The organism is Vibrio sp. ZF 223, from assembly GCF_003050585.1.
Lineage (GTDB): Bacteria > Pseudomonadota > Gammaproteobacteria > Enterobacterales > Vibrionaceae > Vibrio > Vibrio crassostreae.
In genome coordinates this window covers 1-115,343 of sequence record NZ_PIGB01000007.1, presented here as the reverse complement: position 1 = coordinate 115,343, position 115,343 = coordinate 1, and the positions used below count along the sequence as shown (strand labels likewise).

The window sequence follows — 115,343 nt, the reverse complement described above, 5'->3', positions numbered from 1 at the left end:
CAGGGGGCGAGTAGATCAATTGGAGGAGGCTTGGTGTTCTTATGTTTACGATTCTTGTGTCGATAGATTTAATTCCGCGCAATAAAAAGGCTTCCACATGGGAAGCCTTAGTCTATTCTGCGATTCGAATCTTACAGCTTGTCAGTTAGCTCGATTGCTTGACCGATGTAGTTTGCTGGAGTCATCTCTTTCAGGCGAACTTTCTCGTCTGCAGGGATTTCAAGACCGTCGATGAATGCACGCATGCCTTCTCCATCTACACGCTTACCACGAGTTAGCTCTTTTAGCTTCTCGTATGGCTTCTCGATGCCGTAACGACGCATTACTGTTTGTACTGGTTCAGCAAGAACTTCCCAGTTTTTGTCTAGTTCAGCAAGTAGTGCTTCACGGTTAACTTCTAGCTTGCTAATACCTTTCAGAGTTGAAGTGTATGCAATGATTGCGTAGCCAACACCAACACCTAGGTTACGAAGAACTGTAGAGTCAGTTAGGTCACGTTGCCAGCGAGAAACTGGAAGTTTTTGTGCAAGGTGGCTAAATACTGCGTTAGCTAGACCAAGGTTGCCTTCAGAGTTTTCGAAGTCAATTGGGTTAACTTTATGCGGCATTGTAGAAGAACCGATTTCGCCAGCAATAGTCTTCTGCTTGAAGTGACCAAGAGCAATGTAGCCCCAAACGTCACGGTCGAAGTCTAGAAGAATCGTGTTGAAACGAGCAACCGCGTCGAATAGCTCAGCGATGTAATCGTGAGGTTCGATTTGAGTTGTGTACGGGTTCCAAGTTACGCCAAGAGATTCAGTGATGAACTCTTCAGAGAACTGGTGCCATTCAACTTCTGGGTATGCAGAAAGGTGTGCGTTGTAGTTACCTACCGCGCCGTTGATTTTCGCTAGGATCTCAACGCTTTCGATTTGCTTGTATTGACGTTCCATACGGTACGCAACGTTAGCCATCTCTTTCCCCATAGTAGAAGGAGAAGCTGGCTGACCGTGTGTACGAGAAAGAAGAGGAATGTCACGGTACTCGTTCGCAAGTGCTTTGATAGCATCAATTACGTTACGAATTTCTGGAAGAATCACTGTGTCACGAGCTTCTTTAAGCATAAGCGCATGAGATGTGTTGTTGATGTCTTCAGAAGTACATGCAAAGTGAATGAATTCGTTAACTGCGTGAAGCTCAGGAACGCCCGCAACTTTCTCTTTCAAGAAGTACTCAACCGCTTTTACGTCGTGGTTTGTCGTGCGCTCGATCTCTTTGATACGCAGAGCGTCTTCTTCGCTGAAGTTAGCGGCTAGTTCATCAAGAAACTGGTTAGCTTCTGCACTGAACGCTGGTACTTCCTTGATTGCATCAGTAGCTGCAAGCTTTTGTAACCAACGAATTTCAACGATAGAGCGGTACTTTAGTAGTCCAAACTCACTAAAGATGCTGCGTAATGCAATAGTCTTACTTCCGTAACGGCCGTCTACTGGTGAAACAGCAGTCAATGCTGACAGTTCCATGGTGTTCTCCTGAATTGAGTTTTCTAAATTTTGAGAGGTTTATACCAGTAACAATCTCAATTGTCACGCACATTGCGCAATCGTTTGCGTGAGAGTTGTGTTGATACAAAAAACAAGCTCGCGACAAGGCGCGAGCTAATAAATTACATTCGAGCTAGTAGGATTTGAGCCTGCTCGATCATCTTCTTGCGACCGAAGATAAGGTGGCGGCGTTTACCACCAACCTGGCGCCATAACACAGCGCTTCGAATCCCTGATAGAAGCAGTGCGCGAACCTTATGTTGGCTCGAGGTTTGTTGAAGTACAGCTGGTGTGCCAGAAACCTGAATACGAGGGCCTATTGGGCTCACAACATCAAGGTAGATGCTCGCAAGGTTGCTGATCATTTGCTCGTCAAACAGATCAAAGTGTTCAGTTTGGCGCTCTGCAGTTTGAATGCGGTCACCAAGCTGAGACATAGAGTCGTTGCGAGAAGATAGCTTACGCTCAAGAGCCATCAAGCTGATAATGTAACGAGTAATATCGCTACCAGCTGGAGTACTATCGATACCTTTTACTAAGCACTCAAGGCCAAGCTTTAGGTTCGCTTCACGTCCAAATACGCCAACTGTATTTGCTGGGTTGGTATTTAAAATAGCACTGAGTGAAGCTTCGAAGGCATCTTTATCACAATGGCCGTCTTTCGCTACTTGTTGAACCAAAGCCACAGCTTGGCAAATTCCGGCGAAAGCAATAGTACGGTCATAAAGTGTATTAGCCACGTAGTAACTCCTAGTTGTCTTCTATCGTTTGTCGTTCGATTAGTTAGATGCGTTTTTCGATGATACCGCCACCAAGACATACTTCGTCTAGGTAGAACACTGCCGATTGACCTGGGGTCACAGCAATCTGAGGTTCATCAAAAATAACCTTAATGTTCTCATCATCAATTGGGATGATTGTACAAGGAATATCAGTCTGACGGTAACGTGTTTTTACCGTGCATGTCATAACTTCAGTAATTGGTGTGCGATTTACCCAATGAAGCTGAGAAGCGATCAAACCTTCTGATTTCAAAAGAGGGTGGTCTTTACCTTGTACTGCGATCAAAACATTACGCTTGAGATCTTTTTCACCAACAAACCATGGTTCTTCATTACCGCCGCCACCTTTAGTGCCACCGATATGAAGGCCTTTGCGCTGACCTAGCGTGTGGTACATCAAACCTTGGTGTTGACCAATCACTTGGCCTTCAGGTGTTTCGATGTTACCCGGTTGTGCTGGTAGGTATTTGCCTAGGAATTCAGTGAACTTACGCTCACCGATAAAGCAGATGCCTGTAGAATCTTTCTTCTTCGCTGTGATCAAGTCTTGCTCTTCAGCAATACGTCGCACTTCTGGCTTTTCTAATTCACCGACAGGGAATAGGCTGCGTGCCACTTGATCTGAGCTTAGCGTGTATAGGAAGTAGCTTTGGTCTTTGTTGCTGTCTAGACCACGTAGCATTTCTGGTTTTACGCCAGCATCAAGCTCTTCTTGAGTTGGGAAAGTACGACGAACGTAGTGACCCATCGCAATATAGTCTGCGTCTAGCACTTCATCCGCAAACTCTAAGAATGCTTTGAATTTGATTTCTTTGTTACAAAGGATATCAGGGTTCGGTGTACGACCCGCTTTGTACTCTTCAAGGAAGTACTCGAATACATTGTCCCAGTATTCCGCAGCAAAGTTGATCGTGTGTAGGTGGATGCCTAGTTTGTCACATACCGCTTGAGCATCAGCAAGGTCTTCAGCTGCCGTGCAGTATTCTTCGTTATCATCTTCTTCCCAGTTTTTCATGAAAAGGCCTTCTACCTGATAGCCTTGTTGCTGAAGAAGATACGCCGATACTGACGAATCTACACCGCCGGACATACCGACAATTACTTTCTTTTCGCTGTTTCCAGAGCTGATATCTGACATGTCTAAACACCGTTACTATTACTTGGTCGCAGATTCTAACAGAAAGAGAAACGCCGTGACAGATCCGAGACCGGAATCACAGTTTCATTTGCACAAATAGTGCGCTGACTTTGTTAGAGAATCGCATGAGAGCGAGGTGAGTCGCTAGGATGTCAGAAGTATATGTGGCATAGTCGCTCGAAATCCAAGACCTGAGATAAAAAAATGTCTGAACAAAATGAATTTATGCAAGAAGAAGAGCTGATTGAGATTATCGAAAACCAGCTTGAAGATGGCGAACCTGTAAAAGTTAAAGAGACGCTGATGCGTTTAATGATGACTGGTACTCCTCGTGAAGAGGCAATTGCGGCTATGGCATGTGCACTGGCAATTGAAGTCTTTGACGTTATGAAAAACGGCGCGGAGTTCAATCAAAAACGTTACGCAGAGCATTTGGGTATGCTGCCTGATCTGAGCTTTATGGAAGGCGAATAAAAAAAACCTTCAGCAAACGTTTGCTATAGTTTGAAAGATTGCCGCGTTAAATATAGCGCGGTAGAATCCGCCACCTATTTCCCCTTGACTTAGACTAGCCCTATGAAATTCCCTGGACAACGTAAATCAAAGCACTACTTTCCGGTTCACGCTCGTGATCCTCTAGTGAGCCAAGCTCAAAGCAGTAAAAGAATGTCACGCACTCATATTATCGGTATTGACCAAACATTGGTGGATATTGAAGCAAAGGTGAGTTCTGAACTTATTGAGAAGTATGGTTTGAGCAAGGGACATTCACTGGTTATTGGTGACGCAGCCGCTGAATCTTTATATCAAGAATTAAAAGAACAGTGCCTGATTACCAATGAATACGCTGGTGGCACAATTGGTAACACATTACACAACTATTCAGTGCTAGCGGATGACCGTTCTACTCTACTGGGTGTAATGAGCCAAGATATTAAGATTGGTAGCTACGGTTACCGCTATTTATGTAATACATCAAGCAGAATGGATCTGAACCATTTACAAGGGGTAGATGGCGCAATTGGTCGCTGCTTTGCATTAATTACAGAAGACGGTGAACGTACTTTCGCAATTAGCGAAGGACAAATGAACCAATTAAAACCAGAAAGCATTCCTGAAAAGATCTTCAAAAGTGCTTCTGCTTTAGTTTTAACGGCTTATTTAGTTCGTTGTAAGCCAGGTGACCCTATGCCTGAAGCAACAATGAAAGCGATCGAATACGCGAAGAAATACGATGTGCCTGTTGTTTTAACCCTTGGTACTAAATTTGTTATTCAAGATGATCCAGAATTCTGGAAAGATTTCCTTGAGCAACACGTAACTGTTGTTGCAATGAATGAAGATGAAGCTGAAGCATTGACAGGCGAGAGTGATCCGCTTGCTGCTTCAGATAAAGCGTTAGAGTGGGTAGACCTTGTTCTATGTACCGCGGGACCTGTTGGCCTATTCATGGCGGGTTACACGGAAGATGCAGCTAAACGTGAAACGTCACTGCCTTTACTTCCAGGTTCAATCGCAGAGTTCAACCGTTTTGAATTTAGCCGTCCTGCGCATAAAGATTTATGTGAAAACCCAACCAAAGTGTATTCGCATATTGCGCCATACATGGGTGGTCCGGAAAAAATCAAAAATACCAATGGTGCAGGTGATGCTGCTTTATCGGCTTTATTACATGATATGGCTGCGAATAAGTACCACAAAGAAAACGTGCCAAACTCAAGTAAGCACCAACATTCATTTTTGACCTATTCTTCTTTCTCACAAGTTTGTAAATATTCAAACCGTGCTAGCTATGAAGTGTTGGTTCAACACTCTCCACGTTTATCTCGTGGTCTTCCTGAAAGAGAAGATAGCCTAGAAGAAGCGTACTGGGAAAGATAAGTTACTTTCTTTAATCAGTAGTACTATCAGTATCAGTATCAGTTAGTTTCTAATACTGATAGTACAAATATAAAAAAGGCTCCGAAAGGAGCCTTTTTTGTTTCTGAATATATTGAAGCCGTAAATAATACTTTGGTCGACTAAAATATTAATTCTATTGCTTAGCGTGTAATTGATTACTCACTAAGTAAACTAAATGTTTAGATTGCAAACTCTTCTAGAGATTTACCAGCATCTAGCTGTTCTTGGATAGCTGAAGGCGTACGACCTTGACCTGTCCAAGTCTTCTCATCGCCATTTCCGTCTACATATTTGTATTTCGCAGGGCGAGGAGCGCGTTTAGCTTTAGTTGTTTTAGATTTTGCTTCACCAGAAAGTGCTGCAATTAGATCTGCAACATCAATTCCGTCTTTTGCAATTTGTTCAGCAATAGCAGAAAGCTTAGCTTCTTGCTCTGCTTTAGCAGCACGCTCTTCAGCTTCAGACTCTTGACGCTCTTGTACAACAATAGTCAGCTTGTCTAGCGCTTCTTCAAGTTGCTCAAGAGTTAATTCACGTGAGAACGCACGAAGGCTGCGGATATTTAATAGAGTTTTTGTTAATTCAGACATGATATTTTCCATCAAGGTAAACTAAATAATCCTCCTAATAATAAACAGAGCCTAGGAATAAAACAAATAGTATTTCTTCTATTACATATTTAAATATAAAAGTGAGATGAATAGTTGAAAATTCAGAGCCGTATTTCTATCGAATTTATAATAATTATTAAGATTATCTTAAAAACTGATATGTGACTGGTGGAGTAGTTAACTTATGTAGACTATTCTCTTATTGATTAGTTCATTAGCAAAAAGCTATTTTTCTCGGAATGATATGTTGCATTGTTGCTCTTGATGAGTACAATTGCGGCTACCTGATGCGAGGTATTGGTTAATTTGTTGTTAAACTCTGGTTTGCACGGTTAATAATGTTATCGCACGTAGAGGTGCAATTATAAAAAGTAACTTCCGTTGGGGTGATGCCAATGAACGGGAATGAAAGGTGTAATTGCCGAAGTAAATTGTATATCTAAGCAATTTGCTGGGGTTGTGCTCAATAGGTACAACACTGCCATAGTCTTAATTTTAAACTATGGAGCGCTACTGTAGGGTTGGGTGAAGTGTTCACTTCCCTTTCGCTTAGTTCAACATGAGCTTGGTCAGCCGTATCAAGTTTGTCTGCAGTAGATCTCTAGCCAAATAAAAAACTGGTTTTTGAAGATCATGAATTTAATAGATTTTGCAACATCACCTTTATCTTTGCTTCCGCCCCTTGTGGCTTTGAGCCTTGCTATTGTTACCCGCCGTGTATTGGTTTCTTTGGGTGTCGGTATCATCATGGGTGCGATTCTACTTGCTGACTACTCAGTAGGTAACGCAGTTAGTTACGTGTTTACTAAAGCATCTGGTGTTTTCATCGAAGATGGTGGCATCAACACTTGGAACATGAGCATCATTGCATTCCTAATTATTCTTGGAATGACAACTGCACTATTAACACTGTCTGGCGGTACTCGCGCATTCGCGGAGTGGGCACAGTCTCGCGTTAAGAGCAAACGTGGTTCAAAATTACTTGCTGCTTTCTTAGGTGTATTCATCTTCGTTGATGATTACTTTAACAGCCTAGCGGTTGGTGCCATCTCTCGTCCTGTAACAGACCGTTTCTACGTATCTCGCGCTAAGCTTGCTTATATCCTAGATTCAACGGCTGCTCCTATGTGTGTGATCATGCCTGCTTCTAGCTGGGGTGCTTACATCATCACTATCATTGGTGGCATCTTAGTGACACACGGTGTGACAGAGTATTCTGCACTGGGTGCATACGTTCGTCTTATCCCAATGAACTTCTACGCTGTATTCGCACTATTAATGGTGTTTGCAGTGGCATGGTTCGGTCTAGACGTTGGTAAGATGCGTGAGCATGAAATCGAAGCATCTCAAGGCCGTGGCTTTGAAGGCGACAACGATCAAAAGCAAGCACACGATCTAAACGAAGAGCTAGATATCGAAGAGAGCGAAAACGGTTCAGTTTCTGATCTGGTTATGCCAATCGTATCGCTAATTGTAGCGACAGTTGCAGCAATGCTTTACACAGGTGGCCAAGCGCTGGCTGCTGATGACCAAGCATTCAACCTTCTAGGTGCATTCGAAAACACGGATGTAGGTAAGTCTCTTGTTTACGGTGGTGTTATCGGTTTACTAGTAGCACTAGCGACAGTATTCAAGCAAAAGCTCTCTATGGCTGATATCGCAAGAACAATGTGGATCGGTGCTAGCTCTATGTTTGGCGCGATTCTGATTCTTGTGTTTGCATGGACTATCGGTTCTGTCATCGGCGACATGAAAACGGGTTCTTACCTATCGTCTCTAGTAACAGGCAGCATTGATTACCACTGGCTACCGGTTATGTTGTTCCTTCTAGCGGGCGTTATGGCGTTCTCGACAGGTACATCTTGGGGTACGTTCGGTATTATGTTACCTATCGCGGGCGACATGGCTGCAGCATCGGACATCGCGCTGATTCTTCCTATGCTAAGTGCGGTTCTAGCGGGTGCTGTATTTGGTGACCACTGTTCTCCAATCTCTGATACGACGATTCTGTCTTCTACTGGTGCTCGTTGTAATCACATCGACCACGTATCGACTCAGCTTCCATACGCGTTGTCTGTAGCGTTCGTATCGTGCATTGGTTTCATTACTCTAGGTATGACATCTTCAATTGGCATCGCATTTGGCGCAGCGTCTCTAACGTTTGTCGCTGTATGTTTTGCATTGGCTTACTTCTCTCGCTGTAAAATGGCGACGTGCAAAAGCTAAAACTGAAAGCTAATCAGTAAACTATCAGGGAGGCATTGGCCTCCCTTTTTTGTGCTTGTTAATTTAATTTTAAGTTTCGTGAAAAAAGTTAGAATAAATGGTTGAAAAAGGATCTCAGCTTAGTTAGTGTGGAGACAAGAAAGCAAACAACTGAAGAGCTTATAAGTATGCGTAAATTAGTAATGAACATTCATCACCATCATCACCCTATCTAGTCTTTCGGGGAGATTTACGTATACCCGGGAGCAAGAATTCTCCCGGAGGTTAAGTCAAAGAATTTAGATTTAAACCCTCGGGATGACAAAGTCTTCCGAGGGTTTTTTAGTTTTAGCGCTTTTAAATAATCAATAAATTCAAATATTTGCACAGGGATACAGCAATGCAGACACAACGCCTAAGAATCGCAATTCAAAAGAAAGGTCGCTTAAGTAAAGAGTGCCAAGACCTACTTAAAAAATGTGGTGTTAAATTTAACATCATGGGTGAGCGCCTAGTTGTTCATTCACTAAATATGCCAATCGACTTGTTATTAGTTCGTGATGATGACATCCCAGGTCTTATCATGGATGGTGTGGTTGACCTTGGTTTCATCGGTGAAAATGAACTAGAAGAAGTTCGACTAGACCGTGTTGCTCTAAAAGAGCCATCAGAGTTTCGCACACTACGTCGTTTAGACTTCGGTGGTTGCCGTCTTTCTATCGCAATCAACAAAGATGAAGTCTACAACGGGCCACAAGATCTTGCGGGCAAGCGTATTGCGACAACTTACCCACAACTACTGAAAGCCTACATGGATGAGCAGGGTGTTGAATTCAGCACTTGTATGCTAACAGGCTCGGTTGAAGTAGCGCCTCGTGCAGGTCTAGCAGACGCTATCGCTGATTTAGTTTCTACAGGTGCAACGCTTGAAGCGAATGGCCTAAAAGAAGCTGAAGCTATCTTCCAATCGAAAGCAACACTTATTCAACGTGTTGGTGATTTCGACGCAGACAAAACCGCACTGATTGAAAAACTACTGACTCGTATGCAGGGTGTTCAACAAGCGAAAGAGTCGAAGTACATCATGCTTCACGCGCCAACTTCTCAACTAGAGCAAATCAAAGCACTACTGCCTGGTGCTGAAGATCCAACGGTTCTTCCACTATCTACAGACAAAGACAAAGTTGCCGTTCACCTAGTAAGTACAGAGAACTTGTTCTGGGAAACAATGGAGCAGCTGAAAGAGTTGGGTGCAAGCTCGATTCTAGTATTACCAATCGAAAAAATGATGGGGTAGTGACGATGAGAACCGTTGTTTGGCAATCTTTAAGTGAATCACAGCAAGACTCGGTATTAGAGCGTCCAGCTATTACTGAAGGTGCAAACATCACCGCGACTGTTTCTGATGTGATTGCAAAAGTACGAAATGAAGGCGATGCCGCGCTTAGAGAGCTGACTGCAAAGTTTGATGGTGTGACTCCAGAATCCATTCGAGTCAGTTCGGGTGAGATCGAAGAGGCGTGTGCTCGTCTAACACCAGAGATGAAGCAAGCGTTAGAGCAAGCTTATAGCAACATTGCGAAGTTTCACGAAGCTCAAAAGCCGCAGCCAATTAAGGTTGAGACACAGCCTGGTGTTGTGTGTGAGCAAGTGACGCGCGCTATTAATACTGTTGGCCTTTATATTCCAGGTGGCAGTGCGCCACTTCCGTCAACGGTTCTTATGTTAGGTGTTCCCGCTCAAATCGCAGGTTGCCGCAAGGTTGTGCTTTGTTCACCTCCACCAATCGCAGATGAAATCTTGTATGTCGCTAAGCTTTGTAAGATCGACGAGGTTTACAACGTTGGTGGTGGTCAAGCGGTGGCTGCAATGGCTTACGGTACCGAGAGTGTAGCTAAAGTCGATAAGATCTTCGGCCCTGGCAACGCGTACGTAACGGAAGCGAAACGCCAAGTTAGCAACGACTTCCGCGGTGCGGCGATTGATATGCCTGCTGGCCCGTCTGAAGTGTTAGTGATTGCCGATGAAACTGCAGATGCAGATTTCATCGCGGCGGATTTACTGAGCCAAGCGGAGCACGGTCCTGATTCTCAGGTTGTGCTAGTAACACCATCTCCAGTGGTTGCTGACCAAGTAACAGAAGCGGTTCAGAAGCAATTGAAAGAACTGTCTCGTGCGAACATCGCTCAGCAAGCATTGGCTTCAAGCTTAATTATCATTGCTGAATCGATCACTCAAGCGATTGCGATTTCGAACTTCTACGGTCCTGAGCACTTGATTGTTCAAACCAAGAATCCACGTGAATTGCTGCCATTGCTAGATAATGCAGGCTCAATCTTCCTTGGTGACTGGTCTCCAGAATCTGCAGGTGACTACGCATCAGGCACAAACCACGTTCTTCCGACTTACGGTTACACGAAAACGTATTCAAGCCTGGGTTTAGCTGATTTCTCTAAGAGAATGACGGTGCAAGAGCTAACGGCTGACGGTTTGAAAGGCCTAGCGCCAACGGTAGTAACAATGGCGGAAGCCGAAGGCTTGGATGCACACAAACGCGCTGTGACCATCCGAGTTGAAAAGTTAAATAAAGCGAAATAAGGGTAGGGCATGGAAAAGTTAGCAAGAAAACAAGTTCAGGCTCTTACACCTTACTTGTCTGCAAGACGCATTGGCGGTACTGGTGATGTATGGCTCAATGCCAACGAATCTCCGTTTGATAACGAGTACAACCTAAACCTGTCTCGTCTTAATCGCTACAGCGAATGTCAGCCTAAAGAGTTGATTGACGCTTATGCACAATACGCCGGTGTGAAATCAGAGCAAACACTAACGACTCGTGGTGCTGATGAAGGCATCGAGTTATTGATTCGTGCTTTCTGTGAGCCGAACGAAGACGCTATTCTTTACTGCCCACCTACTTACGGTATGTACGCAATCAGTGCAGAGACGATTGGTGTTGAGCGTAAAGTTGTGCCTCTAACTTCTGAATGGCAACTGGATCTTCCTGCGATTGAAGCTCAACTCGACAACGTAAAGGTGGTGTTTGTTTGTAGCCCAAACAACCCAACCGGTAATTTGGTTAATCGTAAAGACATCATCAAGTTGCTTGAAATGACTCAAGACAAAGCGATCGTGGTGATGGACGAAGCGTATATCGATTTTTGTCCAGAAGCGTCAACCGTTGATTTGCTTGAGCAATATCCAAACCTCGCGATCCTACGCACCTTGTCGAAGGCTTTTGCTTTAGCGGGTTTACGTTGTGGTTTTACGCTGGCGAATAAAGCGCTTATCGATGTGCTGTTGAAAGTGATTGCTCCTTACCCAGTGCCAATCCCTGTTGCTGACATTGCCGTTCAAGCACTTTCAGAGCAAGGACTTGCACGAGCTAAGTTCCAGGTTCTGGATTTAAGTGCGAACCGAGCGTATTTGCAAGCGGGTCTATTAGGTATGCCTCAAGTGACGGTATTTGATGGTTGGGGTAACTACCTACTGGTTAAATTCCCGAACGGCGATAAGTTGTTTAAAGCGGCTTGGGATACGGGCATCATCTTGCGTAATTCACCAATTGAAGACTGTGTTCGCATTAGTATTGGTAACCGCGAAGAGTGCGAAAAGACACTTGGATTTATTCGTAACTTTTATCAGTAACGAAAGGCTTACCAGTAATAACATTTACCAGTTTGATTTGATTAATCGCAGGCTGGTAAGTGAAACCAATATTTTGGGTTAGCGTTTGATTTTAGCTAGGCCACCAGATTTAAAATTAAAAGGAAGTTCAAGTGAGTAAACAACAGAAAATACTTTTTATAGACCGCGACGGCACCTTAATTGTTGAGCCGCCAGTTGACTTTCAAGTAGACCGTTTAGACAAGCTAAAATTCGAACCGCTAGTGATTCCTAGCCTGCTTGCACTGCAAGATGCTGGTTACCGTCTAGTGATGGTGACTAACCAAGACGGCCTAGGTACCGATAGCTACCCACAAGAAGATTTCGATGCGCCACACAATATGATGATGGAGTTCTTCGAATCTCAAGGCGTTAAGTTTGACGACGTGCTTATTTGCCCTCACTTTGACGAAGACAACTGCTCTTGCCGCAAGCCTAAATTAGGTATGGTTAAAGAGTATTTACAAGGCGGTAAAGTCGACTTCCAACACTCTGTTGTGATTGGCGACCGAATGACGGATCTTCAACTTGCAGAGAATATGGCAATCCGCGGTATTCAATATGGCCCTGATGCAGAAACGGAAGGTACGCTTAACTGGCCACAAATCGTTAAAGATCTGACGGTTAATGCTCGCGTTGCTGAAGTGGTTCGTACAACTAAAGAAACCGACATTAAGGTAGCTGTAAACCTTGATGAAACCGGTGGTAATAAGATCGATACCGGCATGGGTTTCTTCGACCACATGCTTGATCAAATCGCGACACACGGTGGTTTCCAAATGAACCTGACGGTGAAAGGCGATCTACACATTGATGATCACCACACAGTGGAAGATACGGCACTTGCGTTAGGCCAAGCTCTGAAAGATGCACTAGGTGACAAACGTGGTATTGGCCGTTTTGGTTTTAGCCTGCCAATGGATGAATGTTTGGCTCAGTGTGCGCTAGACCTTTCTGGTCGTCCATACCTGAAGTTCGATGCTAAATTCAGTCGTGAGCAAGTGGGTGATCTTTCAACAGAGATGGTGGTTCACTTCTTCCGTTCTCTAACCGACACTCTGGCTTGTACGCTACACCTTTCTTCTGCTGGCAATAATGATCACCACATCATTGAGAGCCTGTTCAAAGCGTTTGGCCGTACTCTTCGCCAAGCAATCAAAGTTGAAGGTAATGAGTTACCAAGCAGCAAAGGCGTCCTGTAAGGCTAACGTTAGCAAGGAAAAAACAATGAAAGATCAAAAAGTCGTCATCATTGATACTGGGTGTGCCAACGTTTCTTCGGTTAAATTTGCCATTGAACGTTTGGGTTACGCAGTTGAAATTTCAAAAGAACCTGAAGTTGTTCTTGCTGCCGATAAGCTATTCCTACCCGGTGTAGGTACAGCAAGTGAGGCAATGAAGAACCTGCAAGAGCGCGACCTTGTTTCTCTTGTGAAGAAAGTAGAGAAGCCTCTGCTTGGTATTTGTTTAGGTATGCAACTGTTAGGCAAATTATCTCAAGAGAAAGGCCAAAAGGCTGACGAGTTAGTTGAATGTCTAGGTTTGTGTGATGGTGAAGTGCGTTTACTCGAAACGGGCGATTTGCCATTACCACACATGGGTTGGAACACAGTAACTTCGACACCTAACCATCCTTTGTTTAAAGATATTGAAGAAGGCGAATATTTCTACTTCGTTCACAGCTTCGCAATGCCAGTGGGCGACTACACAATCGCACAATGTGATTACAGTAATCCGTTTACAGCGGCGGTTCAAAGTGGCAATTATTATGGTGTTCAGTTCCACCCAGAGCGATCTTCGAAAGCTGGCTCTAAGCTGATTCAGAACTTCTTGGAATTGTAATAAGGATTAGGCAGCGGCTAACGTTGCCATATAAGGAATGTAAATGATTATTCCCGCGTTAGATTTAATTGAAGGTCAAGTAGTTCGCTTATTCCAAGGAGACTACGGGCAAGTAACAGAATACAAAGTAGACCCAGCAGAGCAGTTTAACCTGTATCACCAAGCTGGCGCAGGTTGGCTGCATCTTGTTGACTTAACGGGTGCAAAAGACACAACGGCTCGTCAGTTAGACTTGATTGCTAAGCTACTTGCTAGCACGCCTGCGAACATCCAGATTGGTGGTGGCGTGCGTAACGAACAAGATGTCGTTGACCTACTGGAAGCTGGTGCACAGCGCGTTGTGGTTGGTTCTACAGCAGTTAAGCAACCAGAGCTGGTTAAAGGTTGGATGGAAAAGTACGGCGCTGAAAAAATCGTGCTTGCTCTGGACATCAACATCGATGAAAGCGGCACACGTAAAGTGGCAATTTCAGGTTGGCAAGAAGATTCAGGCGTGACTATTGAAGCGCTGATTGAAGACTACCTAACAGTGGGTCTTAAACACGTTCTATGTACTGACATTTCACGTGATGGCACGCTAGAAGGGTCAAACGTCGAGCTTTATGTTGACCTTTGTAAACAATACCCACAGGTTCAATTCCAATCATCGGGCGGCATTGGCAGCTTAGCGGATATCGAAGCTCTAAAAGGCAGCGGTGTTGCTGGTGTGATTGTTGGTCGTGCGTTACTTGATGGCAAGTTTACCGCAGAGGAGGCATTTGCATGTTGGCAAAGCGAATAATCCCTTGTTTGGATGTCCGTGACGGACAAGTGGTGAAGGGCGTTCAGTTCCGTAACCACGAAATCATTGGCGACATCGTTCCGTTAGCACAGCGCTATGCGGAAGAGGGCGCTGATGAGCTCGTATTTTATGACATCACGGCATCGAGTGATGGCCGTGTCGTCGATAAAAGCTGGGTGAAGCGCGTAGCAGAAGTGATTGACATTCCTTTCTGTGTTGCTGGTGGTATTAAATCAGCAGAAGATGCAGCGCGCATTCTTGAATTTGGTGCCGATAAAGTATCGATCAACTCGCCTGCACTTGCTAACCCTCAATTGATCACTGACCTTGCTGATAAGTTCGGCGTGCAGTGTATTGTTGTCGGTATCGATTCATACTTCGATAAAGAAACCGGTAAATATCAGGTTTACCAATTCACTGGCGATGAGGCGCGTACTAAAGCGACCAAATGGGAAACCAAAGATTGGGTGCAGGAAGTACAGAAACGTGGCGCAGGTGAGATTGTGTTAAACATGATGAACCAAGATGGCGTTCGTAACGGCTATGACATCGAACAGTTAAACATGGTACGTGAAGTATGCAATGTACCTCTGATTGCTTCTGGTGGCGCAGGTGCAATGGAGCACTTTGCTGAAGCCTATAAGAAGACCAACGTGGACGGAGCGCTAGCAGCTTCGGTATTCCACAAGCAAGTCATCAATATTGGTGAACTTAAACAGTATTTAAAACAACAAGATGTAGAGGTGCGACTATGAGTTTTGAAACCGCAAGCTTATCAAAAACAGAAGTAGGCGCATTATCAGAGCGTATTAACTGGGAAAAAGTAGATGGCTTAGTACCAGCTATTGTTCAAGATTACCAATCGAGCCAAGTGTTAATGATGGGATACATGAACCCAGCAGCACTTGAGAAAACAGGTGAAACTGGCAATGTGACGTTTTTCTCTCGCACCAAAGAGCGCCTTTGGACGAAAGGTGAAACGTCAGGCAACGTATTACAACTGCAAAACATCGCCTTGGACTGTGACAGCGACACTTTACTGGTTAAAGTTAATCCCATTGGTCCAACGTGCCACACAGGTACAACAACGTGTTGGGATGGAGACAAGCAAGAAGAGTCTCAGATGGTGTGGCTTCATCAGCTTGAGCAGCTACTGGCTGCCCGCAAGGACGCAGACCCTGAGTCTTCTTATACTGCCAGTCTATATGCCCGTGGCACCAAGCGTATTTCGCAAAAAGTGGGCGAAGAAGGCGTTGAAGTCGCGCTTGCGGCGACGTCGGGCGATAAGGCGGAACTAGTGTGTGAATCAGCAGATTTGATTTACCACCTAATGGTTCTTCTTCAAGACCAAGGCCTATCGATGAACGACGTGGTAAATAAACTTAAAGAGCGTCATAAGTAAGCCTCTTTAGATTTATCGAACCGCGTAAAAAATAGATAAAAGCCCCGTAAACAACCATGTTTACGGGGCTTTTTAATCATCTAAGATATTAATCTACTTAAAAAGCACTGAACATCGTCATTCCGAGGAGCTTAGGTGACATCAGGAATCTATCTCAGCGCTTAGCTACCTTAAATCTCAGTATTACCCGCAGCACTTTTTATATTTCTTCCCACTACCACAAATGCAAGGGTCATTACGGCCAATCTTGAAGCTCTCTACGGTTTGGTTTAGGCGAGGGTCAATCTCTGGTTCTGTTAGCTTTTCATGTTCGTTTTCTTGCTCTGGGAACTCGCCATCGATATAAAACCATAGGCCGTTTTCACGAACGAAACGCGAGCGCTCTTGCATACAGTACTGCGCGCCGTCTTCATTGAAGTAAGCTTTAAATTCAACAAAGCCTTCGTCTTGGTGCGAGCCTGCCGCCGTATCGATGACTTCAAGACCTGCCCAATCACTGTCGATAGATTCGGTAATGCCTTCTCTTTGCGACTCAGCATCACAGCTAGGGTGATAGGTAGCAATTACATAATCAACCAATCCTAAAACGTGCGCGGAATAACGAGAGCGCATCAGCTGCTTTGGAGTTTCAACTGAGCTGTGATCGAGGTGCGCTGATTCACAGCACTGTTGGTAAGTATTATTACTACCGCATGGGCATAAAGACATAGTCAGATCCTGTAAAAATGGCCTCTATTAAGAGGCCATAAATGAATGCGTGGGAGTTTACCAAGAAACGATCGCTCACCAAAGTTAAGTTTCTATTGAAGTTGTTGTGTGAATTACGCTATTTCAGGGCTGGAGATAATAGTTCTTGGGCCCAAGTCGTCGCTTCGTCATAAGCTTGACCAAGTTGAGCTTCACTCAGTTTGAGAAGCTGGCGAATACGAGTCGCTTCATCCCAACGAGCTTGTTCATAAGCAACCACCATCGCCAACACAGCACCTAACACGCCTTTACGTTGAATTAAGGCTTGTTTGATCTCTACGTCGATCGGCACTGAATCGAGTACTTGTTTCAATGGTTGGTCAAAGAGTGAGTCCAATAGAGAGAACATACCGGTCAAAAAGGCTTGTCCAGGCTCAACCTTAACATTCATCTTCTCGACTAAGAGTTCACATTGACGTGCGCGTATTACCGCTAAACCATAGAGAGAGTCCGGCTTATCTTCTTTCGCGGAGGCGATAGCCACAAGAGAAACGAACTTACGCAGCTTTTGTTCGCCAAGGTAAATAAGCGCTTGGCGGAATGAGCGAATCGTCGTTGCTGAACCACCTGCAGAGTTTACGTAGGTAAGTAGCTTATACGACATGGTCACATCAAGCGTAATTAAACGCTCTACTTCACCAAAGTCGATAGGGTCGTGTGCAATCTCTTTTAACAGCTGAACGGTCGTCAGGAATGCAGGGTTGAGCGCACGCGTTTGGATCATTTCTGGCTTGCTAAAGAAGTAACCTTGAAAGTAAGTGAAGCCTGCTTTCTTCGCTTCTTGGTATTCTTCGTACGTTTCTACCTTCTCAGCTAGGAACTTGATATCTAGCCCTTTGAGTGAGTTCATAAACATCGCTGCTTTGGCAATTGGCGTCAAACGGATATCGAACTTGATAATCGAAACGTAGGGTAAGAAGCGCTTCCAAGCTTTACTTGGTACAAAGTCATCTAACGCGATGGTATAACCTGCATCAAAGATAGTTTTGATTGCTTCAAGTAACTCGTCTGTCGGTTCGCAGTCTTCAAGAACCTCTACAACGAGGCTTTCTTTGGGAAACAGAGTAGGGACCAAGTTGATTAGGCTTGCGTAAGGGAAGTTCACGAACCCAAGCTTATCACCCAACGTATTATAGTGGGTCGATAAGAAGTGATCGGAAAGCAAACGGCTAGTAGCGAGCTCCGGCTCTACTTCAGGGAAAGTGTTCTTAGGACCATCCCTGAATAGCAACTCGTAACCTATGGTCTTCTTGTCTGTATCGAGTATTGGTTGACGCGCTACGTATGAATATTTCAACTTGGTACTGTGTTCGGTTTATTTCTGGTAGAGAGATAATAGCTAATTCAGTAGAAATTACCATACACTTTCTAAGAAAGTCTGACCGACAATAATAATCAAACTGAAAGTTTAAGAGTGACGTTAAAAGCTATTGCTAAACGCTCGATTCTGTAGTTCAAAACTTTGCGGCGTGAACACCAGCACGGAACCTTGCGTATACCAATCGCCAAGTACGATACGGGTTTTAGTGCAATTGTTGGCACTAAATGTATGGATGTCTGGACGATGAGTATGGCCGTGGATCATCAGATCAACGTTGTTTCGTTCCATCACATCTTCGACTTCTTGTTGTGTCACATCCATGATGTCGAGAGACTTAGTCTGCTTGTCATCTTTGATATCGGATTGAACCTTCGAGACGATCTTCTTCTTGATGAAAAATGGAATTCTGTTGAAGACCCATTGAAGCCATGGTTGATGTACTTTTTCTCTGAAGGCGAGATACTTTACATCTTCGGTGCATAGAGTATCACCATGTAACACAACCGCTTTTTGGCCATAAATATCGATAGTCGATACTTCGTCTAGCAGTTTCACACCGGTTTGCTTGGCAAACTTTTTGCCGACAAGGAAATCACGGTTACCTTGAGTGAAGTAGCAAGGTACGCCTGTTTTTACCAAATCAATAAATGCTTGGCGGATAGAAGTCGCGAACTCACTTTTGTCGTCGTCACCAATCCAGAATTCGAAAAGGTCACCTAATACGTAGAGTGCATCCGCTTCTACCGCTTCGTTCTTCATGAAGGTTAGGAAGCAGTCGGTGATGTCTTGTCGTGAGGGAGCAAGGTGCAGATCTGATATAAAATATGTTTTCATAGGTCTAAAAAAAGGGAGCGATTCGCTCCCTATATCCTGATTTTATCGGCTCATCAATACTAACCGAAAGCGATGAATTAAGCTTCGATTGTAGTACCAGTGATGATCACTTCTTCTAGAGGTACATCTTGGTGCATACCCATAGAACCAGTGCTAACACCTTTGATCTTGTTTACGATGTCCATGCCTTCAACAACTTCTGCGAATACACAGTAGCCCCAACCGTCTAGGCTTTCGCTACGGAAGTTTAGGAAAGAGTTGTCGTTAACGTTGATGAAGAACTGAGAGCTCGCTGAATGCGGTTCCATAGTACGAGCCATTGCTAGCGTACCAACTTTGTTCGCTAGACCGTTGTTTGCTTCGTTCTTGATAGTTGCACGAGTTGCCTTTTCTTTAAGGCCAGAAGTCATGCCGCCGCCTTGAATCATGAAACCATCGATAACACGGTGGAATAGTGTGTTGTCGTAGAAACCGTCACGGCAATACTGTAGGAAGTTTGCGCTTGTTTCTGGTGCTTTTTCTTCGTTTAGTTGAACTTTGATGTCACCAAAATTTGTGTGAAGGATGATCATGATTGTTACCTTACTGTCTTTTTAATATGAAGTTCGAATTCTAGCGCATGTTGGCGGACTTTCAAATCATCAAATCATTCACTTAACTCAGATGTTTGAGGTAATTCCTGCTTTTGGGGATTACCTATTAAGGTATGACTTGTTATACTGCGAGCTTATTTTTGATTAATACACAAAATAGATAGAGATCATGCTGAAGATATATAACACGCTCACAAGACAGAAAGAGGAATTCAAACCAATTACAGCTGGCAAAGTCGGCATGTATGTCTGTGGGGTAACCATATACGATCTCTGTCACATTGGTCATGGTCGTACGTTCGTTTCTTTCGACGTAGTAACTCGTTACCTTCGTTACCTTGGTTACGATTTGAACTTCGTTCGTAACATCACAGATATTGATGACAAAATCATCAAGCGCGCTAACGAAAACGGCGAGTCTTGTGACTCTCTGACTGATCGTCTAATCGGCGAAATGCACGCTGATTTCGATGCGTTGAACATGAAGCGTCCAGACGTTGAACCTCGTGCAACGGATTTCATCACTGAAATCATCGAACTTGTTGAAAAGCTGATTGAACGCGGCTACGCATATGTTGCAAGTAACGGCGACGTAATGTTCGAAGTTAAGAAGTTCGAAGAATACGGTAAGCTTTCTAAGCAAGACCTTGATCAGCTTCAAGCTGGCGCTCGTGTTGACATAGACTCTGCAAAACGTAGTCCGCTAGATTTCGTGGTTTGGAAGATGTCTAAGCCAGGTGAACCAACATGGGAATCACCATGGGGTCCAGGTCGTCCAGGTTGGCACATTGAATGTTCAGCAATGAACTCGTCTATTCTAGGTAATCACTTCGATATCCACGGTGGCGGCTCAGATCTACAATTCCCACACCACGAGAATGAAATCGCGCAATCTTGCTGTGCACATGGTACTGACTATGTAAACACATGGATGCACAGTGGCATGGTGATGGTAGACAGAGAAAAAATGTCTAAGTCACTAGGTAACTTCTTCACTATCCGTGATGTGCTAGCACACTACGATGCTGAAACAGTGCGTTACTTCCTAATGTCTGGTCACTACCGTAGCCAACTGAACTACAGTGAAGACAACCTAAACCAAGCTCGCGCATCGCTAGAGCGTCTATACACGTCACTTCGTGGCCTAGACCTTACCGCAGCTCCTGCTGGTGGCGAAGAGTACGTAACTCGCTTCTCTACTGCGATGAACGATGATTTCAACACGCCTGAAGCTTACTCAGTGCTGTTTGAAATGGCGCGTGAAATCAACCGTATCAAGCCTGAAAGCATCGAAAAAGCAAGCGGACTTGGTGCATTGATGCGTGAACTAGCGGACATCATCGGTATTCTTCACCAAGAGCCAGAAGCCTTCCTACAAGGTGATGCGGCTGGTAACGATGACGAAGTGGCTGAAATCGAAGCGTTGATCAAACTGCGTAACGACTCTCGAGCTTCAAAGGATTGGGCAAATGCCGACCTTGCACGTGATAAGTTAAACGAGTTAGGCATCGTTCTAGAAGACGGCCCAGAAGGTACGACTTGGCGTCGCAAGTAAATCTTATAAAAAAGGGCTGATTTTCAGCCCTTTTTTCTAGCAAAAATTCTCTAATTTCACCTTTTCATATTCAATTTTATTTAACAGGAATATTTCTGTGGCTCAGATGTATTTTTACTACTCGGCAATGAATGCGGGTAAATCAACAACGCTTCTTCAATCGTCATTCAACTACCAAGAACGTGGTATGACGCCAGTGATCTTCACGGCTGCATTGGATGATCGCTATGGTATCGGTAAAGTAAGCTCAAGAATTGGTCTGCAATCTGAAGCTCAACTTTTTAAAAATGACACTAACATGTTTGATGCGATCAAAAAGCTGAACGACGAAGAGAAGCGTCACTGTGTGTTGATCGATGAGTGTCAATTCTTGTCGAAAGAGCAGGTGTATCAGCTTACAGAAGTAGTGGATAAACTTCATATTCCTGTGCTGTGTTATGGCTTACGCACTGACTTCTTGGGCGAGCTGTTTGAAGGTAGCCGTTACTTACTGTCTTGGGCGGACAAGCTGGTGGAGCTGAAAACCATCTGTCATTGTGGCCGTAAAGCGAACATGGTTATTCGTACCGATGAGCACGGTGTCGCTATCGCTGAAGGTGATCAAGTGGCAATTGGTGGCAATGACAAATACGTTTCTGTTTGCCGTCTGCACTACAAAGAAGCATTAGGTAAATAAGCAAAACTATTTGCTGTTGTTACTAACAGGAAAGAATGAAAAACGGTGACCAAGTGTCACCGTTTTTGTTTACTGAACTTATGTTTTTACTTTATGCCAAGCCTAGCTTTTACTTTATTGGAGACTTATTCGAATCCGAGCTTCTTCAATGCTTGATAGGCGTGGTCAACGTCATCGGGGATGGGCATCTCAACCTGAAAGCCTTTCTCTGGGTAGGATTTGATTCGTTCGTAATCAGCAATCAATGCACCTAACACCATGTCTAACGGCAACTCTTCATTAAAGTAATCATCCCAATTTTGCCAACGTGATGTCACGGTTATCTCGGACGTTTCGTCAGGCCACTGTTTACTAAAGGTCGCGTAAGTTCGTTTTTCCATAAAGGGCTTCTGAACTAAGGTTAGCCTCTTCGGTGATAACCCTTGCTCTTTCAGTAACTCATGAGTGAAGCGGACATTTTCCCCAGTGTTTGTCGCGTGTTTCTCTATGATAATGTCAGAGTCAGGCACACCACAATCTCGTGCGATAGAAGCGAATGTTTCAGCTTCTGAGCGCTCAAAGCTTCCTTCGGTAAAGCGTCCCACACCACCAGAAAAAACAATGTAAGGCGCGATCTGTTGGTGATAAAGCTCAGCTGCATATTCAGCGACGCGAGTATCATTGCTGCACAATACAAAGATGCAGTCTGAAGGCGTAACCTTGTGACCCATCGACATAAAGTTCCAAAGGGTGTCTACCGAGCGGTGCAGTTTTGTGTTGGGATATTTGTTAGCCATAGATTGTTCAGTCATGAAGTGCATCCAATGTGGATTCGAATTTAAATGAATAACCTAAATCGAGAATCTTCTTCGAAGAGATTAATTTGTCTGGGGTATCAACAACAGCGGGTAGAGGCTCACTGCTGTTGGCGCTTTTCAGTGCTGCGGCATAAAACTCCGCCTTACTGACCGTATTTGGCGTCGTCACGTTAACCACTTCGTTGTGCAGCTGACTGATAGCGAAATCGACAGCGCCAATCGCGTCATCAAGGTGCAGCATGTTGGCTGGAGCTTGAGTGCTCACTTGCTTTAGCTTACTAGCAAACCTTGATGGGTGACGACTTGGACCTATTAATCCACTAAAGCGAAGAATGGTGTAGTCGATACCTGAATCAATCACTGACTGTTCAGCTTGCAGCATGATTCGCGCGTTATCGGAAAATGAAGATGCGTTCTCGTTACCTGAGGTTGAAAGGGGGAGCGATGCATCCAGCTCATTCAACACACACGGCTTGGTTGGGTATACCGTAGTTGAACTGACCATAATGAGCTTTTTAATGTTGGCCTTTTGACATGCATTGGTGAGTTGCTGCCAGTAGTCGGCATACTCTTGTCCTGCTCCTTTTCTAAAGCCAGGAGGGAAGCTGCCAATTACAATTTCAGTGTTGTTTTCGAGTAACAGTGAATAGAGTCGCCCGATAGTCTGTTCTGGCTTTGATGAGTCAAAACTAAACACTTCACATGGGATTCGTTCGTTACCAATGGCCTCCGCTCCCGCTTGGGTCGTTTTCGTGACCACCACTCGGTTACCATGTTTTTCTAGATGTTTGGATAAAGGTGCACCGACCCATCCTGCACCGACAATAAATATAGAAGCCATCTGTACCTCACAACGACAAGCTATGGATTTACAATAAGCCTAACAAACCTTGGCCCAAAAATGAAAAAACTCCACGGCCGAAGCGAGTGGAGTTTTTACTAGAACAATGGAGCTTTATTTAAGTACGCGAAGTAGCTTATCTGCGCGCTCTGCCATCTCGATACCTTCATCTGTTAAATAACCGCCGTCTGGCTGAGTACAAAGGTTTTTTTCGAATAGGCGCTTAACAGCGTCTTGAGTTTCTTGAGCAGCCTCTTGATGAACTTTAATTCCAGTAGCAGCGCTACTTACATCAAATTGAAGAAGGAGGTTTAAATCAGCAATATGTTCAGCGTTGTACTTCATAATTAACCTATATATTCATAACGTTCTCTACCTTCACCTTAGTGCGCATTCACGGCTCAGGCAATAGCAAATAAGGAGAATTGATAAGTGATACCAAATTGATTGATTAATCATCGAGTGATGGGTTTATTTTGGTTATATTGGGTGATTTGCACCCACTTAAATCATCAATGATGTTTATTGCTAAGTGGTTGTAATATATTGTGACTAGAAATAATTTGCATTGAGCGAATATTGTATAAAAAGGATATGCATAAGTGAGAGCGAACAAAGTAGCATTAACGATCAGTATGCTATTTGCTATCTCAGGTTGTCAAAGCACACCCTCAGAGCAGACAGACGCGAACCAAACCACAAACAACAATAATGAATCTACAATAGAGGTCCGTTCATTTCAGTCTGTCCAAAGCGTTTACTCCGAATGGGAAGTTAAGCTTGAAGACCATGCTCAATTGTCTCTCTATGCACCAGAGAATTACAATGAACTATTAGACGCATGGGATGATGCTGAAAGCATTTATGCGGACTTACTGAAAGACGAAACTCGGATAACCAAGAGCTACTCCATTTTTTCGAGCCTGACTTACGCTGAAGCCTTTGATGAAAAAATAGCGTTGATCAAATCAAATTATGACTCGATCTTAGTGTTAAAGAAGAAGGCTGACCGAGTACTCGCTGATTCGATTGTCCAAATGGATTACCTGAAGTTTCTTGGCGCAGATACCATGTTTACTTCGAGCTACAAACGTTTGTATTCAGAATACAGCGAGTTGTTCGAATATGTGCTGGTCGATGAGCTTGAAGACGCTCAAGAAGCGCAGGTGGAGTTTCTTAACAATGCTCGCTTACTAGAAGTTAAAGTGGCGCATAAGAAATACATCGAACCTTTGAAGAACGAATTAGAGTTCTTGGAAGATGAAGATTTTTATGATGTTGCTCCGCTGACCTTTGCTAAGGCAGCATCTCAAATTGCGTTGGCCGAAAGCCAAGTGAAAGCCAGCCCTCGTGAAAAGTCGATCATTGAAGATGCGGTTCACGCTGCTGAGTTTGAATTGAACCACGTGCGCAGTGTCGCTCATGAAGTCAAAGTGCTGGCGAGTGTAAAAGGCGACAAGTTCGAACAGTCGGTTTTGAATGCAGAGAACCAACTACTGAGTATTTCACAAATCGTCAATGATGAAGATTACCGTGATGTTGGGTTACGTCAGCAATCTCAAAAGATTGTAGCGAGTATTAAAGCGTTAAAAAGCTCCGACATGACAGGGCTATTAAAGTCAGAGATTGAAACTTTGACTGAGCAATTGGCTAACCTGGAATCTGAAAACCAGAAGCAAGCACAGCAATTGTCTGAAGCAACCAAGCATAGTGAGTTGCTCGGTGAGCAGATTACGAAGAGCGATGCTCACATAAAAAGCTTAGAAGAACTAGTCGATAGTTTGAAAAGCTTAGGTGGTAAAGTTGCCAACGAAAGTGATTCTGATGCGATCTCGCCGAGTATTGAAACAAATCTAGAGAACCCGGCTCTAGAACTATCATCAGAAGAAGTGATTGAACCTTCGGTTTAGCATAACCAATGTCTTTATTTGTGACTGACTTAAAAGCGCCTCAGGGCGCTTTTTTACGTTCTGTTGATCTATGTCAAAATCTGAAAAGAAAAGCTCTCAAAACACGGCTATAGTGTACGTCATTCTTATGGTTTTAACGTAACTTGTTGATATTTATAGATGTGTTGTTTTTATCGTTGGTAATTTTTCATTCATCAGAGTTTTCTTTTTACTACTAAAGTCGTAAGAAATTTCAATATCATTGAAGGTTTGGCGTTTTCTTAGTTGTTGAAGGAAATTCGAGCTTAAAATAGCTCTTGAATTCAGAAATGAAAGAGAGGATTATCGCGCTCCCGACGACATGTTTCAAAATGTAAATCATCATGAATCTAAACCAATTTGACTCATTATTACCGCCACAAATGGCTGAGCGCGCTGCAGATATTGGCGTAGGTAAAGCAACTAAAGATCCAATCAAATCTTTTCTCCTAGCGATTTCAGCTGGCATCCATATCGGTATTGCGTTTGTGTTCTACACCATCGTAACGACCGGTGCTGGTGATTTGCCTTGGGGTATTACTCGCCTATTAGGTGGCCTTGCATTTAGCCTGGGCTTAATTCTCGTTGTTGTTACCGGTGGTGAGTTATTTACCAGTTCGGTGCTTACTCTGGTTGCTCGTGCAAGTGGTAAAATTACTTGGCGCACGCTCGTCAAGAACTGGGCTACGGTTTATGTAGGTAACTTGATTGGCGCATTGTTGCTGGTGGCATGTATGCTTCTGACTAAACAGTACATGTTTGACCATGGCCAGGTTGGTTTAAATGCAATGGCGATTTCCCAACACAAGATGCACCATGATTTTATCCAAGCTATCGCGCTTGGTATCATGTGTAATGTATTGGTTTGTATCGCGGTATGGATGACGTTTAGTGGACGTACACTTACCGACAAAATCGCGGTAATGATTTTACCTGTTGCGATGTTCGTATCAGCTGGTTTCGAGCACTGTATTGCGAATATGTTCCAAGTCCCTTTAGCTATCGGCATTAAAACATTTGCTCCTGCTGAATTCTGGACAATGACGGGCGCTAACCCTGCGGATTACGTTGACCTGAACATGATGGACTTTCTGATGAACAACTTGCTGCCCGTTACTATAGGTAACATCATTGGTGGCGGTATCTTTGTCGGCATGTGGTATTGGTTGATCTACCTGCGTGACTAATAAAGGTGGCTCTATCAACAAAAGTGGCGTACTTAACTCAGTTGACGAGATGCGCTAAAGCTCAGTGGAAACACTGAACTGACTTATGACATTTACAAGACGGTCTGCATTGCAGGCCGTTTTTTATTTGTGGAAAACCTACTTCTTCACCCCTCTAATGATCATCTGAACACTCAACAGCGCTGCTCACCATATGTGTATATCTCTTTGAAAACACCGAAGGATCAACGGTAATGATCTTTTCTCGAGTGAAAGTGGACAAAAAAGGATCTATCTTGATTTGGTTATCCACAATTTCTGTGGATAACCTGTCTCAAATTCAGTGAGTAACCAGATCTAAGGGGAGTAGAGAGGCTATTTTGCCGGTTTTATTTGAGCGAGGACTCGACCTTCTTTGGTCAGGGAAGTCTTCAATGAGAGGTGAAGGGCAAGCGCTAAAGAGCAACTCATCATCACGAAAATCGCCAGCATGATCATCAGTTGATACTTAATCGCGATCATCGGTGACGCCCCCCCAAGAATTTGTCCTGTCATCATTCCTGGCAGCGTTACTAAGCCTGTGGTTGCCATAGAGGCCATGATAGGGGACATCGCTTTCTGTATTGCATTGCGTACAAACGGTGCTGCAGCGTAGGAGGGAGACGCGCCTAACGCGATTGCTGCTTCATATTCTGATTTCTGTGTTTCAAAAGCACCAAACAGGTTCTGCAATGCCACTATATTACTGCTTAAGCTATTACCCAATAACATTCCTGCGATCGGGATAAGGTACTGCGCGTTAAAAAGAGGTGTCGGTTTAATGATGAAAAAGCAGATAAACAAGACGATGGGTACACAGGTTACGGCAAGGCTTACGGCAACAGGCGCTAATAATAGCTGTCTCGGTAGCCTAGACTTCTCAACAATCGAGCTCGCACCGACAATTATCATGGCAAATAACCACAACAAATTGACCCACAAACTATTCAAAGTAAATAAATACTCTAGGTAAAGACCCACAAGAAACAGCTGAATAACCATGCGAATGATGCTAATAGACGCTTCTTTTCCAAGGCCGAGTTTCAGCTTGTGGTTGATGGCAATGGGCAGAAAGAGAAGTGAACTGAAGAGCAACAACTGCCACCAAGATATATCAATAACGTCTTGCATAGAGCTTCCTTTTAAGTAGGTCCCCATCATATCTGAAAGTGCCAAATGATGCATTTCAGCTTCAAACCCGTCGATTCAAAAAGTGCTCAATTATTTAACAACCAAAGTACAAAATATTGGTTGTTTAAGGCATTTTTAGCTACTACTTAGTAGGTAAAACGTTAAAATTAGTTACAATAAAGTTGTGTGTGTGTTGGAATTTAACATTTGTGAAATATACTTAATTCTTCACATTTGTTAATACTTTTTAATAACTTTGTTTAACTAAAAACAACTTTGGATGAGCTCAAAAAAGTATTGATTAGCAAGGGTTATAACGGGAGATTTGATTGAACCCTACTTTGAGTATGGTCTAAAATTTGTTGTTAGATACTTAAGAACTTTAGCCCCATAGAATGGGTTACTCGAAATTACTAAATACAAAATAGGCAAAATGTATGAGTGATGTTAATAAAATTGAAACTGGCGAAAAACGCTCGTTGGAGTGGAAGTCTTTCCTCTTCATCGCGGTGGTTCTCTTTCCAATATTAAGTGTGGCTTTTGTAGGCGGCTACGGCTTCCTAGTTTGGGCACTGCAAGTGTTTGTATTCGGACCTCCAGGTGCTCACGGCGGCATGTAATGCCCTCTAGTAACAACATTTTTTAAAATCAATATTTAAGAGAGCTAAACATGAAATCATTTTTAGTTAAATTATGGCGCACAATGACTCGCCCTGCGGTACACATCAGTCTTGGTGTACTAACTATGGGTGGCTTTATCGCCGGTGTTATTTTCTGGGGCGGTTTTAACACAGCTCTAGAGCACACAAATACAGAAGAATTCTGTGTAAGCTGTCACACCATGCGTGACAACGTATACGTAGAACTACAAGAAACGGTTCACTGGAAAAACACTTCTGGTGTACGCGCGACTTGTCCTGACTGTCACGTTCCACATGAATGGACAGCAAAAATCGCTCGTAAGATGCAAGCATCTAAAGAAGTATTCGCTCAAGTATTTGGTGACCTAGATACACCTGAGAAATTCGAAGCTCGTCGTATCGAATTGGCTAAACATGAATGGGATCGTTTCTCTTCGAACAAATCTCTAGAGTGTAAAAACTGCCACAACTACGATTCAATGGATTTCGAAAACATGCGCCCAACAGCGCGTATCCAGATGAAAAACGCGGCAGAGCGTGATCAAAGCTGTGTTGACTGCCACAAAGGTATTGCTCACAACCTTCCATTAGATATGGCATCAGCAAGCGGTATTGTTGGCGAGCTAGAAAATGTAGCAAGCAGCACATCTTACGCAAATGGTTCAGACGTAATCTCTATTCGTCACCTACCAATGTATACGGATGAGACAGCAACAGTTGAAGCGGGTCTATTAAGCCCTGCAAGTAAAGTTGCAGTGATCGACGAAAAAGGCGACATGATTAAGATTCAAATCGACGGTTGGCGTAAAGCGAAAGGCTTCGGACGTGTAATCCAAGAAGACTTCGGTATGAACATCTCGACTGCAATCTTGACGAAAGAAGTATCTCAAAGTGACGTAATCACTGTTGGTGAGAAGAAAGAAGATGAGCTAACTGGCCTTCCTTGGGAAGAAGTTAACCTAGCACTTTGGATGAAGAAAGAGTCTATGGTTGATAACTTCGATCCAATCTGGAACGCAGCTGGTCAAGCGTACCAATCTAACTGTTCAACGTGTCACTCACAGCCAGATGAAGCTCACTTCAGCGCTAACGGTTGGGTAGGCATGCTAGATGGTATGATTGCGTTCGTTAACTTCGATACAGATACAGAAGCACTTGTTCTTAAGTATCTACAGAAGCACTCATCAGATTTTTCTGAAGGCCATCACTAATAAGACGTCAATTGGAGTAACACAATGGCAATTACAAGAAGAAGTTTTCTGAAAGGTGTCGCTACTACAAGTGCGGCATCGGTTATCGGTCCAAGCTTATTGGCGTCGGCATCAGCGTCTGCTGCAGAAACAGACGGCGCGTGGAAAGTCTCTGGTTCTCACTGGGGTGCATTCCGAGCTCGTGTTTATGCGGGTAAAGTACAAGAAATTAAACCTCTAGAAATCGATCAACACCCAACTGAGATGTTGAAAGGTATTAAAGGTATTATCTACAGCCCATCACGTGTGCGTTACCCAATGGTTCGCCTAGATTGGTTGAAGAAGCATAAATACAGCGCAGATACGCGTGGTAACAACCGCTTTATTCGTGTGACTTGGGATGAGGCACTAGACCTTGTTTACCGTGAACTAGAGCGCGTACAGAAAGATTACGGTCCATGGGCGCTTCACACAGGTCAAACTGGTTGGAGACAAACTGGTCAGTTCCACAGCTGTACTAACCACATGCAACGTGCAATGGCACTTCACGGTTACTCTGTGAAGAAAATCGGTGACTACTCAACAGGTGCTGGTCAAACGATCATGCCTTACGTGCTAGGTTCGACTGAAGTTTACGCGCAAGGTACATCTTGGGAACTTATCCTAGAAAACAGTGACAACATTGTTCTTTGGGGTAACGATCCAGTTAAAAACCTGCAAGTAGGTTGGACATGTGAGACGCACGAGTCGTTCGCATACCTAGAACAGCTGAAAGAAAAAGTTGCTAAGAAAGAGATCAACGTTGTTTCTGTTGACCCTGTTAAAAACAAAACAGGCCGTTACCTAGAAAACGAGCAAATGTACATCAACCCACAAACTGATGTGGCGTTCATGCTTGGTGTTGCTCACGTTCTTTACAACGAAGATCTATACGACAAGAAGTTCATCGAAACTTACTGTCTAGGTTTTGAAGACTTCATCAAGTACGTTCAAGGTGAAACGAAAGATAAAGTTGAGAAGACACCAGAATGGGCTGCAGAAATCTGTGGTGCAAGCGCGGACTCTATCCGTGAATTCGCTAAGATGCTGGTTAACGGTCGTACACAGATTCTTGTGGGTTGGAGTATCCAACGTCAAGAACACGGTGAACAGCCTTACTGGATGTGTGCAGTTATCGCAGCAATGGTTGGCCAAATTGGTCTACCTGGCGGCGGTATCTCTTACGGTCACCACTACTCAGGTATCGGTGTATCTTCAACTGGCTTCGCTGCTCCGGGTTCTTTCCCGCTGAACATCGACCAGGGTCAATCGCCTAAGCACACTAACACTGATTACAACGGTTACAGCCGCGTAATCCCTGTTGCTCGTTGGGTAGATAGCCTGCTAGAGCCAGGTAAGAAGATCAAAGCGAACGGTTCAACGGTAACACTACCTGATATCAAAATGATGGTATTCAGTGGTAACAATCCGTGGCACCACCACCAAGATCGCAACAAGATGCGTAAAGCATTCAAGAGCCTACAAACTGTAGTGGCTGTTGATTTCGCTTGGACTGCAACTTGTCGTCACTCTGATATCGTGCTTCCAGCATGTACTCAGTGGGAGCGTAACGATATCGATGGTTACGGTGCATACTCTGGCCGTGGTTTGATCGCGATGCACAAACTAGTTGATCCTCTGTTCCAGTCTAAGACTGACTTCGAGATCATGTCTAGCCTAACTAAGCGTTGGGGTCGTTACGACGATTACACGCGTGGTATGGATGAAATGCAGTGGGTTAAATCTCTGTACGACGAATGTCGCGCTTCAAACGAAGGTAGCTTCGAAATGCCTGAGTTTGCTGAGTTCTGGGAAAAAGGTTTCCTAGACTTCGGTAAAGGTAAGCCATGGACTCGTCACGCTTCATTCCGTGAAGACCCAGAGATCAATGCTCTAGGTACACCTTCTGGTTTCATCGAAATTACAAGCCGTACTGTAGGCAACATGGGTTACGAGCACTGTCAAGAACACCCAATGTGGTTCGAGAAATCTGAACGTTCACACGGTGGTCCAGGTTCTGACAAACACCCGTACTGGCTACAATCTTGTCACCCAGACAAGCGTCTTCACTCTCAGATGTGTGAATCTGAAGAGTGGCGTGCGACTTACGCGGTACAAGGTCGTGAGCCAATCTACATCAACCCAGTAGATGCTAAGAAGAAAGGCATCAAAGATGGTGACGTAGTACGTGTGTTCAACGACCGTGGTCAACTACTAGCGGGTGCTGTTCTAATGGATAGCTATGCTCCTGGTGTTGTTCGTATCGAAGAAGGTGCTTGGTACGGTCCGATCAACGAGAAAGTGGGCGCGCTAGATACATACGGCGATCCAAACACACTGACTCAAGATATCGGTACGTCTGAACTTGCTCAAGCAACGTCAGCAAACACATGTTTGGTAGACTTCGAGAAGTTCCAAGGCAAACTGCCTCCAGTAACTTCATTCGGTGGTCCAATCGAAGTTTCTTAAGCATCTCGCTTAAAAGCTAAGATTAAAGCTTGAATTAAAGCCCCTGTAAGCACTCTTACGGGGGCTTTTTGTATTTTAGATGTCTGTGTTGCTGTTTCTAATAAGCCTTGTGACAAGGCGAATAGAGGGCATTTTTGAGATAGGTTGTAACGTGCTGTTTGAGATAGGTGACAGAAGCAATGACGCGGAAACAAAAAGGCCGATACAAAGTACCGACCTTACAGAAGCCTATGGAGTTAGCTCTGATCAAGTTAGATCTCAAACATAAACCAATAGCCATAAGCACAGATTAAAGCGGGCACACTTGAATACAAGGTTGCGACCAGTGCTGCTTTCGGTGCCATCGCAATCGCAGGAAATAGTGCATCACCATCATTTGAAATTGCGTTACCTACCTGAGCCGAAAGTGGTAGTGCGCCTGAAAGGTATAAGCTAGTGACCAATAATTGTGGTCCACAGCCCGGTAGCAAACCCATCAACACGCCAGCCAGGGGGAGCATGATGCCCCAGCTTGAGAATAGCGTCGCAAAATCGACATTTGCAATGACAGAGCCAAATTCAAAGAAAAGAAAGGCAACCACCACCCAAGCGGTAACAAAGTTTGTGTCTTGAGCGGTCTTTTGCAGTGGATGAGAGCCTACACATTTTTCGTCCTCACTCACAGCTGATTTGTAATCCTCAATTTCACGGGTCAGCCCCCACAGAAACATTGAGCTAATCAGTAAAATTGTTCCCACCCATTCCATTGACATTTCAGGCAAAGCGAGCAGCTCGTTGACATCGACTTGAAAAGAGCCAAGTAGGGCCACCGCTGCACCGGGAATAATTAGGACTGACCATAGGTAGCCTTGCAGATTGATCGCCTTTTTAGATACCGCTTCTTTGTCTTGAGATTGGGAAGCACAGCTGTTGGAGGCTTCATTTTGCTCAGTCTGTTTTGGACGTAAGAAGTCATCGGCATGGAATAGGTTAATGATTCGACCTGAAGCAGTACCCACAATCACGCCCATCGCCATCATGGCTAAACCAGTTTTAGGTTCGCTAGCAATCAGCAGGAAGGCTGCGTCACCCATGGTGGAAACAAGCACCGCAACAACCGCACCAAACCCGAGTTTGCCGGATATAAATTGAGTGGTTACCACAATCGCACCGCCACAACCGGGTAAAGCCCCCATGAGTGCCGCAAATACCACTTGGTTTGAACGAGACTGATGTACAAGCTTGTTAAAGACGTTGTCCTTATTGATGTAAAGGCTTAACCCGTGGTAAATCGCCAAGGTTAAAGCAACATAGCAAGACACTGCCCAGAACGCGTCTGACAGAGTGGTCACCGTCAATTCACGTGTAGCGGGAGCGGCCACAAGAGCGGCAAGTGAGATAGGTAATAGCAGTCGCTTAAATGACAGTGAAAACTGAGTTGTTTTCGAAGCACGACTGCTTGGCAAAAAAGAGATTAGACGATCCATAGGTGTTACTCAAAATTAGTGGCTTAAGATAAATATATACGAATGATAATAATTATCAATTGCATTTGTTGTTTTTTTATCTATTGTTACTATTGGCTAAACCTAGGAAACATGACCAATCTAAAAAAATGAGGTAAAGTATGGCTAATAAAGAGAGGCTCTAAAGGTAGAGTCATAATTGTTAGTGTAATAGGAAGAAACATGATTTTAGTTGTTGGTCACAAAAACCCTGATAGTGACAGTATTTGTAGTGCGTTAGTTGCAACAGAGCTTCTTAAAGCTCGTGGCGAGGAAGCGACACCAATTCGCCAAGGCGAGATCAACCGCGAAACTCAACACATTCTAGAAGTTGCTGGCGCTGAAAAACCAGAGCTTCGTACTTCTGTTGCTGGTGAGAAAATCTGGCTAGTAGACTACTCAGATCTAGCACAAGCACCAGACGATGTTGCTGAAGCAGAGATCGTAGGTATTGTCGATCACCACCGTCTAGGCGATGTGATGACAGTAAACCCAATGGAAGCTTGGATCTGGCCTGTTGGTTGTACAAACACTGTACTTTTCAACATGTTCAAGATTGAAGGTCACGCTATCTCTCAACAAATCGCTAAGCTAATGATGTCTGCAATTCTTTCAGACACAGTTGGTTTCGCATCTCCAACATGTACTCAAAAAGACAAAGACGCGGTTGCTGAACTTGCTGAAATCGCAGGTGTAGAAGACGTTGATGCATTCATCAAAGCACTTCTAATCGCTAAGACAAACATCGAAGGCCTATCTGCTGCACAGCTAGTAGAAAAAGACCTTAAAGGCTACCCATTCAATGGTCGCGATGTTGTTGTTGGTCAAGTTGAACTTGCGACTCTTGAGCAAGTAGACGGCATGATTGAAGCTCTAGAAGCTGATCTTGAAGAGCGTTGTGAGAAAGACGGTCTAGCATTTGCTGCGGTAATGCTAACTGACATCACTACTGCGCAAACTCGTCTTCTTTACAAAGGTGAGTGGGCTGAGAAATTAGTTAAGCACGAGAAAGACGGCGTATTGATGATGGAAAATACACTAAGCCGTAAGAAGCAAGGCTGGCCTTGGCTACAAGGTGAGCTTGTTTAATCAAGTCACTTAAATAATAAACGCCTGCTACTTTAGCAGGCGTTTTTCTTTGAAGTAGATTTTCTTCTTCATCGATAATGTTTGAAGTTAAAAGTACTCGGCATAAAATAGCTTTAAGAACAAAGTTACTGACTAAAGTAGGAAATTAAGATGACTACACAGCTAGACGATAAAAAAATCGCTGAAATCAACAAGTATACGGGCGAGCAACGCCTGAAGTACTGTGTGAAAGAAATCGTAGCAAACCGTGAAGTATGGATCTTAACCGATGAACACGGTTGTGTAATGCTTAACACAGAAGATGAAGACTGTGTTCCAGTATGGCCAAACCAAGAGTTCGCAGAGTCATGGGCAACGGGTGATTGGTCTGAGTGTAAAGCTGAGTCTATCTCGCTAAACAAATGGCATAGTCGCTGGACGAATGGTCTAGAAGACGACGAGCTTGCTGTTGTGGTATTCCCGAACGAACAAGAAGAGGGCGTTATCTTGTTCCCTGATGAGTTCGATTTCGAGTTGAAGAAACAGGCAGCTAAGCGCTAGTTCTTTCGTTATACAGTAACATCGTAAGTCAGCGTTGCCTTTCTTAGGCAGCGCTATCATTCAATTAGCACATCTCAGCTACTTCCAACGTATATTCCTTCAATACCCAATCAACTGATACAAGGGCGCTTGCTGTGCGGCTTTAGAAGCTTGTTGAAGCACACCTGTTTTACTGTATCTCTTCAGTACCTTTCGAACGATAGGTTTTACTTCCGATTCTGTCATTCCAGCTTTCAATTCTGGTTCATACAGTAGTTGCAGTAGCACCACATCTAGAGGTGATAACAAGTCTTCTGGCGTGTGGTCGTTGAAAATAGAAGGGTAGGCTTTATCTGAATCATTTGGCAGACCTAGAACCTGTGTGATCTCTTCTACGATACAGGCGACTAGCTTACCTCGCGATCTTGCCTGATCTACGGGAATCACAATCCCAGCGTAAACAATCTCACTTTTAGAATTGGTTCGATAACCCGCCGTGCAGATAGCGTTATTTAAATGCTGAGTCGATTTGAGTTTCAGTACCGATTTCGCCTCTGACACCCACTGGCTCTGCCTCGTGTATATCCATTTAACGTTCGCTTCAGATTCTTTGCTGACGATTGTTATAGGGTGTTGAGTGACTTCGGATAGATGTTGGATATGAAGCTCGGTGAGCTCTTGATGCAGTTCTTCATCGCCCACTCGATGATCAATCCAAATCTTGATCGGTTGTTTCCATTTGGCGAGTGGTTTATTGCCTTGGGAATATTCGTGTTGCAGCGCGACGTTATAAAACGCATTTTCAACGAAGGTTCTATCTAACCAAGTAAGCGGAGTGCTTACGGCGTTAAAGCAGAGAGTTGCAAGCAAGAGGGGAAGCATTGAAGCTTTTGTTAGCATGCGTTACCCCCTCTAGTGGCGAGTGAAAAAGCGAAACCAGTTTAGTGGTTGGGCGCTTTGGAGAAATGACTCTCAACCAGTCTTTGCGTGATTTGGTGAGTTGGGTTGGTCAGCACTTGATCCGTTTCACCGCTCTCAACCACATTGCCTTCGTGCATCACGATGATCTTGTCGGTGATGTGCTTAACAATACCTAGGTGTTGAGATACGTAAACGAACGACACGCCCATCTCTTCTTGCAGCTCTAAGAACAAGTTAATAATTTGAGAGCGCATTGCCATGTCCAAACCATTTAACGCTTCATCAGCGACAATGATGGATGGCTGAAGTATCAAGGCACGAGCCAAACAAACCCTCTGTTTCTGGCCCGCAGCAAGCATCTGAGGGTAGAAGTAAGCATGTTCCGGAAGGAGACCAACGCGTAATAACGTGTCTTTCACGCGGCGCATACGGGCTTCTGGTGGCATGTTGGTATTTCGCTTCAATGGGCCTTCAAGAATTCGACCAATCTGAATGCGTGGATTAAGTGATGTATTCGGATCTTGGAAGATCATTCGAATCAGCTTACAACGAGTTGAATAGTCTTTGTGTTCTAGCTTTTCGCCGTTCACGCGGATCTCGCCCGCAGTCGGTTCAACCATGCCTGCGAGCATTCTCGCTAATGTTGATTTCCCAGAGCCATTCTGACCGATAAAACCAATCGTCTGGCCTGCTTCAAGGGAAAAGCTAACCGGCTTCACCGCCTGATGAATCTTCTTACGAAAAAGACCAGAGCGAGTCGTAAAGTCTTTAGATAGATCACTGACTTCTAATAATGCACTCATGATTTCTTTTTCTTCTCCATATTCAGAGGGAAGTGACAGTTAAATTTATGGTTCTTGATACGTTTAGTATGTGGGATCTCCACACATTGCCTTTGCGCGTATGGGCAACGTGGGCCTAACCGACAACCAATAGGTAGATGTTGCAACGGCGGAATTGATCCTGGTAAAGACTGTAGCTTCTCCTTGTGGGGAATCCAGTCGTTAAAGTCTGGCATCGCTTTTAGCAAAGCAACGGTGTAAGGGTGCTTAGGTGCATCCAATAGTTTCTGCGTATCAGCAGATTCTACAGATTGGCCACAGTACATAACGGTAATACGAGTCGCCCATTGGGTAATGGTAGTTAAGTCATGGCCGATCAGCACGATGGTCGTGTTATTGATCTGATTCATACGACTCAACAGACGCAGTATTTGAGACTGCGTAATTGGGTCTAAATCGTTGGTTGGCTCATCCGCTATTAAGACTTTTGGTTTGGCAGCTATCGCCATTGCGATCATGACTTTCTGACACTCACCATCGGTCAGTTCATAAGAGTAACTGTCCATTAGACGAGAGTGGTCTTTGATACCTACTTTGTGCAGTAACGCTATGGCCTGCTTCTTACGCCACTTAAATCGCTGCCACCAACGACCTTCAAATGCGTGGGAAGGAATCGCTTCAATGAGTTGGTTGCCTACTTTTTCAGAAGGGTCAAGACAGGTCGATGGCTCTTGGAAGATCATCGCGATATCGCGTGCGATCACTCGTCGCCTTTCTTTCGGCGTCAGTTGCAGCAGGTCGATATTACCTAAGCGCATTCGGTCTGCAGAAACCTTCCAGTTTTCTTTACAAACCCCGACAATTGCCTTTGCAACCAAGCTCTTACCTGAGCCAGACTCACCTACTAAGCCACGAATTTCCCCTTCATTGAGGGTAATACTCATTCGATCTACTGCTTTAACCATCCCTTGAGGGGTCTCAATTTCGATGGTTAGATGTCGAATATCAAGTAACGGCATTATTCGATTCCTGCATTTAGCGCTTGGCGAACACCTTCACCGACGAGGTTAATCACGATAACTGTAAACATAATAGCTAAGCCGGGTAGGGTTACTGTCCATGGCGCAAGGTAAATCAACTCGACCGAATCACCTAAGATTGAGCCCCATTCCGTACTTGGTGCTTGAGCGCCAAGCCCCAAGAAACCTAAGGCCGTGATATCAAGAATTGCAACTGACAGTGCCAGAGTCACTTCAAGAGCGACCACGGTAAGAATGTTAGGAAGGATTGAGTTCCATAGTAGGTAGAAATCGTTCGCACCATCAAGGCGAGATGCCAGAATGTAGTCCTTCTCTACTTCAGCGTGCACGGCAATGTACACCGAGCGAATAAAGCGTGGAATCAGTGCCAAGCACAAGGCAAGCAAGATATTAAACTCACCAAAGCCAAGGAATGCCACGAAGATAATCGCCAGCAGAAGAGATGGGATTGACATCACGGTATCAAGCAGGTGATTGAGCGTGCTTGATAGCAACCCACGCGTCATCCCGGCAAGTACGCCAATCAGACAGCCAATGACTGCTGCGATAAAGGTAATCACCACCGCAGCGCCGAAAGTAAGTTGAGAGCCAATTATTAGGCGAGAAAGAATGTCTCGGCCTAAGTCATCAGTACCTAGAAAGTATTCAACCGTACCCGCAGGGTCCCACGAGGGAGGGGTTAGAAGATGTCCCGTTTGCTCTTGTGCATCATGCGGTGCTAACCACGGTGAAGTGACGGTAACTAGAATGATAAGCACCAAACACCACAAGCCAAACATCGCCAGATTGTTGCTACGGAAGCTGCGCCAGAAACGTTCGAACTGGGTTGGAATCTGTTCTTCTTGGTAGACGTTATTTGTTAGCATACCATTCCTTCCTTACCAGTGGATTGATCATCGCGCCCAGTAGATCGGACAGAATGTTTGCAGTCAAAACCAAGGTTGCCACTACAATTACGCCTGCTTGAATTGAAACATAATCTTGATTCGATAATGCATCCAATAACCAGCGGCCAATACCCGGCCAGTTAAAGATAGACTCGGTAATAATAGCAAGCGTTAACATACTTGATAGTTGAACGCCGACCTTAGGAATAATCGGTGGTATTGCATTTCTCAACACGTGTTGAGTGATGATCTCTCTAGTTGATAGACCCTTAATTCGCGCGGCGCGGATGTAGTTTTGAGTCATCACTTCAGCTACTGATGCTCTCATCAATCGGATTACCTGAGTCGTTGGAGCGAGCGCTAAAACAAGGCAAGGCAACGCCATATGCTCGATAACACTTTGTAGTGCGTGTGCACGGTAACGGCCTTCGGCAAAAAAGGCATCTATCATCGCGAAGCCAGTCACGTGTTCAATTTCGTAAAGCAGGTCGTATCGACCGCCAACCGGGAACATTTCAAAGTGCAGAGAAAATACCATGATCATCAACAATGCGACCCAAAATATAGGTGCAGAGTAACCGGCCATAGAGGTAAACGATATTGTCGTATCGACAAACTTACCTTGTCTCATACCTGCAATCGTGCCGAAAGGGATGCCGATAAACAGCGCAAGCACAAAGGCAAAGAAGCACAGTTCTAACGTTGCAGGGAATACAACGGCCAACTCATCGATGATAGGTACACCGTGTTTGCTTAGACCAAAGTTTAGTGTCGATAATTCAGTGATATAGCTGATCCAACCGGGCCAGAAATCTTGAATCGCCCAAGGTGAGGTTTGGTCTAATCGAAGCAGGGCAAAACCCACTAACGTCAGAATCCCCAACGTAATAATGAATAAGTTTACACGTCTTAATGTATACCAAAACATCACTGCACCTCTCTTCTGACTTGGTCAAAAGGTTGAGCATTGAACGGGCTCTGTTTAAAACCGGTTAGCGAACGATCGTGCACGCGGAATTGCACGCCGTGAGCGAGAGGGATCACAGGAACTTCTTCATTGAGAATGTTTTGGGCTTGTCGATACAAGTTCACACGGTGCCTTTGTTGATTGATCTCTAATGCTAAGTCGAGAAGGAAATCAAAGTCTGAATTACACCACATAGAGACGTTTAATCCTGCGCGTTCTGAGCTGCATGATAGAAGTGGACGCAAGAAGTTATCTGGATCCCCCGTATTGCCTATCCAGCCAGTAAGCAACAAGTCTGTTGAGGAAATAGAGGATAACTGTGTGCGGTCAAATCGATCGTCGGTATAGAGTTTCAGCTCGATACCAATATCGGCCAAGTTTGCTTGGATCAATTCTGCGGTTTTTCTTGGGCTTGGGTTGTATGCGCGTGGCTCTAGTGGTACCCACATCGAAAGCTCTAATCCAGGTTCAACACCAGCTTCTTTGAGAAGCGCAATTGCATAGTTTCGATCATAACGAACTTGAACGCTGTCTTTTTGGTAAGCCCAAGACGTAGGAGGAAGCAATGTGTAGGCCTTAGTACCTGTGCCGTAATACACAGAATCAAGAATGTTCTGACGATTGATGGCTAGGTTGAGCGCTTTACGAACTCGAGAATCGCGTAGTGCAGGGTGCTCAGTATTCAGCGCGATGAAAGAGACATTAACCGCCGGTGTAGCAGAAATTTTCAGCTCTTCATGAGCTTGAATAATAGGGATCTGACTAGAAATCGGTGAGTTCAACACGTCACACTCACTGCGGAGAAGCTTGGCAAGTGTGCCTGTCCCACGTTGTGAAGTATCAAACACAACTTGGTCCATTTGTACTTCTCCCCTCCAGTAGTGCTTGTTTTTTTTCAAGCGAACTAGGTCATTGATCTGGTATTCGTCTAAGTAAAAAGGACCAGTGCCGACCGGGTTGGAATCGATTTGATTTTTCTCGTCCGCAGCAATGAGCTTATTGGCATATTCTTTAGAATGAATGACCGCATAGCTGGTGGCGATATTGTTGAGAAATGAATTGTCTGGGCGACTTAATTGGAATTTCACCGTTAGGTCGTCAACTGCAGTGATATCGACGATCAGGTTTTTGAAGTCGATTCCGGCAAACCATGGATATAGGCCACCGCCTACATAATGAAATGGGTTTGAACTATCAATGACACGTTCGAAGCTAAACACCACGTCTTGCGCATTCATGCTACGAGTTGGGGTGAACCAGTCTGTAGTTTGGAACGCAACATTTGGGCGCAGTTTGAACGTGTACTCTGTACCAGATTTATCAACAGACCAACTTGTCGCCAAGTTCTGCTTTGGTCGGTAAGTCATCGGATCAAGAGTGAGCAGTGTATCGAAGATTTGAGGGCTCAGTGATTCTGCGGTAATACCACTATCAACCAGCTGTGGGTTGAAGGTACTAGGATTACCTTGGCCGCAATAAATGAAGCCTTTTTCACGGATTTGCTCGTGATCCACACTCTCACCACATCCAGCTAGAAAGCTCAGCGTGCAGATGCTCAGTGATAGTTTTATTAGTGCTTTCATAAAAAGAAATACTTTTCGAAACGAGGCGTTAGAGGAGCCTCAAGATCCGGACAATTTAACATTTTATTTATTCGGCTCCAAATAATAATCTAGTGTGGGCAGCTATTTATCGTTAGCTTGTCCGACAATCGCGTACTTCCTCACCATTCCTCGTAATTGGTTGTAGGTTAACCCAAGTAATTCAGCGGCTTGCTTCTGGTTGTACTTGCTTTGTTTTAAGGCTTGATTGAGTAGCTTGATGTCTTGCTGTTCCTGCCATGCTTTGTAATCCAACGGCAAAGAAAAAGCGCTATCAGATGAAGTATGGCTGTTGGACTGAGCATTGCCAGTTTCTGGCGTCGAATCTTGTTCTGTTTTCCATGCTGGTTTGAATGGGTTAAACACCAAAGATTCAATAGGATATGGATTCTTACCATGCTGATAGATTGCCCGCTCAATGACGTTTTTTAGCTCTCGTACATTCCCTGGCCAAGAGTACTCCAATAGCGATTCAACGGCTGATGGAGCAAAGCCGACAAACAACTCCAATTCCAATTCACGACACATCTTAATTGCGTAGTATTCTGCCAATAACGTGATGTCTTCTTTACGTTCACGAAGCGGCGGGATAGTAATCACATCAAACGCCAATCTATCGAGTAAATCGGCCCTGAATTCGCCTTTCAAAGCCATCTCAGGCAAGTCGGCATTGGTTGCACACACCAGTCTTACATTGGCACTCAAAGCCTTTTGGCCGCCAACACGTTCATATTGTCCGTATTCGATAACACGTAACAACTTTTCTTGAACTGCAAGCGGGGTTGTTGCCAGCTCATCAAGAAACAGAGTGCCGCCCTCCGCCCTTTCAAAGCGGCCTTGATGACGGCCTTTTGAGCCCGTGAAAGAACCGGATTCATGACCAAACAACTCAGAATCAATCAAACCTTCGCTGAGGGTTGAACAGTTCAGCGAGATCAAAGGTTGATCCCAACGTCTTGAAAGGTAATGCAGCCTTTGTGCGATCAATTCTTTACCCGTACCACGCTCGCCAATGATCAGAATGGGTCTTTCGATTGGAGCCAGTTGAGAAACTTTATCCAAAACAGAGAGAAAACTAGGGGATTCACCAATGAGGTTCTGCTGCATAGTGGGTCCTTATGCGGTTTAAGTACTGAAGAAGGTCATGTTAGGGCTATAGTGGTGAAAAATACCAATACTTGGCTAAATTCATCATAGCATGTCTCGGGTTAATCACCATTGTATTGTAAGTGCATGATAATAAATGGCTTAAAAGTTGGCATGCTACTTGGATTACTTATGGTAGGTTTAACAACAAACGTAAATTTGCGAGCAAGTGAGTAAAGAGTCGAACAACGATTTAGAACGCATTTGCCATCATTGTAATTAAGGAGTTCCTCATGGGTATTTTTTCTCGCTTTGCAGACATTGTAAATTCAAACATCAGTGCACTTTTAGATAAGGCTGAAGATCCTGAAAAGATGATTCGCCTGATTATCCAAGAAATGGAAGACACGCTGGTAGAAGTTCGCACTAACTCGGCAAAAGCTATCGCAGACAAGAAAGAGCTAGCGCGTAAAGTTGAAGCTATCGAAACTCAGATTCTAGATTGGCAAAATAAAGCGACACTAGCACTGACTAAACAACGCGAAGATCTGGCGAGAGCAGCGCTGATTGAAAAGCAAAAACTTGAAGACATCATCAAGAGCCTTCATACAGAACAAACATTGGTTCATGAAACCATCGAGAAGCTAACCAGTGAGATTGGCAAGCTAGAAACTAAAATTGCAGAAACTCGTGCAAAGCAACAAGCATTGATGATTCGCAATAATACTGCGAGCAATCGTCGTGATGTTCAAAAACATCTGCATTCAAGCAAAACCAACGAAGCAATGGCGAAGTTTGAGCAATTCTCGCGTAAAGTGGATGAATTAGAAGCTGAGGCAGACGTTTACGCAAAAACAGGCAACGCAAAATCTTTAGATCAAGAGTTTGCAGAGCTACAAGCTCAAGACGAAATTGAAAAAGAGCTAGCGAAACTGAAGCAACAAGTTGAAAACCGCGATAAATAATTTAGGAGTTTTCTATGTCAACATTTCTAATTGCAGGCCCACTGATTGTCTTCTTGATCTTCGTGGCTCCGCTATGGTTATTCTTACATTACCGCAGCAAGAAGAAATCCAGTAACGGTCTTTCAGAAACGGATCTTCAGCGTCTGCACAAGCTTTCAGCGCAAGCGGAATCTATGCAAGATCGTGTGAAGACACTAGAAAAAATACTGGATGCGGAGTCGCCTAACTGGAGACGCAACTATGAATAGAGAACTGTATCGAGACACGATTAACGGCAAATTGTCTGGTGTGTGTGCGGGCTTAGCGAACTACTTTGGCCTTGAAGTTTGGCTGGTTCGCATCTTAGTTATCTCTGCAGCACTGCTTGGGGGGAGTTTTCTGGTCTTGTTAGCGTATTTAGCTTTGACATTTATGCTTGAAAAACAACCACCTCAGTATGTCGATCAGATGAAAGCTAAGCAAGAGCACACGTTGAAGCAGAAGCCTTGGGAAAAAGGGCAGACTGCAGAGTCTTTGCTGGGCACTTTAGAGGGGGATTTCCAGAAGTTAGAGACCAGTGTCCGCAACATGGAAGCTTATGTCACCTCCGACACTTTCAAAGTTGATCGCGCATTTAAGAACATCTAGTGTTAAAACCTCAAAAAATTAGATAACGGTTTAGGAAAATTTATCCCAAGCCGTTATTTTTTTTAATAATTTTGTCTAAATAAATCTTACGATAACTGGCAAGTTACATGTGATTAATCTATGTTATAAAAATATTTATAGATATGGATGAACACCAATGTATAGAGCCTCCGTTGTCCTATTGACGGCCTTAGCTGGGTTGTCTGGGTGTGGTAAGGAGCTTCCTCCCGTGCCTGAACCTGAATCTAGACCCGCCAAACTTTTCACTGTCTCCGTCGGTAGCAACGCTTTTGAACGAACTTTTCCTGCCACTACCGAAGCGGGTGACAAAGCGGTATTAGCTTTCCGTGTACCTGGATTACTTCAAACTATCGATGTCACAGCGGGACAAAGCGTGCAAAAAGGTGACCCTTTAGCAATGCTCGACCCTGATGAATATCAATTGTTGGAGAAACAAGCCAGAGCGAATTTCAAGTTGTCTGACGTTCAATATCAACGTGCAATAAAATTGCGTAAAGACCGAGTCGTTTCTGAGCAAGATTTTGACCAAGCAAAAGCGAACCATAACTCTGCAAGAGCAGAGCTCAATCAAGCGAAAGCTAATTTACGCTACACCACTCTTGTTGCTCCATACGATGGCACCATCTCCATTATCCCAGCTGAAAACCATGAATACATAGCGGCGAAGCAAGGAGTCATGAATATTCAAACCAATCAAATCCTCAAAGTCGTATTTTTATTGCCTGATCGCCTAATTACACGTTATTCATCCGGGTTTGAAACTGATTCGACTATGGTATTTGATGCGTTTCCTGACAACGCTTATGAACTGATTTTTCAAGAGGTTGATACCGAAGCGGATCCTAAAACTGGTTCTTATAAAGTTACCATGGTAATGGAGAGACCTACTGACATTGGCATCCTACCTGGTATGTCGGGAACCGTAAATTTGGTTTCTGCCAAAGCAGCTGCGACGAAAATTCCAACCTCAGCAATGATGACCGATGGCGACGATGTTTCAGTTTGGCGCGTAAACAGTGACGGTATTGTTGAGAATGTGGCAATTGTGATTGATGAAAAGCGTCACATTGTCTCTGGGCTTAATGATGGAGACCGCATCGTAACCTCTGGTGTTAATGGTCTTGAACCCGGCGTTAAAGTCCGAGAGTGGATCAAGGAAAGGGGGCTATAACATGAGTGCATTTAAATTAGCGACAGGTTTGTCATGTTTAGTTCTGCTAACCGCTTGCGAAGAAAAGCCACAAATAGAAGTCGACAATACACCCCTAGTCAAAGCGATTGAAATTTCAGTCTTGGATTTCAATGACAAGCTGTACTTTCCAGCAGTGGCGAATGCCGCAGAGAAAGCGCATCTCAGTTTTCGTGTCGCGGGTGAGATCTTTAAGCTTGATGTCAAAGAAGGCCAGCGAGTTAAAGCGGGGGAATTGATTGCCGAGCTCGACCCTACAGACTACCAATTAGATGTTGATAACGCTCAGGCGAGATATACGGTAATCAATAGCCAATATAGACGCTCTAGTCCGTTGGTCAAAAAAGGGCTGTTGGCTAAATCTCAGTTTGATGAAATTGCAGCTCAACGCCAAATAGCGTATGCCGAGTTAGAGCTAGCTAAGTTACGCTTATCCTTTACTAAGCTTCTTGCACCTGTTGATGGGATTATCTCCCGAGTCAGTGTTGATCAATACGAAAATATTCAAGTCGGTCAGCAAGTTGTCAATATTCACAGCGTCGAAGATGTTGAAGTCATTATCCAGTTACCAGACCGCATATATGTAAATCAACCGAATGATGCGGTACTAAAGACTATCGAAGCTCTGGTGAGAGTTCCGAGTGGTAATGAGTATCCAGCGAGCATAAAAGAGTATACGACAGAGCCAGACCCAAGCACTGGTACCTTTACGGTTACCTTGGCATTGCCGATGCCCGAAGATGATTTGATTCTTGATGGTATGGCTGTCGATGTTACCTCTCATGGGCGAGATATTGGTTTAGAACTGAAAGCCGGTGTTTTGGTTCCAATTGAGGCGGTGTTCAATGCGGATGGCGATGAACTGAGCCGAACGAACTCATTTGTTTGGGTTTTGAATGATGACAATACCGTTTCGAAGCAGCAAGTCGTGTTAGGAAAAGCAAACCAGAAAACTTTGCAGATCATGAAAGGATTAGAAATGGGGCAGCATGTCGTTGTTGCAGGCGTATCGCGATTGCGAGATGGGATGACAGTGGAAGTATTGCCTCAGGAGACGAATAATGAGTGAAGTAAATAACAAGCCTCAAAATGACGATCAACAGGGTGATGATCAGATCACAGGTGTTGCTTCTTACTTTATACGTAACAAAGTCATTAGCTGGATGCTATCTCTGATCTTTCTTATTGGTGGTGTTTCTGCATTCTTTGGTTTGGGTCGTCTAGAAGATCCTGCCTTTACCATCAAAGATGCAATGGTAGTGACCTCTTACCCTGGGGCTACCCCTCAGCAAGTGGAAGAGGAAGTGACCTATCCGCTAGAGAAAGCGATTCAACAGCTTACTTATGTGGACGAAGTGAACTCTATCTCAAGCCGTGGCCTGTCTCAGGTAACGGTAACGATGAAGAATAACTACGGCCCGGACGATCTTCCGCAAATTTGGGATGAACTTCGCCGAAAAGTGAATGATCTTAAGGTTGAACTGCCACCCGGCGTCAACGATCCTCAAGTCATCGATGATTTCGGTGACGTTTACGGGATTTTGTTGGCGGTGACGGGGGATGGCTACAGTTATAAAGAGTTACTCGATTATATTGACTACCTAAGGCGAGAATTAGAGCTGGTCGACGGGGTCAGTAAAGTCTCGGTATCCGGCCAGCAGCAAGAGCAAGTGTTCATTGAGATATCGATGAAACGGATAAGCTCATTAGGTCTGTCTCCAAGCACAGTATTTAACCTTTTATCGACTCAAAATATTGTTTCCAGTGCAGGTGCGGTGAGAATTGGTGACGAATACATTCGTATCCACCCTACGGGCGAGTTCCAGAATGTAGAGCAACTGGGTGATTTGATTCTGACAGAAGGTGGCGCTCAAGGGCTTATCTACCTGAAAGATGTGGCAGAGGTAACTCGTGGTTATGTTGAAGTACCTACTAACATCATTGGCTACAATGGCAAGCTTGCGCTCAACCTTGGGGTATCCTTCGCGCAAGGTGTAAACGTTGTGGCGGTGGGTGAAGCCTTTGACCGAAGACTCGCCGAGCTGAAATATCAGCAGCCCATAGGTATCGATATCTCTGAGGTTTATAACCAACCCAAAGAGGTAGATAAGTCAGTAAGTGGATTTGTGGTGAGTTTGGGGCAGGCGGTTGCGATTGTAATCGTGGTTCTGCTGTTCTTCATGGGGCTACGCTCTGGTCTGTTGATCGGTTTGATATTGTTGTTGACCGTTTTCGGTACCTTTATTTTCATGCAGTACTTCAAGATTGACCTTCAACGTATCTCATTAGGCGCGTTGGTTATCGCTCTGGGGATGCTGGTGGATAATGCCATTGTGGTGGTGGAAGGGATATTGATCGGCACGCAGAAGGGGCGAACCCGGATGCAGGCCGCCACCGATATCGTGACCCAAACCAAATGGCCGCTGTTGGGGGCAACGGTGATTGCGGTGACTGCGTTTGCTCCTATCGGTTTATCCGAGGACTCAACAGGTGAGTACTGTGGCACCTTGTTCACAGTGCTACTGATTTCTTTGATGCTGAGTTGGTTTACTGCCATCTCGCTCACGCCGTTCTTTGCTGACATGTTCTTTAAAGGTCAAAAGGTCGACTCAGAGAACGAAGGTAAAGACCCATACAACGGGATGGTTTTTGTGATCTACAAAAACTTCCTTGAGTTCTGTATGAAGCGTGCTTGGTTAACCATGTTTGTTCTGATTATTGGTTTGGGCGCAAGCGTTTACGGCTTTGGTTTTGTAAAACAAGCCTTCTTCCCATCCTCGACAACACCGATGTTCCAAGTTGACGTCTGGATGCCGGAAGGTACTGATATTCGAGCGACCAATACCAAGCTTAAAGTGCTTGAGAGTTGGTTGGCTGATCAGGACGAAGTTGAGCACATCACGACGACTGCGGGTAAAGGCCTGCAACGTTTCATGCTGACTTACGCACCAGAGAAAAGTTATAGCGCGTATGGCGAAATAACGGTCCGTGTGAAGAGCTACGAAGTGCTTGAAGGGCTGATGAAACGCTTTCGTGAGCACGTAAATGGTCAGTTCCCTGAGATCGACTATAAGCTCAAGCAGATTGAATTAGGCCCTGGTGGTGGTGCGAAGATTGAAGCGCGAATTGTTGGTTCTGATCCAACAGTATTACGTTCAATTGCCGCTCAAGTGATGGATATCATGCGATCTGATTCTGGAGCATTTAATATTCGTCATGATTGGCGTGATAGAACTAAGGTGTTAGAGCCTCAGTTCAACGAAAGTCAAGCGCGTCGTTATGGCATCACCAAGTCTGATGTCGATGACTTCCTCGCGATGTCTTTCTCTGGTAAGTCGATTGGTGTGTACCGTGATGGTACGACGCTGATGCCTATTGTGGCTCGTTTACCTGAAGATGAGCGTGTTGATATTCGTAACATTGAAGGTATGAAGATCTGGAGCCCGGCATTAAGTGAGTACATCCCGCTGCAACAAGTAACACTTGGTTATGAGTTAGAGTGGGAAGACCCACTGATCATCCGTAAGAACCGTAAGCGTATGCTGACGGTAATGGCGGACCCTGATCTATTGGGTGAAGAGACAGCATCAACTCTACAGAAACGCTTACAACCACAAATTGAAGCGATTGAGATGCCTCCGGGTTACTCATTGGAATGGGGTGGTGAATATGAGTCGTCAGCAGATGCACAGGCGTCACTGTTCACAACCATGCCTCTTGGTTACTTGTTCATGTTCTTAATTACCGTGTTCTTGTTTAACTCGGTGAAAGAGCCTCTGATTGTTTGGTTAACGGTTCCATTGGCGTTGATAGGGGTGACGACAGGCTTGCTAGTCTTGAATACACCATTCGGCTTTATGGCGCTGTTGGGCTTCCTGAGTCTATCTGGGATGCTTCTGAAGAACGGTATCGTACTGCTTGATCAAATTGAGATTGAGATGAAGTCAGGTAAAGATCCATATGTAGCGGTTGTTGATGCGGCACTGAGTCGTGTTCGTCCGGTATGTATGGCAGCGATCACCACGATTCTAGGTATGATCCCTCTACTACCGGATATCTTCTTCAAACCAATGGCAGTAACCATCATGTTTGGTTTAGGCTTTGCGACTGTACTCACGCTAATCGTAGTACCTGTGCTGTATCGTTTATTCCATAAAATTGAAGTGGCTTAATGTCAACTAACCTTTGAAATAATGCCCCTAAATGGGGCATTATTTTTATATATCGATTGATAGAAGAGAATAAAAAATGGAAGTAAATACATCGGATAGAACTTGCGCATGGGCGCTTAAACACGAGCTTGAAAGGGAGTACCACGATGCAGAGTGGGGCGTGCCTGTTTATGATGACCAAGTTCTGTTTGAGTTCATTACCTTGGAAGGCGCTCAGGCGGGTCTAAGTTGGATTACGATCCTCAAAAAGCGTGAAGGCTATCGTGCCGCATTCGATAATTACGAGTTAAACAAGTTAGCTGAGTTGAATGAAGACAACGTGCCGCACATCATTGAAAACTTCGATGTCGTTAAACACAAGGGCAAGATTGCTTCGGTATACAACAATGCGCGAGCTACGCTTGAATTACAGAAAGAGTTCGGCTCTCTTTCAAATGCTTTATGGCAGTTTGTTGATAATGAGGTGATTGTGAATCAATGGACCGAGATGTCTCAAGTTCCCGCTTCTACCGAGCAATCTAAAGCGATGAGTAAGTTTTTGAAGAAGAGAGGCTTTAAGTTTGTAGGGGAAACAATCTGTTACGCGTTCATGCAAGCGACAGGCATGGTTAATGACCATATCGTAGGTTGTCCGCACAAATAAAGGTGTTATTTATCGTCGAAAAATAATTGCGTTAATATAGGAAAATTCACTGGTCATTTATAAACTATTCAATATCATACTCGACCAAATTCAAACCTAGAAGACGATAGTGAAACAACAAAGCTACCAAATTTGTGATGTTAGTTATGATCCCTTGCTAAGGCAGTTTGTGCGTGACGATGGCCACGTAGAAACTATCGCGCCGATAGAAGGTAAGGTGTTTCTGTTCTTACTTGAAAATACTGGTGAGTGTGTTGAACGAGGCCTAATATTTGATAGGTGCTGGGGCAATGTGATTGTCTCAGAGCAAGCGCTCACTAACGTGATATCTAAGATTAGAAAAACGTTATCGCGAGTGACTTGTGGCTGTGCAACGATTCGCACGGTCAGTAAAACGGGTTATTTACTTGAAATCGATGAATCGATAAAACCTAGTAAAACTGAAATTGTGCCTTCTCAAATGACTGCGAAGGCATCTAAATTAAACTCTTCACCTGTCGATCAAGAAGTGTTGGCTGCAACTGAATTAGAACCCTCAGATTCAAAGAGTAATGCGCACTTAATTAAAGCGGGCTACTTAGTCGCATTGATTTGTGTCGTCGTAACGGCGTTCAATCTTTTCAAAACCTATTATACGCCACTGCCTTATTTTATTGATAAAGCCGAGTACCGCGGCAGTTACACAGACAATACTAATCACTACTTTTTCCATGTTGCGCACAATGAATCCTATTCGTTGCCTGCGATCACTAAAAAGCTAACGGATGTGATACCTAGCCACTGCAATGTTGATGTTTTTGTCCGTATCTACCCATCAGTAGACCAGCCCGAAGATGATACGCTATACATGTTGATTCAAAGGAAGAGTGGTGAGGCTTTGAACTATAGCGCTTCTATTTTCAATGTAGAGTCGTCTTTTGATTCGTTTACTCAGTACATGGAAAAGAGGAGTAACTTTTGCGACTAATTGGCTTACTCATTCTATTGGCAATTGCTACAGCAAGCTTTTTTCTGGAACAGAACGCATTGGCTGGCACTCGCTGGCACTGTAAAACGCTAAAAACGGATTTTTTATCTCAGGCATTCCAACCGTATCAATCGCTTTATGAGCGAATGAGCATTACTTTTCAGTCTGACCAAACTTTTAGTATGAGAGAGTTTGTGACGATAACTGAGAAAGACGGTAACGAAGCTACAATGGAAAATCTTTATTCTGGTTACTATGGCCTTGATGGGGATAGTTTGTCGATGAGTATTATTGATGTGAGAACTGCAACGCCTTTTCATGATCCTATTATTAACAATGATTACAGTGAGTATAAAGGGGTGACGATTGACTACGCTATTGCAGTGAAGGATCAGTCTTTGTATATGTTCAATGAACATCGAACTGAAATATTCAATTGGGCGTGTTTTAACGTTCAGTAGCTTTTTAAAGCTATGTGTCTAATACGCTAATCTGAAAAAGGCAGGAATATCCTGCCTTTTTGGTCTGCGTCTGTTAACGATTTTAATTAAACGAGCGCGTTGTAACGCTCTAACCCTGCTTCTAGGTCTGCAATCAGATCATCAACGTCTTCTAAGCCGATATGAACACGAATCAAAGTCCCTTCGAAGTTAGGGTTCGCTACTGTTCTTAGGCTGTTAAAGCTGCTTGGTTCATTCGCTAGAATCAAGCTTTCGAAACCACCCCATGAGTAACCCATACTAAAGTGCGTCATACCATCAAGCAGCGCTGTGGTCGCTTTGGTATTTGAGTTCTTCAGCACGAAAGAGAACAAGCCATTCCCGCCAGTAAAATCTCGTTTAAAGAACTCATGACCAGGACAAGATTCAAGCGCAGGGTGACGAACGTGGTCAATCTCAGGGCGAGTCTCTAACCATTTTGCCACTTTCAAGCTGCTTTCTGCGTGTTGGCGTAGGCGAACATCAAGAGTACGAATACCACGAAGGCCGAGGTAAGCATCATCTGGCGAAACACATTGCCCCATCAGGTAGCTCTGTTCTCTTAACTGGTCCCAACATTTTTCATTGGCTACCGCAGTCCCTAGCATCACATCAGAGTGACCAACGATGTATTTGGTTGCTGCTTGAATCGAGATATCAACACCGAAATCAAACGGTGAGAAGTTAACACCAGCAGCCCAAGTGTTGTCTAACATAACAATGATGTCATGTTCATGAGCAATACGTGCGAGCGTTGGAATGTCTTGAACTTCCATGGTGACAGAACCCGGAGATTCGGTAAACAGCACCTTAGTGTTTGGCTTAATAAGGTCTTGGATGCCTTCACCAATTGTTGGTTCGTAGTAAGTTGTTTCTACACCCATCTTCTTCATGATGGTGTCACAGAAATCACGCGTCGGTTCGTAGCAGGTATCGACCATCAGAATATGGTCGCCCGTTTCTACAAAAGAGAGAATGGCGTTAGAGATTGCTGCCGTACCACAAGGGTAGAGTGCACAGCCTGCGCCGCCTTCCACTTCCACCATGGCATCTTGGAAGGCGAAATGAGTGTTGGTTCCACGACGTCCGTAAAAAAGTGTTTTGTTAGCGCGGTTAATTGTAGCTTTACGCTTCTCTTCTACTGAGTTGAATACGACAGTTGAAGCGCGCTGTACTGGTGGGTTAACGACACCATTGGTCCACTTCTTATCACGACCTGCAGTGATCAGCTTAGTGGTTTTGTTCTCGGACATGCTGTGAATTCCTTATCAATCGGTTATCTTCTATTTAAAACATGCCAATAGCCTTCAAAGCAAGAGGGGAGCAGGAGTTTTTACGCTTTTCTTTCGCTTTTTAACCTTTTACTTATTCAATGGTGAAAGGTTAAAAACTTACGGGAGGAAGTGATGAGCCGCAATCGACTCATCATATGTATTACAGAAGAGGGTTGAACAAATAGAACAACCTTTCAAAGAAGCGATTTCGCAAGTTTCTCTGTTCCCACTGTTCTAGTACTACTGGGTGAGATGATTCTATATAAGACTGTTGCAGTTCAGAGAGCTGCTGAGTGAAGTGCACGTCATCTACGGCTAGCGTCACTTCGAAGTTGAGCCATAGGCTGCGCATGTCAATATTGACCGTTCCGATCAAACAAAATTCTCCATCGATCACTACCGATTTGGTGTGAAGAAGCCCACCGTAAAACTCGTAAATCTTAACGCCGGCTTCAAGTAACTCGGTATAGAAAGCGCGCGAAGCCCACTTAACCATTAATGAGTCGTTGTTGTGTGGGATGACCAGTTCTACATTGACACCGCGTTGCGCTGTCATTTTGAGTGTTTCTAATAAATCGGCACTCGGTACAAAGTAGGGTGTTGTGATACGAACAGAATGGTTTGCCTGATTAATCGCAATGGTTAGAACTTGCAGGATCAAATACTCCGGCATGCCTGGACCAGATGGCACGACTTGCACAGGGTGATGCGTCATTACCTCTTCAATCGGACATTCAGGTAAATCAGGAAGGATGCGCTCGCCCGTTTCCACTTCCCAATCCCAACCATGAATTGCCGACAGTACATTAACGGTTGGCCCCGTTACGCGTACCATTACATCAATCCACTGGCCAACACCTGAATTTTGCTTGAAGTGAGCGGGGTCAACCATGTTCATTGAGCCAGTGTAGGCGATGGTTTCATCAATCACGATGATTTTACGGTGTTGTCTTAGATCTAGACGACGTAAGAAAATACGCCAAGGGCTTACTTCCAGTGCTTGTACAACTTGCACACCGGCGTCTTTCATCATTAAGCGCCAGTGACTTTTAAAAAAGCGCGGGCTACCTGCAGAATCAAGCAAAACTTTAACATCCACACCACGTTTCGCAGCTCGAATGAGAGCGGAAGCAACCGAATCAGTTAATCCTCCAGGGTGCCAAATATAGAAAACCATCTTAATACTGGTTTGGGCATTTTCTATATCTTCGATAATTGCGTGTAAGATCTCATTGGGAGAAGCTTGCAGTGAAAGTGTGTTTCCGCTGAGTGCAGGAATGCCCATCCGATTGTTACAAAGTTCATCAATCTTGTGGATAGGGGAGCCGACCTTTCCTGGAAGGTGGAGCTGGCAATCATCTAGTTTTCGGAACCAATCACCAAATGGAGTAAACATGCGATGTGCGCGTTCAGCCCTCTTCCTACCTAGGTTTAGCTCTCCGAAAAGGAAGTAACAAGCGACACCTACAATTGGGATAATGTAGATAACCATCAACCACGCGAGAGAAACGCTGACAGAGCGTCGTTTTAGTACGACACGGAAAGTCACACCGGCTACAAGTACCCAGTATAAAGCGACAGAAACTAAAGTTAAAAAATGGTAGAGCTTTTCCACATTGAATACTCGAAAAAAGAGACACTTAGATAGTAATGCTATTTTACGGATATGGGAATTTAAGGAATCAACTATTTACAAATTAGAGCTAAAGCTGTAAACAGGTTATAGTTGTTAAGTTTTGGTTAACTTAAGACGAAAACGATTGTTTTGTATGAAAAGGCGGCATTTAACCATAAAAATTTACATTGGTAACGAAATATATACGGTTCGGGCTTCCAATTTTATTCTTAAACTGGTTTACTTGCTATATACGAGCGTCAATCAAATCTTTTAGGTGTGTAAATTTTTTTATACGCCTTATCTTTTAAAGACGCCACTCAAAGCAAAACACAACATCACATAACACAAAAGTTTGGAGTACACGTGGCTACTAGTAATACAACCACAACACCCCGCGATACCTGGGGTTCGAAGTTAGGATTCGTAATGGCTGCAGCAGGTTCTGCTGTTGGTCTAGGTAACATCTGGAAATTCCCATACACAGCAGGCGAAAGTGGCGGCGGTGCATTCGTTGCAATTTACCTGTTTTTTGTAATCTTCATCGGTTTCAGTGTGATGCTGACTGAATTTGCGATTGGCCGTCATACGCAGAGATCAGCAGTAGGTGCATTTAAATCAACTGACCGTCGCTGGACGTTCGCTGGTGTTATCGGTGTAGTAAGTGGTCTGCTAATCATGGGTTTCTACCCTGTAGTAGGTGGCTGGTCTATCGCATACATCGGTAAAATTGCTGGTGGTCTACTAGACGCACCTGAAGCAATCGGTGACAGCTTTGGTGGCTTTATCTCAAACCCAGTTCAGCCACTTATGTGGATGGGCTTATACCTACTGCTTAACGTTGTCATCGTTATGAAGGGTATTTCTGGCGGTATTGAGAAAGCGGGTAAGATCTTAATGCCACTTCTTTTCATTATCCTTATCGTGGTATCAATCAAAGGCATCATGCTTCCGGGCGCGATGGCTGGTCTTGAATTCCTATTCAGCCCTGACTTCTCTAAAGTAGACAGCGGTGTAATCCTAGCTGCACTAGGTCAAGCATTCTTCTCACTATCTCTTGGTATGGGTTGTATGTTGACTTACGGTTCTTACCTGAAGAAGAAAGAGAACCTAGTTCAAACTACCGCTATGGTTACGGCAATGGATACAGGTGTTGCTATCCTAGCTGGTGTTGCAATGTTCCCAGCAATGTTCGCATTCGGTATGGAGCCTGCAGCGGGTCCTGGTCTGGTATTCGTTGTTGTTCCTCAGCTATTCGCTGAAATGGGCGGCGTAGTGGGTCTTCTATTTGCTCTTATGTTCTTCGTTGGTCTGAGTGTTGCGGCACTGACATCTTCAGTATCTCTACTTGAAGTTGTGGTTTCGTACCTAATCGATGAGAAAGGCATGAAGCGTGTAACAGCTGTACTGTCTGCGAGTGTCGTAATGGCGATTCTATGTATCTTCGCTTCTCTATCACTTGGTGGCTTCGGTCCAACATTGTTCGGTACTGGTGCGTTCGATATCTTCGACTTACTAACTGATAAGATCTTCCTAGCAGTTGGCGGTATGTTGGTATGTATCTTCGCTGGTTGGAGACTAAACCGTGCTGACCTAGAGAAAGAAATCACTAACGACGGTGAAGTATCTTTCCCACTATTCGGTCTATGGTACACGCTAGTTAAGTACATCATCCCAGTAGCTATCGCTATCGTAGCGTTCATGGGTATCTCTTCTGGCTTCGACAGCGGTAAAGGTGCAATCATGCTACTAGGTATTGGTATCATTGCTGGCTCTGCGGTCATCTCTAAGAAGCTATAGTTTTAAGAAGCAATAGCTCTAAGAAGCGATAATCGCGAGTTAAAGTAAGTTAAGAAACGGGAGCCAATGGCTCCCGTTTTTTTATGTGAGTATCTTAATTCTCTTCGAAAAATAAAAAACATTCATTCACTAAAGTTATCCGTGTGCTAGCCGATATAATAAATGTTAAGGGCTGTTTTGGCCGATAATTTTATTTAGGTAGGTGTTGTGTGAAATTGTCAGTGAGAAAGAAACTGTATGCCGGTTTTGGCTCTATATTGGCGGTGCTTGTCACGTTAGTCGGTATTGTATGGATAGAGGTTATTGGGGCTCACAAGAGCGCCGATGAAATTAGAATGGACGATGTGCCGGGTACGGTTACTTACCTTGTTCTGATAGATGAAGCAGGAGACGTCTACCGAGATGCATTAGGTGCGATTATTCAGGTCGACAATGCACTCAATGATTACCGCTCGAATAAGAACGAGTTTGCTCAAGCTATCGCAGAAGCAAAACGTTTAGAGAGTCGAGGCTCAGAAGACCATCGTCGTATTCAGCGAATCGAAGAGCTAATGGGACGCTTCACTCAAGAGTTTGAATCGAAGCTTGTACCTAAGATCAACGATGAATCTGCGCTGTTATCGAATATCCAGCAGCTTCGTTCTTTGTATGAGAGCAACCTAATCCCAGTTGAAAACTTACTGGATCAAGCATCAGCAAGTGAGCGTGCTGATACAGAGCAATCACTGCTTGTATTAACCGAGTCGTTTACCACGATTGAACGTACCATTATGGTGTTGTCTGCCATTGCGATTGTATTTGGTAGTGTGATTGCGTATGTATTGTCTAGCTCTATCACTAACCGTTTAACTCGCGTTGAACAAGTAGCGCGACGTGTGGCAAATGGTGACCTAACGGCTGGGGATATCGTGGATGATTCTGGCGATGAACTGGCTGATTTAGCTCAGTCGATCAACCAGATGCAGAAATCATTGGTGGATCTATTAGGTTCTATCTCGTCTGTGACCAACCAAGTTCAATCGGTTACCGGAGAACTGTCGTCGATTAGTCATGACATCGTTTCTGGTGCGTCGGCGCAAGCGGATAAAGCGAACCTGATTGCAACAGCAGCAGAAGAGTTAAGCTTAACCATCTCTGAAGTGGCACAGCAGGGCACCTCTACTTATGAAGAAGCTCGACGTTCTGAGTCTTCAGCAGAAGATGGTCGTAACGTGATTGTAGAGATGGTAGCAAGCATTCAACAAGTTTCTGCTCAAATGAGTGACATGTCGGTACAGATGAACACGCTGGGTTCGCATGGTGAACAAATTGGCAGTGTGATTAAAGTGATCGAAGACATTGCAGAGCAGACGAATTTATTGGCTTTGAACGCGGCGATTGAAGCGGCGCGAGCTGGTGAGTTTGGCCGAGGTTTTGCCGTGGTAGCTGACGAAGTAAGAGCGTTGGCTGAAAGAACCACCAAAGCAACGCAAGAAGTGTCTGGCATCATCCAATCGATTCAGTCTGGTACTCAAGAAGCCGTAACTTACACTCAAGACAACTGTCGTTTAGTTGAAATTGGTGTAGAGCAAAGCACAGGGGCGGTATCGGCTCTAGAAGCAATTGTTAGCGGTGCGGGCAATGTACAAAGCATGGTTAACTCAATTGCGACTGCGGCAGAAGAACAGACAGCGGTGACCAAAGAGATTGCTGCAGATATTACCGCGATCAGTGATATCTCAGAGCTATCCTTGCAACTGGCGACTCGCAGTTCTGAAAACACTTCAGGTTTGAATGCTAAGGTTGCTGAACTAGAAGCATTAGTCGGTAAGTTCAAACTTGCTTAGTGCTTAGTGCTTAGTGCTTAGTGCTTAGTTCGTATTCGATAGAGGCTAAAAGCCTATTACCGAAAGCGAACAAATAAAAATAAGCCCAATGATTCAATGTTTATTGAGTTAGTTGGGCTTTTTCGTAGCTGGAATCTGGGTTCAGACACGGTATACTCCACGCTCTACAATGGAGCTAGCTTTTACATGTTCGATATTCTTCTGAACCATTCAGATTTTTTACTCATTAATAAGCACCCTGGAGTCAGCGTCCACAAAGACGATGGTGACACCATGCTGCTACAAGAAGTCGCTAATGCGCTTAATGAGCCGAAGTTATATCTCGTTCACCGCCTCGATAAAATGACCTCAGGTATTCTACTGTTAGCAAAGAATGCCTCGGCAGCGAGTAAGCTTTCACAGCTGTTCGCAAAGCGTGAAGTCGAGAAGTACTACCTTGCGATTGGTTCGAAGAAGCCAAAGAAAAAGCAGGGGTTGATCTCAGGTGATATGGAGCGTTCACGACGTTCAAGCTGGAAACTACTGACAAGCAAAGAAAACCCAGCGATTACCCAGTTTTTGTCTGCAACCGCTGAACCCGGTGAGCGTCTACTTTTGTGTAAACCCTATACGGGGCGCACACACCAGATCCGTGTTGCGATGAAGTCGATCGGCTCAGCCATTGTTGGTGACCCTATTTATAATCCATCGAGTGAGGCTGACAGAGGATATCTGCATGCATTCGCGATTCGATTTACCTATCAATCACAAGCCTACGAATATGTCTGTGACCCAAGGAACCTAGATTCCTTAGGTGAGAAGTGGCATCAAGAGACTGTGTCTGCTGGTTTAGACAGTTGGCTTGAACCTTGGTCATTAACTTGGCCGAAGCTAAATATTAAGTGAGTGAAATAATGGAAGCATCAGCTTTACCTCTGTTTTTTAGTCATATTGAACAGCAACTTAATGAAGTGCCGAATGAACTACGCCGTATTTTTCACGGTCGCGGTAAGTTTTGGCCAGGTCTAGATCAACTGACATGTGATTGGGTTGATGGGCAGTTATTGGTTAACATATTCAAAGAGGTGGATGACGAATTCTTATCATCTCTTAAAGCTGGATTGGTTGATCTGACTAATAAAGACATCTGGCAAGCAAAGCAGGGCACAAGTATTGTTCTGCAACACCGTTATGCCGATGGCGCGCCTTCAGAGGTTTTATGGGGCGAACTCAATGACTCACCCGTTGTGGTTGAGCACGGTCTTAAATATCAACTCGACATTGGCCGTAATCAGAACTTCGGTTTGTTCCTAGACATGCGTAATGGTCGTCAGTGGGTGCAAGATAATGCCAAGGATAAGAATGTTCTTAACCTGTTCGCATATACTTGTGGCTTCTCTGTCGCGGCTATCGCTGGTGGTGCTCGTCAATGCATGAACGTGGATATGTCTCGCGGCTCGTTGAATAAAGGTCGTGATAACCACCGTCTTAATGAGCACGACATGCGCTCGGTTAACTTCCTTGGCTACGATATCTTTAAGTCGTGGGGGAAAATCAAGAAGGGCGGCCCTTACGAGTTGGTTATCATCGATCCACCTTCGTTCCAAAAAGGCAGCTTTGCTCTAACTAAAGATTATAAAAAAATCTTACGTCGTTTGCCTGAGCTTCTAACAGACGGTGGTGAAGTGATTGCCTGTGTGAATTCACCTGCTGTATCACCAAACTTCCTGATTGAGACGATGGTAGAAGAAGCACCAAGCGTTGAGTTTATTGAACGTTTAGACAACCCGCCTGAGTTTGTTGATGTCGATCTTGATTCGAGCCTCAAAGTTCTGAGGTTTAAGATAGGCGCTTCTGCTGACGCTTAATTGATTCTATACATCAGTTAGAAAAAACGCCGCTCATATTGAGCGGCGTTTTTGTATCTTGTTTTTGTCGTTAGAGCACTAGATCTCTTGCTGAGTCTTAAGAGTTTGGAACCCAAAATAGATACGCATAAATGTAGTCAGCCAGCAAGCTGCACCAAAGGTATAAGCGATAACTGCAAAGTGTTGAGGCCAAATACAGAAAGCAATGAAACAAGCAATGGTTTCTGTACCTTCGGTTAATCCCGACATGTAATAAAGAGACTTATGTTTATAGACTGGGTTTTCAATGCCTCGCTTGCCCGCCATTACCGCAAACGCCAAAAAGCTACTGCCTGTACCGATAAAAGAGAAGATCAAAAATGCACCGGCAATGGCGTTGTGTTCTGGATTGGCAATCACAAATCCAAAAGGGATCAACGAGTAGAATAGGAAATCTAGGCTGATGTCGAGGAAACCACCCGCATCACTGATGCCTTGGATTCGAGCCAAGGCCCCATCAAGCCCATCACATACTCTATTAAACACAATGAAGCCTAACGCCCAATCGTATTGCTGGAACGCTAACGCTGGAAATGCTAAACACCCAACCAGAAATCCGAATAACGTGGTTTGATTGGCCGTGATACCCAATTGGTTCAGTAACTTAGCCGACTGATTCAATGGCCATTTAATGACCTTAATGGAGTACTTATCCAGCATTGTGACTTCTCCATGGCCAAGACAGTACTTCTGCCCCTTGAGGCACATCGGCTTCGTCGTGCGTGACCATTAACGTCGGGATATTTGCTTTGGTCAATTGTTCAAACACCCAATCGCGAAATTGTGCTCTTAATTCTTGGTCTAACTTACTGAACGGTTCGTCGAGTAGGGCGAGTTTCGGCTTGGCTAGTAACATACGAGTTAAGCTTATTCTTGCGCGTTGACCACCAGATATTTGATCAGGAAAAGACTCTGCCAAGTGAGTCAGCTCTATGTCTTTTAGTGCAGCCATGGCTTGCTGTTGACGAGCGGAACCCTTAACCGAATTAGGTAATGAAAAGGCCAAGTTCTCCCATACTTTTAGGTGCGGAAACAACAAGTCATCTTGAAACAAAATACCGACTTCACGCTGATGTGAAGGCAGGTCATCTAGCTGAATATCGTTCAACACAACGCTGCCAGAATACGAAAACTCTTCACTTAAGTGACCAGCAATCGCATCCAGTAAGGTCGACTTTCCGCAGCCACTCGGCCCCATTAAAGCCAGTATTTGGCCAGATTCTAATGTTACGTTTAGCGCTGAAAACAGCGAATCCCCATCGGTTTTACGGATGGCGAGGTCGTTGAGGTACAGACTCATTACTTAGGAAACCTTTAAAAGTAAGACGGCGATATCTAAGTTGAAGTCGGCTGACCAATATCGCTAAAGAGAAAAAGAACAGAGGCAATAAGGCCTGCCAAATGGCATAGATTGCTGTCACCCTGCGGTCGAAACCACTGGTTAGGGCAACCGCTTCTGTGGTGATGGTGCTAATACGGCCCGCACCGAGCATCAATGTTGGAAGGTACTGGGCCAAACTCACACTGATCCCGACCGCCCAAGCAAAGGCAATAGCAGGAAGCAAGATTGGCAGTTTGATTGAATACCAACTCTGAAATGGCGATTTACCCAGGCTAAGCGAGGCTTTAATCAACCCATCGTTAAAGCTTTTCCATGGGCCGTCCAAAGACAGATATACAAACGGGAAAGCAAAGAAAACATGCGCCCAAATCACCCAGAACTCATAGGCACTACTGCCAACGTAGAGGGTCGTGATTTGCATACCAAACAACACCGAGAGTTGAGGTATCAACATCGGAATGGCGATAATGAAGCCCGGAACTTGCCACTTGTATTTGATTCTGTATTCGTGAGCAACCAGCGCAAGCAACAAAGCGACTGAAGCGGCAATCAAACCAATCCACAAGCTTTGTCCGACGGTACTCATGATGCCATCCCACTCAAACTCCCAGAAACGCATGCTATATCGGCTAGGGAGTAGGTCTGGGAAACGCCAACGTTGGGCAACACTCCAAATCACCATCAATGGAATGATAAGCAGTGATAACGCAGCAAGCACAGTAAACACGGTTTTCCCAGGAAGGTTCGCGCCTGTTCTGCCTGAATATTGCCAAATTCGAAAGTATTTAAGGATCGCCCATTCAACGAAACGTGCTAAGGCGATGATTAACGACGCTAAACCAAATAGAACAATAGCTCCGGCTGCTGCTCGCGGCAGTAGGTTAAGATCTGGATCGTTAAACCATTGCCATACTAATACCGCAAAGGTTGGCGGGTTTGTCGGGCCAATGATCAAAGCAATATCGACAACCGAGACACTGTAAGCGAGTACCGCCAGCATTGGGAAGCGAAGCTTAGTAAACCATTGTGGGAAAATACATTTCCACCAAATCTGAGCACGGCTATAACCCAGAGATGCACTGACCTTAGTGATACGTTCTACATCAATTTGCTGCAGTATCGAAATGCTCATTAGCAACAAGAAAGGTACTTCTTTGAGTGCGAGCATAATGATCAAGCCGAACGCGTATGGGTCTTTCACCAATAACGCCAATTCTGAGCTCGTAGCCGATTCGCCAAGCAAGTGATGCACGGCTCTGGCTCCAAGCCCTGTCGGGCTGAATAGGAAAGCAAAGCCGATAGCGAAAGCCACATGCGGAATAGCCAGCATTGGCGATAGCGTTAACTCAATCTTTCTCCAAAACTTGTTTCCCCAAGAGGCTTGAAGAATACAAAAAGTTAGGAAGCAGGCAATATAGCTGCTTGCAATCGCTGAACCTAGGCTCAAGCTAATAGAGTGCCAAGCTCCTTCCCATTGAAAGACTTGGCTAAAACCGTTGAGTGTTGGTTCCTCTAAACCTAGGGGCGGGATGAAACTCAGTGACGAAGCCACGACTCCCGCCACCCCAGGAATGGTTGGGATAATGCACACAGCTATAACAACAAAATATAGAGCGCGTAGCATAAAGATTAGTTACCGTATCGCTTCAGCCACTCTTTCTCGAGCGCGTTTTGCCAGCTAGGGTGTGGTTCATCAATCGATTTAAATTGTTGGGTGTTTTTAGCGCTGCCAGTGAGGTACTTGCTGCTCAGTACCGAAGGGTCGCCCCAAACATTGAGGTCACCTTTACGAGATTGCGCTTCTGGGCTCAGCAAGAAGTTAATGGTCACTTGAGCTCCTGCGGTTGCATTGGCATTCCAAGGAATAGCAAGGAAGTGAATGTTAGATAAAGCGCCGCTTTCTAGAGCATAGGCCTTAGTGGTTTCGGCTAGGCGACCACTTGCTTGTGCTGAATAAACAGAGTTTGGATTGAACGTAATCGCGAGATCGAGCTGTCCATCATCCAAAAGTTGGATACTTTCTGATGTGCCTGCTGGGAATTGTTTGCCACCGCGCCACGCTACTTTATGGAATTTATCTAAGTAAGCCCATAGTGGTGCTGTAACTTCTTGGAAGTTGTCTTCTGAAACAGGCTTAGCGAGTTCTGGGCTGTTGTTGGTTAGTTCAATCAGTAGAGACTTAATGAAGCTCGTACCATGAAATTCTGGTGGGCGAGGGTAGCTTAATCGGTTCGGGAAAGCTTGAGCGTAGCTCAACATCTCTGAGAATGATTGTGGCGGGTTGTGTAGTGTCTCTTGGTCATGAATAAACACCAATTGTCCAACGCCCCAAGGTGCTTCAAGGCCTTCTGTTGGTTCAGAGAAGTCGACATCAATCGGCAGAGACTTATCGACATATTGCCAGTTTGGAAGCGACTCCGTGAACGGGCCAAACAACAAAGCGTTATCTTTCATCGAACGGAAGTTTTCGCCATTGATCCAAACGATATCAACACTGCCTTCGCTGTTCTTGCCTGCCGCTTTTTCAGCAAGCAGTCGAGTGGTGGTTTCCGCAATATCGGTTACTTTCACATGCTTCAACGTGACACCGTAGTTACTTTGTAACTTCTTGCCTGCCCATTGTAGGTAACGGTTGATCTCTTGGCTTCCGCCCCAAGCGTGAAAGTAGACAGTTTCTCCCGCTGCCTGCTGTTCTATTTGGTTCCAACTCTCGGTGGATGTTGCTTCATCAGCATAAATGGTTGCGCTGTATGCAACGGTTGCCATGATTCCTAACGTACTTACTATCTTGTTCATAAACTTTTCCATTTGGTAGTGAACGGGCAAGAGCATTGTGTTTTCGAACTCCCTTGGGCGTGTTGACCTTTCGTGGCTAACGAAAGATCAACACGGCATAATAGTTATTCTATCTGTTTCTCAAATAAATTCTAATTCAACAGTAAATTCAATCAATTACTAGGAGCCTCTGCCATCCTAGCAACAGACCGTTAAAGCGGTGAATTAATTGCACCTAAATGAGGTTTTTTTGATATTTATTGGAGGTTGGTACGAAAAGAAGGTGAGAAGTAGCGTTTTTAATGATTAGTTTTTGACCAAGCAATAAAAAAGGAGCCGTGAAGGCTCCTTAAATCAATATCTGGTGTCGATGATGGATTAGTTTACCCAGTCACGAATTGTGTACGTTAGTGTGTGTACATCGTTTTTCAGTACTAGCGTATCGTTTGTTAGCGTTACGTCGCTCCACTCGCTTAGAGTAGCTGAAACCGATTGTTCGATTTCCATCGCTGAGCCCTGACACATTTTCATTGTCATGCCCATTTGTTTGATACGGAATTGACCGTCTTTCAGCTCACCTTGACCGAAGAAGTTGTTACAACCAGCCATGCCGTTTGCAGTCATCTTTTCGCCGATCTCTAGACGAGGAGCTGCTTGGTGTTCGCTTTTCACAATGTCCTTGCCATCAATTTGCGCAAGTTCCCAATTATGGTGCTGTAGATCGGTTGGTGTTACTTGCATCGCGTTGTCACCTGTTGTTGTGCATGCTGCTAGCATCATAGGTAAAGCGGCTACTGCTAGTAATTTTTTTGAACTAAACTTCATATTATAAGGCTCCAAAGGAAAGAACGAAGTTACCGAATAAGTGTAACTTGATGGGTTCAAAGTATAGTTTACAAAACACTATATGTGTCAGTATAAGGTCATAGTTTAGTATGGATTTCATGAGCTAGGCGACAAATTAATCGCTTATTTTTGAGATAGTAAGCGTAATTTTGAATGTGTAAGGAGGCACGGTGGAGCAGTTAGAGTTTTTCCAAGTTCCAAGCCCTTGCGTTGGGGTTTGTTCAAGCGATGACAAAGGCTATTGCAATGGTTGTATGCGCAAAAGAGAAGAGCGTTTTAATTGGATGTCGATGACACCGTCAGAACAATTGCATGTGATAAAGCTGTGTCGTCAGCGCTATAGAAGAAAAATAATGAAACAAAAAAACTTGGTTGGTAAGTCGGTCGACGAAGAGGGAAATACAAGTCCCCAAAGAGATCTTTTTGGCTAAAGAGGATGTATTAAGATTTTATTTAACTCCGAGGTAACTATTACTTTACATAATGGTTGGGGTGTAATATTAAGATAGGTACCTTTGTACCTGAAGGAGTGGTGTCGGTATGAATAAAAAGAACGTAAAACTCAAAAAAGAGCCAGTCAAAGCACTGGATCGTAAACCGATCGGGGCGAAAGATGACCCTGAAGAGGCTCCGCGAGATTGGCATTCGATGTCAGAAGAAGAACGAATGGAAATCCTTTCTCATCTTTCAGACATGCCTTTTCAATAACACCACTGTTTCTTCAGAGTCTTTTTTAAAGCTCAGTTTTTACAAAAAATGTGATTAAACAAACATGTGATTCGCTTTCGTTACACCACGATGGTACGTGCAAAATGTATCATCGGCCTCGGTGGTTTTACTATGAATCTTAATGTTTGTGATCACTTCTACAGCCCCTGCATCGTAGCAAGCTTGTTCTGCTTTTTTAACGATATCGAGTAATTGGTTGAGTTCACCTTTCATCGTGGTTTCCATCGCACCGACTTGGAAAGGCACATCAGCAGCTTTCACAACTTCAATGGCTTTATCAACCACTTCGAAGTTGTTGCCTTCTTTAACGCGAGGTATCACTTGGAAGGCAACCATCACTTCTTTTTCTCTTTTTAACTCAGACACTTTCTGCTTACTCTAGGATAGGGAATTGTTGCAGATGATAGGTTAATGCGGAGACGATTTCTACAGCGGTTATGCTGGTTGGATTACTCTCGTTGTCCTACTTGTTACCCCAGTGGTCACTTATCCAACCACCTATGTGCTCATCAAAATGACTGCCACTGAACCTCTGGTTACGTTCAACCGAAGTATCACAATCATCTTTATTATCTATTAGGGTTTGTATGTAGTTTGCCATCGGGTCATTGGAACGTTGACGATCTCGGCGGGTTGCCACTTCCTTAATCAGTTGTAATCGATATGTAGAGCTAGCACGTTTCATTTCAATGACCTCCTGTTGTAGACACTAATAGAAAAATCTAGTTGCCAGACATAGGGGCGTCAACGTGATTTAAGAGTATTTTTTTTGAGCAACCAAGAATCAATACGTTGGCATCATAATTCACAAAAGTGTCATTTAATTTGGCAACTTTAGGGAGGTTTTTGGGGTGGAATTATGTTTTGTTGCATATAAAAAAGCCCAGTACAAACTGAGCTAATTATTCTATTTCTGGTTACTTTGAGCTCTTTCTGGTTACTTTGAGCTATTCGGTTTGCTTTTAAATTGTTTAATGCTCTTCTTTTTGGCTGTTCTTCGATTTGCCATTTTGTCTTTAGGTGGACGCTTGCGAGCTGTCGCTTCAGATGCAGGTTTGTCTGTAACAGGAAAACCTTCTAATGGTTGCAGCGCTAGCGGCTTATTGGTCAGAGTTCGAATCGCATTGAGGTGTTCGCTTTCACTATGGCTAACCAGTGAGATAGCACAGCCTGCGCTTCCTGCTCTCGCCGTTCTTCCTACGCGATGTACATAAGTTGCTGAGTGAGGTGGTAACTCAAAGTTGATCACGACAGGTAGCTGATCAATATGGATACCACGAGCCATCACATCGGTTGCGATAAGTACGCGAGTTTCGCCATTTTTGAAGCTTTCTAATGTTTGCTCTCGTTCTTCTTGGCTCTTATTTCCATGTAACGCACTCACACTGATCTTGGCTTTACTCAATCGCTTAGTTAATGCGTCAGCATTGTCCTTCGCACCAATAAAAACCAACACCTGTGGCCATTGGTTTTGATTAAGTAGGGCAATCAGAGCTTGAGCTTTACTGCCTTTGTTCACTAAGTACAGAGTTTCTTCAATAGTCGCGACCACGCTGTTTTCTTGGTGTGTCGTGACTTTAACTGGATTTGAAAGAAGCTCTTCAGCTTGACCTACTAATTCCGACGGAAGTGTTGCTGAGAATAGTAGTGATTGTCGTTTCGCTGGCAGTGCAGCGGTAATCGCTTGAATATCTGGCCAAAAACCCATGTCGATCAGGCGATCAGCCTCATCAAGAACCAATGACACACATTGAGTTAACTCTAATTCGCCACTCTTGATGACACCAAGCAAGCGCCCCGGTGTAGCAATGGTAAGCTGTGGTTTCGTTAGTAATTGCTGTTGTTGGTCATCCGCGTTCACACCACCCGTTAGCGTTACCAATTTGATATCGAGCGCTGTTGCGATCGGTTCTAAAGACTCAGCGACTTGAGACGCAAGCTCGCGTGTTGGAACAATGATCAGAGCTTGGAGTTCATTTACATCTTGATTGATGTTATTTAGCAAAGGTAAGCCGAATGCCAATGTTTTACCGCTGCCTGTTTGAGCTAATGCAAGCACATCTTTCTCCGCAATAATTGTAGGAATTACCGCTTGCTGTATCTCTGTCGGCTTATTGAATTGAGATGGGATCGCCGCGACGGTTTTTGCGTTAAGGGTTAGGCTAGCAAATGACATAAATGAACCAAGTATCAAAAGGGAGGTGGAGTCTAACAGGGCTGTAAATGTTAGAGAATCAGTTTTGTACGTTACACGATAAACGTATTCATTATACGTGCGAATTATGTATGTTAGCCAGACGTGATAATTAAACGTTTATCATATTGTAATGGCACTGAATGGACGTACAATGTTCGCCCTAAAAATGTTCATGAAATGAGATCGAAATGAGTTTGGACAGTATCTGGCTGTTTATTGTTATCGTGTTTTTTATTGCCATTATTCCGGGCCCTAATGCGCTGTTGGTATTAAGCACAGCATTAACTCAAAGGAAGCTGTTCGCATTTGTGAACGTGTTGGGCGTGTCATGTGGTTTCTTTTTTCACGCCTTTATCTCGGCCAACGGCATAAGCCTGTTATTGTCGAACACTCCCATGGCCTTTGAAGGGCTTAAGTGGGCTGGGGTTTTGTACCTTGTCTGGCTTGGGTATAACCATTTTCGTGCGGCGCTGCGCGCTCAAGAGGGCGTACTTTCAGTGGTAGGCGCATCGGGAAGTAAGCTTTATAACCAATTTTTCAAAGGGCTCCTTACTAATCTACTGAATCCTAAAATCGTCCTATTTTATCTTTCTATATTCCCTCAATTTGTGTCAAAAGATACGATTGTGTCAGACAGCCTAATGCTTGGTGGGATTCAAGCGATAGTGGTGTCGATGTGGTTTTTGGTTGTGATCTTAATGGCGGATACGTTTAAGCGCTTGTTGGTTCAAAAGCGTACCTCGCAAATGATGAACATCGTGTGTGGGGTTCTATTTGTGGGCTTCAGCATTCAGTTGGCGTTGTTTCAGCTTTAGGTTTAGAGCTTGATAGAAGCGTTAACCGATACGACTCATATCTCACTTTTCACTGAATCTTAGGGAATCCTTGTCTCTCTGCATAAATGCCTAAAGCATTAGGTTATAAAGTCGATATAATAATCAGCTATCAATTTGGTGAATGTGTTTGTTTGAGACCAATTGAAGCCAAAGTCTATTGCTTGACCGAATAACAGAGACAGGGAGTCACTAATGCGTGAAGATTCATTCACCCAGAAACGCAAATATTACCGCTTAAAGTACCCTCAAAAGGCACGTCCGGTGATGCGAATTAAGGATGAGCTTTTTCATGTCAGTGAAGTTTCTGAAAAGGGCGTACGCCTGATGATGCGTAATATTATTCCGGTTTACCGCGGCTTTTCAATGGCAGGCACTTTAAGGTTACATGACAACAACAGTATTGATATTAGCGGTGCTGTATTGCGACAAGAAGGTGACGAAGTGATCGTTCAGTTATCACAAGGCCCGAGCTTTAAAGATATGGTGTCTGAACAACGCCACATCAGACAGCGATACCCAGTATTTTTTGCTAGCCTCAGAGTGGCATAGAAAGCTTTTAAAGTTAGATTCACTCATTCAAACCGATATTAAAAAGCCCAGCACTTTTTCAAGTGCTGGGCTTTACTATATATGTAAGCAAACTAACGATACGGACAAACTAAGGAGTTTAGTCTGCCTATAGTTCGTTTTATAGCTCGTCTACTGTCGCCCAAACTGCGGCTAACATGTCGTGACCAAATGCAACGCTGCGTTCTGGAGACCAACCGTAAAGTTCGTCTGCGTGGCTGATGTGATCTTTAAATGGCATCTCGACTGTGTAAGCTAAACACTTGAACTGCTCACCAATCCAGTTTGTGCCAACCGTCATATTCGCTTTGCCCGGTTCGTCTTTATCGTAACCAAACTCATCTTGGAACTCTGGCGTGATAGTCAGCAGTGCTTGCTTGAAGTGATTTTCTAGTTTAGCAATGCGCTCGTTGTATGAAGGCGTGCCTTCGCTACCTGCTACAAAGTTATATGGGATCGCTTCGTCGCCGTGAATGTCTAGACACAGATCAACGCCCGTTTCTAGCATGCGCTCACGAACAAGGAATACTTCTGGGCTACGTTCCATAGAAGGCGATTGCCATTCACGGTTCAGGTTAACGCCAATCGCATTAGTACGAAGGTGACCGCGGATGCTGCCATCTGGGTTCATGTTAGGAACCACGCGGAAAACAACGCTGTCTAGCAGAGAACGACCTACTGTATCTGTTTCATCAAGCAGACGTTGAAGTAGACCTTCGATCAACCATTCAGCCATAGTCTCGCCAGGGTGTTGGCGACCTATAACCCAAATGTTTTTCTTCTCTTCACTTGGCTCACCAATGGTTAGCAAAGTGATGTCATTGTTGTCTAGCGTGTGGCCCAGAGTTTCAAGCTTACAAGCCGGGTGCGTTTGAGCACTGTGCAGAAGATCTTGGTGACGATCGTATGAGTAAGGCGCGAAGTACGCGAAGTACATTGAATCGTGCTCTGGAATGATGTCGAAGCTTAGTGTGTCGCCATCGAATTGAGATGGGATACGGAACCACTCTTCACGGTCGTACGATGCAACCACATCATAATCTTTCCAGCCTTCAGGATACGCCGATGTTGCCAGTTGACCGATTTCGAAGTGGTGTGCTTGTTGAGCATCGCTTTCTAAGCGGAAGTGGAACCACTGAGAGATTTCAGTCTGGTTGTCTGCTGGGATAGTCAGTTGAATGTTTTGTGGTGAATCTGCTGAAACGACGTGAATGTTGCCGCTTTCGAAATTGCTGAAAATTTTCATTGTAGTTTTTATCTCGTAGTTGAGTTGCCGTAAGACTAGCACACTTTTTTTCGAGCAAACCACTAACTAAATCGTAATGAGATGTTATTTCAACTATCTCATTTTTAGTTGTCTATTTTTCAACAACCCACTTTCCAACTATCGGCGCTGGCAAGTGGTACACCCGCGGCAGGCAGAACGTGTGTGGCGATCTAACTTACTACGTTGCACCTTGCAATAAGCGTTTTTTAGCGCTCTTCGTCCAGAAAACCAATCATCAGGTTTCGCAAGAATCAGATAACCATTAAATCGCTTAACGAGTTCGATTCTGTTTTGCTCGATGAACTTGCTATCAAACCCAATCTCAAAGTAATCAAGAGCTTGTTCGATGGAGGTGAAACTCGCTATTTTTTGCTGGAATTCTGTTTGGTTCATGGAGTGCAGAGTTTATGAAAAGAGTTAGCCGACATTGTATTAGATTTACAATTTACTTCTTTGATTTGGGAGCGAGTTTAGTGTCTTTATTGTTGGATTAATCAGTTAGCAAAATTTAATTCGCTCCTTGTATTTACTGGGTGATTAGGTTGGTGGAGCGCTAATTTTTCAAAGTGACATCAAGCTCTCAGAAAGGTTCATTTTTTATTCCTCAGGTTGCGATTGATGATCCAAATCAAACAGATCTACCCCTAAAGTACTATTCTGATCTCAATTGTAACCAATTGTTGAAGATGATTAAGAATTATGACAATAAAAAAACGTTATATCGCACTAATAGCGGCGGTTGGTATAGGTATTGGCTGGTTAACCTTAGGGGGAACTGCAGCCGTTATGCACTATACATCGAGCACTGAGTTTTGTGTTTCTTGCCACACGATGGAAGCACCTCACAAAGAATACCAAGGTTCAGTTCACTTCAGTAATGCAAAAGGCATTCGAGCTGAATGTGCCGATTGCCACATCCCAACGGATCCGATTGACTATGTGATCACCAAAGTAAGAGCGTCTAAAGACATCTACCACGAATTCATCTCAGGCAAGATCGACACGCCTGAGAAATACGAAGCACATCGTGAAGAGATGGCTGAAACAGTATGGGCTCAATTCCGTGAGAATGACTCAGCGACGTGTCGTTCTTGTCACGAATTCGATGCAATGGAAGAGTTCGAGCAATCTCGTGATGCGGCGAAAATGCACGCTTACGGTAAAGAGAACAACCAAACGTGTATCGATTGTCACAAAGGCGTCGCGCACTTTGCTCCTGAAGCTCAGCTAGACAGCAAAGCGTTCGATACCCTGATTGCCTTTACCAAAAACACGCCAGCAGATGCGAAAGTGGTTTACCCAGTCACTGACATCGCAATGGGCGAGTTCGGTAGCGTAAACCCAACGGCCGAACTTGAAGTCGTTAAAGCTGAAGGCGACAACCGTACTGTGACTCTGAATGCTTTCCAAATGAAAGGCGCAGAGCAAGTGCTTTACTTCGGTGAAGGTCAACGTGCGATCGTTGCGACACTGACTGGCAAAGGTCAAGAAGCACTGACTACTGGTGAATACGAAGCCGATGCTTACGGTAACGAGTGGCGTTCTGTTGCGTTAACGGGTGACATTACTGATCCAGTTGTCGATAGCCTAGACCCAATCTGGTCTTATGCAGAAGAGTTGGACAATGTTTACTGTGCAACGTGTCACGCGAAGATTCCTTCAAACCACTTCACTGTGAATGCTTGGGGACCTGTTGCTAAAAGTATGGGCGACCGTACCGACATTTCTGAGCAAAACCTTGAGCTGCTGACTAAGTACTTCCAAAACCACGCGAAAGACGTTGTTGGTCACTAAAGAGAATTAGAAGGATAAAATTATGACTAATATGACCCGTCGTGGATTTATGAAAGGCACAGGTATCACTGCTGGTGCGTTGGCATTCACATCCTTGACGCCGATGAGCGCAATGGCTTCTGACAAGCGCGGTTCTGGTGTTCTAACATCAGGCCGTATGGGACCAATGCTGTGTGAAGTGAAAGATGGCAAGTTAGTGTCGACCACGAATGCACTGGCACAAACTGTTCCAAACAGCCTACAAACTACAGGCCCTGACCAAGTACATACCAAAGCGCGTGTTAAATACCCTATGGTTCGTAAAGGCTACTTGGCTAACCCGTCTGCACCTGAAGGGGTACGTGGTAGTGATGAGTTTGTTCGCATCTCTTGGGATGAAGTGTACAAACTGATTCATCAACAACACTCGCGTATTCGTAAAGAGCACGGAGCAGAATCTGTATTCGCAGGCTCTTACGGTTGGCGTTCAAGCGGTGTTCTGCATAAAGCGCAAACACTTCTACAACGTTACATGAGCATGGCTGGTGGTTACTCTGGTCACTTAGGTGATTACTCAACAGGTGCTGCGCAGGTCATCATGCCGCACGTGGTGGGTTCGATTGAAGTGTATGAACAACAAACGACTTACCCAGTAATCCTTGAGCATAGTGATGTGGTGGTACTTTGGGGTCTAAACCCAATCAATACCTTGAAGATCGCTTGGAGCTCAACGGACTGTGCAGGCTTAGAGTTCTTCCATCAGTTGAAGAAGTCGGGCAAAACGGTTATCGCGATTGATCCAATGCGTTCTGAAACTATCGAGTTCTTTGGCGACAACGCTGAGTGGATTGCTCCGCACCCAATGACTGACGTAGCCATGATGATGGGTATTGCGCACACATTAGTGAAGCAGGGTAAACACGACAAAGAATTCTTGGGCAAATACACAACCGGTTATGACGTATTCGAAGCTTACCTAATGGGTAAAGAAGACGGCGTTGAAAAATCTGCTGAGTGGGCGTCTGAGATCTGTGGTGTGCCAGTGAAGCAGCTTGAGCTACTTGCTGATATCTTCAGTAAGAACCGTACTATGCTGATGTCTGGCTGGGGTATGCAGCGTCAACAATACGGTGAACAACGCCACTGGATGTTGGTTACGCTAGCGACAATGCTAGGTCAAGTTGGCTTACCTGGTGGTGGTTTTGGTCTTTCTTACCACTACTCAAACGGTGGTAACCCTGCTCGTGATGCCGGTGTACTTCCTGCGATTTCAGCGTCGCTTGGCGGTGGCTCTTCGGCGGGTAACGATTGGGCAGTTTCAGGATCTGTGAATGCATTCCCTGTCGCGCGTATTGTTGAAGCGCTAGAAAATCCGGGTTCAAGCTACCATCACAATGGCCACAACCTAACGTTCCCAGAGATCAAAATGATCTGGTGGGCAGGCGGTGCTAACTTTACTCACCACCAAGATACCAACCGCTTGATCAAAGCTTGGCAAAAGCCTGAGCTGATTGTTATCTCTGAACCTTACTGGACAGCAGCAGCTAAACACGCGGATATTGTGTTGCCAATTACCACATCGTTTGAACGTAATGATATGACGATGACAGGTGACTACAGTAACCAACACCTAGTGCCAATGAAGAAAGTCGTTGAGCCTCAAGGTGAAGCGCGTAATGACTTCGATGTGTTTGCGGACATGTCTGAGTTGCTTGCTCCGGGCGGCCGTGATGTGTACACCGAAGGCAAGACCGAAATGGAATGGCTGTACGGTTTCTACAAAACAGCACAGCAAGGTGGTCGTGGTCAGCGCATCGTAATGCCTAACTTCAGCAAGTTTTGGGATGATAACCAACTCATTGAGATGAAGTGGAACGAGAAGAACGCACAGTTCGTTCGTTACGCTGATTTCCGTGAGAACCCAATCATGAACCCACTAGGTACACCGAGTGGCAAGTTCGAGATTTTCTCAAGAACGATTGAAGGTTACCAACTAGACGATTGTCCAGCGCACCCGACTTGGTTAGAGCCGACAGAGTACACAGGTAATGCTAAAGATGGCGAACTGCAATTGATGACAGCGCACGCGGCGCACCGTCTACATAGTCAGTTCAACTACGCGAAGATCCGTGAAGAGTACGCGATTGCAGACCGCGAGCCGATTTCAATCCACCCTGAAGACGCAAAAGCGCGTGGCATTAAAACAGGTGATTTGGTTCGTGCACATAATGGTCGTGGCCAAGTATTGGTTGGTGCACTAGTGACTGATGGCATAAAACAAGGCTCTGTATGTATCCATGAAGGTGGTTGGCCAGATTTAGATGAAGATACAGGCCTATGTAAAAACGGTGGCTGTAACGTACTTACGTTGGATATTCCGACCTCTCGTTTGGCGAATGGTTGTGCAGCGAACTCTGCGCTTGTGAAAATTGAAAAATACACAGGCCCAGTATTAGAACTGACGGCATTTGATCCGCCTAAAAATGGCTAATCTTTAACGAGAAATAGCTAATCGAATGAAGCCAGCCTAACCGCTGGCTTTTTTTATGATCTTTTTTGCGATGGAAAGACTATTACTTTGTGTCGAGTAGACAACTCATGATAATCAACGACGTCAAAGCAAGAGAGAAGCCCATGAATCGAATCAATCCAAGAAAACTATTTCGTAGCAAATGGACAGCCGTTAGCCCCGTGAAGAAAGAAAAGCACTTTATGGTCACAGAAGTCGAATTTGATGAAGGGGAGGTCGTGCGCTGCATGATAGAGGCGGTAATGACCAAACGAGAAGAAGACATCAATTGGCGAGAGCTTACAGATAATCAACATTGGCTCCCAGGTTGGAAGTAGGGCCGGAAGCCTGTTTGATTAGAATTTGTTGTTAATGGCTAACTAGCGTTTATCGGATGCTCGACGCTCGCTTTTGCCAGTATTTGAGCCCCTCTAACACACCCTCAGCGTGCGTTGCTGTGCTGGTGTACACATTGTCTCTGTCGGATAGGTGCGCCACTTCTGGATAATGGTTAGCAACCAATATCGAATTTACACCCTCTATCGTTAGCATGGATGTGTCGTTTGCAGAGTCGCCTGCTACACACACTTCTTCTACGCTCAAATCATGCTGCTTGAGCAGGTGATGAATCGCAGTAGCCTTATTGACGCCCTTTGGTGTGATGTCCAAATACCAGTCGTGGGAGTAGGTGAGGTGTACATCCAATCCGTGCGACTCCAAGCTTGATTCAATCAACTCATGTTGAGGTTCAGACAGCTTCCCTTCAAAAGTAATTTTGTAATCTCCTTGATGATTTTCAAAGCGTTCGCCCATAAAGTCGAGTGGTGCGAGTGCTGTCTCTACTTTGGATTTGTTCCACGACGCTTCTAATTGATTGTGCCAAACATGATCGGGTTTTTGGGAGTGATCGTGATGAATTCTAGTGCCAACATCACTGATAATGCTGTGTGGTTTCGGGTAGTTATCAGACGCCAACCCAACACGAATTGACGGCAGAGTTCTTCCTGTCGCAATGATAAAACGAATATCAGGTTGCTCGGTTAGGTAGTTAAATAACTGATTCACCCCATGAGAAGAGCCTCCATCCAGCGTCCCGTCAAAGTCACACACCAGCATTTTTATCATTCGAATTCCTTGTCTTTTTCTCTAATTCATCGCGGGGAAATGTCAATTTCTTTTATAAAGAATGGCTCAGCAGTGAGGACTCTACAAGTTGTCTTTTAGCTTGGATAATCGACGTTTAATAGTTTGCAGCAAGTGTCACAGTTGGTGTGATGTTTTGAAACTCTTGGTTGAAAAGATCGATTTTATCTCGCTGACTTTAGCCAGTTCACCTTTGGATTTTATGTCGATGCCGAGTGTGGATCTTATCCCTGTAGCAGGGGGGATGATCAACTCTGAAACGTCATTAAATCTTATTAAATAGTTTGTATTCGAATTATTTGTGCACGAACTATTTGATGCTATTCTTGGTCTGTTTCGCGTATTAATTGCTCAAATGTAAAATAAATATTCAATAATCTATCAGTAAGTAACACATAATGTTGCAAGCGGCCTTGTTGCTTTAATGTCTTTTGTTTTCAGTGTGTTGGGTGTTTGTTGCTTTGTTCTTAATCATTAATTTTTCTAGGGGATTGGTGGTTTTGTGGGTGAGTTACAGTACGAGCCCCCTTGATTTACACTGGTTATTTACTTAGAGTACTAATCGTTTTTTGAGTTTAAATAAGTAATTTTTTAAATTTAAATAACCGTTTTTAAGTTTAAATAACAGTTTTTAAGCTTAAGTAACTATAAGTTTAGATAACTAAGAAAGGATTAGACTACATGGATCCCATACTGGAAGTTAAGGGACTGTACAAGGTGTTTGGTGAAGACACCGACCGCGCTTTTACGATGATTAATCAAGGTGCGAACAAAGACAAAGTTTTCGAAGAAACAGGTCTAACGATCGGCGTTAACGATGTTTCTCTTAGTATTCAAGAAGGCGAGATTTTCGTAATAATGGGACTGTCAGGATCTGGCAAATCAACCCTAGTACGCCTTCTTAACCGCTTGATTGAACCTACCAAAGGCAATGTGCTTCTACGAGGCAAAGACATAGCCCACATCTCAGAAGATGAACTCCGCGAAGTCCGTCGCAACAACATTTCCATGGTTTTCCAAAATTTCGCATTGATGCCGCATATGACTGTGATCGAAAACGCAGCGTTTGGCCTTGAGCTTGCGGGTGTCGATGTTGATAAACGAAAAGAGTCAGCACTGGCTGCGTTAGAGCGAGTAGGCCTTGGCGCGTATTCGGAGTCTTACCCAGATGAACTGTCTGGTGGTATGAAGCAGCGTGTTGGTTTGGCTCGCGCTTTAGCATGTGACCCAGATATTCTGTTAATGGACGAAGCGTTCTCTGCACTCGATCCACTGATCCGTACTGAAATGCAAGACGAGTTAATCCGACTTCAAAATGACGATAAGCGTACCATTGTTTTCATCTCGCATGATTTGGATGAAGCGATGCGTATCGGTGACCGAATCGCGATTATGCAAAATGGCGAAGTGGTTCAAGTAGGTACTCCAGACGATATTCTTAATAACCCAGCGAACGACTACGTTGAAGCTTTCTTCCGTGGTGTGAATGTCGCAAGTGTCCTTACGGTTAAAGACATCGCACGCAAGAAACCTGCAGCGGTATTTAAGAAATCTGAGCACGATGGTCCAGCTTCGGCTCTGCAAATCTTGATGGATAACGACCGTGAATATGGCATCGTTGTTGAGAAGAGCAGTCACTACTCAGGCATTGTTTCTATCGACTCCCTTCGCAAAGCCCACAAAGAGAACAAATCATTGGTTAGCGCTCAGCTAAGTGATGGCTTAACTCTGAATCCAGATTTACCAATCAATGATGTGCTTGGCCTTGTTGGCGGTGTGCCTTATTCCGTTCCTGTTGTGGACGAGCAAGGTAATTACTTTGGCGTTGTGACTAAGTCACGACTGCTACAAACATTAGATAAGGGATAGATCATGTCGTCGGAACAAACAAATAATGACCCATGGTCGCAAGCAGCTCCCTCTACTCAGCCGGCAAGTGATCCTTGGGGCCAAACAACTGAGACCGCACCATCAGCGGATTGGCTAAGCAGTGAAACCGTTGAGGTTACGCCTTTTGACCCACTGAACCCTTTTGCTGAAGCTGTACTACCAGTCGATACTTGGGTTGAGTCTGGTCTTAATTGGTTGGTTGAACATGGACGCCCACTGTTTCAGGCGATACGTGTGCCGATCGATTTCATCCTAAGTTCATTTGAAACAACACTGGTTTCTACGCCAGCACCATTCATGTTGATCATCTTGTTTTTAGTCGCATGGCAGTTTTCAAACTTGAAGCTTGGTGTCGCTACTGCAGTATCCTTGACGTTCATTGGCTTGATTGGCGCTTGGTCTGAAGCCATGACTACGCTTTCGTTGGTGATGACATCGGTCTTTTTCTGTCTGTTGATTGGCTTACCCATGGGGATATGGCTCGCCCGCAGCAACACGGCGGCTAAATTCGTTCGTCCAATTCTGGATGCCATGCAAACCACGCCTGCCTTTGTTTATCTCGTACCAATCGTCATGTTGTTTGGTATCGGTAACGTGCCGGGTGTTGTTGTAACCATCATATTCGCACTGCCGCCAGTGGTACGTTTAACCATCTTAGGTATTCAGCAAGTACCGGAAGAGTTGATCGAAGCAGGTCACTCATTCGGCGCAAGCAAAAAGCAGATGCTTTATCGAATTCAATTGCCACTAGCACTGCCAACCATCATGGCGGGCGTAAACCAAACACTGATGCTGTCACTGTCGATGGTGGTTATCGCGTCAATGATTGCGGTAGGTGGTCTCGGTCAAATGGTACTGAGAGGTATCGGCCGTTTAGATATGGGACTGGCTGCAGTCGGTGGTTTAGGCATCGTTATTCTCGCCATCTTATTGGATCGTATCACCCAAGTGTTGGGTGTGAATGCGGGCAATACAAAATTACGCTGGTACCGCATGGGACCTGTTTCCCTAGTACTTAATGCTTTAAATCGCGGTAACAAATCAGAACTTCAATTAAGGAAAAACACCAATGAATAATTCATGGAAGAGCAAACTTGCAGTGAGCATCGTTTCTACACTGGCTGTATCAACTAACGTATGGGCAGCAAGCCTACCGGGTGAAGGTGTATCAGTTCAGCCTGTTCAATCTTCAGTTGCTGAAGAAACGTTCCAAACACTGATTGTTAACCGTGCTCTAGAACAGCTTGGCTACGACGTGAAATCAACACAAGAAGTGGACTACAACGTAGGCTACACCTCAATTGCAAAAGGTGACGCAACGTTCCTAACGGTAGGTTGGTTCCCGCTTCATGCAGACAAATACACAATGGCGGGCGGCGATGAAAAGTTCTACCGCGAAGGCCAATATGTAAGTGGTGCAGCGCAAGGTTACCTGATTGATAAGAAAACGGCAGAAAAGTACAACATCACTAATATTGGTCAGTTAACCGATCCAAAAATTGCAAAACTGTTTGATGCAGATGGTGATGGCAAAGCCGACCTAACAGGCTGTAACCCAGGTTGGGGTTGTGAGATGGTAATTGAACATCAACTGTCAGCATTCAAACTGGACGATACAGTAACTCATAACCAAGGTAACTATGCGGCTATCATCGCAGACACGATTTCACGTTACCAAAAGGGTGAATCAATCCTTTACTACACGTGGACACCGTACTGGGTAAGTGGTGTATTGGTGCCTAACGAAGACGTAGTATGGCTAGAAGTGCCATTCTCTTCACTTCCTGGCGAGCGTTCGGATGTTGATACGACGTTATCTAACGGCAAAAACTACGGCTTCGAAATGAACTCAATGCGCATTATTGCGAACAAAGAGTTTGCTAAGAATAACCCATCAGCAGCGAAGCTTTTCGAGATCATCAAACTTAACATCAATGATGTAAGTGCTCAGAACATGATGATGAGTAAAGGTAAGAACAGCTCTGCGGATATCGAAGCGCACGTAAACGGTTGGATCAAAGCGAACCAAAGCACGTTCGATGGTTGGATTACAGAAGCGAAGAAAGCAGCACTGTAACTTTGACTTGTATTTGCTCTGTCTTACCAGACATTTTGAGTGATTGTGTAGAGTCATTGAATCACCTTCAAATCAAGTGAAATGGCGACAGAGTGAACATTAAAAAGCCAGCAGTCCATTCGGATTGCTAGCTTTTTTTTCTGTTTCTATGCTTCTAGCTTCTAGCGTTCGCCTTGAACTTCAAAGTCATCACTTACTAGGCGAGCACAGCCATCCGCTTCTAATGCCCAGTGTTCACGGTGTACGACACCAAACGCTTTGTTCATTGTCCAGCTAGCGGTAAGAATGTAACCACCTTCTGGGTGCTCTTCCCACTTAACATCTGTGTAATCAACGTCTTTGAAGCCTTGGTCAATGATGTTTTGCCAAAATGCTTGAATCGCTTCACGGCCTTCAAAAGTGCCGAATGGACGAGCTTCCATCACACAAGCCTCTGTGTATTGGTCGGCACAACCTTTAGCATCTTGGCTATTGAATGCTTTTTGCCACGCGTTAATGCCTTGCTTACATGCTTCTAATACTTGGTTGTTTAACATTGTTTTCTCTCCATAGCAGTCTTCTTTCAAACACTGTTTCTTTGATTAGGTATCTCGATAAGTTGGATTCAGTTTAGTCTTGGAAATTAATTTGAAAAACAGAGATAATAGAAAATACTGTTTGTAAAAAGAGAACAATAAAATGAGTAAGCTAAAGCAGATGTCGATTTTCGCTCATATTGTAGAGCAAGGCTCAGTATCGGCTGCGGCTGAAAAGTTAGAGTTGTCTAAATCTGTCGTCAGTCAGCACCTAAAAATTCTGGAACAAGAGCTTGGTGCTTCGCTTCTTAAACGAACAACGCGAAGACAAACCTTGACTAGTATGGGAGAGCGCTTCTATCTAAGTTGTAAGGATATTAACGTGATCGCTGAATCGGCATGGGATATGGCGAAATCGGAGTTGGAAGAGCCACAGGGACGGATTCGCATCACGGCTCCTAATGCGTTGATGGATTTGCTGGTTGCGCCTGTTATTGCCGATCTGATGAAACAGTATCCAAAATTAAAGCCGGAATTGATCAGTGATGATCAACACTTAGATTTCATGGAGCACGATATTGATCTTGCGGTGCGAGTTGGCAGTTCACGAGACAGTAACCTAAAACAGAAACGGTTAGGTGAGTTTAAAGATGTGTTGTGTGGCGTCACAAGCATGCGTGAACGTGAGCTTGAATCGATTCCTTACATTGCAAACTCTTGGCAGGGGAAGCAGGTGACTCACCATTTCAGTTCTCTAACTGAAGAAGGCTTTGTCTATCAACAACAAGCTAGCTGCGTTACCAATTCATTTCACAGTTGTCTTGCGTTGATTAAATCGGGTGTTGGCATTGGTGTGATTCCAGACTTCTGTGTTCCTCAGTTATCCAATGAAGTTGTCGACGTGCTGCCAAGCTTTGAATTACCCACCAATACGGTTTATGCATTGAACCCATTTACTTCCAACACGCCGATTGCCATCCAACTGTGTGTTCAAGCCTTAGAAGAGAAGCTTAAGAAGAATTTAGTATAAGCTTTCTATAGTTAGTAAAATCAGGTGCTTAACCATGTTTACTAATAAAAGCAATAACATGTTTATTGCTAAGTAATTCAATCTTGTCGATAGTCAGTACGCAATAGCGGTAGTTTTTTTTCTTGAAGGTAATGTTCGATTTTTCTTTTGTTGGTTCTGAGAATTTATAGATTTCAAACCCAAGGTTTTTCATCAGCTCCAGTGCATTTGGATTTTTGATCATCATAGAGAATTTCTTGATCTTAGTATTTCTTGCAAGAAGCTTCATATCGGAAATCAGGTTCGCAATAGATTGTTCGCGTTTCTCAGAGTGACCGCTAACGACTATATAATTTAAGTCCTGATTAGAATCTAAAGAGCAGGCTTGCTTAATATGTAGATGCTTATTTTGGTATTGCTCGAATACCTCTTCGTTGAAGAAAAAACCTAGGCTATGACTAACAATATCGCCATTAACATCGACCATTTTTCTGCCATGCGCCTTTTTTTCACTGCAATAGAGAAACAGGTCGATAGTATCAAGAGCTGAAGGATCCACCTTTGTATATTGCGAAATCAGCTTAATTCTATCTATTACTGCTTTGTCATTCTGATCTGTCATCAATGGCATGATCTGACAGTCGCAGCCTTCTTCTATCTCCCCTTTAGTGATAGACGATACTCGGCTTTGAAACGAAAAGAACCTCTCACGAAGGAAGTCTTCAAGTAGTGCACTGTCTTCGTTAACTTCTGAATCAAAGGATTTCAACGTTGTATACAAGTCCAGACCAAGGCAGTCCAATAGCTTTAGGGCTTTGTAATTACTTGGCTTTACTTTGCTATTTTCCCATCGATTTATCGTTACGACATCTACAGAGCTGAATTCATCATCTAAGTGATTAATGTATGCCGCAAAATCCTTTTGCGTTAACTTCAATTTCTTGCGCGCTTCGCGCAGTAATTGCGGAAATTTCATCATGGTAGAATATTCATCTTTGATTAGTGACATTACGTTCCGATTCGTCAGATAGTCTATTTTATCAATCGTTAATATACAGTAGCTATAATGTTTATTTTTGAATGTGATATTACATTTTTTAGCAGAAGGTTCTGAAAATTTAAATACTTCAAACCCCACGCCCTTCAAGAGTTTCATCATGTTGGGGTCTTTAACTAAAACAGAATATTTTTTAATGTTTTTGTTCTGAGAAAGTAACTTTATATCTGAAACTATATGCTCAATAACATGATTTTTTTTCTCTGAGTGTGAGCTTATATTAAAATAATTTATGCTTTTGCTTGAATTTAAAGAGCTGGCCATTCTTAGATCTAGCTCTTGAGTTTTTAATGTCTCAAATTGATGGTCTTCAAAGAAAAAGCCTACGTTGTGACTCACAATGTCGCCATCTGTATTGATGAGCTTGTGACCATGTGCTTTTTTCTCACAGTAATAGAGATATAAATCAATTTGGTCCAGTGGCGAAATATCGACTTTTGTGAATTTAGAAAGTAGTTTGATTCTGTCGATAACGCCAGTGTCGCACGGCTCTGACATTAAAGGCAGTGACTTAAAGTTGCGTTCGCCTTGTTGTTGATTCAGGCCTGATAGAGCTGAAATTCTACTTTGAAATGAGCCATAGGATTCGTTTAAAAACAGTTCGATTAGTGTGTCTTTTTGTTCGGACTTAAAGCTCTTTATTGTCTCAAACAAATCTCCGCCAAGGTACTGTAAGATCTTGAGTGCTTTGTATGTACTAGGCTTTACCTTACTGTTTTCCCAACGATTTATCGTTACGACGTCAACCGCATTAAACTCATCGTCTAGCTGATTTAAGTAGGTTGCAAACTCTGTTTGTGTAAATTGAAGTTCCTTTCTGAAGTTACGTAACAACTGTGAAAACTCACTCATTAAAACATTAACCTTCTGATAATTAACTCAATGTCTTGATTCTAATTTAGACATCAGACTCTATATTTAACATCTTCAGTAATTTGTTTTTTACGGATGTTAATTGTTCGGGTTGATTGAACTGTATGTTGCGCATGTCCCTAATAGGCTAAGTGCCAAATTGGTGACGTCAAATCTATGGCATTTAGCCTGGAGACTTGTCAATCTACTGTGAAGTACGCGTTAATGTTCAGATACAACCTTGCCTTTTTCTTATCTATTTTATTGTTTCCATTCTCCGTCCAAGCTGAAACAGCGGGGCTAAAAATGGATCTGTCCGTTGATAGTGCGTCTTATGACAATGGGCAAAAGGTCGTTTATACGCTTGTTCTTACGAATGAGTCGGATAAAACCATTGCAGGGTTGGATGTTAAAGATGATCTGTTAAATATCTTAACGACAGACGATGAAGGGAATGATGTTAACGCCTTTACTCAAGCATCGATCCAAGCGGAGGCGACGCTTCTTTCATCGCCGGGTACTTACAACCGTTTTGGTAGTTTAGAGGCGACTGACGTACGTATTACTGTGGGTGGCTCGGTGACCTATACCATGACCGCCAAAGTTTCTGGTGACGCAGCCGGTACGATTGATAACGTCGCAAGCGCGAGCGCTGGGCCTCTTTCATCTGCTGAATCAAATACGGAATCTATTCAACGAGGTTTGTACGAACACGATATTCTGGTGTCGGTAGATAAGACAAACTACCAACTGAATAAAGAACTCACGTACTCGATTAAGGTATCAAATACTGGCGATATGGTGATTCGAAGCCTTGATGTTCAAGATGCTATTTCAGATATCAAGACACTCGACATTGATGGTGTTCTTCAACAGGCCTTCACAAACAATGTGAACTCAGCCGAGGTACAAGGCGGTGAAAGTGATGCAGGTAAATTCAACTCTTCAGGGGATTTGTCCGTCACTGATGCGTCGATAGATATTGGTGGATCTATCACCTACACAATTCGAACGACCGTTGCCGACAAACTCGTCGGCGATATTGTTAATGACAACATAACGGTAGAAACACGAGATGCGCAAGTCACTGGGAATGAAATCACAACGCCCCCCACAGCGTCTAATGTCACTCTTAAACATACCTTGAACCAAACAGAGAACTATGTTGTTGATGATGAGTTCTCTTACACGGTTACGGTAACCAACCAAGAAAATTCCGGTATCGCTTATGGCTATTCTGTTCAGCAGTTACTTGCTGACTTAGAGACCGACTTAGGTAACGACATCAGCAATGATAAAAATGCTACCGATACCAAGGGGAATCCTTACGAATCTTGGACCAATCAAGTTATTACTATTGGGCCCAACAGCACCTCTCAACTGGCCGCTAGCGGCGTTGAATCAAATCGTTCACTGGATGATGTAGTCTCCATTTACCCTGGTGAAGAGATTCTTTATTCAGTAGAAGTTGATGTAAGCCCTGTTTCAATTGGCGAAATTCCTAAAGTTATCGCCCGAGTAGTGGATGCTGAAGGTACGGCAGATTCTGGTGATGTAGTGACTAACCCTCTAGAGACGCAAGAAGTTCTGAATTCTTCATCAAGCCAAATTACCCGCAACAAGAACACAACGGATACCACTTATGTCCCTGGAATATCGGGTGAAAATGAAGTGGTCTACGACATTGTTGTCTCCAACAAAGACACTGAATTTTTCGCTAACGATGTTGAAGTGATCGACAAGTTCGCTTGTATCGTGACAGAGCAAGCCGATGGTACTACCGATTCTGCGTTTTCCGAGTGGAAGTTGGAAGTGGATGAAAGCAGCGGTGAGGGTTCTAACTATGGCTCATTTAATTATGGGGCTTGGACTACGAACGACATCAATTTGAAAGTCGACCTCGCACCCGAGGGCTATGTTCATTATAAGCTGACCGCAAAAGTGGCAGACACCAGTGTGGGTCAGATTGTTGATGATGGTACCGATGCCGGCTTGTGCTTAGGGGATAACTTAGGCGAGTTGGGTTCTGGCGTTCAAATGCCAAACTCGAAATTAAAAGTCCAAAAGGAAGTGGATTCTCGTTACTACTCAGCTGGCGGTACCCTGAACTACGACATCACGGTAGAGAATAACGGTGACGGCTACGCGATTGATGTACCGGTTTATGATGATTTAGTGTCTGTCATGACTCAGTCTATTAATGATACACCGACTAAAGCGTATTTGAGCTGGGTTATTACTGCGAAATCCTATGCCTCTGACGGCTCAATTTCGACAAACAGTGATCCCGGCTTTACTGGCCAAATTGAAGGTAATCAAAGCAATAAACTTATCTTGGACGAGAAGGCTAAGTTGGCCCCACATGATAAGATCGTTTATAGCATTGCGGCGATCGTAAACCCCATTGCCGATGATGAAATCCGTAATGAAGTGACAGTCGACAGCGTGCTTTATTCCGACAGAGGTTCATACCCACGAGATTACTACTTAGTATTGGATAAGCGTGTTGATGGTCATAACGAACAGAACGCGTATACCGACACCACAAATACTGTCACTTATACGATCAGCATTACCAACCCAGAAGGGAACGGTTTCGCCTCTAACATCAATGTCAAAGATGAAATCAGCACCATAGAAGCTGAGTTACTTCATGAGCCGGGTGAAACCAAGCCCGTGTTCTCATCGTGGACGATCAGTGCAGAAAGAGAGGCAGACTCCCCGTGGGTGAAAGCCGTGACTGACCCTGGATCGTTCTCGGATAACAATGATCTGGATGCCAACGCTCAGATCCCGCCAGGTGCGACGATTACTTATACCATTGTTGGGACACTCGATCGCAGTGTCGACAGTGAGATTCTTTGGGGAGCATTCACCAATACCGCAACAGTGACGGGACCAGATACTAATCTATCGGATACGGTACGTACCTATCCTAGCGAACCGAATCTTGTAGTCGCTAAGACCGCTCAAAATACCGACTTTGTTGTAGGTGAGCGCGCTACATTCGATATTTATATCTATAACCGCGGCACTGGTTACGCAAATGACGCAACGGTACAAGATAGCATTTCAGCGCTTAACTTCTTTAATAGTTGGACAATTGTAGGTTCGACCAACACAGATAAACCGGGTTCTCGTTACGGTGATATTACTGATAATACAGACATCAATACTGATGTTGATATCACTCCAGGAGGTTGGGTTCGTTATGATGTGAGTGGTATTGTTAATGCTGATTATCCACATGATCAAGTATCCAACCGTGTAGATGTCTATGACCCTATTACAGACAGAGAGCACAGTTCTTCCGCGCAAATTAATAACGCAGATAGCCTTTTTGATATCAATGTTTCCCTTACAAAGACGACGGATGTAGTCCGCTATACACCAGGTGAATACGTTGAATACACCATTTTGGTTAAGAACAATGATGAAGAAAGCTTCGCTGAAGTTGAGCTCAAAGACGAACTGACGAAGGTCTTCACAACACTTGCCAATGACAAAGATGCGTATGTTGAGGATGTCGAAAACCAGTCTGCATTCGAGCATTGGTTGATAGATACTGGGAGTGGCTATGGAAGTCAATCTACCCATGATGTAAGGATTCCGTTGTCACTTGCTCCCGGTGAATTGAAAACCATAAAGATTAAGGCCCTTGTTAAAGATAATGCGGTGTCAAATGGGGTTGACGCGGATGGGCTAAATGTTATTCGGAATGAAGCTTTACTCCTCGATAGTAGAGACTCTGGGTGTATGACAGATTGCGAATATTTTAAGCGTGCCGTGGCTGAAAACCATCAAGTTCACAATAACGGTACCGTGGTTCGTACAACCAACATCAACCGCTACTCTCCGGGCGATGAACTGACTTACACCATCAAATACAACTCTCAAGATGGTCACGGCTATCGCAACAACGTTGACGTTAATGAACTGATCAATGATATCTCTGTTGAGTTACAAGACGGCACATCAGGCAATCCATTCTTCGACGATGCGGTGGGTACCAACAAGTTTACGGTTGCGGTGGCTAAGAGTGACCCAGCAAACGCAGGCACAACCGATGGTACAAAAGACGGTGAGGTTGTGGATGACACCAATATCGTGACCTCTATTGATATCGATGCCGGTGAAGACGTGACTTACACGGTAACCGGTACTGTTAGGCCTGACGCCGTCGGTGATATTCACTATCGAGATACAGTAGTGATCCCTGATGACTACCACTTAGATTTTGATAAAACGACTGATGAAGTGGTGTACGAGCCAGCTCAGACGGTGACCTATCACTTAGTGATTGAAAATGACGGCAAAGGTAATGCTCATGACATTCCAATTGTCGATAACCTCAAAGATATTACCGTTGATCTCGTAGACGGCACGACTGGACCTGCGTATTCAACATGGACCATTACCTCTATCGCAACGGGCACTGATTCTGAGTATGTCGATGCAGGTGCGGGTGCAGGTAAGGTTTATACATCAACAGACAGCAACCTAAACGAAGAAGCCGATATTCCGATGGGAGCAACGCTTGAGTACCAAGTAGTGGCAACCATTAACGATAAAGCCAATGGCGATATTATCAATGTACTGACTGTTGATGGAGATACGATCTCTCATGGTATTCGTCAAGAAGCTCGAAAAGTTGATTTTGAAAAGAACATTCTGGCGTATTACGACACGGATGAAAACGAACTGGTTGGCGCAACTAACTACATGCCAGGTGGTTATGTTGAGTATGAAATTTTAATTGAGAACATTGCGAGCGCCCACGTTGATGATATGAGCTTGCGTGATGACATCGACCAAATTAACACTCAATACTTTGATGGAATGCGTGGCCCTGCATTTGATAGCTGGACGATTGAAACATTCACTGATAGCTCAGGTATTTCCAACCCAGATGTTGATAACTCAATCCAAGACAATAAGCCGATTGATACTCACTTCGATATCTCGGCAGACAACTTTGGCCGAGCTGCATCGTCAGCGTTTGTCCGCTATGTCATAAAAGCCAAGATCAGTCCGAAAGCGGTAGGTTCTTTTACTAATAAAGCTTACATCGATGAAGACAATGGTAATGAACTGATCGCGGTATCACCACCATCAACGATGGCAGATCCTGAAGTCACGTTCTCTAAAAAAGCGTTTTATGATGCAGGCTTCTCTTCGCAAAAAACTGAATATTCTCAAGCTGTGGGTGAGAGTGAAGTTTATTACCGAGTTCAAATTAAGAACACGGGCAACGGAATTGAGTATGGTTCTCGCCTTGAAGATACCATTTCTGCAATTCAGACTCGCATTGCAGAAGATGCTTCGACGTCTGGCGCTGACCCTGTCGGGCAACCATTTTTATCTGGTTGGGAAGTGCAGCTAGAAAAAACGGCAGCGGTAGGTTCGATCACGGACGCGGTTGACTTTGTTTCTGGTAACAACGTTGATATTGATAACGACATTGTTATCGCGCCTCAAGAAAGCCTAACGTTCACTATTCATGCTGAAATTCGTGAAGATGCATTGGGTGACATTCAAAACAAAGCGACTTACGACGGTAGTGCCCGAACAGCGAATTTAATGCCGCTTGAAAACAATACCAGTGTTGAAAAACGTGTGGTGTCGATTAACGGCAACCCGTTCAATGATGGGGATACCTATCTGCCGGGTGACGAAGTCGAGTATGAATTCGTGGTCACTAACCCAGAAAACGGTTGGGCAAATGATATTCAGATCAAAGACACGGTAAAGGATATTCAAGTTGAGGCTATTGGTGGAACAATGGAATCTGCCTTTGTTTCGGGCGATATCACTCACGAAGTCAGCAATGGTATTGATGCTAACGTCGATACTTATGTTCAGAGCTATAACCCAAACAATAACCTGAATATCGAAACCGATATTGCCGCAGGTGAAGTGCTGACGTTCAACTTAACAGGTGTTATCCGTGATGATGCTTTGGGGACTATCGAAGCCAACCGAGTGACGGCAGGTAATCAGTCAGCAACATCAGAAACGATTCCACCACAAGCGGCTGAACTCGACTACTTCAAAACCTTGGTATACACCGATGGTGAATCAGCTGGCTGTTCAGTTCCTTCAAACGATGGCAGCAGCTGTACCTATGCACCGCGTGGTGATGTTGAATATCAAGTTACGTTAGATAACACCGGCGATAGTATCGCCAATGATGTACGTGTTATCGATGCTATCCATACCATCAAAACCGAAGATGGTGATGATGCGTTCTCTGATTGGGCAACAGCGATTGCGGTTGAACCGGTTGGAACTTATGACGTGCAAGGTAACTATAATGGCAGTGTGCCATTGAATGCGACTGTCGATCTTCGTCCCGGCGAACGCATTGTGTTCGATGTCAAAGGCACGGTTTCAACATCGGCAACAGGCACCATTACCAATACGGCACAAGTGAACGGTGATGACACCAACGACATCGTACTTGACCCTGGTCGTTCTAATATCCTAATCGATAAGTGGACAGATACACCTACTTACGTGCCGGGTGGCACGGTGAATTACTACATCGACATTACCAATGACGATGTGGATTCTGGCCTGTTCTCAATCCGCGACATCATCAGTGGCTTCGAAGTCGAAACTGTCGATGGTTCAATGCAAACCGCACTCACTGAGTGGAGCGTTGATTACGATGTCTTATACAACTCAGCACCATCGGATCCTGACGCGAATGATTTCTCAGAGTTAGACAAGCTCGTTGGGCAAAGCAGCCCAGACATCGATTTACCTGCTGAGTCAGTCAAGATGGCAGGGCGTGATGATGCGGGTACTGGCGGCGGTGATAAGTACACGGTTGTTCGAATCCATGTTGAAGGCAAGGTTCGTGATGATGCGATTGGTCGCTTTACCAATACTGCATATCTGCGACATGGCTTGGACGATTCGAAAATAGCTCGCTTAAGAGAGGGCTACATTACGCCTCAGCCGGGACAGTTGGTGTTAACCAAAGAAGCTACCCCGATTGCCGAGCCTGATGCTAAGTACCAACCGGGCCAACCTATCTCCTACAAGATCACCGTGGCTAACACGGGTGAAGGTTACCTTGTGGATCAAGTCCTGACGGATCGTATCGATACCATCATGACCGAAGTGGCGAACAGCCCAGATCAAGAACAAGCCCTTACCGGCAACTGGATCATCAGCGATGAACAGATTGATGGTAGTGGTGACCCAGCATTGAATGCTCGTAAAGATGTGTCTAACACTGCTCAAGGTTACCGCGCCACTTACAGCATTCATCCCGGTGACAGCTATTCGTTTGTTGTCACAAATACCGTGAATGACAAAGCCAAAGGCGAGATCACTAACGTTGTTAAAGTGGTTGGCGATGATGGTGAATACACCGCAGACGCGACCTACATTCCAGAAGACGCACAAGTTGAGATCACAAAAGACGTTGATAAAGCGGAGTACCTTCCGGGAGAAACACTTCAATACACCGTGACCGTTAAAAATAACGGTTTAGGTTGGGCTGAAGATGTTGTGATTGAAGATGCGTTGAAATCGGTTGAAACCACGATTGCTGGTGGTGAGACGAAGCAAGCCTTTGACCCTGCTTCAATCCAAATATCTGCGGTATCGACAACGGGTGAGACCCCAGTACCGGATGCAACCAGTGGTGAAGACCTTAATGAGACGCTCGATATTGCGCCTCAAGACAGCATTGTTTTCACTATTCAAGTGACGACTAATCCGTTGGCGACAGGCGATATTACTAATATCGCATCAGCGATCTTTGACGACACAACATTTGATGACAGTGCTACTAGTACACCAGTTTTGGCGATGGTTTCGGTCAAGAAGACGGTTGATACGCCATCGTATGAAGTAACCAAGCTGGTTAACTACGACATCACCGTAACCAACAGCTCTGATGCGTTTGCATCTGGTGTTCAACTTCAAGACATCATCAGTGACATTCAAGTCGACACGACCGCGGATAAACAAGAGTCGGCATTCCTACTTTGGGAAGTGAGCTTTGACGCCTCGGATGATCGTTCGGTTGTCACTCCAAAGACATTCGACTTAAGTGAAGACATCGATGTGATTATGGATGTTGCGCCACAAAGTACCGTGACATTCCATGTTAAGGCGTTGATTCGTACTACGGCGATTGGCGATATCAGTAACACGGCAACCATCACTTACAACGGCGCACCACAAGACTCAACGGTAGTCATGACACCGAAAGACTCTGAGTTTGTTGCGACGAAAACCAACGTACAAACCGAGTATGAGCCGGGTGGTGAGCTGGAGTTCTTGATTACTATTGAGAACACCTCAAACAACTACATTAGTGACCTAAGTGTTGTCGATGATATGAGCACGATAGAGGTGAGCTATTACGATGGCACCACTGGCCCTGCCTTTGTTGCCGGAACCACTTCTTTGATTGTTGACTCAACCACGCTAGGCACGACGACAGAGCAAATTAGCCCGATTGAATACAGTGTGGATATTGCACCGCATGGTACGGTTGTATTCCGCTCAAAAGGCACCGTGGTCGATACTGCGACTGGACGTATCGTCAATACAGCGCAAGTTGACGGTGGCGATGTGGTTAGCCCTCCGGTTAACACTGTCGCGGCGGTTGTTCAAGCTGAGCTCTATACAGACGCACCTTATTACGTGCCGGGCGACCAAGTTGAGTATCACTTAGTGGTACAAAACATTGGCCGTGGTATCGCTAAAGATGTGGCGCTTTACACCCAGTTCTCTGAGTCAATGGGTGATTACATAGATGGCTCCCGCAGCAATGCTTTTGATGATTGGACCCTAACAGCATCATCGGAAGGGGCTGAAACGCAGCCGGGTACGTTTGATAACGATAAAGACCTCTTCACCTTGGTCGACATCGCGCCGGGTGGCAAGATTGACTACACCTTCACATTGACCGTCAACGAAGACATGTTGACCAACATCGATGTACTCGGCTACTACCTTGATCTAACGGGTAGCCCGACGATGCGTGCTCGATCTAAAGGTATGTTGGCATCAGAAACCTCGATGCAGGCAGTAGCAGACCAAGTATCAGCTCTGGATCTACCTCCAGTGGGCGCAGATCTGATTGTCGAAAAGCGTTCAGACAAACCTGAATACACCGAAGACGACGACAGTGTCACTTATTACCTAGCTGTGACCAACAATGGTTTAGGTAATGCAGCGAACGTGCGACTCACTGATGAGATCAGCGAACTGCAAAATAGCGTTGGCAACAAAGTGTTTACTGACTGGACGATTGAAGGTGTTGAAGTCGATGACACAGGCGCGGTGATTCAGCGTCATAGCTTCCCGTCGAGTAAAGATCTAGATACGACCGTTAACCTAAAATCCCAAAAGCGAAATGCCTATGCGTTCGAAGTGGTGGGTACATTAGGTAAAGGTTTAGATGACGACATCACCAATACCTTTACGGCGACTGAATCTGACGGTACTGAAACTAGCGACAGCGTAACCACTCACATCAAGAAGATTCCTGACAACTCTGGGGAATTGGAGCTGACCAAGTCGGCGCTGCAAGATACCGCGCAAGTCGGTGATGCGGTTGAGTACGAGATCATCGTTGAAAACAACAATGAATCTTACTTTAAGAACGTGACGGTAGAAGACCGTTACCCAGGTGGCTTGAAATACATCGTGGACACGTCAGAAATCGTGTTGAGCGGTATTGATGGTGAGTTTGGTACGGAAGATGATCAGGTTCTTTCTCAAGAGCCATCAGATACTGGCAAGCTGATGTTCACTTCGTTGAACTTTGACCCGGGCGAGAAACTGCGTATTCGTTACTTATTGCGAGTATCGGTAGGTGCGACCTTTGGTGACTACATCAACACCGCAGTCGCGAAAGTGGATGGCTCAGCGGTTTCTAATGAAGACACCGCCAAAGTGACCGTAGAACCGGACAAGGTGTTCGATACCTCATCGATCATCGGCAAAGTCTTTGAAGATCACAACAAAGATGGGTTCCAAGCTGATGCAACGGCATTTAATGTTGAGTTAACAGCTAATCTGCCTACTCAAGGCTATATTGCGGGATCTACAATTGTCGTCCGTGATGCTAAGGAGGTTGTCGTCAAAGACCAAGAATTGGTTGGCTCTGCGACCTCTGTTCTAGAGAAAGGTTTGAATCTTGGCGACCTTTGGGGACATTCAGTGAACCGAACACTGCCAGAAACCAGCAAAGTGGTTATTCAATTTAAAACTCGCACGCAGCAAAGCTTTGATTTCTACGTCACGACCGATGCGGGCTCTCGCATCGAGTTCGACGCACAAGGTCAGATTCAGTTTAAGCATGAATCGGACAAGAAAAAGGGACTGAGCGCTGAAAACCTCAATGTAACCAGAAACCTGTATCGCGATGGCGAGGATTACCTGTGGGAAATTGTTATCGAGAACAAAGGTATCTACGAAGATGGTATTCCGGGCGTTAAGTTGATGACGGTTGAGGGAATCGTTATTTACACAGACCAGTACGGTCGTTACCACGTGCCCGACCAATGGGTACTCAATAAGAAAGGTAAGAACTTCCTCGTGAAGTTGGACACTGACTCGCTATCCACCTCCATGGAAGTGGTGAGCGAAAACCCGAAAGTGTTGCGAATTACCCCGAATAAGCTCACCAAGTTCAACTTTAGCGTTCATCGCAAAGATCAAGAAAGTGAACAGCAGTAAGCCATTGGAACCGTATCTGGAAATTGTATGAAAGTATTTAGTAAGTCTCGTTTAGCGACGTGTGTGTTAACGGCCATTCCTGTGATGGCGGTAGCGAAAGACACTGGTAAGCTTGAAAAACTCGGTTCTGAGACGACTGGCATTGAAATCACTAAGCCGAACCAAGACCAAGACAGCTCGCGTATTTACCTAGAGCAAGGTGCTATTTGGGCAAGCCGTGACATCACTCGCTTTGATCCCGTATTAGATGTCAGTGTCAGCGATGAGTTGGAAGTCGAGCAGGGAACACTGCGAGACAGCGTTGGTTTCACCATCACCACCAACTATGGTTACTACATCAAAAAGTACCAGTTGGAAGTGTACCGCGTGGGTGACTTTGGTCTGTCTGAGGCAATCGCTGTGCTTGAAGGCGATAAACTGGCGAACGACTCTGACATCAATTGGGATGGTCAAACCGATGTCGACTTCCAGTTTGAGGTGGGTGGGCAGTTGATGTTCCGTCTAAAAGCGTGGGACAAAGATGGCAACATGGATGTAACCACGGTTGGTGTAACGGATTTGGTGAAGCCTGACTCTGAAGTGGATATCGATCGCAACGATAACGAAGATGAAGAGAGCAAAGACAAAAGTTACGGCCAAGCTAAGTTGATGCGTCACAACATCCCGACCAATGCCGGCTTAGCCAAGTTCATTGGTACCGGTTTAAAAGGCGTTGATAAAGTCATCATCGGTGAAGACGAATTTGACGTTGAAGACGGCAACCTATACGCAGAACAGTATCTACCAACAGACTCCTACATTTTTCCAACCAAGGTTGTGTTTGATAACGGTGATGAACGCCGCTACAAGTTGTACGTTCGTATTCCAGATACGTACTACGCACAAACGGGTTTGGCTGATCTTTATGTTGGTAAGAACAATGTTTCTGGTAATAACAGTGCGCTGAGCGTCGATGACCAATATCAAGATGACCTCTATAACCAAGGGCGTTTGGCGTACTTTGGTCAGGGTAAATTTGGTGACAAGCTTCGCGTGACCACTCACTTCGATACTCGAGAAAGTGAGATAAAAGACATGTTCAAACATCCATTCGCATCAGACGATTCGGATGTGTTCGATATTCTCGAAGACGACGATGAGCTGTATTACGGCAACTATGGTGACAGCTCAAACATCGAAAAAGTAGTTAACACCAAGGGTAAAGTCTACCTCAATGTGGAATACGATAAATCACAGTATTTATGGGGTAACTACAACACAGGGTTAACCGGTACTGAGAACAACGATTACAACCGTAGCCTCTATGGTTTCAAGGCCGATTACCGTACTCGCGATACCACACAATATGGTGAAGATCGCTTGAACGTGGTTGGTTTTACGGCAGAAGCTGACTCCTTGTATGCGCACGATGAGTTCTTAGGTACGGGCGGTTCTCTGTATTTCCTTCGTCACGGTGAAGCGGTACCGGGAAGTGACAAGGTTTACGTAAAAGTAAAAGATGAATCTGGCCTAGTACAAAACGAAATCCCTCTTGAGCCGGGTGTCGACTATGACTTCGACCCGTACCAAGGTCGAATCATTCTGACTAAGCCACTCGACAATATTTTGTCTGACAGTTTCGGCAGCGTGATTGAAAACGGTGACGATTACGAAAACTTCCTGGTTGTCGATTATGAGTATGTTCCTCAAGGTTCAGACTCGTTAGACGCAATGTCCTATGGTGGTCGTGCCAAAGGTTGGGTCAACGATTACGTTGGTGTGGGTGTGACGTATGCGACTCAAGAAAAAGACAATCAAGACTACGAGTCTTACGGCACTGACTTAACGTTGCGTGCGACGGAAGGCACCTACATTAAAGCCGAGTTTGCCCACAGTGAAGGGACTCAAACCGAGTCGAATTTCCTCTCTACTGATGGTGGTTTAACCTTTACGCCAATTGGCGATACATTGGAAGACCGTAAAGGTGACAGTGTCCAAATCACAGCAGTGACGAGCCTTTATGACCTTGCTCCAACCATCTTTGGTGCCGTTGGTAATGACCTGAAGCTTTGGTATCGAGACAAAGACGCGGGATATAGCTACGCGAGCAGCAGCGATGACCTAGAGCAAGAAGCCTATGGCGCCGAACTTCGTTTGCAAGCGACCGATCGTTTGGCGGTTCTGTCTCGTTTCTCGACCAACGAAGAGCGCGATGTTGACGGCAATCTAGAAACAGACACCGAGACTATTGAGGTAGAGACTCAAGCTAAAATCACCGAGCACATCAAAGTTTCGGCGGCAGGGCAACAAACTGAAGAGCTTAACCAAAACGACGAGCACAGCGATGCGACCTTAGCGGGTGTACGTTTGGAATACATGTGGGACAGCGACAATAGCGTTTACGTTAAAGGGCAAAAGACTGTCGATCAGTCGGATGACTACGACGAAAACGATAGCGCCTCGATCGGTGCTGAATTCCAAGTTTTGGAAGATTTGTCTTTAGGTGGTGAATATACCGATGGTGATCGTGGGCAAGTTGCTGAAGCGACGGTGAGTTACGATGTATCGGATGATCATTCCACCTACGTAACTTATGTTGATGACAACTATGAAGGCCAAAACAACGTGATTGTCGGTCAGCGTGCAGACCTCACCAGCAGTGTCGATTTCTACCAAGAGAACCAGTTCGTTGATGAAAATGATGGTCACGGCCGTATCGATTCGTATGGCTTTGGTTACGACGTGACGGAAGATGTTGAGATGGGCATCGGTTATCAGCTTGGTGAAATTGAAGATGACGAGAACATCACCACAGAGCGTGAGTCCATCAGCTTCAATGCATCTATTGACCTAGACGACATCACCCTGAGCCACAAATTCGAATATCGAGTGGACAAGAGTGAAGACGACCCAGAGATAGCACAACGTGAGTTGCAACAAATCGTGACGACCAACCGTTACACGCATCACTTAACGGAAGAATACACGCTGTTTGGCAAGTACAACTACTCAATTACAGAGAGTGAAACCACGGGCGAAACCATGGCGCAATTTACTGAAGCGACGGGTGGACTAGCGTATCGTCCAATCTACAACGATCGACTCAACTTACTGAGCCGCTACACCTACATTGCAGATTTCGATCAACTGGATCGCGATGTGGATTATCAAGACGAAACCAGCCAGATCATTGAAGTTGAAGCGATCTATTCGATCGACCAGCACTGGGACGTCGGTACTAAGTACGCCCATAAAGACAAACAGCAAGCTTTTGAACAAGCATCTGGTTCGAATGAGCTGGTTAAAAGCGATATCGACCTATACGGATTAAGCGCTTCTTACCGAGTGATGAAAGAGTGGGATGTGACGGGTGAATACCACTGGAAAACAGACACACTCAACGATGAGCTAGAACACGGCGCGTTAGTTTCGGTGAATAAGCACATCGGCGATAACTTCAAAATGGGCATTGGCTATAACTTCTCTGCGTTTGATAGCGATCTAACCAATGATGATGACTACGATGCATCCGGTGTGTTCATTAACTTAGTCGGTAAGATCTAAGCCTGCCCCAAAGTGGGTTGAAAGTTAAGAGTAGAGAATTCAAAGTGACAGTTAAGAGTAAGATGAAAACAATTATTTTCCTAATAAACGCAGTGATGAGTACTTTGTTGCTTTCTGGCTGTGCAACCGACACGTACGTGAGTCAGGAGAACCGAGACAAGTTTGCTGGCATAGACGTGTCTAAGTTTTTAATCAGCGAGTGTTTGGCGCCAGAGCGTGAGGTGCACATCGCCATCGCAGAGCATTTTGCCTTTGATAAATACCAATTACGCGACCTCGACAAGATCAACTTGGATACCTTTGTTAAAGAGATCAGAGGCCTCAAAGGGCGCATCACGATTGTCGGCCATACTGATTATAAAGGTTCTCTCGAATATAATGAGCACCTTTCACAGCGCCGTGCTAAATCGGTCGCGGACTATTTGAAAGCACACCTCGACCCAACGAATTACGATTGGGAAGTGAAGCACCTTGGTGAGACTCAACCTCTGTTGCTGGGTAAAACCGATAAAGACCGAGCAGAGAACCGCCGTGCGTTTATCGTGTTTGAAGAGGCACAGAAGTACGAAGAGATGCCTTTCTGTGAGCCACCAAAACCTGAGCGTAAGGTTTACATGGCGATGACGCCACACTTTGATTTTGATAAGTCAGTGCTAAAACCAGAGGACTTAACTCAGTTAGATGACTTTGCGGCTCAATTGAGTGACTTACAAGGCAGTATCATGGTGGCAGGGCATACAGACCAAGCCGGTTCGGTCTCTTACAACGAGAAATTAGCAGAGCGCCGCGCAGAAACGGTGGTTGAATACCTCAAAACCAAACTCGACCCTAAGCAGTTCATCTGGGAAGCGAAGTCATTTGGTAAGTTGCAGCCTGCGATTAATGAACGATCTGAAAAAGCCGATGCATTAAACCGCCGCGCGTTTATTGTGTTCAAAGAGTCGGATATTACTGCCGAGAAGGAACAGCAAACACTATCAGGTAGTGAGCAAGGTTTTCTTCGTAGTGAAAGCGATCAGAAGCATGGCGATGAATAAAGAGCAATCTTTTAAATAATGTGAAAAAGCCCCATCCGTTGGGGCTTTTTGATATGTCTTCTTCTGATAAAAGGGTCGTTAATCTACTCAGAAGGTAAATTCTGCTTCAATTCTAGAAGCATTTGATAAGCACTTTCACCGGACATCTCATATGGGTTGAATTGGTTGGATGTTGAAAACTGTAAGTTTACCAGCTCGGTTAGGTTCGACTGAGGAATGTCGCCCATTGACCAGTCTCCAAATTGCCGACAATCTATTTCCTTGAAATACAAGATCATTACGTTTTTGTGGCGCTTATCATTGAGAATATGATTGTAGGTATGGTTAACCGCAGTTCGTGAACCTTCGATACATTGTAGGAAATACTTATCGTTGTGACTAAGAAGGCCAGTTAAGTGGCTCTGCTTATTGCGATCGTGTGAGATCTTGAGAATTTCATCTAAAGCCTTCGAGTCGCAGCTTTCACAAAGCGTACTGACATAAATTAACCGAGTTAGGCGCATAGGCATCACTTCGAATGTTGTTCAAAAGGTATTAATAAATATAAGACAAGCTCATAGAAATGCTAATTATTGGTGGAGTCGAAACTGTTTAGAGTAAGATGAAAGTGAAGGGGCTAAGTTATAGTTGGCCCCTCCGTTTTATCGTTTACACAGTATTATGGTGAATTAATATTGCTCTGGAAATGTTGGATTAAATATTGGGAACAGCACTCGTAATTCATCTTGAGCAAGGTAGCCTTGTTGAGTCTTGATCACCTCTCCATTCTCACGGTACACCGCCATTGCACTAGAGTAGGTGCCGGTTTCTAACCATGATGTTTTGAACTCAGCGCAGTACGCTTCAACACAATCGCGTGGACTTTGAGTTGCCCAGCTATCAAATCCAGTTTTCCAGCCTAGCAACGTTGAGCCTTCATTGATTACTTTTTCTGTGTCTACATGATGAAAAGTCGATGAAACGTGCTCAATTTCGATATCGGTATTTCCAATTAAATCGCTATAAAACACGTAAGTAGGCCATAAATCTGCGTTGTTATGAGAAAGAGTGAAGGTTACTTTACTGGAACCTTCCAGCAATAGTGTTTCACGCTCAATCGTAAAAGTGATTCTCTCTTGAAGATCTACAAGGTTACATGTCCATAATTGACATGCATTGTACATTTGATCGTAAGTCGTTCCCCAGCGTTTTGCTGCTTCGGCGATCAAGTCAGTTTGAGGTGGGTTTAAGCCAGTGTCTTCGTCTGGATTGGTTTGATCATCTCCTGAACCATCGCCCCCACCAGGCGGCAATATTGGATTACCCGGGTTGTGAGGTGCTGTACCTCCAGCGGTGTCTGAACTATCTGAACTGTTGCAACCGCTAAGTAATACTGCGACCAATGCGACAAATAAAGCTGATTTTTTCATTTTGAATTTACTCTCTACTCTTATTAAAAGCATCCTAATAGGTTGATAAGCTTTATTTTTCGATTGCTCATCGGCGCCTTTCCTTTGGTGAGAACATAATATTTGTGAACTGAATCATTGGCTAAGTAGCATTTTGAATATTTGTAATAAGTAATGCTTATCGTACTGGTTAGGTAGTTTGATAAATGTAACTTTTGTTATCAACAATTGAGGGATGCGCGGAGAAAGTCGATGTAATGTAGGGAGGGTGCAACGCTCATCTCTTAAATGGTGAATGATATTGGGATGTATTCACCATATAAGAGGTTAAAGTCAGTACTTAATTGTTCACTACCGAAATAGATTCAACGTTTGAAGAGGCATCAAATCGAACGTTAACCAACACACTTTCACGTTCGAAAGTTACATCATCAAAGTCAGTAGCCGCGATTTTAAATCCATTCCTTGCAAATAAACTTGTTACCGTTGTCCGTTGTTTCTGTTCCATTGCGCATGTCAGTAGTTCGTTCATCGTTATCTCCATATTAGGTAACCGTGTGTGTTTTTTAAGCGTACAGCCTCTTTTCTATGAGATCAATTGCCTAATAGATAAGCTGTATTGATGTGTTCAATTGAATGATTTTGATATTCAAAAATACAATGGGTAAGTGGGAGTGCGATTGCGTTAGTTATGATAAGTAGAGTGTTATGTGACCACAGTTCAGCATTAATCGAGAACGAAATTTTTTGTAATAATCGCGTTGAAATAAGTGGTTACAAAACAGGGGGAATCATACTCGCCGTTTAGTATGTTAGGTCGGTGATTGGAATCATTGTTGGTCTATATCCAGCTTAACTAAAGTACATCGATTTATGATATGTAGAGTTTTTAATGAACCTTTTTATTGAAATCTCGCATGCCAAAGCAGTGTTGTTATAAGTGTTATTAATTTCATATTCTTGCTTTTTACATTCTCTTGATTTATAAAATAAGCATTCACCGATAACTTCATGATTATATTAGTTTTTACTAACCTTTAATAACATGGAGAAAGGCGATGAATAAGAACCCAACACGCAATAGGTTAGCGAATTTATTGAGGCTGCGTAGACCATACAAAACATCTGACTTTCTAGTGAGTTCTGATGAACTTCGAGTCAAGAAAGATGTTTATAGTTTACGTAAAATCAAACAGCTAGAAACTCGACAACTGGGCATCAAAGAAAACGCAATCAACGTCATTTCATTGGCCTTGATGCTATCTGCAGCAACTTGGGCGTTCGTACCTCAGTTTGGGTTACCTATGCTCGCTCTGACCTTTATTTTGGCTTTTGTTTCGTGGCGAAAATACGAGCTTCGTGCAGAGTTTAAAGGATCAGACGAAACTGGTGATCACTGGGTATCTGTAGCTCGAGGTTGTACTCGTGAAGAGTTTAAGATCTTAAAAAGTGTCGAAGTGAATTTGCGAGAACAAGTTGTAAGCTAAGTGCGACCTCGCAGTTAGCATGGTTCAACCCTAAACAAGGCTCGTCATCATTGGCGAGCTTTTTATTTTTGGAAAGGCAAGACTTATTAAAAACGATATGAAGCAAATGCGAGTAGCCTTGGGTGTCATTTTTCTCGGCTTCAGCCTTTACACTAATGCCGACACTATTGAGTTCCCTGCTTGTGTTGAAGGTGAAGTGTTGAACACCGAGGTTCACCTTTACATTGACGAGTCTATGTTGTTGGAATACTCGAAGGCGTTTATCGCTAGTAAAGTTGCCACATGGGAAAGTTACTCCAACCTAGTTTTGAAAAACTCATGTATTCCTATGAGGAGAAAGGTAACCCAAATTACTTATACACCTGCTATCGATAGCCTTTGGTTTCAAGATTTGAGTGCGGCAGAGAGGCTACTCAAATTATCAATGAAAGAGCCAATTGAAGAAATCACAGAGGACGGTCGTCCTGTTTTTACAGGTGTTGTGTTTTCTAATTATCATTCTGCTTTCGAGTCTCGATATTGTGGTATCGCATCTCAGGTCTCTCGTTTTTTCTTTTTGGCTATAAATTGCCCAGACTCGACAATGGAACATGAAATTGGTCATTTGAGCGGTGCTAACCATGACTATAAAGAGGTGTTAAAAGATTACGCGACTATCGAACATTTTATCGCTGACAGGTACCCGAAAGCGCCCGCATATTCATTCGGTGCTACATGTGCAGAGAGAGGCACTGTAATGTCTTATGAGCGTGATATTATTCCTGCCTACTCTAGCCCTGAAATTAGAGTGAACGGACAGCAATGTGGGGATAACGCGCATCACAATAATGCGAGAGTGCTTAGAGAGTTCGCAAATACTCATTTAAAGCTAATAGACTCCAACAAAAATTAGTCGAGCTAATGCCGAGAATAATCAAATAGTACGATGGCGTTTGAAAACAGGATAAGGAAAGTGAATGGACATAACGATAAGACCAGCAATGCCGAGCGAATTGGCTACCATTTATGCTTTGGTTATCTCAAACGATGAGTGGACTAAGTTTAATGGCCCTTATTTTTCGTATTCTCATCCGTCATTAGAAAGTTTTGAAGCGCATTCGTTTAAACGACTGCTTGAGGGCGATGACCTGCAGCTGGTGGTCGTCGACGGTGTACCTGTTGGAACCGTGAGTTGCTACTGGGAGTGTGAAGAGACACGTTGGCTCGAAGCTGGCGTAGTCATTTATAACTCTGATTATTGGGGGAAGGGGATCGCAGCATTAGCACTTCCGCTCTGGATTACTTACTTATTCGAAAACAAACAAATTGAGCGTGTGGGGCTAACGACTTGGTCAGGTAACCCGCGCATGATGTCTCTCGCTTTGAAGCTAGGTTTCCAGCAAGAGGCGAGGCTGAGAAAGGTGCGATATTACCAAGGCGAGTATTATGACTCGTTGAAGTATGGGGTGCTGCGTAGCGAGTGGCTGGAGAGAGGATAGCGACAAATATCTGTTTTTTGTTTGATGATTCCTTATCGATTCAGTAGTAACACCCTGATCTAAAAAGTGAGAGTGAGCGTACTTCTACTCAGATTTTAAAGGATGAGTAGACAATGAAATTATCTAAAGAGAATGAATCAAGAATTATTGAAATGGCGTGGGAAGACCGAACGCCATTTGAGGCAATAGAACACCAATTTGGTTTAAATGAATCACAGGTAATTCGTTTTATGCGCAGCCATATGAAGCCGGGTAGCTTCAAATTGTGGCGCGCTCGCGTCGCAGGTCGTGCGACAAAACATGTAAAACTTCGTAGCTCTGAAGTGTCGAGAGGTTATTGCCCAACACAATATAAGCGGCAGTAGGTTTTCTACCAACCATTTACCTCTTTCTATCAGTGGCTATCGTTCTAAATAGGGAGATTGAGATTGAATAGTTTGATTGGATTAGCGATAGGCTTTTTGTTTGTGATGCCTATCGCCACCTTATTGCATGAATTGGGGCATGCAATCCCTCAGCTTATTGCGGGTCACAAAGCCGAGGTGACCCTCGGGAATAGCGAAAAGGCCAAGGTTGTTCAAATTGGCAATCTCACACTTTCAATTTCAAGCTTTTCAATGAATGTTGGCTTTGCCTCAATAACTCAGCAGGGCAGTAAATCCTTGCAAGCATGGTCTCTAGTTATGGGGCCACTTACCTCATTACTCCTGTGTCTATCTTTGTATTTTATTAATAGCAATCAACTCCCTTACATCGCTTCTTACGTCATTAACTTTGGTGTCTATTTTTCATTGGCTCAGTTTGTGATGACAGCATTGCCTATCTATTACCCTAGTGCGTTTGGGGCCTATGAAGGGATGCCTAGTGATGGTAGGCAACTACTGGAACTTTATGACGTAGTAAAGCGCCTAGAGTAGTGGTCGTTAATAGATTGGTTGAATCTTATGGCTTGGCATTTTTTAGTTCTAAATGTGGACTCTAATGCTGAGTTGAAAGACACTCATCACACCACGTTCGGGCGCACTAATTTTTTGAATCAAGCTACGTAAATCTATTAGTGCGTGCGACATCATTAATGAGCTTGAGTAAATTGAGTATTTTTATAGGTTTTAGAGTCCATGATTGAATGTAAGAAGTTTATTTTTGATGTCGATGCAACACTGGTTGATACCCAAGTGGTTATCGACAATATTTGGAAAAAATGGTGCAAGACTGTTGGTGTTCGTTTTGAAACCATGAGTGAGTATATCCACGGGCGAAAAATCGAAGAGACACTGAGCTGTATTGGCATGGAATTCTCCAATGTCACTGAGGTCAATAAAGTCAAAACTATTGCGACCCAAGAGATGAAGCGCGCCAAGGCTATACCAAATTCTCATGATTTTTTATCAAAAATAGGCCCGGATTGCTGGTCAATCGCAACGAGTGGACCTAGAGCCGTCGCAACAACAAGCTTGGAAGCCTCCGGTTTTACGTTGCCAAAGGTCATGATTTGTGCCGAAGATGTGGTACGAGGTAAGCCAGCACCGGATCCTTTCCTTAAAGCCGCAGAAGCTTTAGGCGCAAAACCAGAAGATTGCGTTGCAGTTGAAGATTCACCATCTGGCGTACTATCGGCCAAGAAGGCAGGATGTTTCACGATCGCTCTATTAACCAGCCATACCAGAGAAGAATTAAAATCAGCAGATTTGATCGTAAATGGGTTTGATGAGCTCAAACTTACCTGCAGTCCGATTGGAACCTATCAGATTCATCGTGCTTATTAGAAAGATCCTTTAATTTTATCTTAAGAGGAATAGATAACAATGAAACTAGTATCGCCCTCAAAAGGATTTGAGTCCGCTTTTAAGGTGTACTACCAAGACTTCTTGGAGCAAGACATCGATAACTCTGATTATTACAAAGACGGTGTTCTTGATTTTTCTCGTTATATTGAATGCTTAAATGATGAGGCTAGAGGCGTTAACTTACCCGATGGTTATGTGCCATGTAATCATTATTGGTTGGTAAATGATGAAGGAGAGATACTCGGCGCCATTCGTGTTCGTCATCGCATCGATAATGAGTTTCTGTCACTTGAAGCGGGGCACATTGGCTACGATATTGCTCCCTCAAAGAGAGGTTCTGGCTACGGCAAGGCAATGCTCAAATTCGCTATTCCAAAAGCGAGCTCTCTGGGTATTAAACACGCTTTGATTACCGCAGACGAAGACAATATATCTTCACGAAAAGTCATTGAGGCAAATGGGGGTAAGTTTGAAAAAATAGTTTTTGGTAAAGTCTTTCCTGGCCCAGTTGCTCGTTATTGGCTTGACTGTCAGTAACGCAATGCAGTTTAGGGGACAGATAAAAAGGAATTTTTATGTTCAAAATAGACACTGCCAGGTTGGTTCTAAGAGACATGACGTTTGAGGATCAAAGCGCGTTTGTGGCTATGTCACAGGACGCCAAATATCAGCGCTTCTATGATGAGACTGATTGTGAGCCTAGTAAATACTATCAACTCACCCAATCGTTTGTTGAACAGGCTGAGGAAGATCCTCGTCAGTCCTATCAATTAGCTGTTGAAAGTAAAGAGTCAGGGAAGTTTATCGGAACCGTGTGTTTACGCCTTGAAGATAACCAGCAAGCTTCAATGGGCTGCGCTTTTGCGAGAGAAATTCAGGGGAAAGGGCTACCCATAGAAGCGGCCAAAGCTCTGGCTGGTTTTGGGTTTTCAGAGTTAGGGGTTCATCGAATTTATGCGGAAACCATTGGTGAGAATCTAGCGGCGATAAGGCTGTGCAAGTCACTTGGAATGAGACAAGAAGCTTGCTTTAAAGAGCACCGATTCTTCAAAAATAAGTGGTGGGATACCGTCGTATTGGCGATTCTTAGTACTGAATGGGAATGATGTGGTCACCCGCAGAAGTGCGCTATGCTAATGCTCGGCGTTTACCTTCTGGAGAGTTAGACAGCACGCTGGTTTATGCCAAAACGTGCTTATCTTAATTTCTGGGATGGTTGAATCTTGATGCGTGGCATTCTCTAAGTTTATTTGTGTGTACCAACACGTTGAGTATTAAACTAGAGCTTAGCTGTCTGGTTCGTCATCCACGGTGACATCGCCATTCATCGAGTTGTAGTAAATAGATATCCCCGGTACGACTCGATAATGATAACGGCATTGGTCGGTGTGGATGTACTCAGCGATGTAGTCAGTATCAGTCGGTGAGTTGAAGCTAGAAACGCTTGGTGGATCAATCAGGAGAGCTCCCCATACCGAAATACAGTCTTCCGGGTTATCCAACCTTGGAAAATCTTCTGCGTAAGGCCATTGCTGTACTGGGTATCCCCATTCATTGAAGTCAAGCTGGCCAGTGGCAGAGTCATCATAGATAGGGATGTTCGTAGATGGACCGCCACCGTTTAAGGTCAAATTTTTTGAGTAGGCAAGATCGACACCTGCTTTGAAAGCAGCGCCAGTACCTTTTACGGCTGCAATATGCGAATCTGTACTCACATTCAGGAATCTGGGCGCTGCCGTAACGGCGATTATTCCAAGAATCACAATAACGACAACAAGCTCAATAATTGTAAAACCGCTCTTTTTCATTATGCACCTCTTTTGAAGGCGGAAATTATGCACCATAAGTGACTATTACCAAAGGAAATTACTATATTTCAGAGGTAATTTTATAAACCAATCATAAATGTTGTGATTTACATGGTCTTATTTTATAAAACCCAATCGAGAAATAACTTAAGAGCCGGATATCTCACTTCAATATTGAATTTAGATAGACAAGGAGTTTGTTGTAGTGAGTATGGTCGAAACGGTAAATTTGTTTTTGGGAGAAGTTTGAAATGAGTGTCACTATCAGTTTGGCCCAAATTCCTGTCGTAAGAGGCAACTGGAGAGAAAACCTTAAGCAACATCTAAAAATGATAGAGCAATCGTCAAAGTACAATGCGGATGTGGTTGTTTTCCCCGAGCTATCACTAACCGGCTATGAGCTTGATTTGGCGGAAGAACTTGCGTTGTCTCTTGAGCCATCAAACTTTGAAGAACTCTCCCGAGCTTCGGTTCAAAGTGAGACGATTATTGTGGCTGGTTGTCCCCTGCGAGTTCCAGACTTATCCCACCCCACCATAGGCGCCGTTGTTTGTTTTCCCGACGGCAGAGTCGAGTTCTACTCTAAACAGCACCTGCATGATGGAGAGGGCAACTACTGCTCCGCTGGCGATGTTGATTATGTATTTGATGTGAATGGGCATAAAATCGCGCTAGCAATATGTGCTGACTTCATAGAGGCGGATCACTCCCAACGAGCCAAACATCTAGGCGCTGATTTCTATTTAGCGAGCGCTTTAATCTCTGAGAATGGCTTTGATCCGGATTCTAAAATCTTAGCTGGAATTGCGTCGGAACACGGTATACCAGTATTACTGAGTAACCATATATCTTTGACGGGAGGCTGGGAAACGTGTGGTAAGAGTTCTGTTTGGAATTCGCAAGGAGAGCGCGTGATCAGTGCAAAATCAAAAGAGAGTGGCATTGTTCTATGTACTATCTCGGGCTGTGAAACGGATCTTAATATAGCTGGAAAGTGGCATGCTGAATCAAACTAGAGGCCTCGATAAAGACGGGTTTATCGAAAACCTATACTCACCTAAGAACATTGCTCCTGAATTTCAAGGTGTCGTGAATGCTTTTATTGATTCGTTGTTAAGTGAACTTCCGGAGCAAATTTATGGCATCTACTTGTATGGAAGTGTACCAAGAGGAACGGCCATTGTTGGTCGTTCAGATTTGGATGTTTCTATCGTACTGACTACGCCTATTGGCCCAAAAGAGAGGCGAGTATTTAAGCATCTCTCTGACACCATTCCTGAAGCATATCCCCAAGTCAGTAAGCTTGATATCGATCCCGGCTTCCTGCGCGATGTTCTGCAACCCACAGAAAAGTATCACTGGCACTTTTGGCTCAAGCACTGTTGCTGTTGTATTTGGGGTAAGGATTTATCTACAGAGCTTCCGCTATATAAGCCCAGTATTGAAATCGCCCAAGCTCTCAATGGCGACTTGCCTACTTTTCTTGAGCAAATGAGCCTGAGTTTCAAAACAATGGCTGACGGGGATATCGCTAAGGTGATTAGCAAGAAGTTAGTGCGAGCAGCGTATTATTTTGTGGCTGAGAAAGACGGAAGTTGGTACACAGACCTGAGCCAGTGTGCCTCAGTAGCCAAGCGCTATTACCCAAAACAAAGCGACGATATTGAGTTGGCGCATCAATATGCTCTTGGAAACTTGATATCTAAAACAGAGGCTTTTGAATTGTATGAAAGGCTAAGCAAAAAGCTTGTTGTAAATTAAGGATTAACACAAGCTAGAACAGCAAACTTAACTACCGTTGTAACGGTTTTAGGAAAATCAGATGGATGTACACGAGTGTGTTTCTTTTATCTTGCTCAGCGAATCACAAGTATTGCTGGAAAAGCGCAGTGAGTCTAAGGAGACGGATCCCGGCGTAATTACCATTCCAGGTGGTCATATTGAGCACGGTGAGAATCAGGTGCAGGCTTTGTTTCGTGAGCTCAAAGAAGAGCTCAACGTTACTCCAACTCATTACACCTTCTTATGTTCACTCTATCACCCAACATCAGAGCTACAGTTGATTCATTACTTTGTTGTGAGCCAATGGACAGGGAAGATAACCGCACAAGAAGCCGATAGCATTGAGTGGTATCCATTGAATACAGCGTCTGCCGGCATCACTGTCGATGGTGTCGCTTTGAAAGAAGTGGAGCGAGTGGGGATGTTTCTTTAGAGCTGTGGTGTTAAGAGGCTTTACGACGTTTTTGAGGGCTCAAAAACGGTGAAATCCCGATGTTGGTAGTAATCTTAGCTGTATGATATTGATTTATATGAATTTCATGTGTTTAGAGCTGGTGGTTAAGCTCTAATTGGCCTAAAAAACGGTTAAAAAGGCCAATGAAATAGTCAAATAAAATCAATGTATTAGCAACTTGGTACTACTGTATTAGTCCACCCTAAAGTGGGCTTGAAATCGATTCGTTGAATCGTTTTACGCTTCGGGAATCCTTTTCGTTAATTGCTGCGCAAATAGAATGTCACTGAAAAAATCGTGCATAGTTTTTCTACCAGTAGATGAAAAATCTTAATTTTCATGTAGTGAGAAAGGTAAGGAGAACGACATGGCGACGCGTAAAATCAGACCTAGACAATTTATTGATGAGTTTTACCCTGATTCAGGGATATGCAATACCACCATCATAAACTGGATTAAACATGGCAAGCTCGAGGGCACTAGAACGCCAACGGGCCGATATTTAGTCTGTGTTGACGACGAGATAGGGAACCCTGCAGACAGGGTGAGTGAACTTCTAAGATTCTTGGAGTCATAAATGGTTGGTAGAGCTAGAAGCAAAGAAACGGCTCATTACCCTCCATTCTTGGTGAAAATGAGCCATAGGGGGCAATCTCGATTTCGGTTTACGACCGTAGATGGTGTGAAGAAGCTATTTCCTATCGGGACTGTAGAGCAAGAAGCGATACAAGCTGCGCATGTTTACAACTTGCAATATCGTCCTGAGCTAGGAAGCGCGTTTTCCCTTTCTGAGATGACCCCATTTCGTAGAGCTGTCTCTAAAGGCCGTAAGGACAAATTTAATCGGCCTTTAAAAGAGTGGCTTCCATTAGTGTTGTCTCGTGTGAAGAAAGAAGAACGGCTTTCCAAAGACGTTTATCGAAATTTGGAAAGGGACTGTTACCGCCTTGATGAGTTCATGGGGCGGTTGCCAACCAAATCGATCAAGTTACAGCACATCAATGAGTTCCTTTCGAAATACTATTCAGAGTTAAGTAATCGTCAGCTCAACAATAAGATCAGTAATCTTAAAAAGGTATTTTCCTACCTTGCTGATGAGAGCGCTATTGAGAGTAATTTTGTACTCAATAAAAAACAGCGTCGATTGACCAGAGAAGATTACACAAAAGCTCGCCACGACCTAGATATCGAAAACTACCAAAAGGTCTACGATGCAGCGCCACTGTTTCTTAAGGTCGCAATGAGCTTAACACTTGAGACGACTCATGCTGTGAGAGAGATCTATAGGCTTCGGTATCGGATATACAAACCACGGGAAGGCGTTTGTGGGATTCTATGGAACCCTGACAAAGAGGTGGAGTATGTGGATGGGCATGCAGTGTATGGAATGCTTTATGTTCATCGAGAAAAGGTGAAAAAGTCCGATGCTTCCACTGTCGCCATTCCTGTCACTCAGACGATTAAAGACATTGTCGATCTTTCTAAAACATCGAGATTGATTTGTCCTTATATTGTTCATCGTAAACCCAAACAGCAGCAACGTGGCATTTCAAAAGAGACCGACCATCTTTACCAAGTGCATCACCACAATATAAGTAAAGAGTTCAGTAAGGTTCGAGACTCTTTAGGGCTTTATAGCCACCTAAAGAAATCGCTAAGGCCGACCTATCATGAAATTCGAGGGCTGGCTGCCCGAATGATTGAACAGCAAGGGCAGAGTGCTACCGAGCGAATGGCACACGCGAACGCTAAAACAACAAAAATCTATACAGGCACAAGTGACATTGTTTGGCACCAAGTACCACCTGTTGAGGTGATGCCGAAAAGTGGCCAGAAGTGATTTGTGTTAGTTGTTTAGTTTTGGAGGAATTCGGAATCCGAATTTGAATCCGTATCGCTTTAAATTGCGTTGTAATTCGGATTCCGAATTATTAGATTAAGGAAATACGACTTGAGTCCCTTCACCACAAGAGCATGCAATGGAGTACGTGTTCTTTTTCTTACTGACTTTGGCTGAATTAGATTGGCAAGAATGGCAACTAATACGCATTGCAGTATTCACCTTACATTGTGGGCAGTAGACGTAATACCCATACTTTCCATACCTCGGCTCGGTCTGAGGGCTTTGACACTTCTTACAATTAAAACCATGCCTTATTTGTGGAACTTTGGCCTCTTCAATTGTTTCTTGAGCTGGAATCAAGTCTACCTTTTCAGTTTCGCTCAATTCTGCGATATGTACTTTGGGAGCCGGAGAAGACGTAGGCATATGTTGTTCGTTTAGAAAGTGAACTAGGCGGTACAGTTCATCACGATTAAACGTAGGATTCGGATTTAGTATTGAACCTACGCGGTGCTTTTTGATGAGACTCTTAACGCTGCTACCAATAGATTCGGCTTTAATGAGCTTCTTCGATATATCTTTAGGGATAGAAGTTCGATCGATTAGAGCGTCATTGGACGCGGCACAGAGTTGATCCCAACAGCGACCACCAAAGTACGCTTGTACAAACGCAATTCGGTCTAGCAACGACTTAGCGTTGTCATTTAACAGTGCTTTCAATAGTTTGGTTTGCAACTTAGCTTGCTCGATAGGCGAGGGCATTCCAGTCCAATTCCCTCTTACGGTTCGGCTCCATTCGAGTTGATTGTTGACCTTAACCTCACCACGAATCGATTTCGACTCAATAATGATAAATCCTTTGTTATAAAGGACTAAGTGATCGATCTGAGCTGTTTCATTTTTAAACTGTATGCGTAGGTCATTCATAATGAAAACGTCATTTGCATCTCCAAACTCTCTGCGTAAGTAAAACGCGACATCTTGCTCTACTTTTGCACCAGCTTTCTGTTGAAGACTGTTGTCGATTTTTGAATCTCTATCCTTAGTAATCATTCTTTATTCCTGCTTTTTTATAAAAGCAGTTTACCATGCAGTCTCATTCATATTGATGGTGTGTATGTTTTTGAGACATATGTTCTTTTTCGAACACTGTTATTGATGAAAATTGTGAAATATCTCTTTTCGAAAGCTCTAAGTAGAGAGTCGGAAACCTGCAACTCGCTGTTTAATAATGTGTTTGTTAGGCATCCTGTTATTGTGCGTGTCAGGGCGTTGTGAGCGCCATGAAAGTTGTAAATAGGTAATGGTGGCGCAACAATAAGAGGTGATACGCAGCCATTGCTGCAGAGAAAAACACACACATAAATTGTTATTGAGCTTTTGGAGTGACTAGAGGCCTCAGCCCTAAGAGCCGGTGATAGTGCCCTGTTTCGTGATTATGAAGTCATTTCAGAATTCGGAATCCGAATTTCATTTATCACTATTTTACGAATATTCTTGATAATGGGCTAACAACACCATTGGCGCCTCTATCAATGATGTGAGTATAAATTTGCGTTGTCTTCAAATCGGCGTGCCCAAGTTGTTCTTGAACGGTTCTGATATCTGCTCCGCTTTGAAGAAGGTGCGTAGCGAATGAGTGCCTTAAAGTATGACACGAGATGTTTTTGTTAATGTTGGCTTTTTGGCCTGCTACCTTAATGTGTTTTTGAAGCGCTGTTGGGTGAATATGGTGTCTACGTAGCTCGCCTGTTTGTAAATCTGGCGACAAACGACTAGAGGGAAAGAGGAATTGCCAATTTAGGCTCCTTTCTGCGCTCGGGTATTTTCTAGCGAGTGCTTCAGGTATGTATACACCAGAGAAAACTGTGTCATTCATGTCTTGATGATAGTAACTCGCGGATCTCTGTTGCTGTTGTTTGATAGCGGGGAAAAGCTCTGGTGCTATTGTCACTATACGGTTTTTACCTCCTTTCCCTTGCCATACACGTACAGATTTATATGCATAATCGATATCTTGTATACGTAGGCGTAGACACTCCATCAAACGCAACCCTGACCCATACATTAATTGATAAGGTAATTTGTAGTTAGGTGAACAGTGATTGAATAGCCTTCCAATCTCTTCTGGAGTCATGACTGTTGGCAATTTTCTTGATTTATCTGAGCGCCGAAACTGCATATCAAGCTCTATGGGTTCTTGAATAATTTCTTTGTATAAAAAGACTAATGCATTGAGAGCTAGACTTTGCGTTTTCCTCGCTGACTTTTTGTTAACAACCAGGTGCGTTAGGAAATCTTCTACATGCCTGGAAGTTAAGCTCTTTGGGTGCTTTTTATCATGATAAAGAATGTATTGGTGAATCCAATAAATGTACGCCTCCGTTGTACGAAGGGCATAGTGCCGTCCAAGCATATATTCTTGTATATACGATAGAAATGGTGATTTTTTCATTAAACTTTAACTGGTTATGCATACATAGGTTTCAGTTTGGCACATCAATTCATGCTATATAGAAAAATTCTGTATTTTGGGATGTAGGAAGGGAGCTGTAGTGCTTAAGTTACTGTTAGTTTTCATAAAAACGGGGTATCGTTTACGTCATTGAGATACTAGACAGAATAATTCTGTATTTAAGTGCAGAATTTTTCTGTCTAATATAGCTGTTATACATTTTAGGTGAATATAGTGATTAGAAATAAGCTACTCGATCTTAAGTGTGGAGCAGAGCTTCTACTGGAGCCAAGTCAAAATGAGGGGGTGAACTTGCTCAAAGAACACTCTCTAAAGGCTACCGAGATTGCTTTGAGTATGATGCCTGGTTTTGGACCTGTAGTCGCTCCCATGTTTTCTCACTATGTAGGTAAGATAACAAACGAAGTGGAAGCCCGGCGCTATAACTCTCTATTAGAAGAGTTACATGTTAGGTTGGCAAGCCTTGAAGTTAGGTGTTTGGAAAATGAAAAACATGCATGTAGCTCGTTTCTACATGACTGCGAACGCCTTTCTATCGAAAGTCAGCTTGAAAAGCAGGGCTATATTGCGTCTGTAATAGCAAAGCAATTGTCTACGGAGGGGAATTGGAGTGAATCCGATGCTTGTTTATTGTGGTTACAAAAAACGTCAGTACTACACCTTCAAATTTTGAATGTATGTATTAATGCGCCTAAGCATCAGTTTAATGACAAGACGAGTGATGAATGTTTAGTGAAGTTCTTTAACGAAAAATCATGTTCGGCGGAAGTATATATGTATTCAGTCACGGACAACTTCCAAAATTATGCACCTGAAATCATTCGCCTTATCGCAGCTGATTTGAAAGGGATGGGGCTCTTAGAGCTACCCACACATGATAGCTTCTTAAATGAATACATACTTAAGGTATCTGATGCTGGGAAATGGTTTGGCTCTTGGGTGTTTAAAAATGTATAACAAAGCGTTTAAGAGGGATTCTCAACGCTTGGCATTTTCAGTTTGATTCAGCTTTAGTGTTTACGGCACAATGGTTTAGGTTAGGCGGTGGCGTTGTTCACCCCTTAACGCGGCGTTAGCAGTTCAAAGGATACAATATGATCGAAAGGAAGCGTGGGATTTATAAGGGACGAAATAAGTCGTCTGCATACAAAGATTTAGTTTGGACTGTTGCCACATCTGCAGACACAAGCTTGGATATTTGTGGTCAAACTCAATTGGCGTTAGAAACAATCGATAGTAATTTGGCCGAGTTAGGATCAGACAAAACTCAGATTGTTAGTGCTCAGGTCTACATTGCGAATATGGCCGATAAACCCAAGATGGATAGGATTTGGTGTGAGTGGGCTGGTGATAACCCTGATAATTGGCCCCAACGAGCTTGTTTAGGTGTAACCCTTGAAGGTGATGTCCTTATTGAGGTGACAGTTACAGCTGTACGCAATTAGAACACTGCTAACAAAGCGTTTAAGGCGGATTCCCAACGCATGGCGTTTTCGGCTTACTTCCGTTTAAGTGTTTATGTCGCAATGGTTTAGGTTAGGTGGTTAGCGTTGCTCACCACTTAACGCGGCGTTAGCAGTACAGGAGTAACATGGTTAAGCAAATATGGGAAATAACTCCCCAAGATATACAAGATTATGCAGTATGGCAGTTTGCCTCATGGAAAGATGATAGTCATGATGACACTGTCATTTGTCAAGCTAGCCAAGATGATGCTCTAGACCCCAACTCTAACATCATTGTCAGGGCGAAATTCGTCGATGCGAATGGTAATGAGTTTATTGGTTTCATTCATTACGGATTAGCTGAAGTCGAATATTCTCAACCCAATATGTTCGTAAATGGCAAAACCGTAGGCTTTTGGTTTGGCATTACGAAGCCCAATCATAATGACCTGATAAGACTAAACTTCCCTATAGTGATAACGTCAGAGTCAGTTTTTGGTTTAGAGCAGATTACAGTCACTATCGAAGGTTATAGTTATGTCAATGAAGCATCGGCTACTTGCGTAATGTCCTGCTAACAAATTGTTTAAGAGTGATTCGGCACGCGTGGCATTTTTACCATGCGTCAGGTTTAGTGGTTAAGGTGGTATGCGGAAGCTTCGGTATTGCGTGCCTCACACCTTAACAAGGCGTTAAGCCTCTTCCTATAAAGTTGGAGTTACAATGATAAAAATAATTGGTGATTGGGGTGTTGAATCGTTGGCTCCAGTACAGGAAATAGCAACATTTACATACAAGATATTTGCTAATTTTGTTGGTCATGAATTGGACTGCGATATCCGTATCTATAATAATCCTCTACAGGGCTATCCTTTAGCTCATTACGACAAAGTTGATGGAGACTTTGTTATCACCCTATCGTGTGATTCTGGTGTGTATTGGGCTCAAGTTGCTTACCAATTAGCCCACGAAATCTGTCATTTGTACTCTAATCACAGTCAACAAAGAAATCATAAATTTAAATGGCTAGAAGAAAGCTTCTGTGAGGCAGCCTCTCTTGCT

The 115,343-nt window shown here is 44.1% G+C and carries 105 protein-coding genes, 1 pseudogene, 1 riboswitch and 1 other annotated feature; of the genes and pseudogenes, 65 read left to right on the top strand and 41 right to left on the bottom strand.

The features are described 5' to 3' along the window. Nucleotides 1–131: 131 nt before the first annotated feature. The 3 genes from purB to mnmA all read right to left on the bottom strand — a co-directional run bounded on the left by purB (nucleotide 132) and on the right by mnmA (nucleotide 3,443). Nucleotides 132–1,502 (bottom strand): adenylosuccinate lyase, encoded by a 1,371-nt coding sequence (gene purB / locus CWO13_RS14695; protein WP_017057059.1) that lies wholly within the window; start codon nucleotides 1,500–1,502, stop codon nucleotides 132–134. Between the two features lie 143 nt (nucleotides 1,503–1,645). Continuing rightward, nucleotides 1,646–2,263 carry a high frequency lysogenization protein HflD gene (gene hflD / locus CWO13_RS14690; protein WP_009848813.1) on the bottom strand — a complete coding sequence of 206 codons (618 nt, stop codon included), beginning with the start codon at nucleotides 2,261–2,263 and terminating at the stop codon, nucleotides 1,646–1,648. Nucleotides 2,264–2,306: 43 nt separating this feature from the next. Then, nucleotides 2,307–3,443 carry a tRNA 2-thiouridine(34) synthase MnmA gene (mnmA, locus tag CWO13_RS14685; protein ID WP_017068076.1) on the bottom strand — a complete coding sequence of 379 codons (1,137 nt, stop codon included), beginning with the start codon at nucleotides 3,441–3,443 and terminating at the stop codon, nucleotides 2,307–2,309. A 204-nt stretch (nucleotides 3,444–3,647) separates the two neighbouring features. Between mnmA and CWO13_RS14680 the strand changes: the two genes are divergently transcribed. Both CWO13_RS14680 and CWO13_RS14675 read left to right on the top strand, forming a co-directional pair. Then, on the top strand, nucleotides 3,648–3,917 hold the full coding sequence (locus CWO13_RS14680; protein WP_010439986.1) for a hypothetical protein: 270 nt from the start codon (nucleotides 3,648–3,650) through the stop codon (nucleotides 3,915–3,917). Between the two features lie 102 nt (nucleotides 3,918–4,019). Beyond that, on the top strand, nucleotides 4,020–5,324 hold the full coding sequence (locus tag CWO13_RS14675) for an inosine/guanosine kinase (RefSeq protein WP_017065317.1): 1,305 nt from the start codon (nucleotides 4,020–4,022) through the stop codon (nucleotides 5,322–5,324). 200 nt (nucleotides 5,325–5,524) lie between these two features. On the opposite strand, the gene CWO13_RS14670 is transcribed toward CWO13_RS14675, so the two are convergent. Continuing rightward, on the bottom strand, nucleotides 5,525–5,935 hold the full coding sequence (locus CWO13_RS14670; protein WP_102433210.1) for an H-NS family histone-like protein: 411 nt from the start codon (nucleotides 5,933–5,935) through the stop codon (nucleotides 5,525–5,527). Between the two features lie 364 nt (nucleotides 5,936–6,299). Beyond that, a riboswitch (Lysine riboswitch) is annotated at nucleotides 6,300–6,477 on the top strand. A 112-nt stretch (nucleotides 6,478–6,589) separates the two neighbouring features. On the opposite strand from CWO13_RS14670, the gene CWO13_RS14665 reads away from it, so the two are divergent. From CWO13_RS14665 to hisIE, 9 genes are all read left to right on the top strand, one after another. Continuing rightward, complete coding sequence (locus CWO13_RS14665) at nucleotides 6,590–8,182, top strand: Na+/H+ antiporter NhaC family protein (protein ID WP_102433209.1); 1,593 nt, start codon at nucleotides 6,590–6,592, stop codon at nucleotides 8,180–8,182. A gap of 190 nt (nucleotides 8,183–8,372) precedes the next feature. After that, nucleotides 8,373–8,508, top strand: a sequence feature (His leader region). Between the two features lie 53 nt (nucleotides 8,509–8,561). Beyond that, nucleotides 8,562–9,458, top strand: a complete 897-nt coding sequence (gene hisG, locus CWO13_RS14660) for an ATP phosphoribosyltransferase (RefSeq protein WP_009848806.1) — start codon at nucleotides 8,562–8,564, stop codon at nucleotides 9,456–9,458. Next, a complete protein-coding gene (hisD, locus tag CWO13_RS14655) occupies nucleotides 9,458–10,759 on the top strand; it encodes a histidinol dehydrogenase (RefSeq protein WP_102433208.1) in 1,302 nt (433 codons plus the stop codon). The genes hisG and hisD overlap by 1 nt, the downstream gene beginning before the upstream one ends. A 9-nt stretch (nucleotides 10,760–10,768) precedes the next feature. Further along, the gene (gene hisC / locus CWO13_RS14650) at nucleotides 10,769–11,809 is read left to right on the top strand and encodes a histidinol-phosphate transaminase (RefSeq protein ID WP_102433207.1); all 1,041 of its coding nucleotides are present in this window, start codon (nucleotides 10,769–10,771) and stop codon (nucleotides 11,807–11,809) included. A gap of 131 nt (nucleotides 11,810–11,940) precedes the next feature. After that, nucleotides 11,941–13,029, top strand: coding sequence for a bifunctional histidinol-phosphatase/imidazoleglycerol-phosphate dehydratase HisB (gene hisB, locus CWO13_RS14645; protein WP_102433206.1), 1,089 nt, complete (start codon nucleotides 11,941–11,943; stop codon nucleotides 13,027–13,029). A 25-nt stretch (nucleotides 13,030–13,054) separates the two neighbouring features. Continuing rightward, nucleotides 13,055–13,669, top strand: coding sequence for an imidazole glycerol phosphate synthase subunit HisH (hisH, locus tag CWO13_RS14640; RefSeq protein WP_108083120.1), 615 nt, complete (start codon nucleotides 13,055–13,057; stop codon nucleotides 13,667–13,669). Nucleotides 13,670–13,712: 43 nt separating this feature from the next. After that, nucleotides 13,713–14,450: a 1-(5-phosphoribosyl)-5-[(5-phosphoribosylamino)methylideneamino]imidazole-4-carboxamide isomerase gene (gene hisA, locus CWO13_RS14635; RefSeq protein WP_012604374.1), complete on the top strand. Its 738-nt coding sequence runs from the start codon at nucleotides 13,713–13,715 to the stop codon at nucleotides 14,448–14,450. Then, on the top strand, nucleotides 14,432–15,205 hold the full coding sequence (gene hisF, locus CWO13_RS14630; protein ID WP_017630683.1) for an imidazole glycerol phosphate synthase subunit HisF: 774 nt from the start codon (nucleotides 14,432–14,434) through the stop codon (nucleotides 15,203–15,205). The genes hisA and hisF overlap by 19 nt, the downstream gene beginning before the upstream one ends. After that, on the top strand, nucleotides 15,202–15,852 hold the full coding sequence (gene hisIE / locus CWO13_RS14625) for a bifunctional phosphoribosyl-AMP cyclohydrolase/phosphoribosyl-ATP diphosphatase HisIE (protein WP_009848800.1): 651 nt from the start codon (nucleotides 15,202–15,204) through the stop codon (nucleotides 15,850–15,852). The genes hisF and hisIE overlap by 4 nt, the downstream gene beginning before the upstream one ends. Nucleotides 15,853–16,035: 183 nt before the next feature. On the opposite strand, the gene CWO13_RS14620 is transcribed toward hisIE, so the two are convergent. From CWO13_RS14620 to CWO13_RS14605, 4 genes are all read right to left on the bottom strand, one after another. Beyond that, the gene (locus CWO13_RS14620) at nucleotides 16,036–16,560 is read right to left on the bottom strand and encodes a YchJ family protein (RefSeq protein ID WP_102433205.1); all 525 of its coding nucleotides are present in this window, start codon (nucleotides 16,558–16,560) and stop codon (nucleotides 16,036–16,038) included. 118 nt (nucleotides 16,561–16,678) lie between these two features. Continuing rightward, nucleotides 16,679–17,896 carry an EAL and HDOD domain-containing protein gene (locus CWO13_RS14615; protein ID WP_019824325.1) on the bottom strand — a complete coding sequence of 406 codons (1,218 nt, stop codon included), beginning with the start codon at nucleotides 17,894–17,896 and terminating at the stop codon, nucleotides 16,679–16,681. A gap of 123 nt (nucleotides 17,897–18,019) precedes the next feature. Continuing rightward, complete coding sequence (gene lpxH / locus CWO13_RS14610) at nucleotides 18,020–18,754, bottom strand: UDP-2,3-diacylglucosamine diphosphatase (RefSeq protein WP_102433203.1); 735 nt, start codon at nucleotides 18,752–18,754, stop codon at nucleotides 18,020–18,022. A gap of 77 nt (nucleotides 18,755–18,831) precedes the next feature. Beyond that, entirely contained in the window at nucleotides 18,832–19,326 is a 495-nt protein-coding gene (locus CWO13_RS14605; protein WP_017060275.1) for a peptidylprolyl isomerase, read from the bottom strand. 190 nt (nucleotides 19,327–19,516) lie between these two features. Between CWO13_RS14605 and cysS the strand changes: the two genes are divergently transcribed. Together cysS and CWO13_RS14595 are read left to right on the top strand one after the other, a co-directional pair. Next, nucleotides 19,517–20,902 carry a cysteine--tRNA ligase gene (gene cysS / locus CWO13_RS14600; RefSeq protein ID WP_102433202.1) on the top strand — a complete coding sequence of 462 codons (1,386 nt, stop codon included), beginning with the start codon at nucleotides 19,517–19,519 and terminating at the stop codon, nucleotides 20,900–20,902. 97 nt (nucleotides 20,903–20,999) lie between these two features. After that, nucleotides 21,000–21,578 (top strand): thymidine kinase, encoded by a 579-nt coding sequence (locus CWO13_RS14595; RefSeq protein ID WP_048658319.1) that lies wholly within the window; start codon nucleotides 21,000–21,002, stop codon nucleotides 21,576–21,578. A 125-nt stretch (nucleotides 21,579–21,703) separates the two neighbouring features. Here the strand turns inward: CWO13_RS14595 and CWO13_RS14590 are convergent, their stop codons facing one another. The 3 genes from CWO13_RS14590 to CWO13_RS14580 all read right to left on the bottom strand — a co-directional run bounded on the left by CWO13_RS14590 (nucleotide 21,704) and on the right by CWO13_RS14580 (nucleotide 23,561). Continuing rightward, a complete protein-coding gene (locus tag CWO13_RS14590) occupies nucleotides 21,704–22,369 on the bottom strand; it encodes a YdcF family protein (RefSeq protein ID WP_102433201.1) in 666 nt (221 codons plus the stop codon). Further along, on the bottom strand, nucleotides 22,362–23,216 hold the full coding sequence (locus tag CWO13_RS14585) for an NAD(P)H-binding protein (protein WP_107898763.1): 855 nt from the start codon (nucleotides 23,214–23,216) through the stop codon (nucleotides 22,362–22,364). The genes CWO13_RS14590 and CWO13_RS14585 overlap by 8 nt, the downstream gene beginning before the upstream one ends. 114 nt (nucleotides 23,217–23,330) lie before the next feature. Continuing rightward, nucleotides 23,331–23,561 carry a TIGR02647 family protein gene (locus CWO13_RS14580; protein ID WP_017630468.1) on the bottom strand — a complete coding sequence of 77 codons (231 nt, stop codon included), beginning with the start codon at nucleotides 23,559–23,561 and terminating at the stop codon, nucleotides 23,331–23,333. A 257-nt stretch (nucleotides 23,562–23,818) separates the two neighbouring features. Between CWO13_RS14580 and CWO13_RS14575 the strand changes: the two genes are divergently transcribed. Together CWO13_RS14575 and focA are read left to right on the top strand one after the other, a co-directional pair. Then, the gene (locus CWO13_RS14575; protein ID WP_102433199.1) at nucleotides 23,819–25,126 is read left to right on the top strand and encodes an ATPase; all 1,308 of its coding nucleotides are present in this window, start codon (nucleotides 23,819–23,821) and stop codon (nucleotides 25,124–25,126) included. A 362-nt stretch (nucleotides 25,127–25,488) separates the two neighbouring features. Beyond that, the gene (gene focA / locus CWO13_RS14570) at nucleotides 25,489–26,331 is read left to right on the top strand and encodes a formate transporter FocA (RefSeq protein ID WP_048614492.1); all 843 of its coding nucleotides are present in this window, start codon (nucleotides 25,489–25,491) and stop codon (nucleotides 26,329–26,331) included. A gap of 354 nt (nucleotides 26,332–26,685) precedes the next feature. On the opposite strand, the gene CWO13_RS14565 is transcribed toward focA, so the two are convergent. After that, nucleotides 26,686–27,480, bottom strand: a complete 795-nt coding sequence (locus CWO13_RS14565) for an ABC transporter permease (RefSeq protein WP_108083119.1) — start codon at nucleotides 27,478–27,480, stop codon at nucleotides 26,686–26,688. Nucleotides 27,481–27,917: 437 nt separating this feature from the next. Between CWO13_RS14565 and torE the strand changes: the two genes are divergently transcribed. From torE to torA, 3 genes are read left to right on the top strand one after another with little or no spacing between them, the layout of a single operon-like run. Next, nucleotides 27,918–28,100 (top strand): trimethylamine N-oxide reductase system protein TorE, encoded by a 183-nt coding sequence (gene torE / locus CWO13_RS14560; protein WP_008222628.1) that lies wholly within the window; start codon nucleotides 27,918–27,920, stop codon nucleotides 28,098–28,100. 50 nt (nucleotides 28,101–28,150) lie between these two features. Then, a complete protein-coding gene (torC, locus tag CWO13_RS14555; RefSeq protein ID WP_004734592.1) occupies nucleotides 28,151–29,332 on the top strand; it encodes a pentaheme c-type cytochrome TorC in 1,182 nt (393 codons plus the stop codon). Nucleotides 29,333–29,356: 24 nt separating this feature from the next. Further along, nucleotides 29,357–31,819, top strand: coding sequence for a trimethylamine-N-oxide reductase TorA (torA, locus tag CWO13_RS14550; protein WP_048609404.1), 2,463 nt, complete (start codon nucleotides 29,357–29,359; stop codon nucleotides 31,817–31,819). A gap of 251 nt (nucleotides 31,820–32,070) precedes the next feature. Here the strand turns inward: torA and CWO13_RS14545 are convergent, their stop codons facing one another. Beyond that, nucleotides 32,071–33,285, bottom strand: coding sequence for a putative manganese transporter (locus CWO13_RS14545; RefSeq protein WP_108083118.1), 1,215 nt, complete (start codon nucleotides 33,283–33,285; stop codon nucleotides 32,071–32,073). Nucleotides 33,286–33,486: 201 nt separating this feature from the next. Here CWO13_RS14545 and CWO13_RS14540 point away from each other — a divergent pair, with 201 nt between their 5' ends. After that, nucleotides 33,487–34,392, top strand: a complete 906-nt coding sequence (locus CWO13_RS14540) for a manganese-dependent inorganic pyrophosphatase (RefSeq protein WP_048658327.1) — start codon at nucleotides 33,487–33,489, stop codon at nucleotides 34,390–34,392. 150 nt (nucleotides 34,393–34,542) lie between these two features. Further along, nucleotides 34,543–34,932, top strand: coding sequence for a DUF2750 domain-containing protein (locus CWO13_RS14535; RefSeq protein WP_004734596.1), 390 nt, complete (start codon nucleotides 34,543–34,545; stop codon nucleotides 34,930–34,932). A 99-nt stretch (nucleotides 34,933–35,031) separates the two neighbouring features. Here the strand turns inward: CWO13_RS14535 and CWO13_RS14530 are convergent, their stop codons facing one another. The 7 genes from CWO13_RS14530 to pspF all read right to left on the bottom strand — a co-directional run bounded on the left by CWO13_RS14530 (nucleotide 35,032) and on the right by pspF (nucleotide 42,216). Further along, a complete protein-coding gene (locus CWO13_RS14530; RefSeq protein WP_108083117.1) occupies nucleotides 35,032–35,811 on the bottom strand; it encodes a DUF2927 domain-containing protein in 780 nt (259 codons plus the stop codon). 41 nt (nucleotides 35,812–35,852) lie between these two features. Further along, entirely contained in the window at nucleotides 35,853–36,635 is a 783-nt protein-coding gene (locus CWO13_RS14525) for a peptide ABC transporter ATP-binding protein (RefSeq protein ID WP_017060304.1), read from the bottom strand. After that, nucleotides 36,632–37,633: a peptide ABC transporter ATP-binding protein gene (locus CWO13_RS14520; RefSeq protein ID WP_048658329.1), complete on the bottom strand. Its 1,002-nt coding sequence runs from the start codon at nucleotides 37,631–37,633 to the stop codon at nucleotides 36,632–36,634. Before CWO13_RS14520 ends, CWO13_RS14525 begins: the two co-directional genes overlap by 4 nt. Next, on the bottom strand, nucleotides 37,633–38,520 hold the full coding sequence (gene sapC / locus CWO13_RS14515; RefSeq protein ID WP_048658330.1) for a putrescine export ABC transporter permease SapC: 888 nt from the start codon (nucleotides 38,518–38,520) through the stop codon (nucleotides 37,633–37,635). The genes CWO13_RS14520 and sapC overlap by 1 nt, the downstream gene beginning before the upstream one ends. Next, nucleotides 38,507–39,469: an ABC transporter permease gene (locus CWO13_RS14510; protein ID WP_048658331.1), complete on the bottom strand. Its 963-nt coding sequence runs from the start codon at nucleotides 39,467–39,469 to the stop codon at nucleotides 38,507–38,509. The genes sapC and CWO13_RS14510 overlap by 14 nt, the downstream gene beginning before the upstream one ends. Continuing rightward, a complete protein-coding gene (sapA, locus tag CWO13_RS14505) occupies nucleotides 39,469–41,091 on the bottom strand; it encodes an ABC transporter substrate-binding protein SapA (RefSeq protein WP_102478598.1) in 1,623 nt (540 codons plus the stop codon). The genes CWO13_RS14510 and sapA overlap by 1 nt, the downstream gene beginning before the upstream one ends. A 102-nt stretch (nucleotides 41,092–41,193) precedes the next feature. Beyond that, complete coding sequence (gene pspF / locus CWO13_RS14500; RefSeq protein ID WP_102433192.1) at nucleotides 41,194–42,216, bottom strand: phage shock protein operon transcriptional activator; 1,023 nt, start codon at nucleotides 42,214–42,216, stop codon at nucleotides 41,194–41,196. Between the two features lie 272 nt (nucleotides 42,217–42,488). Here pspF and pspA point away from each other — a divergent pair, with 272 nt between their 5' ends. The 9 genes from pspA to CWO13_RS14455 all read left to right on the top strand — a co-directional run bounded on the left by pspA (nucleotide 42,489) and on the right by CWO13_RS14455 (nucleotide 51,240). Next, nucleotides 42,489–43,160: a phage shock protein PspA gene (pspA, locus tag CWO13_RS14495; protein WP_102433191.1), complete on the top strand. Its 672-nt coding sequence runs from the start codon at nucleotides 42,489–42,491 to the stop codon at nucleotides 43,158–43,160. Between the two features lie 14 nt (nucleotides 43,161–43,174). Further along, entirely contained in the window at nucleotides 43,175–43,408 is a 234-nt protein-coding gene (gene pspB, locus CWO13_RS14490) for an envelope stress response membrane protein PspB (RefSeq protein WP_004734605.1), read from the top strand. Beyond that, the gene (pspC, locus tag CWO13_RS14485) at nucleotides 43,401–43,787 is read left to right on the top strand and encodes an envelope stress response membrane protein PspC (RefSeq protein ID WP_102433190.1); all 387 of its coding nucleotides are present in this window, start codon (nucleotides 43,401–43,403) and stop codon (nucleotides 43,785–43,787) included. The genes pspB and pspC overlap by 8 nt, the downstream gene beginning before the upstream one ends. Before the next feature lie 157 nt (nucleotides 43,788–43,944). Continuing rightward, nucleotides 43,945–44,979 carry an efflux RND transporter periplasmic adaptor subunit gene (locus CWO13_RS14480; RefSeq protein WP_055320147.1) on the top strand — a complete coding sequence of 345 codons (1,035 nt, stop codon included), beginning with the start codon at nucleotides 43,945–43,947 and terminating at the stop codon, nucleotides 44,977–44,979. A 1-nt stretch (nucleotide 44,980) separates the two neighbouring features. Further along, nucleotides 44,981–46,066 (top strand): efflux RND transporter periplasmic adaptor subunit, encoded by a 1,086-nt coding sequence (locus CWO13_RS14475; RefSeq protein WP_108083116.1) that lies wholly within the window; start codon nucleotides 44,981–44,983, stop codon nucleotides 46,064–46,066. Beyond that, nucleotides 46,059–49,169, top strand: coding sequence for an efflux RND transporter permease subunit (locus tag CWO13_RS14470; protein ID WP_102529913.1), 3,111 nt, complete (start codon nucleotides 46,059–46,061; stop codon nucleotides 49,167–49,169). Before CWO13_RS14475 ends, CWO13_RS14470 begins: the two co-directional genes overlap by 8 nt. Before the next feature lie 76 nt (nucleotides 49,170–49,245). Beyond that, complete coding sequence (locus tag CWO13_RS14465; RefSeq protein ID WP_055320150.1) at nucleotides 49,246–49,812, top strand: DNA-3-methyladenine glycosylase I; 567 nt, start codon at nucleotides 49,246–49,248, stop codon at nucleotides 49,810–49,812. A 109-nt stretch (nucleotides 49,813–49,921) separates the two neighbouring features. Beyond that, nucleotides 49,922–50,779 (top strand): winged helix-turn-helix domain-containing protein, encoded by an 858-nt coding sequence (locus CWO13_RS14460; RefSeq protein WP_102480771.1) that lies wholly within the window; start codon nucleotides 49,922–49,924, stop codon nucleotides 50,777–50,779. Further along, nucleotides 50,770–51,240, top strand: coding sequence for a hypothetical protein (locus CWO13_RS14455; RefSeq protein WP_102480772.1), 471 nt, complete (start codon nucleotides 50,770–50,772; stop codon nucleotides 51,238–51,240). Before CWO13_RS14460 ends, CWO13_RS14455 begins: the two co-directional genes overlap by 10 nt. Before the next feature lie 86 nt (nucleotides 51,241–51,326). Here CWO13_RS14455 and CWO13_RS14450 read toward each other — a convergent pair whose 3' ends face one another. Together CWO13_RS14450 and cls are read right to left on the bottom strand one after the other, a co-directional pair. Beyond that, on the bottom strand, nucleotides 51,327–52,511 hold the full coding sequence (locus tag CWO13_RS14450; RefSeq protein WP_102480773.1) for a cystathionine beta-lyase: 1,185 nt from the start codon (nucleotides 52,509–52,511) through the stop codon (nucleotides 51,327–51,329). A gap of 181 nt (nucleotides 52,512–52,692) precedes the next feature. Then, nucleotides 52,693–54,147: a cardiolipin synthase gene (cls, locus tag CWO13_RS14445; protein WP_102529912.1), complete on the bottom strand. Its 1,455-nt coding sequence runs from the start codon at nucleotides 54,145–54,147 to the stop codon at nucleotides 52,693–52,695. 366 nt (nucleotides 54,148–54,513) lie between these two features. Between cls and CWO13_RS14440 the strand changes: the two genes are divergently transcribed. The 4 genes from CWO13_RS14440 (at nucleotide 54,514) to CWO13_RS14425 (ending at nucleotide 59,620) form a co-directional block, all read left to right on the top strand. Beyond that, nucleotides 54,514–55,947: a sodium-dependent transporter gene (locus CWO13_RS14440; protein ID WP_080967341.1), complete on the top strand. Its 1,434-nt coding sequence runs from the start codon at nucleotides 54,514–54,516 to the stop codon at nucleotides 55,945–55,947. Nucleotides 55,948–56,156: 209 nt separating this feature from the next. Next, nucleotides 56,157–57,773 (top strand): methyl-accepting chemotaxis protein, encoded by a 1,617-nt coding sequence (locus tag CWO13_RS14435; RefSeq protein WP_102529911.1) that lies wholly within the window; start codon nucleotides 56,157–56,159, stop codon nucleotides 57,771–57,773. Between the two features lie 186 nt (nucleotides 57,774–57,959). Beyond that, on the top strand, nucleotides 57,960–58,658 hold the full coding sequence (locus CWO13_RS14430; protein ID WP_102529910.1) for a TIGR01621 family pseudouridine synthase: 699 nt from the start codon (nucleotides 57,960–57,962) through the stop codon (nucleotides 58,656–58,658). Nucleotides 58,659–58,666: 8 nt separating this feature from the next. Beyond that, entirely contained in the window at nucleotides 58,667–59,620 is a 954-nt protein-coding gene (locus CWO13_RS14425) for a class I SAM-dependent methyltransferase (protein ID WP_102431605.1), read from the top strand. Between the two features lie 78 nt (nucleotides 59,621–59,698). Here CWO13_RS14425 and CWO13_RS14420 read toward each other — a convergent pair whose 3' ends face one another. The 5 genes from CWO13_RS14420 to CWO13_RS14400 all read right to left on the bottom strand — a co-directional run bounded on the left by CWO13_RS14420 (nucleotide 59,699) and on the right by CWO13_RS14400 (nucleotide 64,601). Further along, nucleotides 59,699–60,319 (bottom strand): CDP-alcohol phosphatidyltransferase family protein, encoded by a 621-nt coding sequence (locus tag CWO13_RS14420; RefSeq protein ID WP_108083115.1) that lies wholly within the window; start codon nucleotides 60,317–60,319, stop codon nucleotides 59,699–59,701. Beyond that, the gene (locus tag CWO13_RS14415) at nucleotides 60,309–60,959 is read right to left on the bottom strand and encodes an ATP-binding cassette domain-containing protein (RefSeq protein WP_048668708.1); all 651 of its coding nucleotides are present in this window, start codon (nucleotides 60,957–60,959) and stop codon (nucleotides 60,309–60,311) included. Before CWO13_RS14415 ends, CWO13_RS14420 begins: the two co-directional genes overlap by 11 nt. After that, the gene (locus CWO13_RS14410) at nucleotides 60,925–62,625 is read right to left on the bottom strand and encodes an ABC transporter permease (protein WP_108083114.1); all 1,701 of its coding nucleotides are present in this window, start codon (nucleotides 62,623–62,625) and stop codon (nucleotides 60,925–60,927) included. Before CWO13_RS14410 ends, CWO13_RS14415 begins: the two co-directional genes overlap by 35 nt. Nucleotides 62,626–62,630: 5 nt before the next feature. Further along, nucleotides 62,631–63,797 (bottom strand): ABC transporter substrate-binding protein, encoded by a 1,167-nt coding sequence (locus CWO13_RS14405; protein WP_102431609.1) that lies wholly within the window; start codon nucleotides 63,795–63,797, stop codon nucleotides 62,631–62,633. 357 nt (nucleotides 63,798–64,154) lie between these two features. Beyond that, on the bottom strand, nucleotides 64,155–64,601 hold the full coding sequence (locus tag CWO13_RS14400; protein ID WP_108083113.1) for an META domain-containing protein: 447 nt from the start codon (nucleotides 64,599–64,601) through the stop codon (nucleotides 64,155–64,157). 191 nt (nucleotides 64,602–64,792) lie between these two features. Here CWO13_RS14400 and CWO13_RS14395 point away from each other — a divergent pair, with 191 nt between their 5' ends. Both CWO13_RS14395 and CWO13_RS23480 read left to right on the top strand, forming a co-directional pair. Next, the gene (locus tag CWO13_RS14395) at nucleotides 64,793–65,053 is read left to right on the top strand and encodes a DUF1289 domain-containing protein (RefSeq protein ID WP_032545919.1); all 261 of its coding nucleotides are present in this window, start codon (nucleotides 64,793–64,795) and stop codon (nucleotides 65,051–65,053) included. Between the two features lie 109 nt (nucleotides 65,054–65,162). After that, nucleotides 65,163–65,330: a hypothetical protein gene (locus tag CWO13_RS23480; protein ID WP_165886743.1), complete on the top strand. Its 168-nt coding sequence runs from the start codon at nucleotides 65,163–65,165 to the stop codon at nucleotides 65,328–65,330. Nucleotides 65,331–65,384: 54 nt separating this feature from the next. Here CWO13_RS23480 and CWO13_RS14390 read toward each other — a convergent pair whose 3' ends face one another. The 3 genes from CWO13_RS14390 to CWO13_RS14380 form a co-directional block, all read right to left on the bottom strand. Then, nucleotides 65,385–65,687, bottom strand: coding sequence for a thiamine-binding protein (locus CWO13_RS14390; RefSeq protein WP_017065764.1), 303 nt, complete (start codon nucleotides 65,685–65,687; stop codon nucleotides 65,385–65,387). A 127-nt stretch (nucleotides 65,688–65,814) separates the two neighbouring features. Continuing rightward, nucleotides 65,815–66,036: a hypothetical protein gene (locus CWO13_RS14385; protein WP_102431613.1), complete on the bottom strand. Its 222-nt coding sequence runs from the start codon at nucleotides 66,034–66,036 to the stop codon at nucleotides 65,815–65,817. A 252-nt stretch (nucleotides 66,037–66,288) separates the two neighbouring features. Continuing rightward, nucleotides 66,289–67,527 (bottom strand): DEAD/DEAH box helicase, encoded by a 1,239-nt coding sequence (locus tag CWO13_RS14380; protein ID WP_107898776.1) that lies wholly within the window; start codon nucleotides 67,525–67,527, stop codon nucleotides 66,289–66,291. A gap of 209 nt (nucleotides 67,528–67,736) precedes the next feature. Between CWO13_RS14380 and CWO13_RS14375 the strand changes: the two genes are divergently transcribed. Together CWO13_RS14375 and CWO13_RS14370 are read left to right on the top strand one after the other, a co-directional pair. Then, nucleotides 67,737–68,363 carry a LysE family translocator gene (locus CWO13_RS14375; protein ID WP_048658351.1) on the top strand — a complete coding sequence of 209 codons (627 nt, stop codon included), beginning with the start codon at nucleotides 67,737–67,739 and terminating at the stop codon, nucleotides 68,361–68,363. 213 nt (nucleotides 68,364–68,576) lie between these two features. Next, nucleotides 68,577–68,933 carry a hypothetical protein gene (locus CWO13_RS14370; RefSeq protein ID WP_017060329.1) on the top strand — a complete coding sequence of 119 codons (357 nt, stop codon included), beginning with the start codon at nucleotides 68,577–68,579 and terminating at the stop codon, nucleotides 68,931–68,933. A gap of 139 nt (nucleotides 68,934–69,072) precedes the next feature. Here the strand turns inward: CWO13_RS14370 and CWO13_RS14365 are convergent, their stop codons facing one another. Next, the gene (locus CWO13_RS14365; protein WP_048658353.1) at nucleotides 69,073–70,197 is read right to left on the bottom strand and encodes a M14 family metallopeptidase; all 1,125 of its coding nucleotides are present in this window, start codon (nucleotides 70,195–70,197) and stop codon (nucleotides 69,073–69,075) included. Between the two features lie 138 nt (nucleotides 70,198–70,335). Then, nucleotides 70,336–70,611: a nitrogenase-stabilizing/protective protein NifW gene (locus tag CWO13_RS14360; RefSeq protein WP_019824239.1), complete on the bottom strand. Its 276-nt coding sequence runs from the start codon at nucleotides 70,609–70,611 to the stop codon at nucleotides 70,336–70,338. A 306-nt stretch (nucleotides 70,612–70,917) separates the two neighbouring features. On the opposite strand from CWO13_RS14360, the gene CWO13_RS14355 reads away from it, so the two are divergent. The 3 genes from CWO13_RS14355 (at nucleotide 70,918) to CWO13_RS14345 (ending at nucleotide 74,838) form a co-directional block, all read left to right on the top strand. Beyond that, nucleotides 70,918–72,012 (top strand): NapC/NirT family cytochrome c, encoded by a 1,095-nt coding sequence (locus CWO13_RS14355; RefSeq protein WP_107898778.1) that lies wholly within the window; start codon nucleotides 70,918–70,920, stop codon nucleotides 72,010–72,012. Nucleotides 72,013–72,034: 22 nt separating this feature from the next. Next, nucleotides 72,035–74,482 (top strand): molybdopterin guanine dinucleotide-containing S/N-oxide reductase, encoded by a 2,448-nt coding sequence (locus tag CWO13_RS14350; RefSeq protein ID WP_108083112.1) that lies wholly within the window; start codon nucleotides 72,035–72,037, stop codon nucleotides 74,480–74,482. A 143-nt stretch (nucleotides 74,483–74,625) separates the two neighbouring features. Beyond that, on the top strand, nucleotides 74,626–74,838 hold the full coding sequence (locus tag CWO13_RS14345) for a TIGR02450 family Trp-rich protein (RefSeq protein ID WP_108083156.1): 213 nt from the start codon (nucleotides 74,626–74,628) through the stop codon (nucleotides 74,836–74,838). 49 nt (nucleotides 74,839–74,887) lie between these two features. On the opposite strand, the gene CWO13_RS14340 is transcribed toward CWO13_RS14345, so the two are convergent. Further along, nucleotides 74,888–75,625: an HAD-IIB family hydrolase gene (locus CWO13_RS14340; protein ID WP_048658356.1), complete on the bottom strand. Its 738-nt coding sequence runs from the start codon at nucleotides 75,623–75,625 to the stop codon at nucleotides 74,888–74,890. Between the two features lie 699 nt (nucleotides 75,626–76,324). On the opposite strand from CWO13_RS14340, the gene proV reads away from it, so the two are divergent. The 3 genes from proV to proX are packed head-to-tail and all read left to right on the top strand — an operon-like array spanning nucleotide 76,325 to nucleotide 79,610. Continuing rightward, complete coding sequence (gene proV, locus CWO13_RS14335) at nucleotides 76,325–77,512, top strand: glycine betaine/L-proline ABC transporter ATP-binding protein ProV (RefSeq protein WP_108083111.1); 1,188 nt, start codon at nucleotides 76,325–76,327, stop codon at nucleotides 77,510–77,512. Nucleotides 77,513–77,515: 3 nt separating this feature from the next. Further along, nucleotides 77,516–78,610 carry a glycine betaine/L-proline ABC transporter permease ProW gene (proW, locus tag CWO13_RS14330; protein ID WP_102431621.1) on the top strand — a complete coding sequence of 365 codons (1,095 nt, stop codon included), beginning with the start codon at nucleotides 77,516–77,518 and terminating at the stop codon, nucleotides 78,608–78,610. Then, nucleotides 78,603–79,610, top strand: coding sequence for a glycine betaine/L-proline ABC transporter substrate-binding protein ProX (gene proX / locus CWO13_RS14325; RefSeq protein WP_108083110.1), 1,008 nt, complete (start codon nucleotides 78,603–78,605; stop codon nucleotides 79,608–79,610). Before proW ends, proX begins: the two co-directional genes overlap by 8 nt. A gap of 161 nt (nucleotides 79,611–79,771) precedes the next feature. On the opposite strand, the gene CWO13_RS14320 is transcribed toward proX, so the two are convergent. Next, nucleotides 79,772–80,146 carry a YybH family protein gene (locus tag CWO13_RS14320; protein ID WP_017633307.1) on the bottom strand — a complete coding sequence of 125 codons (375 nt, stop codon included), beginning with the start codon at nucleotides 80,144–80,146 and terminating at the stop codon, nucleotides 79,772–79,774. Between the two features lie 142 nt (nucleotides 80,147–80,288). Between CWO13_RS14320 and CWO13_RS14315 the strand changes: the two genes are divergently transcribed. Further along, nucleotides 80,289–81,155, top strand: a complete 867-nt coding sequence (locus tag CWO13_RS14315) for a LysR family transcriptional regulator (protein WP_102431622.1) — start codon at nucleotides 80,289–80,291, stop codon at nucleotides 81,153–81,155. A gap of 28 nt (nucleotides 81,156–81,183) precedes the next feature. Here CWO13_RS14315 and CWO13_RS14310 read toward each other — a convergent pair whose 3' ends face one another. Beyond that, a complete protein-coding gene (locus CWO13_RS14310) occupies nucleotides 81,184–83,043 on the bottom strand; it encodes a helix-turn-helix domain-containing protein (RefSeq protein WP_108083109.1) in 1,860 nt (619 codons plus the stop codon). A gap of 306 nt (nucleotides 83,044–83,349) precedes the next feature. Between CWO13_RS14310 and CWO13_RS14305 the strand changes: the two genes are divergently transcribed. The 3 genes from CWO13_RS14305 (at nucleotide 83,350) to CWO13_RS14295 (ending at nucleotide 98,333) form a co-directional block, all read left to right on the top strand. Beyond that, nucleotides 83,350–93,753, top strand: coding sequence for a DUF11 domain-containing protein (locus CWO13_RS14305; RefSeq protein ID WP_108083155.1), 10,404 nt, complete (start codon nucleotides 83,350–83,352; stop codon nucleotides 93,751–93,753). A 27-nt stretch (nucleotides 93,754–93,780) separates the two neighbouring features. Further along, a complete protein-coding gene (locus tag CWO13_RS14300) occupies nucleotides 93,781–97,296 on the top strand; it encodes a hypothetical protein (protein WP_108083108.1) in 3,516 nt (1,171 codons plus the stop codon). Between the two features lie 62 nt (nucleotides 97,297–97,358). Next, nucleotides 97,359–98,333: an OmpA family protein gene (locus CWO13_RS14295; RefSeq protein ID WP_108083107.1), complete on the top strand. Its 975-nt coding sequence runs from the start codon at nucleotides 97,359–97,361 to the stop codon at nucleotides 98,331–98,333. Between the two features lie 83 nt (nucleotides 98,334–98,416). Here the strand turns inward: CWO13_RS14295 and CWO13_RS14290 are convergent, their stop codons facing one another. The 3 genes from CWO13_RS14290 to CWO13_RS14280 form a co-directional block, all read right to left on the bottom strand. Then, on the bottom strand, nucleotides 98,417–98,836 hold the full coding sequence (locus CWO13_RS14290) for a BLUF domain-containing protein (protein ID WP_108083106.1): 420 nt from the start codon (nucleotides 98,834–98,836) through the stop codon (nucleotides 98,417–98,419). Between the two features lie 165 nt (nucleotides 98,837–99,001). Next, nucleotides 99,002–99,742 (bottom strand): hypothetical protein, encoded by a 741-nt coding sequence (locus CWO13_RS14285; RefSeq protein ID WP_108083105.1) that lies wholly within the window; start codon nucleotides 99,740–99,742, stop codon nucleotides 99,002–99,004. A gap of 319 nt (nucleotides 99,743–100,061) precedes the next feature. Beyond that, nucleotides 100,062–100,253 (bottom strand): hypothetical protein, encoded by a 192-nt coding sequence (locus tag CWO13_RS14280; protein ID WP_240698015.1) that lies wholly within the window; start codon nucleotides 100,251–100,253, stop codon nucleotides 100,062–100,064. 526 nt (nucleotides 100,254–100,779) lie between these two features. Here CWO13_RS14280 and CWO13_RS14275 point away from each other — a divergent pair. The 9 genes and pseudogenes from CWO13_RS14275 to CWO13_RS23815 form a co-directional block, all read left to right on the top strand. Further along, entirely contained in the window at nucleotides 100,780–101,208 is a 429-nt protein-coding gene (locus CWO13_RS14275) for a hypothetical protein (protein ID WP_108083104.1), read from the top strand. A gap of 106 nt (nucleotides 101,209–101,314) precedes the next feature. Beyond that, nucleotides 101,315–102,100: a hypothetical protein gene (locus CWO13_RS14270; RefSeq protein WP_102431641.1), complete on the top strand. Its 786-nt coding sequence runs from the start codon at nucleotides 101,315–101,317 to the stop codon at nucleotides 102,098–102,100. A 64-nt stretch (nucleotides 102,101–102,164) separates the two neighbouring features. Beyond that, the gene (locus CWO13_RS14265) at nucleotides 102,165–102,686 is read left to right on the top strand and encodes a GNAT family N-acetyltransferase (protein WP_102441929.1); all 522 of its coding nucleotides are present in this window, start codon (nucleotides 102,165–102,167) and stop codon (nucleotides 102,684–102,686) included. A 113-nt stretch (nucleotides 102,687–102,799) separates the two neighbouring features. Further along, on the top strand, nucleotides 102,800–103,051 hold the full coding sequence (locus CWO13_RS14260; protein WP_063522405.1) for a TIGR03643 family protein: 252 nt from the start codon (nucleotides 102,800–102,802) through the stop codon (nucleotides 103,049–103,051). 63 nt (nucleotides 103,052–103,114) lie between these two features. After that, entirely contained in the window at nucleotides 103,115–103,603 is a 489-nt protein-coding gene (locus tag CWO13_RS14255; protein WP_107898782.1) for a hypothetical protein, read from the top strand. A 201-nt stretch (nucleotides 103,604–103,804) separates the two neighbouring features. Next, the gene (locus CWO13_RS14250; RefSeq protein WP_108083103.1) at nucleotides 103,805–104,452 is read left to right on the top strand and encodes an HAD-IA family hydrolase; all 648 of its coding nucleotides are present in this window, start codon (nucleotides 103,805–103,807) and stop codon (nucleotides 104,450–104,452) included. A gap of 39 nt (nucleotides 104,453–104,491) precedes the next feature. Continuing rightward, complete coding sequence (locus tag CWO13_RS14245; protein ID WP_108083102.1) at nucleotides 104,492–105,010, top strand: GNAT family N-acetyltransferase; 519 nt, start codon at nucleotides 104,492–104,494, stop codon at nucleotides 105,008–105,010. A 38-nt stretch (nucleotides 105,011–105,048) separates the two neighbouring features. Further along, entirely contained in the window at nucleotides 105,049–105,579 is a 531-nt protein-coding gene (locus CWO13_RS14240; protein ID WP_107898784.1) for a GNAT family N-acetyltransferase, read from the top strand. Between the two features lie 14 nt (nucleotides 105,580–105,593). Beyond that, nucleotides 105,594–105,677, top strand: a pseudogene (locus CWO13_RS23815) (GNAT family N-acetyltransferase); the annotation flags it as partial. Between the two features lie 82 nt (nucleotides 105,678–105,759). Here CWO13_RS23815 and CWO13_RS14230 read toward each other — a convergent pair. Then, nucleotides 105,760–106,281, bottom strand: coding sequence for a prepilin-type N-terminal cleavage/methylation domain-containing protein (locus CWO13_RS14230; RefSeq protein WP_102431633.1), 522 nt, complete (start codon nucleotides 106,279–106,281; stop codon nucleotides 105,760–105,762). 251 nt (nucleotides 106,282–106,532) lie between these two features. Between CWO13_RS14230 and CWO13_RS14225 the strand changes: the two genes are divergently transcribed. The 5 genes from CWO13_RS14225 to CWO13_RS14205 all read left to right on the top strand — a co-directional run bounded on the left by CWO13_RS14225 (nucleotide 106,533) and on the right by CWO13_RS14205 (nucleotide 110,357). Further along, nucleotides 106,533–107,297, top strand: a complete 765-nt coding sequence (locus tag CWO13_RS14225; RefSeq protein WP_108083101.1) for a carbon-nitrogen hydrolase family protein — start codon at nucleotides 106,533–106,535, stop codon at nucleotides 107,295–107,297. Then, on the top strand, nucleotides 107,281–108,042 hold the full coding sequence (locus tag CWO13_RS14220; protein ID WP_108083100.1) for a nucleotidyltransferase domain-containing protein: 762 nt from the start codon (nucleotides 107,281–107,283) through the stop codon (nucleotides 108,040–108,042). Before CWO13_RS14225 ends, CWO13_RS14220 begins: the two co-directional genes overlap by 17 nt. 61 nt (nucleotides 108,043–108,103) lie before the next feature. Further along, a complete protein-coding gene (locus CWO13_RS14215) occupies nucleotides 108,104–108,496 on the top strand; it encodes an NUDIX hydrolase (protein ID WP_107898787.1) in 393 nt (130 codons plus the stop codon). Between the two features lie 388 nt (nucleotides 108,497–108,884). After that, nucleotides 108,885–109,094 carry a hypothetical protein gene (locus CWO13_RS14210; protein ID WP_010434910.1) on the top strand — a complete coding sequence of 70 codons (210 nt, stop codon included), beginning with the start codon at nucleotides 108,885–108,887 and terminating at the stop codon, nucleotides 109,092–109,094. Further along, nucleotides 109,095–110,357 (top strand): integrase, encoded by a 1,263-nt coding sequence (locus CWO13_RS14205; RefSeq protein ID WP_108083099.1) that lies wholly within the window; start codon nucleotides 109,095–109,097, stop codon nucleotides 110,355–110,357. 96 nt (nucleotides 110,358–110,453) lie between these two features. Here the strand turns inward: CWO13_RS14205 and CWO13_RS14200 are convergent, their stop codons facing one another. Both CWO13_RS14200 and CWO13_RS14195 read right to left on the bottom strand, forming a co-directional pair. Next, complete coding sequence (locus CWO13_RS14200; RefSeq protein ID WP_108083098.1) at nucleotides 110,454–111,413, bottom strand: nuclease-related domain-containing protein; 960 nt, start codon at nucleotides 111,411–111,413, stop codon at nucleotides 110,454–110,456. Nucleotides 111,414–111,840: 427 nt separating this feature from the next. Further along, nucleotides 111,841–112,815: an integron integrase gene (locus CWO13_RS14195; RefSeq protein WP_108083097.1), complete on the bottom strand. Its 975-nt coding sequence runs from the start codon at nucleotides 112,813–112,815 to the stop codon at nucleotides 111,841–111,843. A gap of 234 nt (nucleotides 112,816–113,049) precedes the next feature. Between CWO13_RS14195 and CWO13_RS14190 the strand changes: the two genes are divergently transcribed. From CWO13_RS14190 to CWO13_RS14170, 4 genes are all read left to right on the top strand, one after another. Continuing rightward, nucleotides 113,050–113,793 (top strand): hypothetical protein, encoded by a 744-nt coding sequence (locus CWO13_RS14190; protein ID WP_108083096.1) that lies wholly within the window; start codon nucleotides 113,050–113,052, stop codon nucleotides 113,791–113,793. Nucleotides 113,794–113,930: 137 nt separating this feature from the next. Beyond that, nucleotides 113,931–114,281: a RidA family protein gene (locus CWO13_RS14185; RefSeq protein ID WP_108083095.1), complete on the top strand. Its 351-nt coding sequence runs from the start codon at nucleotides 113,931–113,933 to the stop codon at nucleotides 114,279–114,281. Between the two features lie 146 nt (nucleotides 114,282–114,427). Further along, complete coding sequence (locus CWO13_RS14180) at nucleotides 114,428–114,859, top strand: hypothetical protein (protein WP_102431689.1); 432 nt, start codon at nucleotides 114,428–114,430, stop codon at nucleotides 114,857–114,859. Nucleotides 114,860–115,004: 145 nt separating this feature from the next. Further along, nucleotides 115,005–115,343 (top strand): hypothetical protein (locus CWO13_RS14170; protein WP_219910247.1); only part of this gene is annotated, 339 nt, incomplete at its 3' end.

Bases quoted from the DNA above. Each gene is read 5' to 3' on its own strand.
- pspB (WP_004734605.1), top strand. From the start codon at position 43,175: ATGTCAACATTTCTAATTGCAGGCCCACTGATTGTCTTCTTGATCTTC.
- CWO13_RS14670 (WP_102433210.1), bottom strand. From the start codon at position 5,935: ATGTCTGAATTAACAAAAACTCTATTAAATATCCGCAGCCTTCGTGCG.
- CWO13_RS14340 (WP_048658356.1), bottom strand. From the start codon at position 75,625: ATGATAAAAATGCTGGTGTGTGACTTTGACGGGACGCTGGATGGAGGC.
- CWO13_RS23480 (WP_165886743.1), top strand. From the start codon at position 65,163: ATGAATAAAAAGAACGTAAAACTCAAAAAAGAGCCAGTCAAAGCACTG.
- CWO13_RS14275 (WP_108083104.1), top strand. From the start codon at position 100,780: ATGAATAAGAACCCAACACGCAATAGGTTAGCGAATTTATTGAGGCTG.
- proX (WP_108083110.1), top strand. From the start codon at position 78,603: ATGAATAATTCATGGAAGAGCAAACTTGCAGTGAGCATCGTTTCTACA.
- CWO13_RS14385 (WP_102431613.1), bottom strand. From the start codon at position 66,036: ATGAAACGTGCTAGCTCTACATATCGATTACAACTGATTAAGGAAGTG.
- pspA (WP_102433191.1), top strand. From the start codon at position 42,489: ATGGGTATTTTTTCTCGCTTTGCAGACATTGTAAATTCAAACATCAGT.
- CWO13_RS14320 (WP_017633307.1), bottom strand. From the start codon at position 80,146: ATGTTAAACAACCAAGTATTAGAAGCATGTAAGCAAGGCATTAACGCG.
- CWO13_RS14365 (WP_048658353.1), bottom strand. From the start codon at position 70,197: ATGAAAATTTTCAGCAATTTCGAAAGCGGCAACATTCACGTCGTTTCA.
- CWO13_RS14415 (WP_048668708.1), bottom strand. From the start codon at position 60,959: ATGAGTCTGTACCTCAACGACCTCGCCATCCGTAAAACCGATGGGGAT.
- CWO13_RS14565 (WP_108083119.1), bottom strand. From the start codon at position 27,480: ATGCAAGACGTTATTGATATATCTTGGTGGCAGTTGTTGCTCTTCAGT.
- hisA (WP_012604374.1), top strand. From the start codon at position 13,713: ATGATTATTCCCGCGTTAGATTTAATTGAAGGTCAAGTAGTTCGCTTA.
- CWO13_RS14475 (WP_108083116.1), top strand. From the start codon at position 44,981: ATGAGTGCATTTAAATTAGCGACAGGTTTGTCATGTTTAGTTCTGCTA.
- focA (WP_048614492.1), top strand. From the start codon at position 25,489: ATGAATCTAAACCAATTTGACTCATTATTACCGCCACAAATGGCTGAG.
- CWO13_RS14245 (WP_108083102.1), top strand. From the start codon at position 104,492: ATGAAACTAGTATCGCCCTCAAAAGGATTTGAGTCCGCTTTTAAGGTG.
- CWO13_RS14410 (WP_108083114.1), bottom strand. From the start codon at position 62,625: ATGCTACGCGCTCTATATTTTGTTGTTATAGCTGTGTGCATTATCCCA.
- proV (WP_108083111.1), top strand. From the start codon at position 76,325: ATGGATCCCATACTGGAAGTTAAGGGACTGTACAAGGTGTTTGGTGAA.
- hisC (WP_102433207.1), top strand. From the start codon at position 10,769: ATGGAAAAGTTAGCAAGAAAACAAGTTCAGGCTCTTACACCTTACTTG.
- pspC (WP_102433190.1), top strand. From the start codon at position 43,401: ATGAATAGAGAACTGTATCGAGACACGATTAACGGCAAATTGTCTGGT.
- CWO13_RS14345 (WP_108083156.1), top strand. From the start codon at position 74,626: ATGAATCGAATCAATCCAAGAAAACTATTTCGTAGCAAATGGACAGCC.
- hisH (WP_108083120.1), top strand. From the start codon at position 13,055: ATGAAAGATCAAAAAGTCGTCATCATTGATACTGGGTGTGCCAACGTT.
- CWO13_RS14420 (WP_108083115.1), bottom strand. From the start codon at position 60,319: ATGCTGGATAAGTACTCCATTAAGGTCATTAAATGGCCATTGAATCAG.
- CWO13_RS14215 (WP_107898787.1), top strand. From the start codon at position 108,104: ATGGATGTACACGAGTGTGTTTCTTTTATCTTGCTCAGCGAATCACAA.
- torA (WP_048609404.1), top strand. From the start codon at position 29,357: ATGGCAATTACAAGAAGAAGTTTTCTGAAAGGTGTCGCTACTACAAGT.
- CWO13_RS14620 (WP_102433205.1), bottom strand. From the start codon at position 16,560: ATGTCTTTATGCCCATGCGGTAGTAATAATACTTACCAACAGTGCTGT.
- CWO13_RS14360 (WP_019824239.1), bottom strand. From the start codon at position 70,611: ATGAACCAAACAGAATTCCAGCAAAAAATAGCGAGTTTCACCTCCATC.
- CWO13_RS14545 (WP_108083118.1), bottom strand. From the start codon at position 33,285: ATGGATCGTCTAATCTCTTTTTTGCCAAGCAGTCGTGCTTCGAAAACA.
- CWO13_RS14405 (WP_102431609.1), bottom strand. From the start codon at position 63,797: ATGAACAAGATAGTAAGTACGTTAGGAATCATGGCAACCGTTGCATAC.
- torE (WP_008222628.1), top strand. From the start codon at position 27,918: ATGAGTGATGTTAATAAAATTGAAACTGGCGAAAAACGCTCGTTGGAG.
- CWO13_RS14210 (WP_010434910.1), top strand. From the start codon at position 108,885: ATGGCGACGCGTAAAATCAGACCTAGACAATTTATTGATGAGTTTTAC.
- hisIE (WP_009848800.1), top strand. From the start codon at position 15,202: ATGAGTTTTGAAACCGCAAGCTTATCAAAAACAGAAGTAGGCGCATTA.
- CWO13_RS14480 (WP_055320147.1), top strand. From the start codon at position 43,945: ATGTATAGAGCCTCCGTTGTCCTATTGACGGCCTTAGCTGGGTTGTCT.
- CWO13_RS14400 (WP_108083113.1), bottom strand. From the start codon at position 64,601: ATGAAGTTTAGTTCAAAAAAATTACTAGCAGTAGCCGCTTTACCTATG.
- sapC (WP_048658330.1), bottom strand. From the start codon at position 38,520: ATGCTAACAAATAACGTCTACCAAGAAGAACAGATTCCAACCCAGTTC.
- CWO13_RS14530 (WP_108083117.1), bottom strand. From the start codon at position 35,811: ATGCTAACAAAAGCTTCAATGCTTCCCCTCTTGCTTGCAACTCTCTGC.
- CWO13_RS14520 (WP_048658329.1), bottom strand. From the start codon at position 37,633: ATGCCGTTACTTGATATTCGACATCTAACCATCGAAATTGAGACCCCT.
- CWO13_RS14265 (WP_102441929.1), top strand. From the start codon at position 102,165: ATGGACATAACGATAAGACCAGCAATGCCGAGCGAATTGGCTACCATT.
- CWO13_RS14540 (WP_048658327.1), top strand. From the start codon at position 33,487: ATGATTTTAGTTGTTGGTCACAAAAACCCTGATAGTGACAGTATTTGT.
- pspF (WP_102433192.1), bottom strand. From the start codon at position 42,216: ATGCAGCAGAACCTCATTGGTGAATCCCCTAGTTTTCTCTCTGTTTTG.
- CWO13_RS14390 (WP_017065764.1), bottom strand. From the start codon at position 65,687: ATGGTTGCCTTCCAAGTGATACCTCGCGTTAAAGAAGGCAACAACTTC.
- CWO13_RS14220 (WP_108083100.1), top strand. From the start codon at position 107,281: ATGCTGAATCAAACTAGAGGCCTCGATAAAGACGGGTTTATCGAAAAC.
- CWO13_RS14270 (WP_102431641.1), top strand. From the start codon at position 101,315: ATGCGAGTAGCCTTGGGTGTCATTTTTCTCGGCTTCAGCCTTTACACT.
- CWO13_RS14290 (WP_108083106.1), bottom strand. From the start codon at position 98,836: ATGCGCCTAACTCGGTTAATTTATGTCAGTACGCTTTGTGAAAGCTGC.
- CWO13_RS14675 (WP_017065317.1), top strand. From the start codon at position 4,020: ATGAAATTCCCTGGACAACGTAAATCAAAGCACTACTTTCCGGTTCAC.
- CWO13_RS14680 (WP_010439986.1), top strand. From the start codon at position 3,648: ATGTCTGAACAAAATGAATTTATGCAAGAAGAAGAGCTGATTGAGATT.
- cysS (WP_102433202.1), top strand. From the start codon at position 19,517: ATGCTGAAGATATATAACACGCTCACAAGACAGAAAGAGGAATTCAAA.
- CWO13_RS14525 (WP_017060304.1), bottom strand. From the start codon at position 36,635: ATGAGTGCATTATTAGAAGTCAGTGATCTATCTAAAGACTTTACGACT.
- mnmA (WP_017068076.1), bottom strand. From the start codon at position 3,443: ATGTCAGATATCAGCTCTGGAAACAGCGAAAAGAAAGTAATTGTCGGT.
- CWO13_RS14300 (WP_108083108.1), top strand. From the start codon at position 93,781: ATGAAAGTATTTAGTAAGTCTCGTTTAGCGACGTGTGTGTTAACGGCC.
- CWO13_RS14350 (WP_108083112.1), top strand. From the start codon at position 72,035: ATGACTAATATGACCCGTCGTGGATTTATGAAAGGCACAGGTATCACT.
- CWO13_RS14380 (WP_107898776.1), bottom strand. From the start codon at position 67,527: ATGTCATTTGCTAGCCTAACCCTTAACGCAAAAACCGTCGCGGCGATC.
- lpxH (WP_102433203.1), bottom strand. From the start codon at position 18,754: ATGAAAACATATTTTATATCAGATCTGCACCTTGCTCCCTCACGACAA.
- CWO13_RS14295 (WP_108083107.1), top strand. From the start codon at position 97,359: ATGAAAACAATTATTTTCCTAATAAACGCAGTGATGAGTACTTTGTTG.
- CWO13_RS14535 (WP_004734596.1), top strand. From the start codon at position 34,543: ATGACTACACAGCTAGACGATAAAAAAATCGCTGAAATCAACAAGTAT.
- CWO13_RS14425 (WP_102431605.1), top strand. From the start codon at position 58,667: ATGGAAGCATCAGCTTTACCTCTGTTTTTTAGTCATATTGAACAGCAA.
- CWO13_RS14185 (WP_108083095.1), top strand. From the start codon at position 113,931: ATGATCGAAAGGAAGCGTGGGATTTATAAGGGACGAAATAAGTCGTCT.
- CWO13_RS14225 (WP_108083101.1), top strand. From the start codon at position 106,533: ATGAGTGTCACTATCAGTTTGGCCCAAATTCCTGTCGTAAGAGGCAAC.
- hisG (WP_009848806.1), top strand. From the start codon at position 8,562: ATGCAGACACAACGCCTAAGAATCGCAATTCAAAAGAAAGGTCGCTTA.
- CWO13_RS14430 (WP_102529910.1), top strand. From the start codon at position 57,960: ATGTTCGATATTCTTCTGAACCATTCAGATTTTTTACTCATTAATAAG.
- proW (WP_102431621.1), top strand. From the start codon at position 77,516: ATGTCGTCGGAACAAACAAATAATGACCCATGGTCGCAAGCAGCTCCC.
- CWO13_RS14260 (WP_063522405.1), top strand. From the start codon at position 102,800: ATGAAATTATCTAAAGAGAATGAATCAAGAATTATTGAAATGGCGTGG.
- CWO13_RS14370 (WP_017060329.1), top strand. From the start codon at position 68,577: ATGCGTGAAGATTCATTCACCCAGAAACGCAAATATTACCGCTTAAAG.
- CWO13_RS14310 (WP_108083109.1), bottom strand. From the start codon at position 83,043: ATGAGTGAGTTTTCACAGTTGTTACGTAACTTCAGAAAGGAACTTCAA.
- CWO13_RS14205 (WP_108083099.1), top strand. From the start codon at position 109,095: ATGGTTGGTAGAGCTAGAAGCAAAGAAACGGCTCATTACCCTCCATTC.
- sapA (WP_102478598.1), bottom strand. From the start codon at position 41,091: ATGAAAGCACTAATAAAACTATCACTGAGCATCTGCACGCTGAGCTTT.
- CWO13_RS14195 (WP_108083097.1), bottom strand. From the start codon at position 112,815: ATGAAAAAATCACCATTTCTATCGTATATACAAGAATATATGCTTGGA.
- CWO13_RS14665 (WP_102433209.1), top strand. From the start codon at position 6,590: ATGAATTTAATAGATTTTGCAACATCACCTTTATCTTTGCTTCCGCCC.
- CWO13_RS14250 (WP_108083103.1), top strand. From the start codon at position 103,805: ATGATTGAATGTAAGAAGTTTATTTTTGATGTCGATGCAACACTGGTT.
- CWO13_RS14585 (WP_107898763.1), bottom strand. From the start codon at position 23,216: ATGGCTTCTATATTTATTGTCGGTGCAGGATGGGTCGGTGCACCTTTA.
- CWO13_RS14180 (WP_102431689.1), top strand. From the start codon at position 114,428: ATGGTTAAGCAAATATGGGAAATAACTCCCCAAGATATACAAGATTAT.
- CWO13_RS14605 (WP_017060275.1), bottom strand. From the start codon at position 19,326: ATGATCATCCTTCACACAAATTTTGGTGACATCAAAGTTCAACTAAAC.
- CWO13_RS14470 (WP_102529913.1), top strand. From the start codon at position 46,059: ATGAGTGAAGTAAATAACAAGCCTCAAAATGACGATCAACAGGGTGAT.
- CWO13_RS14285 (WP_108083105.1), bottom strand. From the start codon at position 99,742: ATGAAAAAATCAGCTTTATTTGTCGCATTGGTCGCAGTATTACTTAGC.
- CWO13_RS14240 (WP_107898784.1), top strand. From the start codon at position 105,049: ATGTTCAAAATAGACACTGCCAGGTTGGTTCTAAGAGACATGACGTTT.
- CWO13_RS14355 (WP_107898778.1), top strand. From the start codon at position 70,918: ATGACAATAAAAAAACGTTATATCGCACTAATAGCGGCGGTTGGTATA.
- CWO13_RS14280 (WP_240698015.1), bottom strand. From the start codon at position 100,253: ATGAACGAACTACTGACATGCGCAATGGAACAGAAACAACGGACAACG.
- CWO13_RS14305 (WP_108083155.1), top strand. From the start codon at position 83,350: ATGGATCTGTCCGTTGATAGTGCGTCTTATGACAATGGGCAAAAGGTC.
- hisF (WP_017630683.1), top strand. From the start codon at position 14,432: ATGTTGGCAAAGCGAATAATCCCTTGTTTGGATGTCCGTGACGGACAA.
- CWO13_RS14375 (WP_048658351.1), top strand. From the start codon at position 67,737: ATGAGTTTGGACAGTATCTGGCTGTTTATTGTTATCGTGTTTTTTATT.
- CWO13_RS14315 (WP_102431622.1), top strand. From the start codon at position 80,289: ATGAGTAAGCTAAAGCAGATGTCGATTTTCGCTCATATTGTAGAGCAA.
- purB (WP_017057059.1), bottom strand. From the start codon at position 1,502: ATGGAACTGTCAGCATTGACTGCTGTTTCACCAGTAGACGGCCGTTAC.
- CWO13_RS14230 (WP_102431633.1), bottom strand. From the start codon at position 106,281: ATGAAAAAGAGCGGTTTTACAATTATTGAGCTTGTTGTCGTTATTGTG.
- torC (WP_004734592.1), top strand. From the start codon at position 28,151: ATGAAATCATTTTTAGTTAAATTATGGCGCACAATGACTCGCCCTGCG.
- CWO13_RS14465 (WP_055320150.1), top strand. From the start codon at position 49,246: ATGGAAGTAAATACATCGGATAGAACTTGCGCATGGGCGCTTAAACAC.
- CWO13_RS14580 (WP_017630468.1), bottom strand. From the start codon at position 23,561: ATGAAGTACAACGCTGAACATATTGCTGATTTAAACCTCCTTCTTCAA.
- CWO13_RS14200 (WP_108083098.1), bottom strand. From the start codon at position 111,413: ATGATTACTAAGGATAGAGATTCAAAAATCGACAACAGTCTTCAACAG.
- CWO13_RS14510 (WP_048658331.1), bottom strand. From the start codon at position 39,469: ATGTTTTGGTATACATTAAGACGTGTAAACTTATTCATTATTACGTTG.
- CWO13_RS14590 (WP_102433201.1), bottom strand. From the start codon at position 22,369: ATGACTGAACAATCTATGGCTAACAAATATCCCAACACAAAACTGCAC.
- CWO13_RS14450 (WP_102480773.1), bottom strand. From the start codon at position 52,511: ATGTCCGAGAACAAAACCACTAAGCTGATCACTGCAGGTCGTGATAAG.